This window comes from Paractinoplanes polyasparticus (assembly GCF_019710575.1).
Lineage (GTDB): Bacteria > Actinomycetota > Actinomycetes > Mycobacteriales > Micromonosporaceae > Actinoplanes > Actinoplanes polyasparticus.
In genome coordinates this window covers 1-113,984 of sequence record NZ_JAHWFK010000059.1, presented here as the reverse complement: position 1 = coordinate 113,984, position 113,984 = coordinate 1, and the positions used below count along the sequence as shown (strand labels likewise).

General features: G+C 70.1%; 100 protein-coding genes and 2 pseudogenes. 48 read left to right on the top strand and 54 right to left on the bottom strand.

Features of this window, described 5'->3' with window-relative positions:
- Positions 1-276 precede the first annotated feature (276 nt).
- A complete protein-coding gene (locus KXC43_RS44200; RefSeq protein ID WP_221382269.1) occupies positions 277-858 on the top strand; it encodes a TIGR03086 family metal-binding protein in 582 nt (193 codons plus the stop codon).
- 85 nt (positions 859-943) lie between these two features.
- On the opposite strand, the gene KXC43_RS44195 is transcribed toward KXC43_RS44200, so the two are convergent.
- From KXC43_RS44195 to KXC43_RS44185, 3 genes are all read right to left on the bottom strand, one after another.
- A complete protein-coding gene (locus KXC43_RS44195) occupies positions 944-1,306 on the bottom strand; it encodes a hypothetical protein (protein WP_221382268.1) in 363 nt (120 codons plus the stop codon).
- A gap of 170 nt (positions 1,307-1,476) precedes the next feature.
- The gene (locus tag KXC43_RS44190; RefSeq protein ID WP_221382267.1) at positions 1,477-2,607 is read right to left on the bottom strand and encodes an epoxide hydrolase family protein; all 1,131 of its coding nucleotides are present in this window, start codon (positions 2,605-2,607) and stop codon (positions 1,477-1,479) included.
- Complete coding sequence (locus tag KXC43_RS44185; protein WP_498370583.1) at positions 2,600-3,640, bottom strand: ankyrin repeat domain-containing protein; 1,041 nt, start codon at positions 3,638-3,640, stop codon at positions 2,600-2,602. Before KXC43_RS44185 ends, KXC43_RS44190 begins: the two co-directional genes overlap by 8 nt.
- Before the next feature lie 228 nt (positions 3,641-3,868).
- Between KXC43_RS44185 and KXC43_RS44180 the strand changes: the two genes are divergently transcribed.
- On the top strand, positions 3,869-4,795 hold the full coding sequence (locus KXC43_RS44180; RefSeq protein ID WP_221382265.1) for a zinc-binding dehydrogenase: 927 nt from the start codon (positions 3,869-3,871) through the stop codon (positions 4,793-4,795).
- A 209-nt stretch (positions 4,796-5,004) separates the two neighbouring features.
- Here KXC43_RS44180 and KXC43_RS44175 read toward each other — a convergent pair whose 3' ends face one another.
- From KXC43_RS44175 to KXC43_RS44165, 3 genes are all read right to left on the bottom strand, one after another.
- Positions 5,005-6,219: a hypothetical protein gene (locus tag KXC43_RS44175; RefSeq protein ID WP_221382264.1), complete on the bottom strand. Its 1,215-nt coding sequence runs from the start codon at positions 6,217-6,219 to the stop codon at positions 5,005-5,007.
- A 78-nt stretch (positions 6,220-6,297) separates the two neighbouring features.
- Complete coding sequence (locus KXC43_RS44170) at positions 6,298-7,542, bottom strand: epoxide hydrolase family protein (RefSeq protein ID WP_221382263.1); 1,245 nt, start codon at positions 7,540-7,542, stop codon at positions 6,298-6,300.
- 278 nt (positions 7,543-7,820) lie between these two features.
- Positions 7,821-8,825, bottom strand: coding sequence for a magnesium and cobalt transport protein CorA (locus KXC43_RS44165; RefSeq protein WP_221382262.1), 1,005 nt, complete (start codon positions 8,823-8,825; stop codon positions 7,821-7,823).
- A gap of 67 nt (positions 8,826-8,892) precedes the next feature.
- Between KXC43_RS44165 and KXC43_RS44160 the strand changes: the two genes are divergently transcribed.
- Together KXC43_RS44160 and KXC43_RS44155 are read left to right on the top strand one after the other, a co-directional pair.
- Positions 8,893-9,225 carry a nuclear transport factor 2 family protein gene (locus tag KXC43_RS44160; protein ID WP_221382261.1) on the top strand — a complete coding sequence of 111 codons (333 nt, stop codon included), beginning with the start codon at positions 8,893-8,895 and terminating at the stop codon, positions 9,223-9,225.
- A 29-nt stretch (positions 9,226-9,254) separates the two neighbouring features.
- Positions 9,255-9,893 carry an HD domain-containing protein gene (locus KXC43_RS44155; RefSeq protein ID WP_221382260.1) on the top strand — a complete coding sequence of 213 codons (639 nt, stop codon included), beginning with the start codon at positions 9,255-9,257 and terminating at the stop codon, positions 9,891-9,893.
- A gap of 25 nt (positions 9,894-9,918) precedes the next feature.
- On the opposite strand, the gene KXC43_RS44150 is transcribed toward KXC43_RS44155, so the two are convergent.
- The gene (locus KXC43_RS44150) at positions 9,919-11,265 is read right to left on the bottom strand and encodes an NYN domain-containing protein (RefSeq protein ID WP_221382259.1); all 1,347 of its coding nucleotides are present in this window, start codon (positions 11,263-11,265) and stop codon (positions 9,919-9,921) included.
- Between the two features lie 237 nt (positions 11,266-11,502).
- Between KXC43_RS44150 and KXC43_RS44145 the strand changes: the two genes are divergently transcribed.
- The 3 genes from KXC43_RS44145 to KXC43_RS44135 are packed head-to-tail and all read left to right on the top strand — an operon-like array spanning position 11,503 to position 12,720.
- Positions 11,503-11,814, top strand: a complete 312-nt coding sequence (locus KXC43_RS44145; RefSeq protein WP_221382258.1) for a MoaF-related domain-containing protein — start codon at positions 11,503-11,505, stop codon at positions 11,812-11,814.
- 2 nt (positions 11,815-11,816) lie between these two features.
- Positions 11,817-12,209: a nuclear transport factor 2 family protein gene (locus tag KXC43_RS44140; RefSeq protein ID WP_221382257.1), complete on the top strand. Its 393-nt coding sequence runs from the start codon at positions 11,817-11,819 to the stop codon at positions 12,207-12,209.
- 37 nt (positions 12,210-12,246) lie between these two features.
- Complete coding sequence (locus tag KXC43_RS44135) at positions 12,247-12,720, top strand: MarR family winged helix-turn-helix transcriptional regulator (RefSeq protein ID WP_221382256.1); 474 nt, start codon at positions 12,247-12,249, stop codon at positions 12,718-12,720.
- A 106-nt stretch (positions 12,721-12,826) separates the two neighbouring features.
- Here KXC43_RS44135 and KXC43_RS44130 read toward each other — a convergent pair whose 3' ends face one another.
- The 5 genes from KXC43_RS44130 to KXC43_RS44110 are packed head-to-tail and all read right to left on the bottom strand — an operon-like array spanning position 12,827 to position 16,698.
- The gene (locus tag KXC43_RS44130; protein WP_221382255.1) at positions 12,827-13,735 is read right to left on the bottom strand and encodes an ATP-binding cassette domain-containing protein; all 909 of its coding nucleotides are present in this window, start codon (positions 13,733-13,735) and stop codon (positions 12,827-12,829) included.
- Positions 13,736-13,767: 32 nt separating this feature from the next.
- Positions 13,768-14,583, bottom strand: a complete 816-nt coding sequence (locus KXC43_RS44125; RefSeq protein ID WP_221382254.1) for an ABC transporter permease — start codon at positions 14,581-14,583, stop codon at positions 13,768-13,770.
- Complete coding sequence (locus tag KXC43_RS44120) at positions 14,580-15,275, bottom strand: hypothetical protein (RefSeq protein WP_221382253.1); 696 nt, start codon at positions 15,273-15,275, stop codon at positions 14,580-14,582. Before KXC43_RS44120 ends, KXC43_RS44125 begins: the two co-directional genes overlap by 4 nt.
- Entirely contained in the window at positions 15,272-16,150 is an 879-nt protein-coding gene (locus KXC43_RS44115) for a zf-HC2 domain-containing protein (protein WP_221382252.1), read from the bottom strand. The genes KXC43_RS44120 and KXC43_RS44115 overlap by 4 nt, the downstream gene beginning before the upstream one ends.
- Positions 16,147-16,698 carry an RNA polymerase sigma factor gene (locus KXC43_RS44110; protein ID WP_221382251.1) on the bottom strand — a complete coding sequence of 184 codons (552 nt, stop codon included), beginning with the start codon at positions 16,696-16,698 and terminating at the stop codon, positions 16,147-16,149. The genes KXC43_RS44115 and KXC43_RS44110 overlap by 4 nt, the downstream gene beginning before the upstream one ends.
- 208 nt (positions 16,699-16,906) lie before the next feature.
- Here KXC43_RS44110 and KXC43_RS44105 point away from each other — a divergent pair, with 208 nt between their 5' ends.
- The 3 genes from KXC43_RS44105 (at position 16,907) to KXC43_RS53025 (ending at position 19,987) form a co-directional block, all read left to right on the top strand.
- Positions 16,907-17,419 carry a SigE family RNA polymerase sigma factor gene (locus KXC43_RS44105; RefSeq protein ID WP_221382250.1) on the top strand — a complete coding sequence of 171 codons (513 nt, stop codon included), beginning with the start codon at positions 16,907-16,909 and terminating at the stop codon, positions 17,417-17,419.
- Between the two features lies 1 nt (position 17,420).
- Complete coding sequence (locus tag KXC43_RS44100; RefSeq protein ID WP_221382249.1) at positions 17,421-18,404, top strand: hypothetical protein; 984 nt, start codon at positions 17,421-17,423, stop codon at positions 18,402-18,404.
- Between the two features lie 104 nt (positions 18,405-18,508).
- Positions 18,509-19,987, top strand: a complete 1,479-nt coding sequence (locus KXC43_RS53025) for a GGDEF domain-containing protein (RefSeq protein WP_221382248.1) — start codon at positions 18,509-18,511, stop codon at positions 19,985-19,987.
- Between the two features lie 20 nt (positions 19,988-20,007).
- Here KXC43_RS53025 and KXC43_RS44090 read toward each other — a convergent pair whose 3' ends face one another.
- A complete protein-coding gene (locus KXC43_RS44090) occupies positions 20,008-21,249 on the bottom strand; it encodes a PP2C family protein-serine/threonine phosphatase (RefSeq protein ID WP_221382247.1) in 1,242 nt (413 codons plus the stop codon).
- 233 nt (positions 21,250-21,482) lie between these two features.
- Here KXC43_RS44090 and KXC43_RS44085 point away from each other — a divergent pair, with 233 nt between their 5' ends.
- On the top strand, positions 21,483-25,166 hold the full coding sequence (locus tag KXC43_RS44085; RefSeq protein ID WP_308129530.1) for a SpoIIE family protein phosphatase: 3,684 nt from the start codon (positions 21,483-21,485) through the stop codon (positions 25,164-25,166).
- A 154-nt stretch (positions 25,167-25,320) separates the two neighbouring features.
- Positions 25,321-27,303, top strand: a complete 1,983-nt coding sequence (locus KXC43_RS44080) for a sensor histidine kinase (RefSeq protein WP_221382246.1) — start codon at positions 25,321-25,323, stop codon at positions 27,301-27,303.
- Positions 27,304-27,575: 272 nt separating this feature from the next.
- Here KXC43_RS44080 and KXC43_RS44075 read toward each other — a convergent pair whose 3' ends face one another.
- Complete coding sequence (locus KXC43_RS44075; protein WP_221382245.1) at positions 27,576-28,481, bottom strand: LysR family transcriptional regulator; 906 nt, start codon at positions 28,479-28,481, stop codon at positions 27,576-27,578.
- A gap of 108 nt (positions 28,482-28,589) precedes the next feature.
- On the opposite strand from KXC43_RS44075, the gene KXC43_RS44070 reads away from it, so the two are divergent.
- Positions 28,590-29,522 (top strand): NAD-dependent epimerase/dehydratase family protein, encoded by a 933-nt coding sequence (locus tag KXC43_RS44070; protein WP_221382244.1) that lies wholly within the window; start codon positions 28,590-28,592, stop codon positions 29,520-29,522.
- A gap of 51 nt (positions 29,523-29,573) precedes the next feature.
- Here the strand turns inward: KXC43_RS44070 and KXC43_RS44065 are convergent, their stop codons facing one another.
- From KXC43_RS44065 to KXC43_RS44055, 3 genes are all read right to left on the bottom strand, one after another.
- Positions 29,574-30,227: a hypothetical protein gene (locus tag KXC43_RS44065; protein WP_221382243.1), complete on the bottom strand. Its 654-nt coding sequence runs from the start codon at positions 30,225-30,227 to the stop codon at positions 29,574-29,576.
- Between the two features lie 174 nt (positions 30,228-30,401).
- A complete protein-coding gene (locus KXC43_RS44060; RefSeq protein ID WP_221382242.1) occupies positions 30,402-31,397 on the bottom strand; it encodes a hypothetical protein in 996 nt (331 codons plus the stop codon).
- The gene (locus tag KXC43_RS44055) at positions 31,394-31,933 is read right to left on the bottom strand and encodes a SigE family RNA polymerase sigma factor (protein WP_221382241.1); all 540 of its coding nucleotides are present in this window, start codon (positions 31,931-31,933) and stop codon (positions 31,394-31,396) included. Before KXC43_RS44055 ends, KXC43_RS44060 begins: the two co-directional genes overlap by 4 nt.
- A 268-nt stretch (positions 31,934-32,201) precedes the next feature.
- On the opposite strand from KXC43_RS44055, the gene KXC43_RS44050 reads away from it, so the two are divergent.
- Both KXC43_RS44050 and KXC43_RS44045 read left to right on the top strand, forming a co-directional pair.
- Positions 32,202-32,738, top strand: a complete 537-nt coding sequence (locus tag KXC43_RS44050; RefSeq protein ID WP_221382240.1) for a hypothetical protein — start codon at positions 32,202-32,204, stop codon at positions 32,736-32,738.
- 71 nt (positions 32,739-32,809) lie between these two features.
- Positions 32,810-32,983 (top strand): hypothetical protein, encoded by a 174-nt coding sequence (locus KXC43_RS44045; RefSeq protein ID WP_221382239.1) that lies wholly within the window; start codon positions 32,810-32,812, stop codon positions 32,981-32,983.
- A gap of 88 nt (positions 32,984-33,071) precedes the next feature.
- On the opposite strand, the gene KXC43_RS44040 is transcribed toward KXC43_RS44045, so the two are convergent.
- Positions 33,072-35,258 carry an esterase-like activity of phytase family protein gene (locus tag KXC43_RS44040; RefSeq protein WP_308129529.1) on the bottom strand — a complete coding sequence of 729 codons (2,187 nt, stop codon included), beginning with the start codon at positions 35,256-35,258 and terminating at the stop codon, positions 33,072-33,074.
- On the opposite strand from KXC43_RS44040, the gene KXC43_RS44035 reads away from it, so the two are divergent.
- The 7 genes from KXC43_RS44035 to KXC43_RS44005 all read left to right on the top strand — a co-directional run bounded on the left by KXC43_RS44035 (position 35,259) and on the right by KXC43_RS44005 (position 40,785).
- Positions 35,259-35,534 (top strand): hypothetical protein, encoded by a 276-nt coding sequence (locus tag KXC43_RS44035; protein ID WP_221382277.1) that lies wholly within the window; start codon positions 35,259-35,261, stop codon positions 35,532-35,534.
- 52 nt (positions 35,535-35,586) lie between these two features.
- Complete coding sequence (locus KXC43_RS44030; RefSeq protein ID WP_221382237.1) at positions 35,587-36,993, top strand: ABC transporter substrate-binding protein; 1,407 nt, start codon at positions 35,587-35,589, stop codon at positions 36,991-36,993.
- Positions 36,993-37,991: a carbohydrate ABC transporter permease gene (locus KXC43_RS44025; protein WP_221382236.1), complete on the top strand. Its 999-nt coding sequence runs from the start codon at positions 36,993-36,995 to the stop codon at positions 37,989-37,991. Before KXC43_RS44030 ends, KXC43_RS44025 begins: the two co-directional genes overlap by 1 nt.
- A complete protein-coding gene (locus KXC43_RS44020) occupies positions 37,991-38,857 on the top strand; it encodes a carbohydrate ABC transporter permease (protein WP_221382235.1) in 867 nt (288 codons plus the stop codon). The genes KXC43_RS44025 and KXC43_RS44020 overlap by 1 nt, the downstream gene beginning before the upstream one ends.
- A 96-nt stretch (positions 38,858-38,953) precedes the next feature.
- Positions 38,954-39,277: a hypothetical protein gene (locus tag KXC43_RS44015; RefSeq protein ID WP_221382234.1), complete on the top strand. Its 324-nt coding sequence runs from the start codon at positions 38,954-38,956 to the stop codon at positions 39,275-39,277.
- 663 nt (positions 39,278-39,940) lie between these two features.
- A complete protein-coding gene (locus KXC43_RS44010; RefSeq protein ID WP_221382233.1) occupies positions 39,941-40,417 on the top strand; it encodes a DUF7144 family membrane protein in 477 nt (158 codons plus the stop codon).
- Positions 40,418-40,554: 137 nt separating this feature from the next.
- The gene (locus tag KXC43_RS44005; protein ID WP_221382232.1) at positions 40,555-40,785 is read left to right on the top strand and encodes a DUF8691 family protein; all 231 of its coding nucleotides are present in this window, start codon (positions 40,555-40,557) and stop codon (positions 40,783-40,785) included.
- Between the two features lie 102 nt (positions 40,786-40,887).
- Here the strand turns inward: KXC43_RS44005 and KXC43_RS44000 are convergent, their stop codons facing one another.
- Positions 40,888-42,162, bottom strand: a complete 1,275-nt coding sequence (locus KXC43_RS44000; RefSeq protein ID WP_221382231.1) for a cation:proton antiporter — start codon at positions 42,160-42,162, stop codon at positions 40,888-40,890.
- 148 nt (positions 42,163-42,310) lie between these two features.
- On the opposite strand from KXC43_RS44000, the gene KXC43_RS43995 reads away from it, so the two are divergent.
- The 3 genes from KXC43_RS43995 to ppk2 all read left to right on the top strand — a co-directional run bounded on the left by KXC43_RS43995 (position 42,311) and on the right by ppk2 (position 44,806).
- A complete protein-coding gene (locus KXC43_RS43995; protein WP_221382230.1) occupies positions 42,311-43,285 on the top strand; it encodes a YhjD/YihY/BrkB family envelope integrity protein in 975 nt (324 codons plus the stop codon).
- Complete coding sequence (locus KXC43_RS43990) at positions 43,282-43,890, top strand: HdeD family acid-resistance protein (RefSeq protein WP_221382229.1); 609 nt, start codon at positions 43,282-43,284, stop codon at positions 43,888-43,890. The genes KXC43_RS43995 and KXC43_RS43990 overlap by 4 nt, the downstream gene beginning before the upstream one ends.
- A gap of 148 nt (positions 43,891-44,038) precedes the next feature.
- Positions 44,039-44,806 carry a polyphosphate kinase 2 gene (gene ppk2, locus KXC43_RS43985; RefSeq protein ID WP_255645853.1) on the top strand — a complete coding sequence of 256 codons (768 nt, stop codon included), beginning with the start codon at positions 44,039-44,041 and terminating at the stop codon, positions 44,804-44,806.
- A 54-nt stretch (positions 44,807-44,860) separates the two neighbouring features.
- On the opposite strand, the gene KXC43_RS43980 is transcribed toward ppk2, so the two are convergent.
- Positions 44,861-47,512 (bottom strand): helix-turn-helix transcriptional regulator, encoded by a 2,652-nt coding sequence (locus KXC43_RS43980; protein ID WP_308129528.1) that lies wholly within the window; start codon positions 47,510-47,512, stop codon positions 44,861-44,863.
- A 337-nt stretch (positions 47,513-47,849) separates the two neighbouring features.
- Between KXC43_RS43980 and KXC43_RS43975 the strand changes: the two genes are divergently transcribed.
- Positions 47,850-48,242, top strand: coding sequence for a DUF6325 family protein (locus tag KXC43_RS43975; RefSeq protein ID WP_221382227.1), 393 nt, complete (start codon positions 47,850-47,852; stop codon positions 48,240-48,242).
- Positions 48,243-48,263: 21 nt separating this feature from the next.
- Positions 48,264-48,473: a hypothetical protein gene (locus tag KXC43_RS43970; protein ID WP_221382226.1), complete on the top strand. Its 210-nt coding sequence runs from the start codon at positions 48,264-48,266 to the stop codon at positions 48,471-48,473.
- Between the two features lie 121 nt (positions 48,474-48,594).
- On the opposite strand, the gene KXC43_RS43965 is transcribed toward KXC43_RS43970, so the two are convergent.
- Positions 48,595-49,185 carry a cation transporting ATPase C-terminal domain-containing protein gene (locus KXC43_RS43965; protein ID WP_221382225.1) on the bottom strand — a complete coding sequence of 197 codons (591 nt, stop codon included), beginning with the start codon at positions 49,183-49,185 and terminating at the stop codon, positions 48,595-48,597.
- Between the two features lie 432 nt (positions 49,186-49,617).
- On the opposite strand from KXC43_RS43965, the gene KXC43_RS43960 reads away from it, so the two are divergent.
- The 6 genes from KXC43_RS43960 (at position 49,618) to KXC43_RS43935 (ending at position 54,931) form a co-directional block, all read left to right on the top strand.
- On the top strand, positions 49,618-50,967 hold the full coding sequence (locus KXC43_RS43960) for an ATP-binding protein (protein ID WP_221382224.1): 1,350 nt from the start codon (positions 49,618-49,620) through the stop codon (positions 50,965-50,967).
- 34 nt (positions 50,968-51,001) lie between these two features.
- Positions 51,002-51,436, top strand: a complete 435-nt coding sequence (locus KXC43_RS43955) for a roadblock/LC7 domain-containing protein (protein ID WP_221382223.1) — start codon at positions 51,002-51,004, stop codon at positions 51,434-51,436.
- Complete coding sequence (locus KXC43_RS43950) at positions 51,433-51,807, top strand: DUF742 domain-containing protein (protein ID WP_221382222.1); 375 nt, start codon at positions 51,433-51,435, stop codon at positions 51,805-51,807. The genes KXC43_RS43955 and KXC43_RS43950 overlap by 4 nt, the downstream gene beginning before the upstream one ends.
- Positions 51,785-52,360, top strand: coding sequence for a GTP-binding protein (locus KXC43_RS43945; protein WP_221382221.1), 576 nt, complete (start codon positions 51,785-51,787; stop codon positions 52,358-52,360). Before KXC43_RS43950 ends, KXC43_RS43945 begins: the two co-directional genes overlap by 23 nt.
- Complete coding sequence (locus tag KXC43_RS43940) at positions 52,357-52,923, top strand: GAF domain-containing protein (protein ID WP_255645852.1); 567 nt, start codon at positions 52,357-52,359, stop codon at positions 52,921-52,923. The genes KXC43_RS43945 and KXC43_RS43940 overlap by 4 nt, the downstream gene beginning before the upstream one ends.
- Before the next feature lie 418 nt (positions 52,924-53,341).
- Complete coding sequence (locus KXC43_RS43935) at positions 53,342-54,931, top strand: acyl-CoA dehydrogenase family protein (RefSeq protein ID WP_308129527.1); 1,590 nt, start codon at positions 53,342-53,344, stop codon at positions 54,929-54,931.
- A 67-nt stretch (positions 54,932-54,998) separates the two neighbouring features.
- Here KXC43_RS43935 and KXC43_RS43930 read toward each other — a convergent pair whose 3' ends face one another.
- From KXC43_RS43930 to KXC43_RS43915, 5 genes and pseudogenes are all read right to left on the bottom strand, one after another.
- Positions 54,999-55,391 carry an ester cyclase gene (locus KXC43_RS43930; RefSeq protein WP_221382220.1) on the bottom strand — a complete coding sequence of 131 codons (393 nt, stop codon included), beginning with the start codon at positions 55,389-55,391 and terminating at the stop codon, positions 54,999-55,001.
- Positions 55,392-55,473: 82 nt separating this feature from the next.
- Entirely contained in the window at positions 55,474-56,181 is a 708-nt protein-coding gene (locus KXC43_RS51955) for a Crp/Fnr family transcriptional regulator (RefSeq protein ID WP_308129531.1), read from the bottom strand.
- Positions 56,182-56,340: 159 nt separating this feature from the next.
- Positions 56,341-57,294: pseudogene (locus tag KXC43_RS51950) on the bottom strand (toll/interleukin-1 receptor domain-containing protein); the annotation flags it as partial.
- Positions 57,291-57,926, bottom strand: a complete 636-nt coding sequence (locus tag KXC43_RS43920; protein WP_221382218.1) for a toll/interleukin-1 receptor domain-containing protein — start codon at positions 57,924-57,926, stop codon at positions 57,291-57,293. The gene KXC43_RS43920 and the pseudogene KXC43_RS51950, both read right to left, overlap by 4 nt.
- 53 nt (positions 57,927-57,979) lie before the next feature.
- Entirely contained in the window at positions 57,980-58,477 is a 498-nt protein-coding gene (locus tag KXC43_RS43915) for a nitroreductase family deazaflavin-dependent oxidoreductase (protein ID WP_255645851.1), read from the bottom strand.
- A 91-nt stretch (positions 58,478-58,568) separates the two neighbouring features.
- On the opposite strand from KXC43_RS43915, the gene KXC43_RS43910 reads away from it, so the two are divergent.
- Positions 58,569-63,353: a PDDEXK-like endonuclease domain-containing protein gene (locus KXC43_RS43910; protein WP_308129526.1), complete on the top strand. Its 4,785-nt coding sequence runs from the start codon at positions 58,569-58,571 to the stop codon at positions 63,351-63,353.
- On the opposite strand, the gene KXC43_RS43905 is transcribed toward KXC43_RS43910, so the two are convergent.
- On the bottom strand, positions 63,319-65,181 hold the full coding sequence (locus KXC43_RS43905) for a nucleoside-diphosphate sugar epimerase/dehydratase (RefSeq protein WP_221382217.1): 1,863 nt from the start codon (positions 65,179-65,181) through the stop codon (positions 63,319-63,321). The two genes, KXC43_RS43910 and KXC43_RS43905, sit on opposite strands and share 35 nt — an antisense overlap.
- 161 nt (positions 65,182-65,342) lie before the next feature.
- Between KXC43_RS43905 and KXC43_RS43900 the strand changes: the two genes are divergently transcribed.
- Genes KXC43_RS43900 through KXC43_RS53020 form a run of 3 tightly spaced genes read left to right on the top strand, consistent with a single transcriptional unit; the run spans position 65,343 to position 69,275 of the window.
- Positions 65,343-66,791: a tyrosine-protein kinase domain-containing protein gene (locus tag KXC43_RS43900; RefSeq protein ID WP_221382216.1), complete on the top strand. Its 1,449-nt coding sequence runs from the start codon at positions 65,343-65,345 to the stop codon at positions 66,789-66,791.
- Positions 66,792-66,807: 16 nt separating this feature from the next.
- Positions 66,808-68,094 carry a lipopolysaccharide biosynthesis protein gene (locus tag KXC43_RS43895; protein WP_221382215.1) on the top strand — a complete coding sequence of 429 codons (1,287 nt, stop codon included), beginning with the start codon at positions 66,808-66,810 and terminating at the stop codon, positions 68,092-68,094.
- Entirely contained in the window at positions 68,091-69,275 is a 1,185-nt protein-coding gene (locus KXC43_RS53020; RefSeq protein ID WP_221382214.1) for an O-antigen ligase family protein, read from the top strand. The genes KXC43_RS43895 and KXC43_RS53020 overlap by 4 nt, the downstream gene beginning before the upstream one ends.
- Positions 69,276-69,293: 18 nt before the next feature.
- Here KXC43_RS53020 and KXC43_RS43885 read toward each other — a convergent pair whose 3' ends face one another.
- Genes KXC43_RS43885 through KXC43_RS43865 form a run of 5 tightly spaced genes read right to left on the bottom strand, consistent with a single transcriptional unit; the run spans position 69,294 to position 74,106 of the window.
- Positions 69,294-70,484 carry a glycosyltransferase family 4 protein gene (locus KXC43_RS43885; RefSeq protein WP_255645850.1) on the bottom strand — a complete coding sequence of 397 codons (1,191 nt, stop codon included), beginning with the start codon at positions 70,482-70,484 and terminating at the stop codon, positions 69,294-69,296.
- A gap of 50 nt (positions 70,485-70,534) precedes the next feature.
- Positions 70,535-71,566 (bottom strand): GNAT family N-acetyltransferase, encoded by a 1,032-nt coding sequence (locus KXC43_RS43880; protein ID WP_221382212.1) that lies wholly within the window; start codon positions 71,564-71,566, stop codon positions 70,535-70,537.
- A gap of 22 nt (positions 71,567-71,588) precedes the next feature.
- Positions 71,589-72,320 carry a GNAT family N-acetyltransferase gene (locus KXC43_RS43875; protein WP_221382211.1) on the bottom strand — a complete coding sequence of 244 codons (732 nt, stop codon included), beginning with the start codon at positions 72,318-72,320 and terminating at the stop codon, positions 71,589-71,591.
- Between the two features lie 5 nt (positions 72,321-72,325).
- Positions 72,326-72,970: a sugar transferase gene (locus tag KXC43_RS43870; protein ID WP_308129525.1), complete on the bottom strand. Its 645-nt coding sequence runs from the start codon at positions 72,968-72,970 to the stop codon at positions 72,326-72,328.
- Positions 72,967-74,106: a DegT/DnrJ/EryC1/StrS family aminotransferase gene (locus tag KXC43_RS43865; protein ID WP_221382210.1), complete on the bottom strand. Its 1,140-nt coding sequence runs from the start codon at positions 74,104-74,106 to the stop codon at positions 72,967-72,969. Before KXC43_RS43865 ends, KXC43_RS43870 begins: the two co-directional genes overlap by 4 nt.
- A 225-nt stretch (positions 74,107-74,331) precedes the next feature.
- Here KXC43_RS43865 and KXC43_RS43860 point away from each other — a divergent pair, with 225 nt between their 5' ends.
- Positions 74,332-74,688 carry a hypothetical protein gene (locus KXC43_RS43860; RefSeq protein WP_221382209.1) on the top strand — a complete coding sequence of 119 codons (357 nt, stop codon included), beginning with the start codon at positions 74,332-74,334 and terminating at the stop codon, positions 74,686-74,688.
- A gap of 111 nt (positions 74,689-74,799) precedes the next feature.
- On the opposite strand, the gene secD is transcribed toward KXC43_RS43860, so the two are convergent.
- Complete coding sequence (secD, locus tag KXC43_RS43855; RefSeq protein WP_221382208.1) at positions 74,800-77,034, bottom strand: protein translocase subunit SecD; 2,235 nt, start codon at positions 77,032-77,034, stop codon at positions 74,800-74,802.
- Positions 77,035-77,095: 61 nt separating this feature from the next.
- Positions 77,096-77,497 carry a hypothetical protein gene (locus KXC43_RS43850; RefSeq protein ID WP_221382207.1) on the bottom strand — a complete coding sequence of 134 codons (402 nt, stop codon included), beginning with the start codon at positions 77,495-77,497 and terminating at the stop codon, positions 77,096-77,098.
- Between the two features lie 141 nt (positions 77,498-77,638).
- Between KXC43_RS43850 and KXC43_RS43845 the strand changes: the two genes are divergently transcribed.
- Together KXC43_RS43845 and KXC43_RS43840 are read left to right on the top strand one after the other, a co-directional pair.
- Positions 77,639-78,865 carry a PQQ-dependent sugar dehydrogenase gene (locus tag KXC43_RS43845; RefSeq protein ID WP_221382206.1) on the top strand — a complete coding sequence of 409 codons (1,227 nt, stop codon included), beginning with the start codon at positions 77,639-77,641 and terminating at the stop codon, positions 78,863-78,865.
- Positions 78,866-79,093: 228 nt separating this feature from the next.
- Positions 79,094-80,863 carry an ABC transporter ATP-binding protein gene (locus KXC43_RS43840; protein WP_221382205.1) on the top strand — a complete coding sequence of 590 codons (1,770 nt, stop codon included), beginning with the start codon at positions 79,094-79,096 and terminating at the stop codon, positions 80,861-80,863.
- 49 nt (positions 80,864-80,912) lie between these two features.
- On the opposite strand, the gene KXC43_RS43835 is transcribed toward KXC43_RS43840, so the two are convergent.
- From KXC43_RS43835 to KXC43_RS43825, 3 genes are read right to left on the bottom strand one after another with little or no spacing between them, the layout of a single operon-like run.
- A complete protein-coding gene (locus KXC43_RS43835; RefSeq protein ID WP_221382204.1) occupies positions 80,913-81,635 on the bottom strand; it encodes a hypothetical protein in 723 nt (240 codons plus the stop codon).
- 11 nt (positions 81,636-81,646) lie between these two features.
- The gene (locus tag KXC43_RS43830) at positions 81,647-81,868 is read right to left on the bottom strand and encodes an MbtH family protein (RefSeq protein ID WP_221382203.1); all 222 of its coding nucleotides are present in this window, start codon (positions 81,866-81,868) and stop codon (positions 81,647-81,649) included.
- Positions 81,865-87,792, bottom strand: coding sequence for a non-ribosomal peptide synthetase (locus KXC43_RS43825; protein WP_221382202.1), 5,928 nt, complete (start codon positions 87,790-87,792; stop codon positions 81,865-81,867). The genes KXC43_RS43830 and KXC43_RS43825 overlap by 4 nt, the downstream gene beginning before the upstream one ends.
- A 15-nt stretch (positions 87,793-87,807) precedes the next feature.
- On the opposite strand from KXC43_RS43825, the gene KXC43_RS43820 reads away from it, so the two are divergent.
- The 3 genes from KXC43_RS43820 to KXC43_RS43810 all read left to right on the top strand — a co-directional run bounded on the left by KXC43_RS43820 (position 87,808) and on the right by KXC43_RS43810 (position 91,758).
- Positions 87,808-88,212, top strand: coding sequence for a hypothetical protein (locus KXC43_RS43820; protein ID WP_221382201.1), 405 nt, complete (start codon positions 87,808-87,810; stop codon positions 88,210-88,212).
- Between the two features lie 159 nt (positions 88,213-88,371).
- Positions 88,372-88,851 (top strand): sigma-70 family RNA polymerase sigma factor, encoded by a 480-nt coding sequence (locus KXC43_RS43815; RefSeq protein ID WP_221382200.1) that lies wholly within the window; start codon positions 88,372-88,374, stop codon positions 88,849-88,851.
- A gap of 132 nt (positions 88,852-88,983) precedes the next feature.
- Positions 88,984-91,758 carry an AfsR/SARP family transcriptional regulator gene (locus KXC43_RS43810; protein WP_221382199.1) on the top strand — a complete coding sequence of 925 codons (2,775 nt, stop codon included), beginning with the start codon at positions 88,984-88,986 and terminating at the stop codon, positions 91,756-91,758.
- Positions 91,759-91,767: 9 nt separating this feature from the next.
- On the opposite strand, the gene KXC43_RS43805 is transcribed toward KXC43_RS43810, so the two are convergent.
- Together KXC43_RS43805 and KXC43_RS43800 are read right to left on the bottom strand one after the other, a co-directional pair.
- Positions 91,768-94,533 (bottom strand): helix-turn-helix transcriptional regulator, encoded by a 2,766-nt coding sequence (locus KXC43_RS43805; RefSeq protein WP_221382198.1) that lies wholly within the window; start codon positions 94,531-94,533, stop codon positions 91,768-91,770.
- A 260-nt stretch (positions 94,534-94,793) separates the two neighbouring features.
- A complete protein-coding gene (locus KXC43_RS43800; RefSeq protein WP_221382197.1) occupies positions 94,794-95,252 on the bottom strand; it encodes a cupin domain-containing protein in 459 nt (152 codons plus the stop codon).
- Between the two features lie 140 nt (positions 95,253-95,392).
- Here KXC43_RS43800 and KXC43_RS43795 point away from each other — a divergent pair, with 140 nt between their 5' ends.
- Complete coding sequence (locus tag KXC43_RS43795; RefSeq protein ID WP_221382196.1) at positions 95,393-96,169, top strand: GNAT family N-acetyltransferase; 777 nt, start codon at positions 95,393-95,395, stop codon at positions 96,167-96,169.
- 270 nt (positions 96,170-96,439) lie between these two features.
- Here KXC43_RS43795 and KXC43_RS43790 read toward each other — a convergent pair whose 3' ends face one another.
- The 4 genes from KXC43_RS43790 to KXC43_RS43775 form a co-directional block, all read right to left on the bottom strand.
- Positions 96,440-96,934, bottom strand: coding sequence for a nuclear transport factor 2 family protein (locus tag KXC43_RS43790; protein ID WP_221382195.1), 495 nt, complete (start codon positions 96,932-96,934; stop codon positions 96,440-96,442).
- 4 nt (positions 96,935-96,938) lie between these two features.
- A complete protein-coding gene (locus tag KXC43_RS43785; protein ID WP_221382194.1) occupies positions 96,939-97,511 on the bottom strand; it encodes an NAD(P)/FAD-dependent oxidoreductase in 573 nt (190 codons plus the stop codon).
- A gap of 90 nt (positions 97,512-97,601) precedes the next feature.
- Complete coding sequence (locus tag KXC43_RS43780; protein ID WP_221382193.1) at positions 97,602-99,404, bottom strand: AfsR/SARP family transcriptional regulator; 1,803 nt, start codon at positions 99,402-99,404, stop codon at positions 97,602-97,604.
- Between the two features lie 104 nt (positions 99,405-99,508).
- Positions 99,509-100,906: an FAD-binding oxidoreductase gene (locus KXC43_RS43775; RefSeq protein ID WP_221382192.1), complete on the bottom strand. Its 1,398-nt coding sequence runs from the start codon at positions 100,904-100,906 to the stop codon at positions 99,509-99,511.
- Between the two features lie 206 nt (positions 100,907-101,112).
- On the opposite strand from KXC43_RS43775, the gene KXC43_RS43770 reads away from it, so the two are divergent.
- From KXC43_RS43770 to KXC43_RS43760, 3 genes are all read left to right on the top strand, one after another.
- Positions 101,113-101,367 (top strand): alpha/beta fold hydrolase, encoded by a 255-nt coding sequence (locus tag KXC43_RS43770; protein WP_221382191.1) that lies wholly within the window; start codon positions 101,113-101,115, stop codon positions 101,365-101,367.
- Positions 101,368-101,540: 173 nt separating this feature from the next.
- On the top strand, positions 101,541-101,957 hold the full coding sequence (locus KXC43_RS43765) for an MBL fold metallo-hydrolase (protein WP_221382190.1): 417 nt from the start codon (positions 101,541-101,543) through the stop codon (positions 101,955-101,957).
- A 224-nt stretch (positions 101,958-102,181) separates the two neighbouring features.
- Entirely contained in the window at positions 102,182-103,462 is a 1,281-nt protein-coding gene (locus tag KXC43_RS43760) for an FAD-dependent monooxygenase (RefSeq protein ID WP_221382189.1), read from the top strand.
- Here KXC43_RS43760 and KXC43_RS43755 read toward each other — a convergent pair.
- The 3 genes from KXC43_RS43755 to KXC43_RS43745 form a co-directional block, all read right to left on the bottom strand.
- The gene (locus KXC43_RS43755) at positions 103,452-104,075 is read right to left on the bottom strand and encodes a helix-turn-helix domain-containing protein (protein ID WP_221382188.1); all 624 of its coding nucleotides are present in this window, start codon (positions 104,073-104,075) and stop codon (positions 103,452-103,454) included. The two genes, KXC43_RS43760 and KXC43_RS43755, sit on opposite strands and share 11 nt — an antisense overlap.
- A 3-nt stretch (positions 104,076-104,078) precedes the next feature.
- Positions 104,079-104,711, bottom strand: coding sequence for a DUF4232 domain-containing protein (locus KXC43_RS43750; RefSeq protein ID WP_221382187.1), 633 nt, complete (start codon positions 104,709-104,711; stop codon positions 104,079-104,081).
- Positions 104,712-104,882: 171 nt separating this feature from the next.
- Positions 104,883-105,473 carry an NAD(P)/FAD-dependent oxidoreductase gene (locus KXC43_RS43745; protein ID WP_221382186.1) on the bottom strand — a complete coding sequence of 197 codons (591 nt, stop codon included), beginning with the start codon at positions 105,471-105,473 and terminating at the stop codon, positions 104,883-104,885.
- A gap of 69 nt (positions 105,474-105,542) precedes the next feature.
- Here KXC43_RS43745 and KXC43_RS43740 point away from each other — a divergent pair, with 69 nt between their 5' ends.
- Positions 105,543-105,986: a MarR family winged helix-turn-helix transcriptional regulator gene (locus tag KXC43_RS43740; RefSeq protein ID WP_308129524.1), complete on the top strand. Its 444-nt coding sequence runs from the start codon at positions 105,543-105,545 to the stop codon at positions 105,984-105,986.
- On the opposite strand, the gene KXC43_RS51940 is transcribed toward KXC43_RS43740, so the two are convergent.
- From KXC43_RS51940 to KXC43_RS43705, 8 genes and pseudogenes are all read right to left on the bottom strand, one after another.
- Complete coding sequence (locus KXC43_RS51940; RefSeq protein WP_255645847.1) at positions 105,983-106,102, bottom strand: SDR family oxidoreductase; 120 nt, start codon at positions 106,100-106,102, stop codon at positions 105,983-105,985. The two genes, KXC43_RS43740 and KXC43_RS51940, sit on opposite strands and share 4 nt — an antisense overlap.
- Before the next feature lie 122 nt (positions 106,103-106,224).
- Positions 106,225-106,722 (bottom strand): annotated as a pseudogene (locus tag KXC43_RS43735) (SDR family NAD(P)-dependent oxidoreductase); the annotation flags it as partial.
- A 251-nt stretch (positions 106,723-106,973) separates the two neighbouring features.
- Positions 106,974-107,852, bottom strand: coding sequence for an ABC transporter substrate-binding protein (locus KXC43_RS43730; RefSeq protein ID WP_221382184.1), 879 nt, complete (start codon positions 107,850-107,852; stop codon positions 106,974-106,976).
- Entirely contained in the window at positions 107,849-109,750 is a 1,902-nt protein-coding gene (locus KXC43_RS43725; protein WP_255645846.1) for a putative bifunctional diguanylate cyclase/phosphodiesterase, read from the bottom strand. The genes KXC43_RS43730 and KXC43_RS43725 overlap by 4 nt, the downstream gene beginning before the upstream one ends.
- A 118-nt stretch (positions 109,751-109,868) precedes the next feature.
- Entirely contained in the window at positions 109,869-110,699 is an 831-nt protein-coding gene (locus KXC43_RS43720) for an aldo/keto reductase (protein ID WP_221382182.1), read from the bottom strand.
- Between the two features lie 127 nt (positions 110,700-110,826).
- Positions 110,827-111,840, bottom strand: coding sequence for an RNA polymerase sigma factor (locus tag KXC43_RS43715; protein ID WP_221382181.1), 1,014 nt, complete (start codon positions 111,838-111,840; stop codon positions 110,827-110,829).
- 27 nt (positions 111,841-111,867) lie between these two features.
- Positions 111,868-113,433 carry a non-reducing end alpha-L-arabinofuranosidase family hydrolase gene (locus tag KXC43_RS43710; RefSeq protein WP_221382180.1) on the bottom strand — a complete coding sequence of 522 codons (1,566 nt, stop codon included), beginning with the start codon at positions 113,431-113,433 and terminating at the stop codon, positions 111,868-111,870.
- Positions 113,409-113,984, bottom strand: a 576-nt coding sequence (locus tag KXC43_RS43705) for an RICIN domain-containing protein (protein WP_255645845.1), incomplete at its 5' end; no start/stop codon positions are given. The genes KXC43_RS43705 and KXC43_RS43710, both read right to left, overlap by 25 nt.

The following is a 113,984-nucleotide window of genomic DNA, read 5'->3' as shown; positions in this document are numbered from 1 at the left end:
ACGTATCCAACGCGAGCTCGGCTACCTCAGCCCGGACGAATACGAGATCGCCTGGCACGCCCAGAGCGAGCCAGATAGCCTCACCCCTGCCCCGACCGGCGGCAGGTAACCACCGCTCCATCAAAGCGGGGGCAACTCACGGCGAGCATCCGGCCCGCTGGCACCCGCACCCGCCGGTACGCAGAGAGGGGCTTGACTGTGTTCCGACAACACACTGTTGGATGTCCGTCGGCCTTCCGCCGGCCCTTCAACAGTTTCGCGATTGGGCGACTCCTGATGATCCTGAACGTCCTTGACGACCTCGCGCGGGTGGCCGACGCCACCACCCCCGACCAGTACGAGCTCCCCACCCCCTCGGCGGGGCTCGACGTGCTGGCCTTGCGGCGGCACCTCACCGGCGGACTGATCTATTTCGAGGACGCCTTCCGCAACCCCGGCGCCGAGAACAACGGAGCCGACCCGCACGCCTATTCGGGGCCCGACGACCTCGACGCCGTCCTCGCGCGGCTCTCCGCCACCCTGCGGATCGCCCTGGACTCCGGAGTCGAGACGACGGTCGTGAACGTGCCCCACCTGGGCGGTTCCTTTCCCGGCAGCATCGTCATCAACATGCTTCTGATCGAAGTGATGACCCACGGGTGGGAGCTGGCCCGCGCTGTCGGCCGTCCCTGGCAGCCGGACGAAGCGACCGCCGCCCAGGCACTCGCCTTCTACCAGGCGACCATCAAGCCGGAGTGGCGCGGTCCGGGCATGGCGTTCGGCCACGAGGTCCCGATCGCGGACGACGCACCCACGATCGACCGCGTCATCGCCTTCTCGGGCCGGGATCCGGGGTGGACGCCTACCCAGAAGGCATGACCGGCGACCGACGCAGCACCACCTTGACCCTTCCGCTGCCGCCTCCACTTGTCGTCGGGACGGCAGCAAGTGTCCGTGCGCGATTTCAGGAAATCTTCGAACCCGACCGGCAGCCGGGCAGCGGCGGACGGCGGGCGACCCGCAGCGCCTCGATGTACTTGGGGATCTCCTCGTTCGCCCGCTCCAGCAGGCCGGGCGCGATCTGGTCCGCGAAGACGGCGTCGACGATGTCGCGCGAGGCGTCGTCGGGCGGCTCGACAACCCGCCCGGCCGGACCCGCCTGACGTTGCCGGAGGATCGTCAGCCTGGTCCGTACGGACGAGTGAGTGCGCTCCAGCCCGGCGATCAGCTCGTCGGCCCGTCCCGCGTCCAGCACCAGACGCCCCTCGGCGGCGAGGGTGATGAACAGCGAACCCGCGAAGGGAGTCGAGAGGGATTCGCCTTCCATCCGTTGAGTCCACCAGTCAGGTGGATTCCGACAGATATTCCCCGCACCGGAGTGCCCCGCTGTCCGCGATCTTTGCCCGGCACGGCACATCTGTCGTGCCGGCACGGGACACCACCGTCCCGCGCGCGGGTCCCCTTCGGGGACGAGCTGCCAGTACTTCCGTCGGCCCGTCAGCGCAGGTGGCGGAACGTCAGGCGGATCTCTTCGGCGAGCAGCTCCGGCTGTTCCCACGCGGCGAAGTGCCCGCCTCGGGCCAGTTCGTTGTAGTGCACCAGCCTGGGGTATTTCGCCTCCGCCCAGCGCCGGCTGCCGAGATAGATGTCGCGGGGGAAGATGCTGACACCGACCGGTACGTCGACTCTCGGATCCCGATAGCTGCGGAAGCTCTCCCAATAGATGCGCGCGGACGAGGCGGCGCTTCCGGTCAGCCAGTACAGCGTGATGTTGTCCAGCATCTCGTCGCGGCTCAACAGGGTTTCCGGGTCGCCACCGTGGTCGGTCCACTGCTGGTATTTTTCGTAGATCCACGCCGCCTGCCCCACCGGTGAGTCGGTGAGCGCGTACCCGATGGTCTGTGGGCTCTGCATCTGCTCGTGCTTGTAACCCGACTCGTTGTTCTCGAAGTCACGCTGACGTTGCAGCGCACGCTGCTCCTGCAGGTTCGTGGCTTCCTCGGTGCCGTACGTGGGGAACATGTTGGAGTGGATTGCCCGGACCGCGGGCTCACCGATGCCGCCCAGCGCAGTGGCGACGGCATGCCCCCAATCGCCGCCCTGCGCGACGAAGCGGTCGTAACCCAGCCGTCGCATCAGCTCGACCCAGGCCCGCGCGATCCGTTCGGGCCCCCAACCGGTCTCCGCCGGCTTGCCGGACAGCCCGAAGCCGGGCAGCGAGGGCAGGACGACGTGGAAGGCGTCCTCGGCGGCGCCACCGTGTGCTCGCGGATCGGCCAGCAGGGGCGCCACCTTCAGGAACTCGATGACCGATCCGGGCCAGCCGTGAGTCATCACGAGCGGGGTGGCGTCCGGTTCGGGCGAGCGCAGGTGCAGGAAGTGGATGTCGAGGCCGTCGATGTGGGTGGTCGACGGGTCCAGCGCGTTCAGCCGCGCCTCGCACAGCCGCCAGTCGTAGGAATCGCGCCAGTAGTCGCACAGCGCCCGCAACTTCCGCGACGGTACGCCCTGACTCCAGTCCTGCACCGGCTCGAGTTCAGGCCAGCGCGTACGCCCGAGCCGCTCGCGCAGATCGTCGAGCGCGGCCTCGGAGACAGCGAAGGGCCGTGGCCGGACCACGTTACTCATGAGGGAAATCCGTTCCGGAGTCGTGTCGTTCCGCGTCGGCGAGGAACGCGGCAATGTCGTCGTAGCTGTAGCGAAGCGCCAGTTGCCGGGGTGTGTGACCGGTGTGCGACCGCAGATCCAGCCGTGCGCCGGCGTCGACCAGGACACGAGCCGCTTCCCCGTGCCCGTGCCAGACCGCATCGTGCAGGGCTGTGAAGCCGTTGTAAGCGCCCTGCGCGTCGAGGTCGAGCGCCGGCGCACCGGTCCCACCGGATGCCGTCAGCACCCGCAGGACTTCGGCATGCCCGGCGAATGCGGCTTCGTGGCCCGGCGTTGCTCCCATCAATCCGTTGAGCTGTCGCGGGTCCGCACCCGCGCCGCGCAGCACGCGGACGATTTCGGTACGGCCGTCGCGAGCAGCCAATCCGAGCGCGGTGTAGTCGTCGTCGTGCCCGCCCACCGCCGGCGTTCGCTCGTCGAGCAGCGCCCCCGCGGCGATGAGCCGTTCCACCTCGGCAAGGTCGCCGGCCTTGACCGCCGCCGGCAGCGGCAGCGCACGGAGCCGGCCCGCGTCCGCAACGTCTCTGGCTCGGAGAAGGCCGGCGATGCTGTGTGCCCCGTCCTGAAGTGCCAGGTCGAGTGCCGTCTCCTGCCAGTGGTTCCGGATCGTCGTCCGAGCGCCGCGCGCCAGCAGCAGTTCGACCGCAGCCTCATGCTTGTGCTGGACCGCGTCCATCAAGGGCGTGTGCCCGAGCCGGGGCGACTGCTGATCGACGAAGGCGCCGTGGTCGAGCAGCAGACCGATGACGCCGGCATCCCCGGACTGCGCCGCCTTGTGCAAGGCGGTGGCGCCCATGTGCGGCTCGACCGTGAAAACGTCGGCTCCAGCCGCCAGCAACAGGGCGACCGGTCTCAGCCGACCGAGGCCCGACGCAATCATCAGAGGCGTACGACCGTCGCGGTCCCGATGATCGGGGCTGGCCCCCGCCGAGAGCAGTTCGCTCATCGCCACCGAGTCGCCGGACCGGATCGCGGCTTGCAGGGTCACGTCCATCCCCTTCCTGTACGCGTGTCCGCAGTTTCGGCCTTCAGCGATCTCTTCCCAGGCGACACCCTGTTCCAGGCACATGGTCAAGCACCGGACGCGGCGGGATTCGCCGACTGCGGACAGCCCTGACCAAGTTGACCCTGTTGCAGCAACACGGTGTGACATGAGTTGACACCGATTCAGCAGGGCCGCCCCGCCGCTGCTGAATCACCGACGCCGAGCTCGGAGGACCTGATGCGTGCCTTGATCGTCGACCATGCGCAGCCGTCGGGGCTCAGGCTGGGGACCGCGGCGCAACCCGCGCCCCGCCCGGACGAGGTGCTGGTCAAGGTTGCGGCGTTCGCGCTGAACGCCGGCGACCTGGCCACGGCCCGCGGGCTGAAGGACGGCAGCGTCGCCGGTTGGGAGGCCGCCGGTCATGTCGTCGAGGAGGCGAGTGACGGCTCCGGGCCCGCCGTCGGCACTGCGGTCACCACCTTCGGACACGGCGGAGGATGGGCGGAATACCGCACCGTCAACACCGCCATGCTGGGCGCTGCGCCCAAGGACGCCGACCTGGGCGCCATCAGCACAGTTCCCGTCTCAGCCAACAGCGCGCTCCGCGCCCTTCGCCGCAGCGGTCCGGCCCTGGGCCGGCGCATCATGATCACCGGCGCCACCGGTGGCGTCGGCCGATACGCGATCCAGCTCGCGCACCTGGCCGGCGCCCGGCCGATCGCCGTGACCCGCTCCCCGGAACGATTCGGCGCGGAGCTGCGCGATCTAGGGGCCCAGGTCGTCGTCGCCGACCCGGCCGACTACCAGGACACCGTCCACACCGTCATCGACACCGTCGGTGGCCCTCTCCTCGTCCGCGCCTTCGACCGGTTGAACACGTGCGGCGTCCTGATCGCCCTGGGCCACCTGGCCACCGAGGAGGAGAGCTTTCCGCCCGGCGCGCTCATGGCCACCCCCGACCGCAACAACCGGGCCGTCGTCAGCTTCCACCAGTTCGACGGCACTGCCCTGCCACCCGACTTCACCTGGCTCAGCGAGCAACTGGCCGGCGGCGTGCTCCAGCCCTCCATCGCCTGGCGCAAGTCGTGGCAACACGTGGAAGAAGCCATCACCGCTCTGCGCGACGGCACCCTGCACGGCAAGGCCGTCGCCGAACTCGACTGAAACCCCCTGGGTGTCCGCCGCTGCGCCACGGCGGCTCAGCGGCCGCACCTGAACTTGCAGCGTCGCCTGCACCTAGCGGTTGAGCGCCATGAGGTTGATCACCGGGTTAACCCGGTGATCACTCCGCGCTCCCGCAAGGCTCGCACCGCTGAGCCCGTTCGGCCGAGGCGACCTGCCGAACTAGCCGGAGCCCCGCTGTCCGAGATCGGCTACTCGAGCCGGCTCGTCAGCGCCTCGGCGAGCCGGTTGAGCACCGCTGACCGGTGCCGCTCCGGCTCGGCGTCGTCCCCCGGTCGTTCGCCCGCCGGCGCCGCCTGAGCCGCTCTCTGGCGCAGCCTGCGGATGAGCCATTGCGGCCGGTCGCTCCCCGGAGGCAGGGCACGCGCCAGCAGATCCACCACCGCCACGTCTTGATTGCTCATGGCTGCCGCCACCGCCGACGCGTCGACCGACGCGCCGCGGCGGAGCAGCTCCTCGGCCAACCCGAGGTCGACGGCATGCGCCCCGACCCGCAAGGTGTTGCCGACGGGCACCTGCCGCTCCAGCAGCCACGCCGCCACGGTGAATCCCCGCCTGCCCAGAGCGATGTCGATCGGTGTCAGACCGCCGCGAACGGACTCCGCCGGATCGCATCCGTGGGCCACAAGCTCCTGCACCAGGGCGAGGTCGTCGCCGGCGGCAGCCCGCTCCAAGGCGAGGCGTCGCAGCCGGCGCTGCCCGGCGATGGTGCCGGCCCGCAACGCACCCCGCCAATCGAGCACCGCCTCTCGCACGAGCCTGCGGAGCTTGTCCGCGGCCGTCCGCGCCCGCGGGTCACTGATCCGGCTCAGCCCCTCGACTGCCTCGCGCAGTTCCGTACCGGCCTTGTCGGTCTCCCACGGGTCATCTTCCAGGACCAGCTGGGCGAACAGCGCGTACAGGTCGGCGGCGATCGGCGCGGCCCGGTCGCCCTCGCTCAGTTCCCACCCGGTCGGCAGCCCCTGCTGCCAGCACGCCACCAATCCGTAGCCGGGCCCGTCAGCGGTGCCCACGTAGACGCGGTCAAGATACTCGAAGCCGCCGATCGGAAGATGGGACAGCCGAGCACCGTCGATCAGCTCACGCTCGTGCTCGATCCAGCCCCACAGGTCCTGGTAGCCATCGCTGTCAGGGTGGAACAACTCTCGCAACGACACCGCGACCTCGTTGCCGCCGATGCCAGCCCGCAAGTCGTAGTGGAGACTGCCCCCGAAGGACGTACGCCACAGGTCGATCAGCGGCGGGGGCAGCGGTCCGGCGCAGTGTTCGGCAACCGCAGCCAGAACCGCGTCGGTGACGGGCGGTTGCGCGTCCAGGATGAGCCGGCCCGCGAAGACCGCCACACCTGCCTCAGCGGCGGCCCGCCTCTCATCGCCGGACAGCGTCCGGGCTGGATCATCAGTCACCCGCGCATCGTAGGGGACCCAGTTACGGGAACCGGACGCTTATCCGGCTTGTTCAGGTGCCTGGCCGTCCGTCATCGGTCAATGGGACGACACGTCAATACCGGACGGCTCACGCAGTGGCCGGAACGCGGCCCGGAGTTCCTCGGCCAGCAGCTGTGGCTGCTCCCACGCGGCGAAGTGGCCACCCTTGGCGACGCGGTTGTAGTGGAGGAGGTTCGGATAGGCGCGCTCGGTCCAGCTGCGCGGCGCCTCGTACTGCTCACCGGGGAAAACGGTCACGGCGACCGGGATGGTGACGCCCTTGGCGTTGAAGAAACCGCCCCGGTACTCCCAGTAGAGCCGGGACGCGGAAACCCCGGTGTTCGTCAGCCAGTAGAGGGTGATGTTGTCGAGAATCTCGTCGCGCGTCAGTTCACCGTCGGCGCTGGTGGCGCGGTTCAGGGCGGCGACGACCGCGGCTGCGGGCTGGTCGTCGGCGTCGTTGTGGTCGAGAAGCCACGCGGCCAGGCCGACCGGTGAGTCCGCGATTCCGTACAACGTCTGCGGACGAGCAGCCATGTAACGCGCATATTCGACCTGCCCGAACGTCCGGATGAGCTGATCGTAAGCGCGACGTTCGTCCGCGGTGAGATCGGGTGGCGGCGTTTGACCGGCCTGGGCCGCGTCGTTGACGTCGGCCGGAACGACGGCCGGCATGTTCGTGTGGATGGCGAGCAGTCCCTTCGGCGCCTGCAAGCCCATCTGATCGACGACGAACGCACCCCAGTCGCCGCCCTGGGCGACGTAGCGGTTGTAGCCCAGCCGGCTCATCAGCTCGGCCCAAGCGCTCGCCATCCGCTCCGGGCCCCAGCCCGTGGCAGTCGGCTTGCCGGAGAATCCGTATCCCGGCATCGACGGAACCACCACGTGGAACGCGTCGGCGGCGTCCCCACCGTAGGCAGTCGGATCGGTCAGCCGGTCGATGAGCTTCAATTGTTCGACGATCGAGCCCGGCCAGCCGTGGTTGACCAGGAGCGGCAGTGCGCCCTCATGACTCGACCGCGCATGGATGAAGTGGATGTCCAGGCCGTCGATCTCGGTGAGGAATTGCGGTAAGGCGTTCAAGGCCGCCTCACATCGGCGCCAGTCGTACTCGTCGGCCCAGTAGCGCGCCAGTTCCCGCATCAAAGCGAGCGGCACGCCTTGCGAGTGATCTGTGACCGTTTCCCTCTCGGGCCACTGGGTGCTCTTGACCCGTCGGCGAAGATCGGCCAGCTTGGAATCGGGAACCTCGACGGTGAAGGGCCGGAGAAGGGTCTTGGTGCCGCTGTCGACGGATGTCATGACTTCCTCTCTGCGTAGCGAAGGCGTCTTCGCCCCAGGCTCACGTGACCCGCGCGGGTTCGCACCCGGGCAAATCCCTGGTGTGAATGCCGGGTTTCAACGGAAGCAAGAAAGGACTGCGACCACCAGATCGGAAATGTCCCCAGATAACTGTGATCCACTACTGCTCGAGGAGACACCTGATGAGACCTGTGCCGCCGAGGCCCGCCCGCGGCGCCGAAAGCCTCGGTGTGCGACCGCGTCTCGTCAGGACGGCTCTGGGCACGCCGGTCTCGGCCTCAGATCCAGTTCTGCTTTCTGAACACGACGTACAGGCAGATCCCGACCAGCGCCATCAGAGCGAGGGCGAACGGATAACCCAGTTCCCACGTCAGTTCCGGCATGGTACGGAAGTTCATGCCGTAGATCGTGCCGATGAAAGTCGGAGCGAACAGGATGGCCGCCCACGCAGAGATCTTCTTCACGACCTCGTTCTGATCGTTCGACATCTCGGTAAGAGCGTTGGACATCTCGGCCAGACTTTTCGTCTCCAGCGTGAGATTGACACTGAGGATGTTCTGCAGGAGCTGCCGGAAAGCGTCCGCCTGTTCGACCAGGTGGGAAGACTGGTCTTGCACGTCCCTCAGATATTGCCGTTCGTCCTCATCGAACCAGGACTCGTCGATCAGGCGGGCGATCATCAGTGGCAGCGGTTTGGTCGCGCGGTGGAATGCGATCACGGCCCGGGAGAGCCGGTACACCCGCCGGGGCGCACCGGCGCTGCCGTTGAAGACCTCGTCCTCGATCTCGTCGATGTCGGCCTCCACCCCGGCGACGACCGGCGCGTAGTCGTCCATGACCTGATCCAGGACGGCGCGCAGGACCGCCACTGGCCCACGCCGCAACCTTTCCGGCCTGGATTCGAGGGCCTGGCGCACCGCAGCCATGTCGGGCGTCACGCCGTGGCGGACGGTCACGACGAAGCCGGAGCTCATGAACACGTGCACCTCGCCGAACTCCACCGTTTCGGACTCGTCGACGTAGTGGGCCGTGCGCAGGACGCAGAACAGGGTGGTGCCATAACGTTCCAGCCGGGGCCGCTGGTGCAATTGAAGAGTGTGCTCCACCGCGGCCCGGTACAGGCCGAACTGGTCGGCCACGGTGGCGAACTCCTGCTCGGTCGGCCGGTCGAGCGCGACCCAGGCCCAAGCGGCGCCGGTCTCGCGTGCTTCACCCAGGCCCGCCGGCCCGAGTTCCTCGGCCGTACGCAGCCCGTTCCGGTAGATCGCACGATCGACAATCATCGGGAAGCACCGTGACTCTTCGGGCACCGGGGAGTCGCAAGTCGTACCGCCGATGAGGAGGCAGGCAATGACAGGCGCATATCCCGAGATCCTCAGCCGTTATTTCAGTTCGGTCGAACGATGCGACCTCGACGACCTGGCCACGTGCTTCGGCGACGACGCAACCCTCACCGACGACGGCCGAACGTACCACGGCCGCGAACAGATCGTCGCCTGGCGGCGAAAGGCGGGGAAGGCGTACGAGTTCATCGTCGAGGTTCTCGATTGGCAGCAGGCCGAGGACGGCTCGTATGTCGTGGCCACCAACGTCGCCAGCACGGTGTCGGGCGAACCCGTCGGCCTCATGTTCCGCTTCACTGTGCGGGACCAGCTCATCAGCAGTCTGCAGATCGCGCCTTGACGCACCGGCCGGGGACAAGGAGTGAGGATATGACTGACGACGGTGGTACGGCGGCGAGCGGCGAACCGCGGTGGCTGACCGCTATGACCGCGGTTGTCGACGCGGGTACGCCGGCGCTGGCGCTGGTCCGCGGGGCTTGCGCGCCGGCCGTGGTCAACCACAGCATCCGGGTGCTGCGTTATGCGACCGTCCTGCGTGATGCCGAGGGGATCGACGTCGATGACGCGCCGCTGCTGCACAGCTGTCTCATGCACGACCTCGGCGCGTCCGGGCTGGTCCGGGGCTGGGAGCGCTTCGAGGTGCAGGGCGCCGATCTGGCCGTGGAGTTGCTCACCCGCCACGGCTGGGCGCCGGAAGCCTGCGCGCCGATCTGGGCAGCCATCGCCCTGCACACCACACCACACATCGCGGAGCGGATCAGCCCGCTGGCCCGCCTGGTGCGGCTGGGCGTGCTGACCGACTTCGGTGCTCCGCTGGTCGAGCCGCAGTTGCGGAGTTCCACCGAAGCGGCGCTGCCGAGGGCCGACATCGAACGTGTGCTCAGCGGTGTGGTCGTCCAGCAGGCCCTGCGCGACGAACGGCGTGCTCCCGCGGCGACCTGGCCGGCGGCGTTGCTGGCCGCACACCGCGCCGATCCCGATGCGGACGCGCGTCTGGCCGCGTTCTGACCGGTTCCCGGCAGTTTCGGCCGGCCTATGTCATCGAACTACCGAGGGTTGTGCTGTCTGCGCTCGGCCAGTCCTCACGTTCGACGTCCAGCCACCCTCGGATGGTTGTCTTCTCGTCGTCGGAGAGAACGAACTCGGCCTCGGCCCGGCTGATGACGTTGTCGATGAATGCCTCGCCGATCTCGATTGCGGTCGGCGCCGGCTTGCGATGCAGCGGAGCGCCGCCGTACGAACAGCCGCGAACGACGAAGGCAACAGCGCTCCGACTGACCCCGAAGCCTTGCTCGCGCAGCTGGTCGCGGGCCCAACTGGTGCAGTGCGTCAGGTTGAAGGCGTGAGTGTGAGCGTAGTCGGACAGCACCCGATAGACGGCCGGCCACGATGGTTGCGGCAATGTCGGCAGGTTGAGCTGGTCGGTGACCCGCTCGACGGCGGGGGGAAGCCCCGTACGCCGAGGCATGCCTCCCTCCGACTCCGGCTGCGAATGCCGGTCGGCGTCCCACAGCAAGTGCTGCGAGATGTTCAGGTTCGCCAGGTGCAGGCTCGCCACCGCGCGTGCGAAGCTGCCGAAGCCGAACCAGTTGCTTTCGCTCACCACTGAGCCGAGCTGGGCCCGTATCCGATGAGCCAGCGAGGCCATGTTGACCGGTTCTGCTGCCTGTTGATACTCGTCCGTAACCATCGATTGGAAGGCCTCGTAGGCCGCGCTACGACGGGAATCAGCATCCTGCCGAGCGTCCAGATCACGGTCGAGCGCGACACCGAAGTCTCCTTCGAGCTCGGCGGCGCTCACGTCATCGGGCTCATCGTCGATATCGACAGACTCACCCTGGACCAGCGCGAGCACGCGCTGGCTGTCCAGAACCTGATCGGCGATCGTGGTGAACGCCTCGGCGGCGTCGGCCGGTGAAACGATCATCGTCCGGCGGTCGGACCGTCGTAGTCGTTGCAGGAGTGGCGTCATGTCGGAGTCGCCGGAAGCGATCACGAATTCGTCATAACGGGTATCGGCGGACAGCGCGTCGACGGCGTCGACGACGATCCGAATGTCAGCGGCGTTCTTGGTTCCGCTGTAGCGAGGGCAGTCGATCACCTCGAAGCCGGCGCGGACGAACCCCGGCCGAAACTTGGAGAAGTACAGACGCGTCTGGTCGCTGGCCGGATCGGTGTGGGCGACGGAACCGGCCGGGTTGAGGTAGCACCTCAGGACGAGCCAGCGGCGCGGCGCTTCGGGCGAAAATGTCGCTGCCAGGCGGTCCAGCCAAATCTTGGGCTGGTTCGCGAACTGGATCGCCACATCAGGATCGATCTTGTAGAGGCCGCTGAACACGTTGTCGAAGTCGAGATACAACGCGGCCCGGACATGTTCCATGAAGGCACGCTACCGGCTCGTCGGCCGCGCCGTGGTGGACCGGAGACGCCACGGGCGTCGTCGAGCATGCGAGCCCACCAAACCGACATCCCGCAGCAAGGCGCCTTCAGCGGCAACGTTCGGCGAGAGACCACCGCGTGCGATGTGATTCGCATCCCCCTCTGCGCCGGAAGAGTTCCGCTGAGTTGAGAGTTCAACTCAGCAACGAGGTTGTGATCGACGAATGAAGGGCACGTCATGACCAGACAGCTAACGGGCCGCAGCTACCGCTTCCACCTCGGTGATTTGAAGGTGCGGTTCACCTTCGACTCGCCGACCCAGGGCAGTTTCGTCGTCATACAGGGCGCGGGGCTCGCCCCCGACGGTCACGCCGAGACGGTGGCTCTGGACCTACGGGAGATCCGTGCGGGCGTCTTCCTCAACTCCTGGACCGAGGCGAGCGGGGCCACCGTCACGCACGTCGAGGACTTCGAGAACGGAACCGTCTATTCCAACGTGACCGTCGACGGCAAGCTCTACAACCTTGTCGGAACCATTGAGGAGGCATGACCATGACCCGCGATTCAGCACAGGACGACCAGGCCGGACGCAACACCGAGATTGTGCTCACCGCGATGCGGGAGTTGTTCGCGGAAAAGGACCTGACCGCGATCGACCGGTACTGGGCCGAGCCGTACGTCCAGCACAGCCCGCAGATGCCCAACGGCCTCGACACCCTGCGCAACGTCGTCCCGACGCTGGAGGGCTTCTCCTGGGAGCCGCAGCGCGTCGCCGCGCAGGGCGACCTGGTCTTCACCCACAGCATCGTGCACGGCTGGGCCCCGGGCCCGGTGGCCATCGTCGACATCTTCCGACTGGAGAACGGACGCATCGTCGAGCACTGGGACGTGGTCCAGGACATCGTCGCCGCCGAGACGTCCGCCAACGGCAACGCGATGGTGTAACGCCGACCGATCGACATGCGCGAGCACGGACGCGAGGATGACCATCGTGACCATGCGACGTGATGACAACGCGCGGCGTGCCGCCGTGTGGGAAGACCTCGTGTTGGCGGCCCACCTCCTCGAGGCCGCGCTGGAACGGCAATCCCAGCGCGACGGTGCCATCTCGCACAGTCACTTCAAGTTACTGATCCTCCTCAGCGGCGCGGACAACCACACGCTGGGCCTGAAAGCGCTCGCCGACACCCTGCGCTTCTCCCCCAGCCGCGTCAGCCACACCATCGCGGTGCTGGAACGCCAAGGTCTGGTCACCCGCGACCGTGCACCGGCGGGACGACGCGCCTACGAGGCCACCCTGACGCCTCAGGGCCGGTTGCTCGTGGCGCGCGTCCTCCGGGCGCAGCGCAAAGAGATACGCGACGTCCTCTTCGACAACCTGGCAGAGTCCGAAACTGCCGCCCTCGGCACCATCAGCGCGAATCTCATCGCCGTGCTCGACCGGCTACACGTCTAGTCACATGTCGTCGGGCAGGTGCAGCCGCTGCACCTGCCCGACCGGCGCTGTGACAGCGACCTGGTTCGCCCGGTTGCGTCTCCCGATGCCAACCGGGCAACCGTGGTCACGGCCGGCGTCCTGGCGGCGCCGCCGGATGCCGCGAAGCGTTACCGCGACCGGCTGCCACCGCGAGGTAGCCGTCCTCCAGGCCTGGTTCCAGCAGACGCGCCCCGGGCCTCGGAGCGGACGGCGCCACGATCCGATAGCGCATGCCGTCGTCGTGCGGCAGGGCGGACACAACGGTCCCCTCGGTCGGGGCCGGCCCGTCCGTGACCACCGACCAGACCTGCCCCTCGGCGCGGCGGGTCAGCTCCTCCACCGTGCCACGGAAGATGAGCCGGCCCTTGGCGAGCACCGCCACTTCCTGGCACGTCTGCCCGATGTCATCGACGATGTGTGTGCTCAGCAGGACCGTGCGCCGGCCGGCGAACTGGGACAGCAGCGTGCGGAAACGAATCCGCTCCTCCGGGTCGAGGCCCGCGGTCGGCTCGTCCACGATCAGCAGCTGCGGGTCGGCGAGCAGGGCCTGGGCGATGCCGACCCGCTGCCGCATGCCGCCGGAGAAGCCGCGCAGCCGCCGGTCCGCGTGTTCGGTCAGCGCCACCACCTCCAGCAGCTCGCCGACCCGCCGGCGCCGGACAGTCCGATCGTCCATGCCTTTGAGCAGCGCCACGTAGTCGAGGAACTGCCGCGCGGTCAGGTCGGGGTAGACGCCGAGGTCCTGCGGCAGGTAGCCGAGGTCACGCTGCACGGCGGTCCGCCCCGCGCCGGTGCCGAGGTCGTGCTCGCCCACAGTGACCCGGCCGGACGTAGGACGCACGATGCCGGCCAGGATGCGCATCAGCGTTGTCTTGCCGGCGCCGTTCGCGCCGAGCAGGCCGAACATCCCGGTGGGCACGGCCAGATCGAGGTCGTCGATGGCGGCCACCCCACCGCGGTACGTCTTCGTCAGGCCGGAGATCTCGATTCGCATGGAGTTCCTTCTCGTTGTCGGACGCGGGCTCGTTATCGGATGCGGCGCGTGCGCAGGGCGTGGCCGCCCGCGAGCACGGCGGCGGCGATGATCAACAGCAGGACGATGGACAGCCAGGCCAGCGCCGGCGTCGGGTCGGGCCGCAGGGCGTTGAGCGTCGCACCGGGTATCGGGCCGGCCCAGGTGTCCTGGCCGTCGATGCCGTGGAAGTCGAAGAACGCGGCGAGCGGATAACCGCCCAACGGGTGGACCAGGGTTCGCGCGAGCGTCGGCATCATGTCGGGCGAGACCACGTTGCCCCACAACCAGTAGCCGACGAACAGGACTCGGAACAGCGGCGCCGGCATGACCAGCGGCGCCGCCAGCGCGAAGGCGGCCACGAACAGCAGCCCGGGGATGAACAGGGCCCCGAAGGCGGCCAGCGCCCAGCCCAGCGCCCGGGGCTCTCCGGTGTCCACTGCGTACGCTGCAGCGAAGCCGAAGTACGCCACCGAAACCGGGATGGCCGTCGCGGCGGCGACGCCCACGTACTTGCCGAGCAGGCGCGCCCTCGGCGAGGCGGGCGTCGCGTCGAGGATCGACGCCACCCGCAGCCGGTCGTCGCGGATGAGCCGGTCGGCGAGCAGGCAGCCGAACCCGATCGAGAGCAGCGCGTTGAGCTGGACCGCCAGCCCGACCACAGCGGTCCGCGGATCGACCGGCCGTTCGGCCGGATCGAACAGGTCCCGCAGCAGGCTGCCTCCGATCAGCACGAACAGCACCAGGGTCAGCGCCGGCACGATCCACACCGTCCGCTTGCGGACCTGCATCCGGAACTCGTACCGGAGGCTGGCAACAAAGGCGGTCATTCGTCCTCCTCGCCGATGAGGCGTTCCGAGCGGCCCAGCAGGACCAGGGCGACCACGATGAGCGCGGCGCCCGCGCCGAGCAACGTCAGGCGGTTCGCGGTCCAGTCGCCGGGCGTCGTGCCCCGGGTCGTCGCGAACAGATAGAGCAGCCGGCCCGGCCGGTTTGCCTGCGCCGAACCGGCGAAGAACTGCTGGATCGCCCACACCGAGGTGACCAGCGCGCCGGCCGCTCCGGGGCTGCGGAAGACGGCACCCGCGGCGAAGGCCAGGCTGCTCAGCCCCACCGTGGGCGCCAGCCACGTGAGCTGGCCGGCGAACGCGCCGTGATTCTCCGGCCAGCGGGCCCACCAGCCGGTCGCGATCAGCACGACTGCCGCCGGCACGGCGACCGCCGCGGTCCAGCCGAGCGTCACGATCATCCGGCGCAGCAGCGTGACGCGGTAGGGCGTCGGCGAGGCAAGCTGGAGCTCGCGGGCCGGATCCCGGCCGACGAGGGAGGAACAGGCGACCGCGGCAGCGAGCGGTATCGCCATCTCCAGGGCGCCGAGCAGGATGCGGGCGGTGGTCAGGTCGGTCGGTTGCGGATTCGCGAGCGCGGCCGTGATGCCGAGGGCGAGGGCGAGGGGCGGGCCGAGAAAGGCCGCCCAGCCTGCCCGGCGCATCTCGTACCGCCAGAGGGTCAGTGGTCTCACATCGGATGGGTAGCGCGTCCGCCGCCGTGAGGTTCACCGCGGGCGGACATCGTCACCGCGACGATCGCGAGGGCGATGCTGGCCACGAGCACCGGCGCGCTCGTCGACCAGACCTCCATGACGTACCGGGCCGGCCAGTCGTCGGGGAGCAGCACGCCGCCCGCCAGCACCCGCACCGCCCACAACCCGATGGCCGTGCCCAGCGCCGCGTCCGGCCCGAGGAAGACGGCGATCATCAGGCTGACCGAGGACAGCAACGCCATCGGCCCGAGCCACGCGCCGACGAGCTCGTTCAGGCCGTCCGCGCCCGCCGCGCCGGTGGCGGTCAGCACCGCCGAGGCGCCCAGGGCGAGCACCAGGTCGTAGCCGAACACCAGGGCGATGCGGATGAGCAGCAGCAGCCGGCCGGAGGTGGGTGTGGCGGCGAGCAGCTCGGCGGCCGGGTCGCGGCGGGAACGATAGGTGCCCGCGACCCCCGCGGCGGCGACGATCGGCGCGATCAGGGAGAGCATCAGGTCCGCGCCGGCCGTGGTCCGCAGCAGCACGAGTCCCGCGCCGAGGGCCATCACCAGCGCCGAGGCGATCGGTGCGGCCGGTCGTATCAGGCGCGCCTCGGCAGCGACCAGCGCGACGAGGTGCCGCACCGGCCGCGGGGACCGGCGGACGGTGGGCTCGATGGCGCTGCGGCTCAGCACCGCCCGGACCAGCGACGCCGGGTCCGGCGGCGTCGCGACCGGCGCGGCGGCCACCGCGACGGCCTGCCAGGAGGCGAGGTCGGCGCGGCAGCGCGGGCAGTCCGCGAGATGCGCGCGGACCCGGTCGCGGTCTGGTCCGGAGAGCGAGCCGGCGGCGTACGCGGGCAACAGGTCCTTCATTCGGGCACCTCCTGAGCGGTGAGCGCCGCGGCGACGGCGGCCCGAGCGTGATACAGCCGGCTCTTGACCGTGCCGACCGGGATCGCGAGCACCTCGGCGACGTCCGCGAGCGGCAGGCCGGCCACGAACACCAGCGCGATCACGTCCCGGTGATGCACGGGGAGCAGGTTGATGGCGGCGGCCACCGGGGTTCCTCCGGCCGCCGCGATCGCGAGGTCCTCCGGGCCGGCGCCCTGATCGGGCCGGTCGGGCAGGTCGGCGTCGAGGGGCTCGGGCGCGAACCGGCCGCGTAGCCGGTTGTGCGCCTGGCGGCGGGCGACGCCGAACAGCCACGTCGTCACCTTCGCGCGCCCCTCGAAGGCGCCGGCCGACCGCCAGACCGCGAGCATCGTGTCCTGCAGGATCTCCTCGGCGGTCATCCGGTCGCCGGCCAGCCGGTGCAGATAGCCGAAGAGCGCGCCGGAGTACCGCTCGTAGAGCCGGGACAGCGCGGCGGCGTCACCGGCCGCGATCGATCGCAGCAACGCGTCGTCACTGCTCGGACCCATCCGCTCACCCCCTCCTCCAGGTGGGTAGCAGCCGCCGGGGCGGAAGGTTCAGACGGGTCCGCAAAGATTCCGCGGCGCGGTTCCTCTCGCGTCGTGCGGTCGGTAGCCGAAGTGACGGGCGTGACGAGTTCTCGTTGACCGAAAAAGTTTTGTGGTCGCTGACAACGTCTTCCTCGGCAGGAGGGTCTTACCGGGTGTGACAACCGTTATGAGCCACCGAGCGTCCGGGACGCACGGCGTGGAGCAGGAGTTCCGCGTCTTCGTCCAGGGCATCGCCGATTCGCTGCACCGCACCGCTTATCTGCTGTGCGGTGACTGGTATCTGGCTGACGACCTTGTCCAGGAGACCTTGGCCAAGGCCTACAGCAATTGGCGCAAGGTCCAGCGGGCCGACAGCCCGTCCGCTTACGTCCGCCGCATCCTGATCAACGAGTCGCGGCGCGGCTGGCGCCGGAACCGGAAGCACACCGTGGAGTCCGGCACGCGAGTGCCGGATCCGGCGGTCGCCGACATGGCCGACAGCGTGGTGAACCGGGCCGAGCTGCTGCACGCGTTGCAGGCGCTCCCGGCGCGGCAACGAGCCACCGTCGTCCTGCGCTTCCTCGAGGGCCTGAGCGAACGGGAGACCGCCGCGATCCTCGGGTGCAGCGAGGGCACCGTCAAGAGCCAGACGAGCCGCGCGTTGATCAAGCTGAAGACCGTCCTGAAGGAAGAGTACTGATATGTCTCACGACACCGAGGATCGCCTCACCGCTGCGCTGCAGGGCTTCCGCGCCGACCCGTCGTACTCGCCGGAGATCGACGAGATCCTGGCCCGCGGCAAGAAGATGAGCCGCCGCCGGATCGCCTGGCGCGCCACGGCCGGCGGCACCTTCGCCGCTGCCGCGGTCACGGCGGTGGCTCTCGCCGCCGGTGGCGCCGGCGTCCCGGCCCGGTCGCCGGCGCCCAACCTCGCCGCTCCGGGCTCGTCCGCGGCCGCCGAGCAGCCTCCGGTCGTACGCCTGGTCGGCCACCTCACCACCCTCAAGCAGACCGAGGGCGACGCCACGCTGATCTCGCGCAGCCAGGCGTACACCGACGGCAAGAAGATCGACGTCTGGGACCTGCACGCCGACAACGGCGACTACTTCTTCGCCAAGACCCGTGCCGGACTGCCGGCCCGGGTCGAGAAGGGCCGCTCGCAGATGGACAAGGCGGACGAAGCCGGCCGCAAGCGGGCAGTCGCCGCGGCCAAGCTGGCGGCCAAGGGTGACCTGAACGAGGCCCGCAAGCGGATGGCGCGTGCCTTCTACACCGGCGAGAACCCCGTGCCGATCGAGGCTCCGGGCGCCGTCAAGCCCCTCTCGGAGGGGGCCAAGATCAAGGCGAAGGCCACGGGCACCAAGGCGGTGGCGGGCAACTACACCGACAACTGGGTGTGGAACACCTCGATCGATGCGCTGCGCGACGGCGCCGGCGATCCCGCGGTCCGCGCCGGCGTGCTGCGACTGCTCGACCAGATGCCGGAGATCGCGATCGAGGAGGGCTCCCTCGACGGCCGGAAGGTCCTCACCCTGACTGCCGGCGCCCCGGCCGTCGACAGCCCGGAGAGCGTGGTCGTCGACGCCGAGAGCGGCATGCCCGTCAAGTACACCAACACCTTCGTCACCGTCACCTACACGGTGACCCGGGTGACGCTCGCGGACGTCGCCGCCGGCAAGTTCTGATCACCGTCAGATCAAAGGCCGTATCCGGGAGAGCACCCCGGGTGCGGCCTTGCCGGGTTTGCAGTGATTCTCAGTTTCTTTTTCGGGGAACCGATGTCTTTGTCGTGGCGACTTCCGGGGCCCGTACGTTGTGGATCGGCTACTGCGGGGTCGGTGTCGTTCTGACGGCTGTTCGTACCATCGCGCCCGAGGGGTCGCCCGCTGCGACGTTTGCTACTTTCTGCTACCCACTGATGACGGTGGCCGCGATCGTCCTCGGAGTCCGGTTGAACCGCCCGGCACGCAAACTGCCGTGGGTGCTGCTGCTGATCATGACCGTCTGTGGCGGAGCGGGCAATGTCGTCATGTCGGTCTACCTGTTCCAGGGCAGGGTGCCGTTCCCGTCGCCGGCGGACATCCTCTGGCTGGCCTGCTATCCGATGCTGCTGGCCGGACTGATGCTGCTGGTCGACGGAATGTCCTGGCGCCGCGACCGGGCGGGCATCCTGGACACGCTGATGCTCACCGGCGGACTCGGACTCGGAATGTGGCTGGTCTTCCTGCACGACCTGATCGAGCCGGCCATGCCGCTGGAGGCCCGGCTCGTCACCGTGGCCTATCCCCTGGCCGATCTGTTGCTGCTCGCCGGAGTCATCCGGATGTTCACCTCGTCGGCGCGGCGCGGCCCGGCCTTCTGGCAGCTCGTCGCCTCCCTGGGCATTCAGGGTCTGGCCCATGTCGGGTGGGTCTGGCAGTCGTCCCAAGGGACCAACCACAACGAGCTGGCGCCCGCCTTCGTGCTGAGCGCGCTCCTGCTCGGCGGCGCCGCGCTGCATCCGTCGATGGCGAAGGTCGGCGGTGAAGGCGCCCAGCCTTCCGCCGGCGTTTCGCCGCGGCGGGTGCTGCTGATCAGCTCGGCCTGTCTACTCAGCCCGGCACTGCTGATCGTCGACGGGATCAGCGCCGATGGCCCCGTCGAATGGCTGGCCGCGTCGCTCTGCTCCATCCTGGTGTTTCTGCTGCTCATCGTCCGCGTGCTCGGCCTGATCGGCATCGTGCAGGAACAAGCCGACAAACTCGAGTCGATCGCGTACCTGGACGGGCTGACCGGCATCCCCAACCGCCGCGCCTGGGACGCCGAACTCGAACGCCGGCTCGCCGTCGCGCACCGTTCCGGGGGCACGCTGGTGGTCGGCCTGATGGACCTCGACCACTTCAAGCGATACAACGACCTGCTCGGCCATCAGGCCGGCGACGAACTGCTGCGGGCCGCGAGCTCCGCCTGGCACCATCAGCTGAGAGCCGGCGACCTCATCGCTCGCTACGGCGGCGAGGAGTTCGGCCTCATCCTGCACTGCCGCCTGAAAGACGCGATGATCGTCATGGACCGGCTGCAAGAGGCGACACCGCACAGTCAGACGTTCTCCGCAGGGCTCGCCCAGTGGGCGGGCGGAGAGTCGGCCGAACAACTGACCGCCCGCGCGGACGAGGCGCTCTACGCGGCCAAGCGGGACGGACGCGATCGCTTCTCCGTCTGCGGCCACCCCGCACACACCGACCTGCACACCGACTTCGTGAACGACCGGAGCGCCCTTCCTCGCTGATGCGACCTTTCGGAGCGTCGTCAGGGCTCGAGCAGGTGAGCGGCGGGCGGTGTGATCAGCTCGAGGTCCGAGTGCGGCGGGGCCGGGCTGCGCCAGTCGGCGAGCAGGATGGTGGCGTCGTCCTGCAGCCGGTCGTCCTGATAGCGCAGGATCGCGTGGACCAGCCGCCGGGCGGATTCCGGGGCCGGCAGCTGGTCGGCGGCGGCTTTGAGGGCGAAGTCGATGAGCCGGTCGGTGCCGAACTGCTCGCCCTGCGCCGAGCGGGCCTCGATGATGCCGTCGGTGTAGAGCAGGAGCCGGTCCCCCGGCTCGAGGGCCTCTTCCACCACGACCGGTGGCCGCTTGTCACCGAGGGTTACCGGCAGGGCGGTAGGGGTGGGCAGCACCTTGGCCACCCGTCCTTGACGGATGACCATCCCGCTGGGGTGACCCGCGGAGATGACCCGCAGGACCCCGGTCTGCTGGTCGATCTCGGCCAGCACCGCCGTGATCAGGCCGTACCGGTCGTGGGTGCGGACCGCCGAGTCGATGTAGTGGTAGGTGTCGATGAGACCCATCCGGGCGCGGCGGGCGTTGCGGTAGGACGCCAGCGCCAGTGAGGCCAGCATGACCGCACGCATCCCGCCCGCCGAGCCGTGCCCGGCGGCGTCGAACAACGCGAGGTGGGCGGTTTCGCCGTTGACGGCGTAGTCGAAGGCGTCGCCGCCCACGTCGTAGCAGGGCTCCAGGATGCCGCTGATCATCAGGTGGCCGGTGGAGAACGACAACGGCGGCAGCTGCGCCCGCAGCATCTCGGCCGCCAACCGCATGGGTTCGAGGCGGCGCACCTGCTCGATGGTGTCGCTGTAGAGGTTGCGGGTGACCAGCAGCTCAGCCAGCAGCGACGCCACCGAGACACATTCGTCGACAGCCTCGTCCTGCAGCGAAGCCGGCGCGACGACCTCGAGCACGCCCATCCGTTCGCTGCCGTTGACCATCGGCAACCACAGCCGCTCGCCCTGGCTGTCGCCCTGAGTCGCGAAGGGGGTCACCAGGGCGTAGGCGCGACCGCCGAGAGTGCCGTCGACGGCGATCGGGTCGCGGTGTGGCGCCGACCCCCCGAGCAGCGGCAGCAGCTCGCGCTGCTGATGGTCGACCACGTACATGATCATGGCCTCGGCGCCGATCACGTCCGCAGCGCGCATAGCCATCTCCGGGAGGTCCTCCGGCCGGGCATGATGGGACTGACGCAGCAGTTGCCGCAACGCTTGCAGAGTGTTCACCCAGTTACCTTTCAGATCGCCCGGTCAAGAGTGCCCTGTGGGCGCTCGCGCGCAAGGTCACCGGCGCAAAATCACGCTGCTGGCCCGGGTCCCGCATGCTTCGGCGGAGTGTCGCCGCGTCCGCACGATCCTCCTGGGCCCTGTGAAGACGCTCGCGCCGCCCACGGCAATACGAGCAGGCCGGATGCCGACCGGCAGGAATGACCACGGCATGCCGTGGGTAGCGTGGCCTCGTGACAGACGACCTTTTCGCCGACGGTGGGGCAGCGGGACGGTTGATGGGCGGGCTCGACTGGTCCGCAACCGACGTCGGCCCGGTGGAGAACTGGTCGCAGAGCCTGCGGGCGGTAGTTCGAACTGTGCTGTCCTCCCGCTACCCGATGTTGCTGTTGTGGGGGCCGAACTACACCCAGCTCTACAACGACGCCTACTCCGCGTTGATCGGCGACCGGCACCCGGACGCGCTCGGTGGTGACGTCCGGGTCACCCTCGCCGAGGGCTGGGACGTGCTGGAGCCATTGATCGTCGAGGCCAGGACGACCGGCGTTGCCAGCTGGGTGCCGGCGCTGCAGCTGGCGCTGAACCGATCCGGTTACCGCGAGGAGGCCTACTTCAGCGTCTCGCACGCGCCGGCCCGCGACGACGACGGCACCACCAAGGGCATTCTCACCGTGTGCAGCGAGGTCACCGAGCAAGTGGTCGGTGAGCGACGGCTCCGCCTGCTGCGTGAGCTCACAGTGCCGGCCGGCGGGCGTGCGGCTGACGTCGACCAGGTCTGTGCCCAGCTCTCCGCGGTGATCGGCGAGCATCGTACAGACGTGCCGTTCGCGGCGATCTACCTGCGCGACGGCGTGTTCCTGCGGCGCGCCGCAGCCGTCGGGGTCGACGGCGTCGACGCGGTGCTGCCGCCGCTGGTGCACCCGTCCGACGACGGCTGGCGCCTGCACGCCGCCGCGGGCGGAGCCCTGGACATCGAGGACGTCGAGGACCGGCTCACCGTGACCGGCGGCGCCTGGGATGACCCCGTGCGCATTGCGGTCGCCCTCCCGCTCCCGTCCGCGGAGCGGTTCCAGCCGCTCGGTGTGCTGCTGGTCGGGGTCAGTCCCAGCCGCGGCCTGGACGAGACGTACCGCTCCTTCTTCCAGCTGCTCGCCCAGCAGGTCGCGGTCGCCGTGCGCAACGCACAGGCCTACCAGGAGGAACGCGACCGGGCGGCGGCGCTGGCCGAGCTGGACCGGGTCAAGACCGACTTCTTCACCAATGTCAGCCACGAGTTCCGTACGCCGCTGACTCTGATGATGGGCCCGCTGGCCGACGCCCTCGCCGACACCGGCGAACCGCTCGGGCCGGCCCAGCGGGACCGGGTCGAGCTTGCCCAGCGCAGCGCCGACCGGCTGCACTCGCTGGTCAACAATCTGCTGACCTTCTCGAGCCTGGAGTCCGGGCGGTCCGGCCACCGGCCGCGACCGGTCGACCTGGCCCGCTACACCACCGAGCTGGCCGGTGTCTTCCGCGCGGCGATCGAGCGCGCGGGCCTCCGCCTGGTGGTGGACTGCCCGCCGCTGCCGGTGACCGCGGCTGTGGACCCGCTGAACTGGGAGAAGATCGTCAGCAACCTGCTGTCGAACGCGCTCAAGTTCACCTTCGTCGGCGAAATTCAGGTGCGGCTGGACGCCGACGCCGGGACGGTGCGGCTGCGGGTCTCGGACACCGGGATCGGCATCGCCGCGGAGGACCTGCCCCAGTTGTTCGACCGTTTTCACCGCGTACGCGGTGTGCGGTCCCGCAGTCACGAAGGCAGCGGGATCGGGCTGGCCCTGGTCCGCGAGCTGGTCCGAGTGCAGGGCGGAGACGTGACGGTGGACAGCGCCCCCGGCGCCGGCACCACGTTCACGGTCACCGTGCCGCTGATCGAGGCCGCTGCGGCCGAACCGCTGCCGGACATGTTCACCGCGCAGACGGCCGCCCGCGAGGCGGTCGGCTGGCTCGACGATGCCGTCGACCCGGCCGAGCCGGCCCCGGCGCCGGCGGCGGACGGCGCCCGGATCCTCGTCGCGGACGACAACAGCGACATGCGCGCATATCTGATGCGGCTGCTGACCCGTGAGGGCTGGCACGTCGAGCCGGCGCCGGACGGGCAGGCGGCGCTGGAGGCGATCCACCGAAACCCGCCCGACCTGCTGCTGACCGACGTGATGATGCCCCGCCTGAACGGATTCGCCCTGGTCCGAGCGTTGCGCGGCGACGAGGCGACCCGGGCGCTGCCAGTGATCATGTTGTCCGCCCGGGCCGGCGACGGGTCCGGCGTGGAAGGCATGGAGGCCGGAGCCGACGACTACGTGGTCAAGCCCTTCACCGCGGCGGAGCTGATCGCACGGGTCCGCAACACGCTGCGGCTGGCCCGGGTCCGCGCCATGCACACCCGGCAGCTGTCCGCGTTGGCCGACACGGCCGCGGTGATCACCTCCGGCCGCGCCCTGGAGGAGGCCTTCCAGACCGTCACCGAACAGGCCCGGGCCCTGCTCGACGGCATCGCGGCCGAGGTCGTGGTCGCCGACAGCGACAGCCGGCCCGAGCTGCGGTTCACCTCGGGCCTCGACGGCACGTCGGCCGACACCGCCGGGAGCGTACGGGCGGCGATCCTCGGCCGCGGCGGCGAGCCGATCGGCACCCTCACCGTCCTGGTCGACGCGACGCGCCGGCTCAGCGACCAGGAACGGGGCCTGCTCGGTCCGATGACGAACATGCTCGCCTCGCTGGCGCAGGCCGGGTGGCAACTGGACCAGGACAGGCAGTTGGTGCTGACCCTGCAGCAGAGCACCCTGCCGGACAACCTGCCCACGCTGGACGGCTGGGAGCTGCAGGCCGTCCACCGGCCGGCCGCCGGGCGGGTCGGCGGCGACTGGTACGACGTCGTGGTGCTGCCCGACGGCGACGCCGTGATCAGCATCGGTGACGTGGCCGGGCACGGGCTGGGCGCGGCGGTGATGACCGGCCAGGTGCGCAACGCGGTCCGCGCGTACGCGGTCGAGGACTCATCCCCCGCAGCGATCATCACCCGGGTGGCCGCGCTGCTCAACCGCCTCGGCACGCCGCTGCTGGCAACACTGTTCGTTCTGCGGGTGCACCCCGGCACGGGCGACTTCGCGTGGTGCAGCGCCGGCCATCCCACCCCGGTGTTCTCCGCCCCGTCGTCCGACACCGACCTGCTGCGCGGAACCGTCGGGCCGCCGCTTGGCCTGCGAAGGGCGTCGTACCGGCAGAACGAGGGTTTTCTGCCTCCCGGCAGCCAACTGCTGCTGTACACCGACGGCCTGGTCGAGAACGCGCCGAGCTCGATCGACATCGGACTCGACCGGTTGCAGCGGATCAGTCACGAGGCTTACGCGGCCGACGCGTCCACCACCGCGGTCCTCGACTCAGTGCTGGCCGGCGTCCCGCAGCCACAGCACGACGACATCGCGGCGGTCGTGCTACGCCGGACCCGGGAGCCCGAGCCCGGGGTGGAGAACGACGTGCCGGACCTGGATGTCACGTGGGTCTACCCGCTGGAGCCGTCGGCGGCGGGCGCGATGCGCCGCGACCTGCGCACCACGCTCGGCGACTTCGACATCGACACAGATCTGCTGTACGACCTGCAGACGGCAGCGAGCGAGGCGGTCAACAACGCGGTCGAGCACGCCCAGCGGCCGACCCGGCCCGAGGTGGAGGTCCAGATGCGGATCCTCGATGGCGCCGTACGGATCGTGGTCCGCGACTTCGGCGGGTGGCGGGCCCGGCCGGCGGCCCGCGACCGCGGACGCGGCGCCACGCTGATGAGCGCGTACGGCGACGTCCGCGTAGTCCCGACGTCCACGGGCACGACCGTCACCATCGAACGCCAGTGGCGGCCCCTTGGTCTCCACGTCCCCCGCTGAACAGCGAACACGAACGCATCTCGGTTCTCGGAAAGTGGGAAGAGGCGGCTGAAGCGAACCGGACAGGACGGAACGCCGTACTCCACTTCGGATCTCGGCTGGCCCCCCGTCCGGCCCTGAGGACCCGCCACGCCATCTGCCCGATTGAGGTCGCATGCGAAGAACACCGAGATCCATTCGCACGAAGATCGTCTTCGCTCTGCTGCTGCCGGTGGTCGCGCTGACCGGTCTCTGGGTGGTCGACGTGAAGGCTTCGTTCGCCGACGCGACCGCGTTGCGCGACACGTACAACACGCGGGACAACGTGAGCCTGCCGTGCGACCGGATGGTGGCCGCCCTGCAGCGTGAGCGCACCCAGTCGGTGGAGTTCCTGGCCACGTCCGGCGGCGACGCCGACGCTCTGCGTACCCGAAGAGTGACGACCGATGCGGCAATAGCGCAATTCCAGGAGCTTTCCCGTCGTTACGGCGGGAGCGGATTCTCCGGCGAGATCACCCGGGCGCGGTTCGCGGACATGGCCACCAGCCTCAAATCCTTGACCCTGATGCGGGCCCGGGTCGACGCCCGGGATGCCACCCCGATCTCGGTCCTCAGCGGCTACACCAGCATCATCGGCTACGCGTTCAGTGTTTCCAACGCGGCCGCGGCCTCGAGCGACCCGCTGGTGGAACGGGTCATGCGCACCATGGTCGCCATGCGCCGGGCCGGGGAGCTGCTCTATCAGGAGGACGCGCTGCTGAGCGGCGCCACCGCGGCGGGTCGCTTCGGCAGCGGGGAATATCTGCAGTTCCTCCAGATCGTCGGTGCGTTGCGTTTCCAGATCCCTACCGCCGGTTCGACCCTGCCGGCGCCGGATCAGGCGCGGTTCAAAAGCATATTGAGCGGCCCGGCCTTCGCGGCGCTGCGAACGACCGAGGACCAGATCATCGGGACGGGACGTTCCGGCGGACCGGTGGCGATCACCAGGGAGGTCTGGAAGGCGACTTCGACCCCGGCCACAGACCAGCTGTTCACCTTCATGGCGGACGGCTACGACCACGCCGTCGAGTTCGCCAGGGACGCCCGTGATCGGATCCTGATTCGTTTCGGCGTCTCCGGCCTGCTCGGCCTGATCGCCATCGTGGTGTCGCTGGTGATCGCCGCGCGCATCAGCGGCTCGGTCGTACGGCGGCTGTTCCTGCTCCGGACGGCGGCCACCGAGCTCGCCCGCCGGCGGCTGCCGGAGCTGGTCCGCCGGTTGCGGGCCGGCGAGCGCATCGACGTCGACAGTGAAGCCCTACGCCTGCGCCTGGGTGACGACGAGATAGCGGAGGTCGGCGCGGCATTGACCGACGTGCACCTCAGCGCGGTCGAGTCGGCGGCCGGGGAAGCGGCCGTGCGGTACGACATGAACAAGGTTCTGGTCAACGTCGCCCGGCGCAATCAGGCGCTGCTGGATCGGCAGATCGAGGCCCTCGGCCCGGTGAATCAGGGCGACGCCCGCGCGTACCAGTTGGCCATCCGGATGCGCCGTCACGCCGAGCATCTGGTGATCCTGTCCGGCTCCGCGCGGAGCCGGCGCGGGCTCGGCGCCGAGTCGCTCGCCGGACTCGTCGCTCGGGTGGCCGGCGAGATGGAGCACTCCGAGCGGATCGCGACCGGCCCGATCGTGGACGCCGAAGTACCCGGGCACGCTGTCAACGACCTCGGCCATCTGATCGGTGAGCTGCTGGAGAACGCGACCGCCTTCTCCGCACCGGATACGTCGGTGAGCTTGTCGGCTCGGCGGGGCCCGGACGGGACAGTGATAGAGATCGAGGACCACGGGATCGGGATGTCGCCCGCCGCGATCGAGGAGACGAACCGGAGACTGGCGCAGCCGCGGGAGTTCGACCCCGCCGACAGCGCCCGGCTCGGCCTGTTCGTGGTGGCGACCCTGGCCGCCCAGCAGGGGATCCGGGTGACCCTCGCTCCCACCGTCGATGGCGGCATCCGCGCGATGATGACCCTTCCCGCGGCGCTGGCCGTCCCGGCCGACGAGACGGCGCCCGAGGTCGCCTCGGTGAGACGGTCGGACGCCTCCCGGCTCGTCGGGATGGCAGTACGGAACGGCCGCCGGCCACAGCACGCCGCCGCACAGACCGACACGGCGCCATGATCGAGTCACCCCGAACAGCCAGTCCTCTCGGGAGTGCTCCGGGATGCTCAGCGGTAGCCGGCCGCGGTGATGTTGGCGCCTGTAGGGCGTTCTCGGTGGCGTCCGACGGGTAGCTGACCTCGTCGATCACGGCTTGGATCCGCTGTTTGGTCTCCGTGCTCACCGACCGGCGTCCGCTCGACGCGTGTCCTCCGGTCCGCGAACCGACTGTCGAACCGGTTCGCGGCGCGGCCACGCTTCTCGTGGTCCACCCGCAGGCCGCGCCGCAACAACTACTCCACGAGCTGGTTCTTCACATCCCGGGGCACCCGCACACCGCGGGTACGCAGATCGGCGATGAAGCGGGCAGCGAGCGGATCGGGCTCCCCCGGCGTCACCGCGACCAACTGGCGGGTCCACCGGGGCGAGAAGGAGCGGACCACACCCGGGAAGCCCGCGCTGACAGCACTGACCGGACTGATCGCGATGCCGAGGCCGGCCGCCGCGAGCTGCGGCGCCGCGGAGGTGACCGACGTTCTCAGCACCGGCTTGAGGCGAAGACCGGCGACGCTGAGCGACCGGTCGAGCCACCTGCTCAAGCCGTTCTCCGGCGCGAAGTGCACCAGATCCTCACCGTCGAGCCCGGGCAGTTCCACCGAGCTCCGCCCGGCCAGCCGATGATCCTTCGAGGCCGTCAGCACGATCTCCTCCTCAGCGATGACCGTGGCGGTGAAACGGCCGTCGGCCGGACCGGGCAGCACCCATACGTCGACATCCTCGCCATCGACGGAGTCGAACAGGCCGTCCGGCGTGACCGCCTCTCGAATGCCGATCGCCACCTGCGGATGGTGCCGATGCCAGGCGCGGATCACCGGGGCGAGCAACGGCACGGTCAGGCTCTGGGCGCAGACCAGGCGCAGCGATCCCCCCTTTGCCTCGCCCGCGGCCCGGGCCGAGCGCACCGCGGACGCTGCCGCGTCGATCGCACGCCGAGCGTCCGCGACGGCGGAGCGCCCGGCCGGGGTGAGCGAGACGCCTCGGGATTCCCGGCGCAGCAAGGGTGTACGGGTCTCGCGCTCCAGGGCGGCGATCTGCTGGGACACCGCGGGCTGCGAAGAGTGCAGCAGCCGCGCCGCCTCGGTGATCGATCCGGTGTCCGCGACCGCGACCAGACACTCCAGCGCACGCAACGAAGCCATTCAGAAATCTTATCGGAACCCTCCAGAACATAAAGGTTGCTGAGGGAAGCATTGCCGGTCACTCGTTGCTGGAACCAGGCAGAGATCATCACGACCGAGGAGAGCGACATGGCACAGACGTTCATCACCGGCGGTTCCGGCTTCATCGGCCGGAGCCTGATCCGACGCCTGGTGGCCGACGGGCACGCGGTCAAGGTTCTGGTCCGCAGCGAGGCGTCCGCCGGCGTCGTGGCCGCGCTGGGCGCCCAGCCGGTGCGCGGCGAGCTGACCGACCCCGATACCTGGCGCGCCGGCGTCGAGGGCAGCGAGGTGCTGTTCCACCTGGCCGCGGAGACCGACATCACGGCTGAGCGGGAGCGGCAGCAACTGGTCACGGTGGGCGGCACCCGGGCCGCCCTGCAAGCGGCCCGGCAGGCCGGCGTAGCTCGTTTCGTGCACTGCGGCAGCGAATCCGCGCTCCTGGCCGGTGAGCCGCTCATCGACGTCGACGAGAGCGCGCCACTGCGGCCGGACTCAGAAGCCGCGTACTGCGCGACGAAGGCCGAGGCCGAGGCCTTGGTGCTGGCCGCGGACGCGCCGGGATTCGCCACCGTGTCGATCCGGCCGCGGTTCGTGTGGGGACCCGAGAGCTCGCTGGTCGAGGGCCTCGTGCAGGCGGCCCGCAACGGCGAGTTCGCCTGGATCGAGGGCGGCCGGCACACCACCGACGTCACCTTCGTCGACAACGCGGTCGAGGGTCTCGTCCGGGGATGGCTGCGGGGCCGGCCGGGTCAGGCGTATTTCATCACCGACCAGCACCGCGTGGTCCTCCGCGAGTTCCTCGAGGCGAACTTCGCGATTTACGGCGTCGACGCCGAGATTCCCGACCTCGACGCCGGCACCGCGGCCCGCGTGATTCCTGTTCCCGCGCGCTGGTTCCTGGAGCAGACCTGCACGCTGCGCACCGGCAAGGCCGTCGCCGAACTCGGATATCGGGCGATCGTCGCGCAGGTCGACGGCCTGGACGCCGTACGGAATGCGGTCACCCGCAACGCCGCCTGAGTTCCCCACCGGCCCACCGGGCGATGCGGGCGGTAGACGCCCGCCGCCTGGTCAGTTTCCCTCGGGTGCGCCGTCGCCGACGCTCGCACCGCCTTCGGATGAGTCCGTGAGGTAGACGTGCTGGTGCCCGTGTCCGGCGTCGATGTTGATCTGGTCGAGCTGCGTGGCCGCCACCGACCAGTCGTTGACCGCGAGCAACCGCTGCCGCGACGCCACCACCAGCAGCGGCGCCTGATGGGCGGCCGGCAGCGCACGGGCCGCGACGAAGGTATCGAGTGCGAGCGACAGCTGACTGACCGCGTTGCGCAGCCCATTGCGTGCGACGTTGGTGGCGGTGCTGCCCGACGGCGTGTCCTTGTGCCGCTCCACCTGCTGCACCATGATCTGCTTCCACTGCGACAGTTGCTGGTCGGTGACCGACTGGGTGTCCACAGCACCGGCATCCGCGGCCGGCAGCGCGGACCGCAGACCGGCCACCACCGGCTTGACCTGCTCCGCGGTGCTGCGAGCCAACGCGGTCAGCTCGACGATCTGGGCAGCGTCCCGCTTGGCCTCTTCTTTCTGCAGCGTGGCGATGGCCGCGTCGGTGTCGGTGTCGGTGTCGGTGTCGGTGTCGGTCGGGCTGGCCACCAGCACACCGATGAACAAACCCACCGCCGCGGCTACCAGCAGTGCGATCCCGGCACGCAGCATCCCACCCGGCATTGACCCCGCCTTGGAGGCCATGGGCATCGGCTTGCTCGACCCCGGCCTGCCGGTCCTGCGCGACATCGCCCACCCCTGGTCACCGACTACAACGGAAGCATCACGTTACGTGCCCAATTCGATCAAGGTCAATGTCCCATCGGTACGGGCAACCCCTCAGCCACACGCCGGTGCTCAGTCGTTGTCCCGGGCGAGCAGCTCGTAAGTCAATTCGGTGATGCTCTCGGCACCCGGCGGGGCCTGCGGCGCCTCGACGTCGCCGTACCGGGTGACGGTGATGGCAAGTGGCGGCTCCGGCTGACTGTCCGCGGCCTGCGACGCGAGCGTGGCCGGGAGATGGAGCGTGAAGCTGGTCAGCCGGCCTTGCCCGTCAAGCGTGGCCTGGTACCTCATCGATGTGGCCGGTGGGCCGTAGTAGCTGGCCGGGTCGTCGATGACCAGGCGCAGCTCACTGTTGACCTTGGTGGCGTCCAGGGTGCCGGTGATGGTGTCACCGCTTCGTTCTGCGGTCATCACCGCGCTGACCAGCGCGCCGGCACCGGTGATATCCGGCTTGTCCGCGGTGGGGGTGGGCGCGGTGTAGTCCAGGGAGCTCTGTTCGTCGACCTCGGCTGCCTGGGCGAGGCGCTGCTGGTCGACGCGTAGCCAGCGCGTGCCGTCCAGTTGGGCGATGCTGGCCGCGTACCGATCGACCTCAGCCTGAGGGAGCCCGGCGTTCTTGATCTGGTCCAGGGCACGAGGACCCGCGTATGTGCCCTCGCCGGGCGGCTTCAGGTACGTCGTGTCCCCGACCTGCAGAAGGGACATCTTGTTCCCGTACTCGACCGCGTAGCCGTCGGCTACGTCGACCTGAGCACGGACGATGTCGGTGATCAGGTACGCCCCGGTACGGCTGAAGGCGTAGTTCCCCGAATTCAGACCGTGCAGCGAGTCGTCGAGGTCTTGGATCGCCCTGCTGTCACCGGCGACGATCGGGCCGTTACCACTGGGCCGCAGCGCGGTGATGCCACCGGCCACCGCGACCAGAGCGGCTGCGGCGGCCGTGACGGCGAGACGCCGTCGGGCGCGGCGGCGTTTGGCGGACCGCAGGACGAGACCCGGCTCGAGCGGGTCGGTGCTGCGGGCCAGGTCATTCATGGCGTTGCGCAGGTCATCCGGGGCGAAGGTCACGACTGCTCCTTGGTGCCGTGGAAGGACTGAGGACGGGGAACCTCGTCGTCGAGTGCGATCCGCATCTTGCGCAGAGCCGTGTGGCAGGTCGACTTGACCGTTCCGACACTGATGCCGAGGATCGCGGCAACGTCCCGCTCGGCCTGGTCGTCGAAGTAGCGCAGCACGACGATGGCGCGTTCGCGGTTGGTGAGAAGGTCAAGCGCGGCCAGCAGCGCTCCGCGATCTTCGAGCGCGGTGTCCTGGCTTCCGGGCACATCGGGAACGACATCGACCGGTCGTTCGTGGCGCTGGTGCGCAGTACGCCACCAGTCGGTGACCGCGTTCGTGACGGAACGCTGCACGTACCCGTACGGATCGTCGTGCTCGATGCGCGACCACCGCTGATACGCCCGGACGAGAACGGATTGCACGATGTCCCGAGCCTGCTCGCGGTGCCCGCAGAGCAATTCGGCATGCGCGATCAGCCGATGGGAGCGAGCCGCCACAAACGCGGTGAAGGACTCGTCGGTATCCCGGCCTCGTCTGAACTTCATGATCTCCCAGACGTAACGAGCATCAGAAAGGTTGGGGCCTCAGCCCAGAACATTTCCTCAGTCCGCAGCTCTCGGCCCGCTGCGCTTGTCTCCGATGTGATTGCTCCAGCGGGCTGCAGGCAACCCCGACGGCTCTGCCGAACTCCATAGTACGGTTGACGTTATATAACGTCACCCTTACTTTGGTGGCATACAGGAGCCAACATTTCTTCTCGCGGCGTTCCCCGCCCGGCTTCGGCGGCGGCACGGGTCCGAGTTGATCGCAACGATGGCTGACGCCGCCGGACCGGGCGGTCCGACCAGAGCCGATCGCTGGCAGTTGGTGTTCGACGGGCTGCGCGAGCGCTTCCGGCTGCCGCCTGGGCGGCCGCTGGCGGTGGTCACTGCCGTGCTGGCCCTGCTGATCGGTGGCGCCATCGGGGCAGCCGCCGGGTCCTGGGCCGGGATGTGGGCTTTTCCGAAGATGCCGGCCGTGGGCCCGGTCGCCGGCCAAGCGGTCGGCTCCGACGCCACCCTGGAGCCGCACCCGATTCAGAGGCGATTGCGGATGGACGGCGCGGCTCAGCTCAGACCCGGCGTGGACGCCACTGAGGCAGTCGGCCGCGCCCGCGATCGGATGGCCGCCGCCGGGTGGGAGCCCACTCCGGTCGTGGTCTCGGGCGGCAACGACGGCATCCACTACCGGCGGGCGGCCTTCACCGCCGACAAATCCGGCATCCGGCTGGAGGTGACCGCCTACTACAGCGAAACCCGCCTGGTCGAGATTCACGGCCGGTCCCCGCCGTCTCGATCTACCTGTATCTGATCCGCTATCTCCCGAACCACGAGAGCCAGGGCTGGAACGAGTTCGTGCACCGCGCACTGGCATCCAGCCCGATGGAAGCGTTCGCGGACAGCCTGAACCCCGGCCTGGGTTGGACGGACTCCCCCGCGCTGAACAAGAATCTGGTGATCGCGGGCCTCCTCGCGCTGGCGTCCGCCGCGCTGATCGCCCGCCCATCCCGAGCCGACCAGGAGCCGGGCTTGCCAACCGACCCGCAGATCGCCTGAGCCCGCCGGCCCACGGCCACGCTCTCATTCGGTTGTTGCGGTGCGAGGAACGGGCCGCTGTGAGTGCGGCCCGTTCCCCGCCGATGTCCTAACGCAGTCCGGGCACGTCGACGACGATCAGCTCGGTGTCGTCGGCACGGCCCGGGATGCGGCCGTCGTTGCCCGGGAAATTGTTGTCGTTGGCGACCAGCACCTTGTTGCCGGACAGCGGCAGGACCGATTCGACCGACTGCAACGGGAACGAGAACAGCGGACCGACGCCGTACTCGCCCGGGCGGGCCGGGGTGGACACGCCGGACGGGTCGGCGACGCGCATCAGGTCGACCGCGGTGCGCCGGGGAAGGACACCGGAGGCATCAGCGGCGTCGAGGTCCGTGACGACCAGACGCTTGACCACCGACTGCGGGCCCATCGCGTTGTCCCGCTCGATCAGCAGCAGCCGCCGGCCGTCCAGCACCGCGGCATCCCCCACCACCAAGGACGGGTCGTCGACGCGGAACGTCCAGGTGCGGCTCGTGTAACGGTTGGCTCGCACATCGAACTCGTACACGATCCGGCGGCGCTGGTCGGCGTCGTCGGTGCGGGCGCCCTCGAGGATCGGGTAGAGCGTCTTGCCGTCCCGGCTGACCGCGAGCGCCTCGAAGCCGCGGCTGGCCGGCACGGTCGCGGTCTCCCCCGGCGCCAGGTCCGGCGACTGCGGCGACTTGCCGCCGTCCGGCAGCGGGATGGGCGCCTGCAGCACCCTTCCGGTGCGGTCGGTGCGGAGCAGGTACGGCCCGAACTCCTCACCCAGCCACAGGTCACCGCGGTAGTCGCGGGCCAGCGACTCGATGTCGAAGTCGGCGCCGGTCAGCAGCCGATCCCCGGTGTCCGCGTTGACGATCGGGAACGGCACCTTGCGGTCCGGGTCGCGGAAGCTGATGAAGCCGCGGACGTTCACCTCGTGCGTGCGGTAGTCCGGGTCGATGCGATATGCACGAAGCAGGAAGTCGGCGGAGTTGTTCTTCGCGCCGAACCCGTTGTCCGGCATGGCGAGCAGGTGGCGGCCGGACCGGTCACCGGCGCCGGCCGGGATCACAGCGGAGAAACCGGGGATCGGCTGGCCCGGAAACGGCGGGGTGATCCCGTTGACCGGGGTGGGCGCCAGCTCAGTGCCGGAGACCGGACCCGGCTGGTAGGCCGTCGCGGACAGGATCGCGCGGCCCCGCAGCGTCGCCTCCGGGCGGATCGTGACGGCCAGCGTGTACAGCCGGGTGACCTGGGTGCCGCTGCCGTTGTCGTCGGAGATCAGGTGCAGGACGCGACGACCACCGGGCAGCCGCTCGCCGAGCGCCGCACCCTCGATGTTGTCGAGCAGCGGGTTGGGCTGCGGCTGCTTCGCGGTCGCGCCGGACGGCGGGCAGTTCACGAGGTCGACCAGCAGCTGTTTGCCGAGCCAGGCGCGTGGATCGGTCAGCGTGGTCAGCGACTCGACGGCGGTCACGTCGGGCGCTCCGGTCGCCGAGACCCGATAGATCCGTACGGTGTTGCCGACACCAGCAGTGAAGCCGCGCTCCACGGCGAGCAGCTGGTCGTCGCCGAGCGCCACCAGCTCGACCAGGCCCAGGGCCGGATCGGTGCGGTAGGCGTACTGGGCGATCGGCCTGTCCTTCTCGTACCGGATGATCCGGTGCCCGTCACCGTCGCCGGCCAGCGGACCTTCCATGCCGGCATAGAGCACCCGGTGATCCGGGGTGGCGGCCAGCGCCTCGAAGGTCTGGTTGACCGCCGCCTGACCGCCCGGCGTCACCTGGAACCGCACCGGCACCGGCAGCGAGGCGATCTCCCGGCCATCGGCGAGCCGGAACCGCCGGATCGACGGCTCCCGCTCGGAGCTGGCCAGCACGGTCCGCCCGAACCGCTCGACCACCAGCCCTTCACCGTCAAAATCAGTTCCCGTGTACGCCGTACCGTCCGGCCGGGTCAGGAAGGTGACACCGCGGACGGCCTTCCTCGCCAGGTCCACGTCGTAGATCCGGGCCGGAGTGGCACCGATGTTGTCGACCAGCGCGAGCGCCCGCGAGCCCCGGGTCAGCGCCAGCGCCGACAGCCCGGCGACCTGGGTGCCCTGGAACGTCGTCTTGTCGAGCGCGTCGGAGAAGCCGAGCAGCGACGCGTCCGGCCCGCAGGACTTCTGGGCGCCCGCCGCGGCGGGCGAGGCCGGCGCCACCACCAGCGCTGAGATCACGACGGTCGCTGCAGCGACCGCCCATATCTGTCGTGCGATTGTCGTCACGTGGATACCGTGCAACAACGGCGGGAACGCAGCGTGCCATCGTTCCCGCTCGATGGTCACCACGCGGTGAACAACTGGCCGTCTGTTTCCGGACATCCTCTGGATGGCGTTTGCATGTTGGCCGGCCTCAATGTGGAATCGCGGCCGACCGGGGCGGAGATCGTGCGGCCGGCCGGCTACGCCACCGCCGCCGGCATCATGGTCGCCCGGACTGACATCAGCCCGAAAGCATCAGAGGGCAGCCGCGAGGTTCTTGTCAGCTGGTCGTTTCCTTGATGTGATGCAAACGACCGTTAAGTTGATCGATGTCTCGGCGAGAGGACATCTCATGAGAGCCGACATCCGCACGCCCCGGAAAGGGGTCGCGCTCGCCGGCCTGCTGACGTTGGCGGCGACAGCGGCACTGGCCGGTTGCGGCGGCGACGACGGGGGCACGGCCGATGCCACCCTCACCGTGTGGAGCCTGGAGAACCAGACCGACCGGGTGGCCGCCACACAGGCGATCGCGGACAGGTTCACCACGGCGACCGGGATCAAGGTCAAGATCGTGGCGACCGACGAGAACCAGTTCAGCAGCCTGATCACCTCCGCCGCCGCGGGCGGCACCCTGCCCGATGTGGTGGGTGCGCTGCCGCTGGCCGCGGTCGCGCAGATGTCCACCAACGGCTTGCTGGACACCGAAGCCGCCAAGACGATCGTCGATCAGCTCGGCACCGCCACTTTCTCACCGCGAGCGCTGGAACTGACCAGGCAGGACGGCACCCAGCTCGCGGTGCCCTCCGACGGCTGGGCGCAGCTGCTGTTCTATCGCAAGGACCTGTTCGACGCGGCGGGCCTGCCCGCGCCGGACACCCACGACAAGATCCGCCAGGCGGCGCAGAAACTCAACAGCAAGGCCATCGCCGGCATCACCACGGCCACCGTGCCGAACGACGCGTTCACCGCGCAGAGCTTCGAGAACTTCGCGCTCGGCGCCAACTGTCAGCTCGTCGACGAGGCCAAGAACATCACCCTCGACTCGCCGCAGTGCGTGCAGACCTTCCAGTTGTACGACGACCTGGTGAAGAACTACTCGGTGCCGGGGGCTCAGGACGTCGACACCACCCGGGCCACGTACTTCTCCGGCAAGGCCGCCATGGTGGTCTGGTCGTCGTTCCTGCTGGACGAGATGGCCGGGCTGCGCAACGACGCGGTGCCGACCTGCCCGCAGTGCAAGACCGACAAGGCGTTCCTGGCCAAGAACAGCGGCATCGTCACGGCCATCGCGGGCCCGGGCGGCCGGCCCTCGCAGTTCGGCGAGATCACCAGCTGGGCGGTCACCAACGGCGGCGAACAGACCGACGCCGCCAAACGTTTCGTGGCGTACATGATGAACGAGGGCTACACCGACTGGCTGGGCATCGCCCCCGAGGGCAAGTTCCCGGTCCGCAAGGGCACTGAGCAGGAGGCCACCAAGTTCACCACCGCGTGGAACGACCTGCCGGCCGGCGTGGACACCAAGAAGCCGCTGGGCGAGATCTACCCGCCCGAGGTGATCGACGCCCTCGCTCAGAGCCCCGACACCTTCCAGCGCTGGGGCTTCCCGCAGAAGCAGGGCGCGCTGGTCGGCGCCACGCTCGGCGAACTGCCGGTGCCCAAGGCGATCAACGCCATGACCGGCGGTGAGCTCGACCCGGCCGGCGCGGCGAAACGGGCCGCCGAGGACGTCGAGACGATCCAGAAGTCACTCGAGTAATGGCCGTCGTCCACGAGCCGGCCACCGAGCCGACCGCGGGTCCGTCGTCCGGCCGTAAACCGCTGACCCGGCGCCAGTTGGAGAACCGGGCCGGGCTGGCGTACCTGTCACCCACGCTGGTCGTGGTGCTGGTGGTCGTCGTCCTGCCGATCATCTGGACGGTCGTGCTCGCCTTCCAGCGGATCCGCCTGGTCAACCTGCGCCGCGCCGGGCTGTTCGACAATTTCACCCTGGCCAACCTGGAACTGGTGCTCACCTCGCCGGGCTTCTGGTCATCGCTGTGGACCACCCTGATCTACACCGTCGGCGCCACGTTCCTCTCGATCTTCTTCGGGCTCATCGCCGCGCTGGCGCTGCGCGGCCGGTTCCGCGGGCGCACCCTGGTCCGCGCGTCGGTGTTGCTGCCCTACGTGGCGCCCGTGGTCGCCATGACATTCGTGTGGAACATCCTGCTCAGCCCCCAGTTCGGCCTCGTCAACGACTGGGGCGCCCGATTCTTCGGATGGGACCGGCCGCTGGCCTTCCTGAGCCAGCGCGAGTACACGATGTCGCTGTTCGGCTGGCAGGTCGACGTCCCCCTGGCGTTGCTCACCGTCATCGCCTTCGAGGGGTGGCGCTATTTTCCGTTCGCGTTCCTGTTCCTGCTGGCCCGGCTGCAGGCTGTGCCCGCCGACCTCGAGGAAGCCGCCCGGGTCGACGGGGCCGCGCCCACCCAGATCTTCCGGCACATCCTGCTGCCGCAGCTCGGCGCGGTCATCGCGCTGCTCACCGTGCTGCGCTTCATCATGACGTTCAACAAGTTCGACGATGTCTACCTGCTCACCGGGGGCGGTGCCGGCACCGAGGTGGTAAGCGTGCGGGTGTACGAGTTCCTCACCGCCCGCTTCGACATCGGCGCCGCCTCCGCCCAGGCCCTGGTTCTCGCGGCCGGCCTGGTCGTACTGCTGATCATCTACCTGCGATTCATGGCCCCCCGGGTCGAGGGGAACGAGGACTGATGGACCGCGCCGCCGTCGAGACCCGGGTGCTCCGGGTCCTGCGCTGGATCGTCATCGCCGGACTCGTCGTGGTGACCCTGTTCCCGTTCTATTACATGCTGCTGCTGTCGGTGCGGCCCATCGACGAGGTGCTGCAGAACCCCGGCCGCATCTGGGTCGGCATCAGCGAGTGGACCATCGACACCTACCGCGAGGTGCTCACCCCCAGCGGTAGCGGCGGGCAGGGTTTCCTCAAGTTCCTGTCCAACTCCGCGCTGGTGTCGGTCGCCGCCACGGTCATGACCCTGCTGGTGTCCATCCCCGGGGCGTACGCGGTCAGCCGGCTGCGGTTCACCGGCCGCCGTCAGGTGCACTTCCTGTTCCTGTCGGTCTACCTGTTCCCGTCGATCCTGCTCGCCATCCCGCTGTTCGTGCTGTTCACCCGGCTCGGACTGCGCGGCTCGCTGATCGGTCTGACCATCGTCTACATCGCGCAGACCCTCCCGGTGTCGATCTACATGCTGCGCAACTACCTGACGACGATCCCGGTCAGCCTGGAGGAGGCGGCCGCCGTCGACGGTTACAGCCGCCTGCAGACCATCCGCAAGGTGATTCTCCCGCTGGCGGCGCCCGCCGTCATGGCGAACGCTCTCTACGTGTTCATGATCGCGTGGAACGAATTCCTGTTCGCCCTGCTGTTTCTCGTCGAGGAACGGGCGGACTGGACGGTGTCGCTCGGGCTGGCGCAACTCTCCGGCGGCATCGAGGTGAGCAAGACAGTGCTGATGGCGGGCTCGGTGGTGCTCACCCTGCCGATCGTCATCATCTTCTTCGCAGCCGAGCGTTTGCTGACGGAGGGTCTGACCGCGGGCGCGGACAAGGGTTGAGCGTCGCCGGCGAGCCGGTCCTGCCCTGGCGTTGCGCTGCTGTGTCTTCGAGATCGCCGGGTCGCGAGCAGCCGGTACTCCCAGTATGGTCAGTTCGTGGTCTCGCTCGGCGACAACTGTCCTGCACGGATCGAACTAAGCGACTCTCAGATCCACTGGCTCAGGCGACGGCCGTACGCCATGCGTCAGGTCCGGCGGATCTACGAGTGTCAGATCGAATTCGGCCATGACGGCGCGCACGGCGACCTGGGCCAGCAGAGCGACATGATCGAGTGGTGGATTCGCTGGACACTGAGCGCCTCGGAGATCGAGCAGGTCGTTGCGTGTTCCACCGCGCCCGGCGAAAGTGAGCAGGATGTCGTCTGCCTGCTCTTCGAGGGCCATCTCGGCCGGCACTCGTTCCAGCTCATGCAGCGATAGCAGTCCAGTGACCGGGCGCCGTCCCTCGCGCCCAGTCCCTGTCCGGCTCAGAGCCCGGCTTTCTCCGTTCTGGACCGTACGCCGTCGGAGATCAACGGCCCGCCCCGCCAGGCCTCCATGCCGGCGGACGTCGCGGCCCGGGCCCTGTTCCACCGTTGCCGTGCCAGCTCGCTCGGGGGAGTTTCCATTCTGGCTACGCGTTGCCGGGTCAACGCGGTGACCGCGACCGTGCACAGCACAAGTCCGGCGCATGCCAGCACCCCCGCCGTCGCCTCGAGCACCGCGGCCGCGACAAGCAACCGGCGAACTGGTTTCCGACTCTCCACTGCTTGCGTGTTATTCATCGTCGTGCCTCCGATCCGGACCGGTACGGTCCCGCTCCGCCTACCGTGGCAGCTACGGCACCGCGGCGAGTCACCCCGCCGGAACGATTTCCGACCGGTCCCGACTGGTTCGCAGAGGATCGCCCCTGCGGGATGTGCGCACGTCATCTCTGCGGGATGAGCCCGACGCGATGACGGGCATTCGCCTCGTCACGGGCCACCGCACGGCGCACCGCCCGGGTCGGACCTCATCCATGACAGGTGAGGCATGGCGTCCCGTCGACCGATGAGACTCGCCGGGACAACGAGGGCCGTGCGAAGCGCTCCTAGGAGAAAGCAAATGACTGACATGCAACGATCCCGTCCGGCGGCGCACCGGGTAGACACACATCCGGCCCGCTCGAGCTTGTCGAAGGAGATCGTCTGGCTCAGCTGGGTCCTGTTTGTCGGCATCCTTCTTTCCTTCTCCGGGTTCCTCACTGTGATGCAAGGTGTCGTTGCCCTGGTGAACGACGACTTCTACGCGACCACCGCGAGCGGTCCGGCGATCGATGTGAACTACACGATCTGGGGCTGGGCGCTTCTGATCGTCGGAGTGGCGCTGCTGGCGTCGGGTCTCGGCGTCGTCGTCGGCTACCCGTGGGCCCGTGTCGTGGCCGTCGTCGTGGCCGCGACCAATGCCCTGGTGAACCTCGGGTTCGCCGCCGCGTACCCGTTCTGGACACTGATCGTCGTCGGGTTGGACGTCCTGGCCATCTACGCGCTGGTGGTCCATGGCGGCGCGGCCAAGGCGCTTCGCACCGGACCGCGATCGTGACCCACCGACCGAGGGACGCCGGTGGCGGCGCCGCTACCGCATGACCACCCGCAGTGGATGAACTCGAAACGTCCGGAGCAGGCGAGAGTGGTGGGGACATCATCGCCACGCTTACAGCTCCGGGAGGTCCGGTCACCATGGGCGTCACGTTCGAGATCCGCGTACGGGGCTATCTCGGGCCCTTACTGCGCACCGTCTTAGCCGACCTTCACTGCGAGTCCGTGGCGCGGCAGTCGACCATCAGTGGGCGCCTGTCCACCGGAGAGCTGCGTGCCCTGCTGACACGGCTCGACGGCTACGGCGTCGAGATGGTGCGGGTGCGGTGTTCGAGCGACGAGGTGACCCGGCAGCCGGTGGGCCGCAGTTGAGTCCCGCCCTACCGTGGGTCAGCCGCGCCGGCGCCGGACCTGGGGTCGCGGTCGGTACCGGCCGGTGATGAGCTCGAGATCTGACGCGCGCCACCTTGTGGGTCAGGATGACTTCCTGTCGGCCGGCGGTCTCGCCGAATCCTGTACCCGCCACGACAGACGTGCGGTGTGTGCCGGCTCGCGCAGAGGCGGCCGGTCAGGTGGTGTGCCGGCGCCGTAGCGCGCGGCGAGCGGGCCGGCGGTCACCCCGTGGGCCAGAACGCTCATCAGGATGGTGCTGACGATGACCACCACCACGGGAGTGGCCGCGGCGCCGAGTTCCTCGACGGCGAGCAGGGAGAAGACCACCGATGCCAGCCCACGCGGCCCGAACCAGGCGACGAACAGCACGGTGCGCCGGCCCAGACCGGCGCCGGCGAGGCTCAGCGCCACGGGAATGATCCGGACGACCGTCAGGCTCAGGACCACGTAGCCGGCAACGGGCCAGTCCAACCGGCCGTACAACAGCGGCACTGCGACCGCCCCCACCAGCGTCCACACCAGCAGTGAGGCCAGTCCCGCAGTCTGCTCCACGTAGAAGGCTCCGCGGGGACCACGGTCTCCGGCCATGTGACCGAACGCGATCCCACCAGCGAAAGCGGCCACGAAACCGTTGCCGTGGCAGGCCACGGCCGCCGCGTAGGTCGACAGGGCCAGGGCCAGCACAGCCGGACCGGCGAAGCTTTCCTGGACCCAGCCCCGAGCACCGGCAGTGCGCATGAGCCGGCCGCCGGCTGTGCCCACCGCGACTCCCACGGCCAGCTGGACAACCGCGTCGAGCACGCTCGAGCCACCGTGCCCGCCGGCGGTGGCGACACCGGCCAGCGCGACCAGCACGATCGGCGTCACGATGCCGTCATTGAGCCCGCTTTCCACGTTGAGCAACCGGCGAATCCGCGCCGGCACGGCCGGGTGGGTGATGACGATCGCACCGAGCGCCGCGTCGGTCGGCGCCAGCGCCGCGCCGATCAGCAGCGCCGGCCACACCGGGACGTCCAGCAACCACCACGCGCAGACAGCCCCCGCGGCGACCGTGAGCGGCAGTCCCACCCCGAGGAGCCGCCCGTACAGTCCGGCATCGGTCCGCAGCTCGCGGAGACCGACCCGGGAGGCGTCGGAGAACAGCACCCATACCAGCGTCGCCTCGGTGAGCACCATGACCGCCTCGGTCCTGGTGTGGGCGCCGAGTGGCGGCGTGGCGGCGATCAGCATCCCGACACCGACGAACACGATGGGGCCGGTGACGTCGGAGCGCGTCAACCGCGCCGAGAACGTCCCCCAGACGAACACGACGGCCGTCATGACGGCGAGCGCGCCAGCGGCCATACCTGATGTCATCGTGCCGCTCCGTCGAGCGGCTCATCCGGCGTGGATGACAGCGTCGCCCCCGCCCGTCGACTGCCCTCTCATTCCTGGCGGATGGCGTGCGCCGGCCCCGTGGCGGAGAACATACGACCACACTCGCGCGAAGGGAGCTCTCAGCGTCGTGCGACCTGTTCCGGATGATCGCGACTCCGGCCCCGGGCCCGCCGCGGTCGAGGCCACGCCGGACGAGTGGGCGGAACGCGTGACGCGCGTCCTGGCCCTCGTGCCCTCACGGCTGCAACCACCACTGACGTGGCTGACCCGGCGGGGGCCCGTCCGTCTGGTCGCCCGGGCCACATCCGGCGTGATACGGGTGCAGCTCTTCGACCGGGCCATGACGCTCGCCGCGCAAGCGTTCACGTCCATTTTTCCGGTTCTGATCCTGCTGGGCTCGGTGCTGGGTACCGGACCGGGCCACGAGCTGGCCGAGGCGGCCGGACTGCCCGAGACCTCACGCCGGGTGCTGAACGACGCATTCGGTCATGGCGGCTTCAGCGCCTTCGGTGTTCTGGGCGGTCTGATCGTGCTGGTGTCCTCGACCGGACTGGCACGGGCACTGGCTCGGGCCTACGCCGCTGTCTGGGACCTGGGTAGGGCCCCGTCCGGTCCCAGGGCGTCGTGGCGGTGGCTGGTCACCGTGCTGGCTCTGGCCGCGTTCATGGTGGGATCACGCCTGCTGGGCGGGGTGACCGGCAAGCTGCCGATGCCGCACCTGAGCGGGGCTGCCCTGTTGCTCCTGGCCGATATCGGCGTCGTCGTGCTCATCCCCCGCCTACTGCTGAGCAACGCCGTTGCGGTCCGCCTGCTCATGGCCGGCGGGTTCATCTTCGGCCTGGTGATGCTGGTGGTCCGGCCGGTCGGGTCGGTCTACCTGCCCCGCGCCCTGGCGACCAGCGCGGACCGCTACGGCACCATCGGGGCGGCCTTCACCTACATCGGCTGGCTCTACATCGTGGCGTTCTGCGTGCTGCTCAGCGCCATCCTCGGCCAGGTGCTCACGGTGGACGAGGGTCCGGCCGGCCGGTTGCTGCGCGGGCGCAATCATGCCTCCGGGATGAGTCCGCCGGAGGGCCGCGGACGCAGCATGGCGCCATGACTGCGACACCCGCACAAGGGCCCCGACCCGCCACCGCCGACGACGAACCGCGGGCGGCGCCGGGGGAATCGGCCGTCACCGCGAATCGGTACTGGCTGCGGCTGCTCGGTGGCATCGTCGCGATCCTGCTCGGCGGCGCGGCGTTCGCGTGGCCCGAAGCGACCGTCCAGGTGATCGCGGTCCTGTTCGGGCTCAACCTCATCGTGAGCGGCTTCGTCCGGGCCGCCTTCTCGCTTTTTCAGTCCACATATCCGGTCATGCACCGTGTGCTGGGCGTCGTCTTCGGTGTGCTGACCGGCCTGCTCGGCATCCTCTGCCTCCGGAATCTCACCGGATCGCTGGTCGTGCTGACCATCGTCGTGGCTGTCGGCTGGCTGCTGGACGGCCTGGCGCAGATCATGCTCGTCATCGGCGGCCCGGCCGAGGAGCGAGGCGGAGCGCGGTTCGCCATCGGACTGGTCGCGGTGATCGGCGCTGTCACCATCCTGGCGTGGCCGAAGATCGGCTTCGGTGTGTTCGTCTTCATCGGCGCCACTGTCCTGGTCTTCGTCGGCATCGGCGCGGTGATCATCGCGATCGCCGGCATGCGAGCGCACCGAACGTAGTCGGCTGCGAGTTCACGCGACTGGTAGGCGGCTGTCGCGGAACACCGGCGTCTCCGCCACCGTCACGACCCGAGAACTGAGGAACCGAGACATGACCAAGAAGAACGTGCGCCCTGCCGAAGCCGGCGGATCGTCCGAGCCATCGCGGATGAGAGCCAAGGTGTATCTGCGCGAGCTGCGCCGCCTGCACGGTGAGCTGGTGGCCATGCAGGAGTGGGTGAAGAGCTCCGGCGCGAAGATCTGCGTCGTCTTCGAGGGACGCGACACGGCCGGCAAGGGCGGCATGATCAAGGCCATCACCGAACGAGTGAGTCCACGTGTGTTTCGCGTGGTGGCGCTGCCCGCCCCGACCGAGCGCGAACGATCGCAGATGTACATCCAGCGCTACATCCCCCACCTGCCGGGCGCGGGCGACGTGGTGATCTTCGACCGTAGCTGGTACAACCGCGCAGGCGTGGAACGCGTCATGGGCTTCTGCACCGAGGAACAGACCCGCCAGTTCCTCCGGGCCGCCCCGGACGTCGAGCGGGCCATCGTGGACTCCGGCGTGATTCTGCTCAAGTACTGGTTGGAGGTCAGCCCGGAGGAACAGACCCGCCGACTGCGAAACAGGATCAACGATCCGCGCAAGGTCTGGAAGTTGTCCGATCTCGACCTGCGGTCCTACACCCATTGGTACGACTACTCCCGCGCGCGCGATGAGATGTTCCGGACCACCGACACGTCGTGGGCGCCGTGGCACGTCGCACAGACCAACGACAAGAAGCGCGGGCGGCTCAACGTCATCACACATCTGCTCGACAGTGTCCCGTACAAGCCCCTGCCGTCGCGGGACACCAAGCTCCCGAAGCGGCAACAGGCCGACGGCTATCGCGAACCCGCTCTGACGGTCGACCAGATACCCACGCCGTTCTGACGGTCGCCGCGGCGTCGAGACGCCGGAACAGCGGCGAACCCCTTCCGGAAACTGTCACAGGAGACCCAGCTGCCGAGCGACCACTACCGCCTCACGGCGGCGTCCGGCACCGAACTTGCGATAGATCGACCGCATGTGAGCCTTCACCGTGTTGACCGAGATGGTCAGGTTGTCGGCGATCTCACCCGCGGTGAGCATTGTCGGCAGGTACTGGAGCACTTCCATCTCCCGTTCGCTCAACGGCAGGGCCGCCGGCACGACCGTCGGCAACTCGCCGGTGATCTCGGCCAGCGCGTCGTCACCCGCCGCGTCCCGCAGCTCGGCCAGCCATTGCTGCGTCTCGGCCAGGGCGAATACTCGCTGTGAGTCGAGATGCTGGAACGGCCGGCGGATTCGTTCCGGCTCAGCGAGGGCCAGTGCTCGCTGCAGCGCCACGCCGGCCTGGCCGACGCGACCGTGCGCGTCCGCCATCAGCGCGATGAATACCCAGGCCGCCACGGCCGAGACCCGGTCCGCACTCGCCCGGATCACCGCCAGCAGGGCCTCGCCCTCGGACTCGCGCGCGCCGGCGAGGTACGCGCGAGCCAGGCACAGCTGTTCCGAGGGCGACAGCCGACGACCGCCGCCGTACCGGGCCACGACCGCCGCCGCCCCGCCGAACGCGAGGTCGATCTCGGACTCGGTCACTTCGCTCAGCCGGACCAGCAACGGCGACCTCAACGGTCGCGCGTGCGTCCAGACGTCGCGCAGCGCTGCGCGGGCGCCGCTCTCGTCACCGCTGTCGGTCAGTATTCGGGCCCGTACGAGCGCGGCGACCACGGTCAACGCGAACTCGCGGATCTCACCGCCGGCCTGCCGGGAACGGCGCAGCTCCTCGGCCGCTTGGACGTCGCGTCCGCGTTCCAACTCGATCAGGGCCCGGGCCAGGCGCGCCGCCGCGACCACGGGATGCGACGGGGCGTCGGCGCGGTCCGCCATCGTCATGGCAGCCGTCGCGTGCTCCTCCGCTTCGCCTACCGAGCCGCGGAAGAAGGCCAGCAGTGCCAGATGACCGAGGGAATTCGCCCCCACCAGGGGCAGGCCGGCAGCGCGGGCGTTGGAGGCGGCCGCCCACAGATAGCGGTCGGCGTGGTCGAAATGACCCAGCCACATCATGGCCACCGCCTTGTTGGACAACGCCAGCGTGCGGTATTGCGCGAGGGCCGGTCCCTGATCCGTGTACAAAGTGGCGGCGTCGGCAATCAGATCGGTGGATATTGCCAGGAGGCGGGACAGGTCGCCCTGCCATCGCACCAGCGTCGCGGACTCGATCAGGCCGAGCGCAACGTCGATCGGTTCGGGACGGTGGGGGCGGGCCGCCGCTCGCAGGGCTCGCGCCACGCCGAGTGGCTGGGACATGCCCGGCAGGTCGCCGTGCTGGTAGGCGACAAGGGCGCCGCAGAGCGCAAGCTCGGCGGAGTCCGAGAGGCGCTCCGGCGGGATCCGGTCGAGCACCTCCACAAAATCGGCGCGGTCGGGCGAGGCGAACATCGGCAGGCCTCGCCCGACGACCAGTTCGGCGACCAGCTGCCAGTTCGTGGCGACCGCGGCATGGGTCAGGGCAGGCAGGATGTCCCCCGAAACCGCGTGCCACCGTGCCGATCGCAGGTGCAACTGCGGCACGATCGCGGGCTCGGTCGATTGCAGGCGGCGCCGCAGGGCGGCGCGGAAGCTGGGGTGATAACGGAACCATCGGCCACTGCCGACCGACTCGATGAACGAGTTCTCCGACGCCAGCTGTTCCAGCGTCCGCTGCCCGTCCTGGTTTCCGGTCAGGGCATCGGCCAGCGGGCCACAGATCCGGTCCGGCACACTGGTGCGCAGCAGGAACCGCCGGCGGACCTCGAGCTGACCGGCCAGGACCTCATCGAACAGGTAGGTGTCGGCCGCTCGCTCGGGCCGCGGACTTCCGTCGGCCAGGAGGGCGAGCCGAAGACCGACCGGCCATCCCTCGACATGGCGGACCGTCGCTGCCAGCTGCGCGGCGGTCATCCGACCGCCCAGCAGGGTGAGCAGGGCGGTCGCCTCGTCGACCCGGAAGGCGAGGTCGGCGGCGCCGATTTCGGTGAGTTCGCCGGAAACCCGTAGCTGGTGCAACGAGATACCGGTCGCGTGCCGGCCGGACAGCACGAAGCGCACCTGCGCGGGCGCGCGGCGCACAAAGCTGCCGAGCCCTCCGAGCACCCGTCGGTCCACCAGCTTGTGCACGTCGTCCAGTACCACCACGACGGGCGTGCGAAGGCGCGCCGCGGCAACACCGATCCGTCGCTGACAATCCCGTTCGTCGACAGCCGGCGGGTTGCCGGGCAGCACCACGCCGACCGACGCCATAGCCCGGAGGAGGTCCGACCAGAACACGTCCGGGTCGTTGTGCTCGTCGTGCACCGTCAGCCAGGCGATCGGGCCGGGCACCGCGCGGGCCGAGCTCCAGGAGGCGGCCAACGTGGACTTGCCCCAGCCGGCGCCGGCGGAGATCACCGTCGCGGTGCCTCGCGTACCCACGTCGATCGCTTCGATGAGGCGGGCCCGCGGGATGATGTTGGTCGGTAGCCGGGGCCCGGCCGTACGGGCGCCCGATCCGCGGAGTGAGATGTCATGATCGGCCAATTCCCGCATCCGTTCCTCCAGCCCCCGTGCGGTCCTGCGGGCCGCTGTCGAAACGGACACGCCGATTCACTCGTCGGTCTTGGTCCGGCCGTGTGCCACAGGCCCGATCAACACTGTTGCGGGACGCCCAACCATCGGGATGATCGCTGTCCGGTTGGCAACCGTAGCAGAAAGTAATGTGCGTCCCATGGCGCACAGTGTTCGGCGTCGCCCCAGTTTCGATGTACGCCCCGGGCTTCCACGTCCCCCGTGCAGGATGATTCGGCAGCTGGCCGCGGAGACTCGCCGAGGTCGATGCGCCCGGCTCGGCCGGGCAGAGCAGCAGCCATGTGGTGCCGGTCGGTTTCATCCCGCACGGATGAGGAACACGCCGACGCAACGGCGCAGGCTCAGGACCATGGCGCTGGGCCCGATGGAAATGGTCGTGTTGTCCTTCCCCGTCGAACGATTCCGCGATGGGGCCTGGGCCGCGCTCCGTCGACTCCCCACCGAAGGCATCATGCGCGTGGTCGATGTCGTGGTGGTCCGTATCGATGCGACCGGTCAAGCGCTGGCAGTCGAGCTGGACGACGTGCCGGGCCTCAGCGATCTGGCCTGGTTGACCAGCGGTCTCATCACCGCGGTCGATGTCGCCGAGATCGCGGAACTCGTCGCCTACGGCACCGAGGCGCTGGCGGTGCTTCTGGAGCACCGCTGGGTCCTGGATCTCCACTCTCCCGTGGCGACCTCCGACGGCAGCATCGTCGCCCTCACCCACATCTCGGGCGCACCGGCCGCAGTCGGGCGCTGATCGACCAACCGGAGGAGAGCAATGAGCAGGAAACGGAGCACTGCTTGGCGGCGGGCCACCGCCGCCTACGACGTCCTGCGAGGTCGTCCGCCGAAGCCGGACTACAGTCTCCTGATCGTGCTGCCGATGGCCGCCTCGGCCGGCGGCGCCCTGATCGGCCTGGGTGTGGATATGGCCATGACCCGCCGCGCCGCGCGGCAACCTCCGAATCCGGTCGACCACCGAACCTGAGCCTCGTATCCTCGGCGCTCGAAGAGCCGGCCCCGGTCACCACGGCGCACTCTCACCGCCGCGGTGACCGGGGCCCTTCAACGCCGGGGCACAGCACTCCTGCGCAGCACGGCCGGGGCGGTCACGATGCTCTTCCCTCGCTCGGCGCACGTTCCGCCCGGTTGCGCAGCACGATCTTGCGGAGTTCGGTGGGAATCACGACGACCAGGCCGGCCAGCAGACACACCGCCCACTGTCCGAGGCTGAGGGTGGTGGTGTTCAGGATGCGCTGGAACAGCCCGAGCTCAGTCGCCAGGACGATGGCGACGACGGACATGCCGGTGGTCACCACGAACCGCCGGTCGCCGAAGGTCTCCAGGCTGAACACGGAGCGCAGGTCGCTGCGGACCGTCAGGGAGAACGCCAGGTTGGCGATGGAGAAAGCGGTCAGACCCATGGTCCGGGCCACGTCCACGCCGTACTGCCGGTCGGCCCACCAGATGACCACCAGGGTGACAAGACCCATGATCAGGCCGACGAGGCTGAGCCAGCCCAGCGCCCGGCCACTCAGCAACGGCTCGTCGGAGCGGCGGGGCCGGCGTTTCATGATGTCGGGGTCGGCCTTGCCGTAACCGAGGCCGACGGACTGGAAGACCTGGGTGGTGAAGTTGAGCCACAGGGTCTGCAGCGCGCCCGGCGTGTGCGGGCCCGGCGTGTGCGGGCCCGGCGACACCCAGCTTCACGGCTCGTCGTGCGGGCCGGAGCCAATACACGAATTGACGAGCTCGGCGTCTGCCATCGGCACCCGGCCGACAACGAACGAGCCGTCAATCCGTTACGGCCGTGTCATCGGAATGGTCAAGAAACAGACGCCGTCGCGAATCTCGGCCCGGACGATGTCACCGCGAGAACGCTCTGTGCAGACCCAATTCGCCGACCGAGGCGGCCCGAGGCAGATGACTGCCGCCGAGACCTTAGCCTGCTCCAGGTCTCATGTCACGGTCGATTCACCCATTCAGTTGATAAGGACCCACATCGAGGCCAGCCGATTCACCTCATCGATGCCGTACGCAATTCCGGCCTTGGTCGTGCCTGCGCCGCGATTTACAGTGAATGCCTTCTCCACCGACCGGACACTGCCGCATCGTCGAACACAAGGATGCTCATGGTCGCCCTCCCTTATCTGATCGCCGCGGTCGCCGTGCTCGGCGCGGCCCTTTCCGTCGTCTGGGCGGTCCGGTACTCCGGTTCCCGGGCCGGCGAGTTGCAGGCCTCGGCCGCCGAGTCCCGGGCCGCGCTGATGGCGGCCCGCGCCGAGGTCGACCAGCTCACCGAGCGGCTCCGGCAGGCACAGGCGCAGACGGCGGGCACAGCCCAGGGTCCGGCGGCACACGCCGGGGGCCGGCACGTCGAGGTCTTCGTCAACCTGTCCCGGCGGCTGCAGTCGCTGGTGCATCGGGAGATCAAGCTCCTCGACGGGCTGGAGAACGAAGTCGAGGACCCCGACCTGCTCAAGGGCCTCTTCCAGGTCGACCATCTGGCCACCCGGATCAGGCGGCACGCGGAAAACCTGGCGGTGCTCGGCGGGTCGGTGTCGCGCCGGCAGTGGAGCCGGCCGGTCGCGCTGACCGAGGTGCTGCGCTCGGCGATCGCCGAGGTCGAGCACTACTCGCGGGTCAAGCTGGTGCCGCCCATCGACGGCACGCTGCCCGGGCACGCCGTTGCCAGCGTCATCCACCTGATCGCCGAACTGATCGAGAACGCGACGATGTTCGCGCCGCCGCACACCCAGGTGCTGCTCCGTGCGCAGCAGGTCGCCTCCGGGATGGCGATCGAGGTCGAGGACCGCGGGCTCGGCATGCAGCGCGCCGATCTCGACCGGGTCAACCAGCTGCTGGTCAACCCCGACGACACCAACCTCGACGACCTGCTGCGGGACGGGCGGATCGGGCTCTACGTGGTCTCGATGATCGCCCGGCAGCACGGGATCGTCGTGCAGCTGCAGAGCAACATCTACGGCGGCATCCAAGCCGTGATCATTCTGCCGCCCGTGCTGATGGCTTCGGCGATCGAATCCGCGCCGCCGGCACCACAGCTGCAGGAACCGGCGGAGCGGCCCCCACTCGAGCGACGGGTTCCGCTCCAGCAGCGGATCCCGGTGCGGGAACCGCTTCCTGTTCAGCCCCGGCCGCTCGGTCAGTCCGACCGTCCGACCGTCACGACGGCTCAGGTCCCTCCGGACGCCGTGTCGCTGCCGCACACGGGCCGCAGCCACGTCGAGGCCCGGCCGACCGCCGTCGCGACCGTTGCGCAGCAGCCGGCGCCGGCCACACCGTCGCGGCCCCCGCTGCCGCGCCGCCGCCGGCAGACCCACATGGCCCCGCAACTGCAGCTCGGCCCGTCCCACGCGACGGCGGAACCGGCCGGTGAACACCAACCGGGCCTGATGGCGTCGTTCATGAGCGGCGTCTCGCAGGGCGAGGCGGATCCACCCCGCCCCGACAGTCATGGCTGACCAGTGGCTCCGATCCCAGAAAGGCCCGGCTCTCATGTCGCGCACCGATTCCGCACGTACGTCTCAGGACCTGGTCTGGTTGTTGTCGGGCCTGATCGACCGCGTTCCGGATACCAGGAGCGCGTTGCTTCTGTCGTCCGACGGGCTGCGCAAGGCCGCCCACGGGCTCGACGACGACGGTGCCGACCACTTGGCCGCGGTCGCCTCGGGGCTGTTCTCGCTGGCCCGTAGCGCCGGTACCCGGTTCGGGGGCAGCGACCGCGTCCGGCAGGTGGTGGCTGAGCTGGAGGACTCGCTGCTGTTCGTCTCGGCGGCCGGCTCCGGGGCGGTGCTCGCGGTGGTGGCGGGGAAGGCGGCCGACCCGGGCGTGCTGGGCTACGAGATGGCGCAAATGGTCAAGAGCGTGCGGCCGTACCTGTCCACACCGGCCCGGCATGAACCCGAGTTCCTGGACGTGCGCGGACGGTGAGCGTGCTGGACACCGATGAGCACTGGTTCGACGACGCCGCGGGACGCCTCATCCGGCCGTACACAGTGAGCAACGGCAGGACCGAACCGACCACCCGGATGGAACTGCTGTCGATGGTGATCGCCACCGGCCGCCGCCCCCAGGGTCAGCTCGGACCGGAGCACGCCCAGGCACTCGGGCTCTGCGACAGCTTCACCACGGTCGCCGAGGTCGCAGCGCGGCTGAGGCTGCCCGCCGTCGTCACCAAGATCCTGCTTTCCGACCTGGTGGATTGGGGAGTGGTGGACACCCGCGCCCCCGACCCGATGGCTGATTCCACCAACTTGACGGTATTGGAGGCCATCCTCGATGCCCTTGAACGACGGATCTGACGGGTTCCCGTCCGCGCTCAAGCTGCTGATCGCGGGCGGCTTCGGCGTGGGCAAGACGACGTTCGTCGGCGCGGTCAGCGAGATCGAGCCGCTGCACACCGAGGAACTGCTCACCACCGCGAGCGTGGGCACGGACCGGCTCACCGGTGTCGAGGGCAAGTCAACGACCACGGTCGCGATGGATTTCGGCCGCATCACGATCAGCCAGCAACACGTGCTCTACCTGTTCGGCACGCCCGGGCAGGAACGCTTCTGGTTCATGTGGGACGAGTTGTCCAGCGGCGCGATGGGCGCGGTCGTGCTGGCCGACACCCGCCGGTTGGAGGACTGCTTCCCGGCGGTCGATTTCTTCGAGTCGCGGGGCATCGGCTTTCTGGTCGCGGTCAACGAGTTCGACACGACGTGCCGGTACGAGCCGGACGACGTACGCAGTGCTCTCGACCTGAAACCGGACACGCCCATCGTGCTCTGCGACGCGCGCGATCAACGGTCCGCCACCGGCGTGCTCATCGGCTTGATGCAGCACCTCCTCGCCCAGCAAGCCTGTCGATGACCGAACGGAGCCCCGGCATGATCTACGACCCGTCCGGACGCCATCTGCTCACCCCGGCCGATCCGGAGGTGCCGGCCCGCCTGCGCCGGCTGCGGAAGCTCGGGCTCGGGGACGACGCGGATCCGCAACTCGACGAATTCGCGCGCCGCGTCGGTGACATCACCAGCGCGCCGCTCGCGATGGTGAATTTCATCCAGGAGGACCGCCAGTACCTGGGCGGTCTGTACACCGGCGCATCGGTGCCGGCCGCTCTCCGCGCCGGCTTGGCCGGTCGCACCTTCTCGCGCGAGCACGGATACTGCCCGCACGTCGTGGTCCGGCGTAAGGCACTGGTGCTCGACGACGTCTGCGACTATCCGCGGTTCGCCGGGAACCCGGTGGTGGACGAGATCGGCATCCGGTCCTACCTGGGCGCTCCCCTGATCGATCGCACCGGTGTCGCCCTGGGCACGGTCTGCGTGGTGGACGTCGAACCGCGACCCTGGGGACGGCCGGGGCTCGAGACGATCAAGGCGCTCGCCGCGGAGCTGGTCGCCCAGATCCACACCCGCGAGGGCAATTAGCCCCCGTTTCTCCCAGCTCCCTCCCGCGAGGCAGTTCTCTTCAGCCGCCCGCCGGTCAGCATGCATCGTGCAAAGGGGCGAATCCGCCCTATCCGGCTGGCCGCCCTGGAGGAGCGGCATGCGTCCAGGCTCGGCCACGGCGTTTCGCTCCCGCCGTGGACATCAACTGGCGACCATCACTGCGCGTGACGACGCGACCCCGTTGAGGAACCAGAAGGCCCGCTGTAGAGTTCGGTCGGGACAGGGACAAACGTAAACCCCCAGGACCCTGGACAGGTCTTCTGCCAGCACCGGATTACTGCGCGCCGCCACCATTCTCGGCGAACCCTCATTCCCGAGTCAGCGCCGGCGCCTGCACACGATATCCAGCCGAGCGTCGAACTCCGACGGGCGAATATCGAAATCCCCGGAGGAGCGAATGACGGACGCCAAGGCCATGAATCAGGATGCCGCCCTCAGCGCGGCGACGGAGGACCGGCCGAAATCATCATCGACAGCGGATATGCTGCGGTTCCTGCGCACGTACGCTCAGAATTTCCTGAACTCCCGGCTGATGGACGAGCGCCGCTCATTGCCACCCGCAATGATATCGGAATTCGCCGAAGCGGGCCTGCTCGGCCTGCAGGTCCCCCGCGAACTCGGCGGACAGGATCTGTCCCACTCCGACATGAACCAATTGTTCACTCAATTGGGAGCCATCGATGCCAATCTCGCCGTTTTCTGCGCGGTGCACAACACGCTCGGAATAGCGCCGATCCTGTTGTCCGCGACCGACGAGGTCAAGGGCCGCGTGTTGCCCCGCCTGGCCGCGGGACAAGCCCTGACCACCAGCGCGATCAGCGAACCGGGCATCGGCTCCCACGTCCGGGGCATGACCACCAGTGCGACCAGGCATCCGGACGGCTCGTACACGATCAAGGGCGCCAAGAAGTGGATCTCGCTGGGCGGCGACGCCCGGTACGTCAACATCTTCGCCGGGCTTCGCGACGAGCGCGGCCGCCCCCTGGGCATCACCGGCTTCCTGGTGGACAGCCGTACACCGGGTTTTGCCATCGGTCCGGAGATGCTCACCCTGGGCCTGCGGGCAGTGCCCCAGTACGATCTCACCTTCAACAACCTCAGAGTGCCCCCGTCCGCGCTGCTGGGGGCCGAGGGAAACGGCCTCGCCACCGCCAAAGCGGCATTCATGGGCGGTCGTGCGGTGCTGGCCGCGATGGCGATGGGGGCGGCCATGCGCTCTCTCGAGCTGGCTCAGAGATTCACGCAAGGCCGCGAGGTCGCCACCGGCTCCCTGGCCGAGAACGGCCGCATACGCGAGGTGCTGGCCGAGACCGCGGCCGCGATTCAAGCGGTGGAGACATTGATCTCCCGCATGGCGACGTGGCGGGACGCGGGGCAGGACGTGCCCGACGCGTGGTATTTCTGCGCGAAGATCCTGGGGTGTGAGCTCGGCTGGAAGGCCATCGACACGTCCCTGCAGGTGCTGGGCGCCCGGGGCTTCCTCGACACCAACACCGTCGGCCAGCACTTTCGCGACTACCGGTTGTTCCGCATCTTCGAGGGCTCCACCGAGGCGATCACGGTGTACCTGGGCGCCACGCTGGTCAGACATCCCGACCAGTTCACGAAACTCGTGCACCGGACCCGTCCGGCCGCGCCCGTGCTCAAGCTGATCGACCAGGTGGCGGAGATCGGCGCCGACCGTCCCGACGATGCCGCCGCCCAGCACATCCACGCGGCTGTCGTCGGCGAGCTGGTGTGCTGGACCCTGCTGACAATGGTGACGAGCGAAGCCGCCGCCCGCTCCGCGATGGACGGTTACACCGCCTCGTGGACCGAGCACCAGCTACGGCGGCGGCTTCGCAGCGCACAGGCCGGTTCCCGTGGAAGCCTGCCCACCAAGGCGGAGTTCGACCAGCACGTCGCCGGCTACGCCCAGGTCATCGGTGACGTGGACCAACGGCGCTGGCCCGCCGAGGAGTGGCGATCCGACCCGCTGCTCAGATGACACGGCCGGTGCTGCCACCGGGCACAGCCTGACGAGCATCGGCTACTCCCCACCGCTGGGGTTGTTGTCAGGCTGCCAGTTGTTTCTCGATGGCCCGGGCGTCGAGGAGGTACCACATGCGCTCGAAGCGGCCGTCGCGGAAGTGGTAGAACGCGAACTCGGTGAAGGTGACGTCGCGGCCGGTGGGCTGCAGGCCGAGCCACTCCGTCACCGGCGTGCCGGTGACAGTCAGCCGGGCCGCCACCCGGTCATCCTCGACGAGCAGGTCGTCGAGGTGCCAGACATAGTCCCGCACCGAGCCGACGGCCTCCCGCATCGCGGCGACGTAGTCATCACGGGACACGGCCTCGCCGTTGAAGACGACGATGTCGTGAGCGAACTCGGCCATACGATCGAACTCGCGGGCGTTGGCCGCCTCAAGGTAGGCGAGGTAGACCTTGCGCAGATCGGTGCCACTCATCGGCATTCCTTCCGGGTACGCGGGCCGGCGATGCAACGGACGTGAACGTCGGCGCCGATTGCGATGCCCGGCCTGAAGTGGTTCATGCCGGCCAATGAGCCTCCGGCGAGCGACGACCCTCGTTCGGCTCCCTCATTCCTGCTCGCCGCCGCAGCGCCGGCAAATCGCTGACGACGATCCGGCGGCCCTCGGCACGCAGCCAGCCGCGGGTGGCGAATGAACCGATGGCCTGGTTGACACTCTGCCGCGAGCCCTCAGCCATCTCGGCGAGCTGACTCTGGCTGAGCTCGATCGTGATCAATGGCGCCTGCGAGTCGCCGGCCAGCCGGACCAGAGTCTTGGCCACCCGGCCCGGCAGGTCGAGAAAGACGTGGTCGGTGTTCTGCTCGGTGAGCCGGCGGATCAGCCCGCCGACCGAGCGCATCACCGCGTCGAGGATGCGCGGATGGGCGCGAATGAGGTCGAAGAACGCCGACCGCGACAGGCTCAGCGTCTGCGAGTCCTCAATGGCTTCGGCCGACGCGCTGCGGGCGGAGGAATCCAGGAGTGACACCTCACCGATCACGTCGGGCGGACGAACCACGGTGAGGACTCGGCGCTCGCCGGTAGGCGCAGTGCGGAAGATGGCGACTGCGCCTCGGCGCAAGATGATCAGGGACTCGCCGGGGTCATGTTCGAAGAAAAGAGTCTCGCCCTTGCGGTAGGAACGTGGAGTCGCGACGGCGATGATCTGCTGGTGGGCGGCCGGTTCCAAGCCGGAGAAGATCTCAACCCCCGCAAGCCGATCAATCTCGTCCCCGGGAGGTTCAGCTGAGTGATCAACTCCGGCCGGCCCGGCGGTCGCCCCTTCTTCAATCCGCCGGTCGGTAAGATCGATGACGGCTTCGTCCACTTCATCGGCAGGGTCGTTCGGCCTCAAGGCGGCCTCGTTGGTGTGCAGCGCTCGTTGATACTCCTCGGCCGCCGCAGCCAGCCGGCCCACGCTCTCCAGCAGGTCACCGAGGTCGACGTGCCGACTGGCGGCCGCCGGGTGGTCAGGGCCGAGAACGGCTTCGGTGATCCGTAGGGCCTCGCGGCACTCGTCAAGCGCTCGGTCATTGTCGCCGAGGTCGTGAAGGACCACTGCCAGGTTGCCGTGCAGCTTGCCGAGATCCAAACCGTCCGGCTCGAGCACCCGGCCCGCCACAGCAATCGTATCCTCGAGCAGTTGTCGAGCCCGTTCGTAGCTGCCGAGCGACCACAGGGAGGCGGCGAGATTGGCGCCGGCGGTAACAGTGAACGGATTCTCGTCGCCGAACACCCGCCGACTGCGCTCAACGACATCCTCGAACACTCGCCGGGCGGCCCCGTAGTCACCGCGCAGGTGCAAAGTAGTGGCAAGGTTCGCCGCCACGATGAGTGTCTCGACGTGGTCCTCACCAAGAATCCGGCGCGCGGAGCCGAGGGCCCGCTGCAAGTCATCGGGCGCAGCAGTCTGCGGCGGCCCGACAGGGTCAGCCGTACCCATTACGGCGCGGACAAGCGCGGTAACAGCCTCTATCGAATCCAACCTCAGGCCACGCAGATCCACAGGCTCACGATCGGCGAGACCAACGGGAACTTCAATCGCTTGCGGCAGCAGCACCGGCACGAATCGGGGCACACCTTCGGTCGACGCCAACTGCTCGACTTCACGCCAATGCTCGTCCGACCGCGCCCCGATCAACTCCAGCACTGTTTTCGCTGCGGCCATCGCCCTGCTCACGGACGCGAGCCGGTCGCTGCCTGGCACCAGGTCCCACCGATCGAACCATGGCCTCAAGCCGACGCCGGTGAGCATCCGTGCGATGGACTCGGCCTCGCCCACATCGCCGGACGCGTAGCTGATGAGGACTCGACTCGCGCTGTCACGTTCTGTGCTCACGTGAACCTCCGCGACAGGATGCGGCGCTGCATCTCAATGATGACCGTCTCGTGCAGCAGGTCCTTCAGTTGGTCGAGGTCCCGCAACTCCCGTTTGATCGAGTCGAGCACGACGTCGCCGTCTACCGCCAAGGGCGGCATCTCCAGCGGAGGCCATGGACCCGGTGCGATTCCTGCGATACCACTACGCAGTAGGTGAAGCGCATAGGAATCACTGAGGCCGGCACGGAAGTCGACCCAAGTCCGCAGCTCGAGGAACCCTGGCAGCACGGCACTCGGGTGACCCGGCGGGGCATCCGGCAGCAGAACCGGAATGACGCGATAGTCGGGATGCGCGGCCTGGTTGTTCAGCGCGCGTTCGATCTCTTGTCTGAACCACCCCTGCGCGGTCTGCTTGCCGATGAACACCGCACATGTGGCGGCCTCGCCGAGCCCTTTCGTCATCTCCTGCTGCCAATTGCCGCCGGGCACCAGAACCCAGCGGTCGAGCCACACCCGATACCCGTAGTTCTGCCGGACCAGCCGCCCGATCTCCTCGACCATTTCGGCGTCCGCATGGTCGTGGCTGAGGAAGACGTCGAACGCCGGCACGGACGTCGACGCGCTACCCGCCGTCTTCTCCGTGTACGCCAAGCGCTCCGCCCTGGTCCGTCGCCGGCCTCCCGAGACCGACGATATAGCCGAAACTACCCGGCCTTGCCGCCCATGTCAGCATTGTCTCGCCGGACCGGATCGAGCCGGAAGATCCGCAGGGTACGGTCGGCGCGTGCGTCGTAGTCCCGGTAGGCCGGCCACACCCGCAGCAGTAGCGGCCACACCCTGTCCCGCTCCGGGCCCTCCAGCAGCGTGGCCCGCACGGTGGTGGTCTCGCCGTCGATCGTCATCGTGGCGGCCGGGTCGGCCAGCAGGTTGCCCGACCAGGCCGGGTGCCGGGCCTGACCCCAGTTCGAGCCCAACACCACGTACGCGTCACCGTCCCGCGCGTACAGCAGCGGCCGCTCGCGGAGCAGGCCGCTGGTCCGCCCGCGCGTCGTCAGCAGCAGCGTCGGCGGCGCCGTGCGCCACCCGATCACCGAGAGGCGCCCCCTCGTGAGCCGGATCAACCGCCGGTCGAGCGGCATCAGGAACCGCCCGGCGGCGGCGAACCATCGTCGATGACCCAGCCGGACAACAACCTCGCTCAACCGCACGGCACATCCAAACACATCCGGGGCGGCTCGGGCAGCTTCGGTGAAACGGCAGCACGCCGCGGAGCCACTTGCTGCAATCAGGGGTGTGGGTGACGACGAGCAGGTACGCGCGGCACTGCGGGTGTGGCGCGACTCGCTCGTGGACCTCGGAGCGACCAACCGGCTGGTCGACCTCCGGGCCGCCAAGGGTTCCCTCGTCGAGCTCACCGATCCGGCGCCCGCGGCACTCGTACGGACATTGCACGCGACCGGGGAATGCGCGTTCCGTGGTTCGATACCCGGCCAGTCCGGCCCGGGCGCCGACCGGCTGACCGCCGCTGTGCTGCGGCGCCTGCAGCGGACCGCGGACCGGGAGTATCTCGACCGCGGAATGTCGGTGCTGTACGTCGCCGCCGGCGAGCTGCGCTGGCGGGACGAGGAGGACGTCGAGTGCGCCAGCCCGGCCCTGCTGGTCCCCGTGACGCTGGCCCCTCGACGCGCGGGAGAGCTGGGCCGCCTCCGCTGGCGTGACGACGACCCGGTGGTGAATCCGGCGCTCGCCATCCGGTTGCGGGAGCTCGGCGTGCACCTGCCCATGGAGGACCCGCTCGCGGAGGGCGACCTGGCCGCGTTCTGGTCCCGGCTGGAGACGGCGATCGCGGGCCGCGACGGATGGCGCCTGGAACCGATCGCCCTGCTGTCCTGCTTCACCTTTCAGAAGGAGGCGCTGTACCGGGATCTGCTCGACAACGAGGCTCGCGTGGTGGCCCACCCGGTGGTGCGGGCGCTGGCCACCACCGGGAAGCCCGGCGGCGCCTTCGACTTCGTCCCCCTCAACCCGGCGACCGTCGACGAGCAGGCACCCCCCGAGGACGTGCCGCTCGTGCTGGACGCGGACGGGTCCCAGCGCGCTTGCGTGGCGGCCGCGGTGGCGGGTCACAGCTTCGTGATGGACGGCCCGCCCGGCACCGGCAAGTCGCAGACCATCGCCAACATGATTGCCTGCCTGCTGGCGGCGGGGAAGCGGATCCTGTTCGTCTCCACCAAGGCGGCCGCGTTGGACGTGGTCCGCCGCCGGCTGGCCGAGGCCGGACTCGAGCCGTACCTGCTGGACCTGCACAGTAGGCAGGCCGGCCGGAAGGAGGTCGCGGCAGCCCTCGCGGCCGCCGTGGACCGGGCTCCCGCTCCGCCGGCGGGAGCGCACGATCGCCTGCGGCCGGTGCGGGAGCGGCTCACCGCTTACGCCGCGGCCGTCAACGAGGTACGTGAGCCGCTCGGCGCGACGCTGCACGACGCCCTCGGGATCTGCGCCCAGTTCACCGGGCTCCCCGACGCCCCGGTGCCGGACCTGGCACGGGCCACGCTCACCGCCGAGGCGATGCGCCGGATCGAGGACGCGGCCGAACGGTTGGCACACACCTGGCGGGCCGCCGGCGAGAGCCGCTTCCCGTGGCGCCACGTCGTCGAACGCGGGCCGCTCGACGACGTGCTCGCCCGGGCCGGACTCGCCCTCGGCCGGCTCGCCGCCGCCACCCGCCGCAACGCCGAGGTGGCCGCCGCGTTCGACGTGGACCGGCCGAGCCGAGCCGGTCTGCTGGCGGACCTGCTCGCGCACGCTGCTCACCGGCCGCCGGACGCTCGCGACGCATGGCTCACCGCACCGAGCCTGGCGCCGGCCGAGGCGGCTCTGGCCGATCTGGAGCTGCGGCTCGCCGCAGTGCGGCGGGCCCGGGAGGCTGTGCGGACCCGCGCCGGTGTGCCCTGGTCGGCGCTGCCCACCGACACGGAGCTGCCCGACGTCGCGGTGGATCCGGCCGCGTTGACCGCCGACGCGGCCGACGACCTCGCGCGGCGGTACGCCGACGAGGGCGGCCGGTGGGAGAAGCACCGGGTGAACCTCGACCTGGCGACCGCCCGGCTCGGGCTGCCGCGTGTGGTGGTCTTCGCCGACGTGCGCAGGCTGGCTGCGCTCGCGGAGCTGAGTGGCCGGCCGTACCGGCCCGAGCCGTTCTGGTTCGGTCCCGGCGTCCTCGCCACCGTCTCGACCGGCGCGGTGACGTTGCGACAGTGCCTGGACACGCTGACCGCGGCCGAGGCACGGGCCCGGCCGATGTTCACCGAGGCCATCCTGGGCCAGCCGCTCGACCGGATCATCCCCAGCGTCGCCGACCACGCCCGTGGTCTTCGCCGGCTGGGGCCGGCGTACCGCCGGGACAGGCGGATGGTGGCCGCGTTCGTCCGCCCCGGGGCCGACGTGCGGGAGGCCATGTCGCGCCTCGACACCGCGCTGGCGTGGCAGCGCGCCCGGTGGGGACTGGCCGCGGCGGAGCAGTCGTACGCGATGGTGCTGGGCGGCTACTGGCGCGGTCCCGCGACCGACTTCCCGGCGCTCGACGCGGCCGTCCAGGTGGCTGCGGAGGCGGTCCGCTGGGCTCCGCCGGAGGCGCTGCCGGCGGTCGTCCGCCACGTCTGCGCGGCCGAGACCGACCTCGAGTCGATCGGCCTGGCCACCGCGGCCCGGGCCGACCTCGACCGCTGGCAGCCCGCCCATCCGCGGCTCGCTGACGGCACCGTCGAGGACGCAGTCGCCTGGCTGAGGGCCCAGGTCGCGCCGCTGCGGGCGGCCGCCCGCGCGATGCGTGCGTTCGGTGCCGCGACCGGACGCGACCTGGACTACGCGGAGGTCCGGCGGCTGGCCGAGCTGCGCCGGACGGCCGTCGAGGCGCAGGACGAGCTGAATGTCGACGCGCGCCGGTACGAGAGCCTGTTCGGCGCCGATCAGGTGCCCCCGGACGCCGACCATCGGGTGCTGGAGGCCGCCCTCGGGTGGGCCGCCGCTGCCCGCCGGCTCGTCACCGGCGCGGACCGGCCGCTCACCGAGGAACAGGTACGGGCCTTGGCCGCGGCCCGCCCCGACGACGCCCTCCCGGACCTGGTCGCGGGCTGGGAGCGGGACCGCCGCGCCCTCCTCGCGGCGTTCGGCCCGGCTCGGCACGACGAGCTGACCGTGGACCTGGACGACTACCAGCGCGCCCGGCGGCTGCTCGACGACCTTCGCGACGATGCCACCGGCCCCGAGGAGTGGTTCGACCATCTCGCCGCCCGTGACGAGCTCGCGGAGCTCGGCCTCGGTACCGCCGTGGAGTTCTGTGCGGAGCGCGACGTCGAGGCCCGCGACGTGGTTCCGGTGCTTCGCCGGGCTGTGTATCGGGCGTGGGCCGAGCGCATCCTGCTGACCGACGGCCGGCTCCGGCCGCAGCGCGGCGAGGACCGCGATCATCTGGTCGCCGGCTTTCGGCACGGCGACCGCCGCCTGGTCGCGGCGGCGCCCGCCGAGGTCCTCGCCCGGCTTTCCGCGCGGCCCCCGGCCGACGCGGAGCAGATCCGGGTGATCTTCCGGGAGGCGCTGAAGGCGAGCGGGCACCTGCCGGTCCGCGAGCTGATCGCCCGGGCCGGTGAGGCGGTCCACACACTCAAGCCGTGCCTGATGATGTCGCCGCTGTCGGTGAGCCAGTACCTGCCGCCGGACATCCGCTTCGACGTCGTCATCTTCGACGAGGCGTCCCAGGTGACGCCGGCCGACGCGATGCCGGCCATCTACCGTGCCGGGGCGCTGGTCGTGGCCGGCGACGAACGGCAGCTTCCGCCGCCCTGCTTCTTCGCGGCCGCGCCGGATCCTTCGGCGGGCGTGGACGGTGCGGCGACGGACGTCGACGACTTCGCTTCGATCCTGGAGCTGGCCAAGGGGTGCGGCGCCTTCCGGCAGCTCGGTCTCGCCTGGCACTACCGCAGCCGGCACGAGGCGCTGATCGCCTTCGCCAACCACCGGTTCTATCAAGGGCGCATGATTACCTTCCCGAGCGCGAACGCCGAGGGACCGGACACCGGTGTCGAGCTCTTCGGAGTTCCGGGGGTCTATCGGCGCGGCACCGGCCGGCACAACCCGATCGAGGCGCAGCGGGTCGCCGAGCGCGTGGTGCACCACTTCGCCACCCGGCCGGGCCAGAGCCTCGGCGTCGTGACCTTCTCGGTGGCCCAGGCCGACGAGATCCAGCGAGCCGTGGAGCGGGCGATGGGTGACGAACTGGTCCTCGACCCGGGAGCCCACGACGCTCGGCTGTCCGGGTTCTTCGTCAAGAGCCTCGAGTCGGTGCAGGGCGACGAACGGGACGTCATGATCTTTTCGATCGGTTACGGACACGACGAGGACGGCCGGATCAGCGCGAACTTCGGGTCGCTGAACCGCCCGTACGGGTGGCGCCGGCTCAACGTGGCGATCACCCGGGCCCGCCACCGGATCGAGATAGTCAGCTCGGTCCGGGCGCGGGACATCCCCGAGTCGGACAGCGAGGGTGTGCAGGCGCTCGTCGCGTATCTCGCCTACGCCGAGCGCGGTGTCCCCGTGCCGGCCCCGCACGACGATCGCGCCCCGCAGCCGGGACCCTTCGAGGAGTCCGTGTTCGCCACCATCACCTCCTGGGGCTACACCGTGCGCCGCAATGTGGGCGCGTCGCGCTGGCGGGTGGACCTAGCCGTGCGGCATCCGGCGTACCCGGGTGAGGTCTACGCGATCGCCGTCCAGTGCGACGGACCCGGCTATCCCGCCGCGGTAGCCGCACGGGATCGCGACCGGCTGCGCGGCGAACTGCTCGGCGACCTCGGCTGGCGGCTGCACCAGGTCTGGTCGACCGCCTGGCACCGGGACCGCGCGGCCGAGGAACGGCGGCTGCGGGCGGCGATCGAGGAAGCGATCGCGTCGCCGGCCGGCGGCCGCCCACCGCCGGCGCCGGCGGAGCGGGCGCTCGCGGTGCTCACCGCCGCTCCGCCCGAGGTGCCCGAGGTGCCCCAGGAGCCGGCTATGCCCCGCGCGGAAGCCCCTCCGGTGGCCTGAGTGCGCCCGGACGCGCCGTGGCCTCGAGGTGCCGGGGCAGGCCCGATACGCCGTGGCAGAGTGCGCCGAGCTGCGCGATCAGCACCTCGGGGTCCTCGTCCGCGTGCAGCTGCGCCACCTGGGCGGGTTCCAGTGGGGGCACCTCGACGTGCGCGATCAGCGGATGGATCGGGCGGCGGTCCACCTCACCCGCGCCGAACAACTCCTCGTGCCGCTTCTCACCGGGCCGCAGCCCGATGTAGCGGATCTCGACCGGTTCCGGCGCGAGCGCGGCCATCTGGCGCGCCACTTCGGCGATGGGCACCGGCTTGCCCATCTCCAGCACCAGCGCTTCGCCGTCGCGCCCGACGGCCGCGGCCTGGATGACGAGGTGGACGGCCTCCTGGACCGTCATGAAGTAACGCGTCACCTCGGGGTCGGTGACGGTGATCGGCCCGCCGTTGGCGATCTGTGCGCTGAATGTGGTGAACACCGATCCGCGGCTGCCCAGCACGTTGCCGAACCGGACGCTCAGGAAGGTGCCGGCGCGCCGCTGGGCGGTGTCCGCGGTGAGCCGCTCGGTGATCCGCTTGGTGAGGCCCAGCACGCTGATCGGGTCGGCGGCCTTGTCGGTGGAGATGTTCACGAAGCGTTCCACGGTCTCGGCCGCCTCCAGCACCGCCAAGGTGCCGAAGATGTTGGTTTTCACCGCCTCGCCGGGATAGCGCTGCAGGAGCGTGAGGTGCTTGAGCGCGGCAGCGTGGAAGACCACCTCGGGCCGGCGCCGGCGGAACACCTCCCGGATCCGGGCCTGATCCCGCAGATCGGCGAGAATCACGGACGGATCGTCGAGCGAGGCTTCCGGGTCGATGGAGAGCTGGACCCCCTGCAGCGCCGTCTCGTCCTTGTCGAGCATCAGCAGCTCGCTCGGCCCGAACCGGTGGATCTGCCGGCACAGCTCGGATCCGATCGAACCCCCGGCGCCGGTCACCAGCACCCGCTTGCCGGTCAGGTAGTGCCCGATGGAGTCCAGGTCGGTGTCGATCTGGTGCCGGCCGAGCAGGTCGGTCACCTCGACGTCGCGGATGTCGCGGACCCCGACCGGATGGTCCACCAACTCGGTGACCGACGGCACCACCTTGAACTGCGCCCCCGCCGCCAACACCCGTTCGCGGATGTCGCACACCAGTTCCCGGTCGGCGTTGGCCACCGCGAAGACCACCATGCCGGCGCCCGTCCGGTCCAGAGCCGAGGCGATGTCCGCGCGCCGGCCGACGACGGGGACACCGAGGATGTGCAGGTTGCGCTTGCGATGGTCGTCGTCGATGAGGCCGACCGGCAGATAGCGGCCGGCCGGGTCGTGCAGCATCGACCGCACCAGGAGCGACCCGGCGCGACCGGCCCCGAACAGCAGCACCGGAGCGGCCGCCCCGAGGTTCGGGCGGTCCCGGCGGACCAGCTGCAGCCGGCGCAGATACCGCACGCCCAGGATCAGGACCAGTGCCACCGCGCCACCGAGCGGAGGGGCGCTGACCGGCACCGGGCGAAACCACAGCACGAAGTCGAGAACCAGCAACAGTACGGCGGTGGCGGCCACCGTGCCGGCGACCGCACGGACCTCCTCGAAGCTGCCGATGGCATACCGGCCCCGGTACAGGTGCCGGGCGTGGCCGATTCCGCTCTGCAGCACGACCGCCAGCGTCACGGCGACGCCGAGTCCGCCGAGTCGCCTCCCGTCCATCGCGAATTCGTACCGGGTGAGCACGGCGGCGCTCAGGCCGGCCGCCCACGCGGCGCCGTCCACGGCCAAGGGAAGAAGGCGCCGGCGCCACCACGCATGCGCATCCATCGGGAACATTTTCAACTGCAGCCCCACTAATTGTTTCGGCAGCCCAGTGAATATGGGTTCAGGCTAACAGTTCGTGCCGTACAGCTCGGATTGCTCAAATATGGCATCACGATTCCGGAGGCGGCATATGGTGATACGACCGCGCTGTACCGGGAGGCTCCGTGGGGCTACGCGACTATCTCAGTATCGCCCGGCGGCACTGGTGGATTTTCTTGGTTTCGCTCGGGTTCGCGCTGGCCGTCGCGGTCGTCATCAATGTCCGTACCCCACCGGTCTATGCGTCGGCCGTCACGTTCTTCTTCACCAATCCGAGCACCCTGTCGGCGGACCTGTATCCGGCCAGCATGTTCTCCCAGGGCCGGCTCAACTCGTACGCGGCCGTGCTGACCAGCGACCGGATCACCGTGCCACTCGCCGGCACACCCGGCCTGAGGTTGACCGCCCAGGAGATCGCCGAGCGGATCACGGTGGAGACGGTGCCCAACACGGTGATGCTGCGGGTCGCCGTCGAGGACCGGTCGCCGGCTCGCGCACAGTTGCTGGCCACTGCCCTGGTACCCCGGTTCCAGGCAGTGATTTCCGCGCTGGAGAGCACCAACGAGAAGGGCCAGCCGGTGGTCCGCGTCGAGGTTGTCGCCGGTCCACGCCTGGAGGACGACCCGGTGGCCCCACGCCCGCTCAACAATCTGGCCATGGCGGCGATGGTCGGGCTGGTCGTGGGCGCCGCGCTGGTGGTCGCGCGCGAGGTCACCGACTCCGCCGTACGGACCGTCGACACGCTCCAGACCCTGGTCTCGGCCCCGGTGCTGGCCCGGGTGCCGGTCGACGCCCGGGCACCGACCGGAACCGGCCCGTTCATCTCGGACAACGACTCGCCCCGGGCGGAGGCGCTGCGTCAGCTGCGCGCGAACCTCCAGTACGCGGACGGCGACCGGCCCGTGCAGGTGATCGCGGTGACCAGCGCCGTCGAGAAGGAGGGTCGTTCGGCCACCGCGTGCAGTCTGGGACTGCTGTTCGCCGAGGCCGGGCGGCGGGTGCTCGTGGTCGACGCGGAACTGCGCCGGCCCCGGCTCGCGGCGTTCCTGGGGCGCGAGAACGCCGCGGGACTCAGCACCATCCTGTCCGGCGGAGCCTCGGTCGACCAGGCGCTGCAGCCGTGGGGAGCCGGCCTGTGGCTCCTCTCCGCCGGGCACAGCCCGCCGAACCCCAGCGAGTTGCTCAGTTCGCCACGAATGGCCGAAGTAATCGAGGAATTGCGCGGACGATTCGATATCATCATCGTTGACTGCCCGCCGCTGCTGGCCGTGACCGACGGCGCGATCATCGCCGCGCGGTCCGACGGCGCGCTTCTCGTGGTCCGTTCGCGTAAGACCAAAAATGCACAGGTGACGACGGCCGCCCGCGCTCTGCGCGCAGTTGACGCGCGCGTTCTCGGGTGTGTGCTCAATATGGTTCCGGCGAAGAGCGGCGATGTGTTCCCGCAGTTCGAACGGTACGCCGGCGGCAGTGCCGCGGTGAGCGGTGAGGCGCCCGGGAACGCGCCCGCCGCCACCCGGCGCGCCCGTTTCTGGCACCGGTCCTGGGCACCGTGTCCGCGGGCTGTGGGGTGATGTGACGTGCCGGTCGATGCCCATGCGTGAGTCCGGTGACCGCCTGAGGTCTTTGCTTCTCACGGTGCCGGCGGCGGTCCGGCGCGACTACGCCGCGACGGTGGCGGTGCACTGGTGCACGCTCGGGACCGGCCTGCTCCTCTTCCACCTGGTCGCCCGGCGCGACGGCGTGGGTGGCTTCGCCTTCTACCAGATCGCGCGCGGCTGGGTGGCCGCCGTGCAACCGCTGATCCTGGTCGGGCTCGGCACCGGGTTGCCTCGCTATCTTCCCCGCGCCGGCGCGGCGGCGCCGGGGCTGGTCCGGGGGGCGCTGGGGGTGCAGGTGATGATCCTGGCGGCGGTCGCGGCGGCGGTGCTCACGCCGTCCGAGGCGGTGGCCGTCCGGCTCGGCCTCGGCGGGGGCACAGCAGCGATTGCGGCGATCACTGTCCTGCTGGCCGGAAACTGCTTGTGCAACACCGTGGTCGCCGGGTTACGGGGCACGGGCCAGGTCACGTACGCGAACGTCGCCTCCCTGATCGGCTTCGCCGTTCTGCCGGTTGTCGCCTTCGCCGTCACGCACCGGATCGAGGCCTTCCTGGTCCTGTACGGGGCGGGAATGGCGATGGTGGCGGCGGCCGCCGCGGTGGTGACAAGGCCGCCGGCCACCGCGGCCGCCGATCCGCCCGCCCTGTCCGCCGTCCTGCGGTACGGGCTACGCCGCGTGCTCGGCGATCTGGCGCTGCCGGCGCTGTTCGCTTTTCCCGCACTGGCGGTGGCAGTGGCCCGCCCCGGCGCGCCCGAGGTCGGTTACGTCGGCTTCGTGACCTCGGCGATCACTCTGGCGTGCGCGTTCGTCGGCATGCTGACGCCGGTGCTGCTCCCCCGGCTCAGCGCGCACTTCCACCACGGCACCGGCGGACCGTCATTGGACCGCGCGCTCGTGCTCATGCCGCTCGCCGCGGCCGGCCTGGTCGCGGTGCCCGTGCTGATCATCGCGCTGCCGGCGCCCGTGCTGATCCGGCATTTCCTCGGCGCCGAGTTCTCCGCCACGGTGCCGCTCCTGCGCGTCGGCATGCTGGCCGCGGTACCGCTGGCCGTGTTCTATGCGGTGCGACCCACGCTCGATGCGCTGCACGAGTGGCCCGTGGCCGCCAATCCGGTCGTCGGCTGCCTCGCCCTGCAGATCCTTTCGACGTACACCCTCTCGCGTTTCCTCGACCTGCCGCTCGCGACGGTCATCGCCCTTGCGCTGGCCGCCGCCGCGCTCGGGCTCACCTGCTGGCTGAAGCTGCGTCGCGAGATGGCGAAGCGGGCGCTGTGACCGGCGAGATCCGTCGCCGTCCCGGGCTCGTCGTGATCATCGCTTTCGTCGTGACGCTGGCCGGCCACTTCACGCTCGCCCGCGTCGGGTTCACCGTGCCGGTGTTCAACGACGTCCGGATCCCGTTGTTCGCCGCGCTGCTGGCGAGCTTCGCGCTGGAAATCCGCTGGGCGCCCCCCGGCCGGCAGAGCGCGGCCCCGATCCTGCTGGCGATCTACGCGTTCCTCGGCTACCAGGCCGTCTCCTCGGCGTGGACGCCGCCGGGGGCGTTGGTCCCGGCCGCGCTGACCGACCTCGTCGCGATCGCTCTGCTCGTTTTCGTCTACGCCCAGCTCGCGGAGTGGGACCGGGATCGGGTCGTGGCTCTCACCATGGGCTGCTTCCAGGTGGCGGCCTGGGTCTACTTTCTGGCGGCGGCAGCGGGCCTGGGACGTGGTCCGGCCGGCCGGTGGGCCGCGCTGGGCGGCGGTCCCAACGTCTTCGTCCGGCTGATGGTGCTCGGCATCTTCAGCTCGATCTACCTGTACGCGACCCGCCGGCGTCTCGCCTGGCTCGTCGGTGTCCCGGCGTTCCTCTTCGGCGCGGTCGCGTCCGGGTCACGCGGTGGCCTGGCCGCTCTGGTGCTCACGCTGGTGCTTGCCGCCCCGGCGGTGCTCCCGGGCCTGCGACGCGGCGGCGCCAAACCCTTGTTGCTGGTCATAGCGCTGCTCGTGGGCGGCGTGGCGATCGCCCGCGATTCGATCCTCACGTTCGTCCAGGAACGCTTCATCAGCACGACGTTCGAGCAGGGCTACGCGTCCGGCCGGGATGTCATCTTCCAGATGGCGCTGAACCTCTGGCTGCAACACCCGCTGCTGGGAACGGGCATCGGCAGTTTCCCCGTGATCGCCGATCTCGGGTTCGGCGTGGCCTACATCCACAACCTCGTCCTGGCCGTGGCCGCCGAGGGCGGGGTCGTCGGCATCGTCCTGCTGCTCAACTCCTTCTACCGATTCGGGCGGGAGTTCGCCAAGGTCCCGCGGGCCGAGCGGTCCGTGGAGAGCCGGACGGCGGCCTACTCGGGCATATTCGTTGCCGCCGCGTGCATGTTCTCCGGCGACTACTACGACGCCCGTCTGATGTGGATCCTGCTGATCCTGGCGGTGGTCCGGCCCGCGGCGCCGGCCGCACCGCGTCCCTAGGTTCTGTTTCGTGCGTGCCTACGCCGAGGCTTCGAGCCGCCGGGCCGGCCCTTCGGGCGCGACCGCCTGTGTCAGGACCCGCTCGAAATCCTGGAACAGCAGATCGCGGTCGAAGCGATCGCGGGCGAGTGTGCCCGCCGCCGCCCCCGCCGCCCGCCGCGCCTCGGGGTCGCGCAGGAAGGCAGCCACCGCAGCGGCCGCGCCCGCCGGGTCGTCCGCGGGCAGAACCAGTCCGGCGCCGGTCGCGGCGATCAGGTCGCCGAGCCACCCGCCGTTGTTCACGGCCACCGGCCGCCCCGCCGCGAAGGCGTCGAAGGCCTTGTTCGGCGAGTTGTTACCCAGTTCCGGAAGGTTGACGAACACGGAGACCGCCAGGTCGCAGGCGCCGAAGAAGGCCACCACCTCGGCCTTGGCGACCGGTCCGAGCAGGAAGAGGTTCCGGTTCAGCACGCCCAGGCGGGCGGCCAGATCATGGATCTCGTCGCGCTTGGCGCCGTCGCCGAGAATGCCGATCCGCACGTCGGGGTCGGTATCGGCCAGGCGAGCGGCCATCCGTACGAGATAGTCCACGCCGTTGGCCAAGCCGAGAGCCCCGGCGTACAGGACGAGCGGCCGGTCCTGCAACCATGGCGTGGCCTCGCGTAACGCGGCTCCGGCACGGTCGGCGTCGGCGAACACCGCCCGGTCGGAACAGTTGGGCACGACGGTGACCCCGACCTCGGGGAACCGGCGCCGGATGCTGTCGGCCATGCCGGGAGAAAGCGCGATGACGTGGGCCGCCCGGCGATAGGCCCAGGCCTCGAGTCGCCCCGCGGCCCAGCGGGTAGCCGGCGAGCGGAGCGCGCCCACGGCGATCGGCACCTCCGGCCACACGTCGCGCACCTCCAGCACCATCGGCACGCCCCGGCGCCGCGCCGCATATGCGCCGGGGATCGCCACGGTCAGCGGCGTGCTCGTCGCGAAGACGAGATCATGCCGCAGCCGTCCGGCCACCGCCGCCGCTCGGCCGACGAAGCGGGCGAACGCCCAGAGCCGGCGACGATAGCTCATGGCGCTGTCGTAGGGCACCGGGAGCCAATGCACCACGATGCCGGACTCCGTGCTGATCCGGGTTCGGTCACCACCGGGGTCGCCGGTGATCATGTGCACCTCGTGGCCCCGCTCGACCAGGCGTCGCGCGAACTCGTACGAACGCGTTCCACCGGTCATCCCGGGGGTTTTGAAGTATTGGTGAATGTACGTGATTCTCATTGTTTCTCTCAGGGAGTGCGGTAGGCGGGGAAGAACGGCGGCCCCTGCTGGTCCGAAAGCGGTACCCGGCCGTGCGCGGCCACCAGGTCCGCATAACGCCGGCGATCGCCGATGATCTTGGCGACGTGAAAGGGCTGGACGCCACCCGGGTCGAAGGACCGCTTGTATCGGAAGATGCCGTCGCCGCTGCGGTATCCCCCGCCGAGCACGAAACCGCTGCGCCCCGAATCCTGACCGTACCGGACGATCTCATGCTTGAGCAGATCGTTCGGCGACATCGGAAAGGCCTCGGCCAGCGTGCCGCCGAGGTACGAATACAGGAACCGGTCACTCTCCAGGACGATCTCCGCGCTGAGTGTCCGGCCCCGGGAATCGAGCGTGACGAAGGTGGAGTGGGAGCCGGCCAGCTCATCGGCCAGCCGCATGATGAAGTCCCGGTCGAAGTGGTACCGGGCCGGAGCGTCCCGCCGGCGCATGGTGGCCGCGTAAACCTCGAGAAAGCGGTCGGCATCCGTACGGAGGTCATGTCGCTCGACGCGGCACCCGGCTCGCAGCGCCTTCTTGACGTTCTTGCGGACCTTGTGTTCGTAGTTTCGCCATACCTCGTCCGGCGGCCGTCGCAGGTCCACCACGACATTCGACGAAGCCTGCTCGACCTCCGGCCTCGCCGCCACATCCAGACCCAGGGACAGCCGCAGGAAGACCGAGCACAGATGCTCACGACGTGCCCATTGAGAGACGGCGTCCAGGACGACGCCCGCATCCATGCCGGCCGAAAGGAAGGGACCGCCGTAGCCGTACGGCGAGATGGCGTCATGAACACCGTCCTGCACGGTGCGAAGAATCAACGGGAGAAGGGCGGATCCGTCCGGGCCGTCCATCACCAGGGCGACGGTCCGGTCGTCCGGCTGCGCGAACAGCCGCCCGTAGCCGGGATGGGCGAAGGGCTCCCGTCCGCACTCCTCCCACAGTTCCAGCCAACGCTTCTCGTCCGTCCCGGCGTCCAGGACCTCCACGGTCAACATCGGGAGTTCGGCCATCGGGTCCCTCGCTTCGACATGCTCAGACCGTGGCGGTCATCCGGACGAAACTGATGAACGGCGACGCGGAGGCGCCGCCGACGACGTACGCCCGCCGACAGCCGGTCAGCTCGCAGAGACCGGCCACCGAGACAGTGGACTTCTGAAGCTCAGGATCGAGCCGGAGCGCGTCCCCCACCGCCCGGACGACCCGCACCGCGCCGTGCCGGTCACGCAGCGAGAGATCGGCGAACCCGTAGGCGGATCGCAGAGCGCAGAACACCGGCCAGTCGAGGAGCCGGCCGACGGCGTCCGCGGTCCCCGCTTCCCGGGCGGGAACGTGACACCACGAGGATTCAGTCGTCACGGTGAAGCCGCTGCGGAGGTAGAGGGCGACGGCAGCCACGTTGGCCGCCGCCACATCCAACGCCAGGCGAGGTAGTCCCAGGCTCCGGGCGAGCGCTGTTCCGTCCTCGAGCAGCCGGCTCCCCCACCCACGGCCACGCCATCGGTGGGCGACCGAGATGCCGTTGAGGAACAGGGTGTCCGCCAGGACACGCCAGTCCGCCACCGCGACCGGCATTCCGTCCCTGATCAGCGCACGAACCAGAACGGAGCGCATCGCGGGCGGCTGACCCAGCAGCACGGCCAGATAGCGGTGATAGCCGGCCAGGGTGTACGGCACCAACCCGGCGGCCTCATCCGGCACGCTGGCGGCGAGCAACTGCGCGGCGCGAGTCGTCGCACGTGGATCCGCGCCGTCGAGGTCGCACACGGGCATCATCCGCGCCCGGACCGTTCCTGGTCGAGGTCTGCCATCAACCGGGCGGGATCGGGCACGGCGCCACCGCCGGAGACCAGTCTGCCCACCGTGCGCGCCACGATGCGCAGATCCAGCCCGTACGTCCAGGCGTCCACGTAGCGAGCGTCGAGTTCCAGCCGATCGTCCCAGGACAGCATGTTGCGCCCGCTGACCTGGGCCAGCCCGGTGATACCCGGACGGACCGTGAAGCGCAGCCGTTCCCGCTCCGTGTACCACGGGTCGTAGCGGGGCAGCAGAGGACGCGGACCGACCAGGCTCAGGTCGCCCCGGATCACGTTGATCAAGCTGGGCAGCTCGTCCAGGCTCGACCGTCGCAGGAACCGCCCCACCCCGGTCAGCCGCTCGGAGTCCGGCAGCAACCTCCCGTGGGCGTCACGCCCGTCCGACATGGTACGAAGCTTGTACACGCGGAACGGCCGCATCCCGCGGCCCGTACGGACCTGGCTGTACCAGACCGGCCGGCCCATCGACACGGCGACCGCCGCGGCCGCCGCGAGCAGCACCGGCGCGGCCACCACCAGCGCCACCGACGCCACGCCGAGGTCGGTGAGCCGCTTGGCCACGGAACCGCCCGCACCGGAGGTCGTGCGGTCGACGCTCACCGGCGACCGTCCAGGAACTCCGTGATGTCGTGCAGGACGGTCCGGATCTCGTTCTCTTCGAGGGCAGAACCGCTGGGCAGGGTGAGGCCGTTGTGGAAGAGGCGCTCCGCCGCGCCGTTCAGGGCGGCACGGGCGCCCGCGAACACCGGTTGCAGATGCATGGGCTTGAAGACAGGCCGCGTCTCCACGCCTCGCACCGCCAGGTGCACGGCCAGGTCACGAGCCCGCCAGCCGCTGCGTTCCGGGTCCACGACGATGGTGGTGAGCCAGCAGTTCGCCGCCGGGTCCTCGCCCAGCAGGCGCACGCCGTCGACGCCGGCGAACGCTTTGGCGTACCTCTCGCGTACGGCCCGGCGGCGTTCGATCATCCCGTCCAGCCGGCACAGCTGGGCCCGCCCGAGCGCGGCCAGCACGTTGCTCAACCGGTAGTTGTAGCCGACGTCGGCGTGTTCGTAGTGCTCCACCGGCAGGCGGGCCTGGCTGGCCAGAGGCCGCGCCCGGTGCACCAGGTCGTCATCGGCGGTCAGCAGCATGCCACCACCCGACGTCGTCATGATCTTATTGCCGTTGAAGGACAACGCGGCTGCCTTACCGAAGGAACCGGCCGCCCGGCCGTGGTGCCTGGCGCCGAGCGCCTCCGCGGCGTCCTCGACGACCGGAACGCCCCACCGGTCGCAGCACGGGAGGATGCGGTCGTAATCGGCGCAGCTCCCGTAGACGTCGACGGCCATCACCGCCCGTACGGAAGCGCCCTCGCCGTCCAGTTCGGCGAGCAGGCCGGAGAGCAGGTCGACGTCGAGGTTGCCGGTGGCCGCGTCGCAGTCGACGAAGACCGGCGTCGCGCCGGTGTAGACCACCGCGTTCGCCGAGGCCACGAACGTCAGGGTCGGCACGACGACGACATCGCCGGGGCCGGCGCCGATGCCGAGCAGGGCAAGGTGCAACGCGGCCGTGCCCGAATTGACGGCGACCGCGTGCGGCACCCCCACCCGGTCGGCGACCTCCCGCTCGAACAGGTCGAGGTCAGGACCGGTCGGGGCGACCCAACCCGAGCGTAGGGCCGCCAGGACGTACTCCTGCTCCAGGCGTCCGACGTCCGGCGCGGACAGCGGAATCGTGCGACTTCTCGTGATCATTCCCCACCACCCATCGCGGGCAATACCACACCGTGACCGGACCAGCGGGGGGATGTTCGAGCTAACGAGGCACAGCCGAGCCCTTCATCTGCGATGCTAGCCCCGCCCGGGCTGACGCAAGCGCTGTACCAGGGAAATGCAATGACGACGAGGCGCGCCGGATTCGGTCGTCGACTCGGGCCATTAACCGGTTAAGAACGTGTCGGAGCGGGCACACTTGCATCCATGTCGATCGATAGCGAGGACCTGAGGAACTGCCCGGCCCGGATCACGCTCGACGCCGCCCAGTTGGCGTTCTTCGACGGGTTGCCGGCGGACGCACCGAGCGTGCAGACCGAGCTGGGATGCGAGCTCGAACTCGGCCACGAGGGCTCGCACGCCGCTCTGGGTCAGCAAGTGGAGGCCACCATGTGGTGGATCCAGTGGACCCTGAGCGCTTCCGAGATCAACCCCTACACGTGGTGCCCGACCAAGAGCGTGCCCCACGTCGAAGATCGCAACGACCGCGACTGCACGTTGTTCGACGGGCATCCGGGGCGGCATGTCGAGGGCGACCTCGCGCGTCGCAGCAGGGCCGCCTGAAGCGGTTAACCATCGTCCGGGAGCGATCGCGACTTTCGCTGTCGGCGCGCTGACGCACGACCCGGCCGCCACCCGGACCCCACGAAGCCGGGGTGGCAGCCGGGCTCACGATCAGCGGGACCGGGCGGCTCCCGGCTTGAAGGCGATGGCGAGTGGCGTCGCCAGGAACACCGACGAGTACGTGCCCACCAGGATCCCGATCAGCAGGGCGATCGCGAAGTCCACCAGTGACGGCCCGCCCAGCACGGCCAGGGCGGCCAGGATGAAAACCGCCCCGAGCCCGGTGTTGACCGTCCGCGGGATGGTCTGGAGGCACGCCGCGTTCGCCAGCCCGGGGAACGGTGTGCGCAGCCGGGGACTCGTGCTGCCCTGGCCGCGGACCAGTTCCCGGATCCGGTCGAAGACCACCACGGAGTCGTTGACCGAGTACCCGACGACGGTCAGCAGCGCCGCCAGGAACACCCCGTCGACGGGCTTGCCGAGCCAGGCGAACACCCCGACGAGAATGACCACGTCGTGGACCATCGCGAGCACGGCCGCGGCGCCCCAGCGCCACGGGAACCGCAGCGACAGGTACGCCAGCTGCGCCGTCAGCGCGATACCCAGCGCCAGCAGCGCCTTGTTGCGCAACTCAGCGCCGAGGCTGGGCCCGACCTTGTCGTCGCGGAGCCGTTGCACATCGCCGGCCCCGCGAGCGGTCAGGGCGTCGCGTACCCGTTGTTCCGTGGCGTCGTCGAACGAGCCGGCGCGTACCGAGAGGTTGCCCGCACCGGCCTCGCTGACGATCCCCCGGTCCAGGCCCGCAGCCGCCACTGCCTCCCGGGCCGCCTCGGTCGACAGGGGCCGGCTGGTCGTGTATTCGACCAGCCGGCCACCGACGAACTCCACCCCGAGGTCCACGCCGCGGGTGGCGACACCGGCGAAGGCGAGCAGCACCGCCGCCGCCGAGACGACCAGCCACCATCGGCGGCGGCCCATCAGGTCCGGGTCACGGGCGATGATGGTCCGCCGCACCCAGCCCTGGTGGGCAAGGCCGCTCCAGCGAGGCCTGACGGCCAGCCACCGTCGCCGCAGCAGCGCCTCGGCCGGGAGCCGGGTGAGGACCAGCGCGGTGAACATGGAGACCAGCACGCCGATGCCGAGGGTGATGCCGAAGCCGCGTACCGGACCGGACGCCAGCAGGAACAGCAGCGCCGCGGCCACCAGGGTGGTGACGTTGGAGTCCGCGATCGCCGACCAGGCCCGGCTGAAGCCGTCCCGGATGGCGGTACGCAGGGACGGCTTAGCCGTGTACTCCTCCCGGGCCCGCTCGAACACCAGGACGTTCGCATCGACCGCCATCCCGATCGCCAGCACGAACCCGGCCAGCCCGGGCAGCGTCAGGGTGGCGCCGATCGCCAGCAGGACCGCGTAGGAGACCAGCCCGTAGGCCACCAGCGCGACCGCCGCCAGCGCACCGACCAGGCGGTACACCGCGACGATGAACAGGATCATGGCGAACGCGCCGAGCAGCGCCGCCCGGGCCGAGTCGTCGATCGCCTGCTTCCCGAGGCTGGGACCGACCACCTGCTGCTGGATGACGTCGACCGGAACGGGCAGCGCCCCGGCCCGGATCAGCAGGGCCAGGTCGCGGGCGTCGTCCGCGGTGAAGGAGCCGGTGATCCGCATGGCCGGGCCGGCGAATCCGATCTCGCACGTCGCCTCCGGACTGACCTGCGGGGACGAGACCACCTCGCCGTCGAGCAGGATCGCCACCCGGCGTCCCGGGTCACCCGGTGGCGAGCAGGCGGCCCGGGCGGTCAGCCGTTGCCAGTCCCGGGCGCCGTCGCCGGTGAAGTCGACCGCGACCTGCCAGCCGGCCGGCGGCTCGATGGTGGCTTGAGCGCCGTCGATCTGCCGGCCGGACAGTGCGGCCGGTCCCAGCAGCACGGGACTGCCCGTCTCGTCGGGCACCGCGAGCCCGCCGGCCGGCGGCTTCGCGGACCCGGAGCCGGCCGCTGTGAGCACCGGCCGGAAAGACAGCTGAGCGGTGCGGCCGATGACCTCGGCGGCCTCCCGGGGGTCGGTGACACCAGGCAGTTCCACGATGATCCGACGCTCGCCGGAACGGACGAGCGTCGGCTCGCTGACGCCGAGCTGGTCGACCCGCCGGCGCAGCACCTCCATGGCCTGGTCGGTGGTGACGGCGTCGGCCCGGCTCTGGTCGCCGTCCCGGGTCTGCAACACGATTTGGGTTCCACCACGCAGATCGAGCCCGAGCCGCGCCGGCCGGGTGGCGACGAGCCACCCGGACACGACGAGCACGACAAGGGCAAGAAATGCGCGCACGGCAGTAGCGCGCGACACGATGAGTTCTCCTAGGGCAGGGTGGCGCGCGGCACGGCGGGGGCCGGCGGCGGCGCCGGGGTCAGGACAGGGCGTCTGCTGCACGCCGTCCTGGCGGTCCCCTGACCTGATGGGCCTCCCGGCCCGCCTGCGCGAGGCGCCCGTCGCCGTCGTGTCGCAGGTGCCACCACGTGGGGGCCCTGGCGCCGGTCTGCTCCGACAGCCAAGCGAGCGCGGTCAGATCCGGGGCGACACGATCCTGTCCACCGTGGTCGACGGCCCGGAGATCCGGCCGTTGCCCCATGGCGTGCGGGGCCGACGCGATGACGACCTGAAGCACCGACGGCGCCCGGACCGGACCGGATGCCTGCGCCGTCTGCGGGGTCGCGGCGACCACCGAGGTGGCGAAGAGCAGCGCGACGACGGCCGGCAGGCCCGCCCACCGACGCCACCATGCCGTGCGCGACGCGCGCTCCCCGGACATGAGGTGCACGCTACGGGGGCGGCGCCAGCGCTGCCAGCCGGCCGGAAAAGTGGACGACCCTTCTTTCATTGCCAGTCATCGATGTAATGTGGGAGCGCTCCCGGATCATCCCCGTCCGCCACTCTGCTCGAGGAGCCGAACATGTCGCAAGGGCGTAGTCGTACGGTCGCCGTGCTGGCCGGCCTGCTCGCATCGGTCCTGTCCGCGCCGCTGTCGCACCCGGTGTCGGCGGCCGGCGCGTCCCCCACCCGTGCGGCGCCACTGGCCGAACTCACCGTCGTGTCCGAACAGGTGGCTTCCGGTCTGCGGCGTCCGATCGCCATCACCGGACTGCCGGACGGCCGGATGCTGATCGCGGAGAAGGACGGAACCGTCCGCGCCTACCATCCCGACACCGGCTTGGCGGCCGACCCGGTGCTCGATCTGACCGCCCGGATCGACACGTCCGACAACGAGCGCGGCCTGCTCGGGATCACGCCGGCGCCGAACTTCGCGCGAACCGGCATGCTGTACGTGTCGTACACGAGCCTGCCGGCCGGCGCGCTGACCGTGGCCCGGCTGCCCATCAACGCCCCGGAACGGCTACAGGTGCTGCTCACCCAGGAACACGCCGAATACGGCAACCACAACGGCGGGCAGGTGGCGTTCGGCCGGGACGGCTACCTCTACTGGTCCACCGGCGACGGCGGCCACGCGAACGACCCGTTCAAGGCCGGCCAGGACCTCGGCACCCTGCTCGGCAAGATCGTGCGGATCGACGTCAACCGCGCCTGCGGGGCGAAGCCCTACTGCTCGCCCGCCGGCAACCCGTTCGTACGCACGCCGGGCGCCCGGCCGGAAATCTGGCTCTACGGACTGCGCAACCCGTGGAAGTTCTCCATCGACATCGACAACTCGCTGTGGATCGGCGACGTCGGCCAGGGCCTGGTCGAGGAGGTCAACCACATCCGTCCCTGGCAGGGCGGGTCGAATCTCGGCTGGTCGTGCCGAGAGGGCACCCCGGTGTTCGACCCGGCGCAGTGCCGGCCCGGCGTGCGGTACGTCGATCCGGTCTTCGAGTACGAGCACTACATGACCGAAGGCTGCTCGGTGACCGGCGGCGTGGTGTACCGGGGATCCCGGACCCCTGAGGCACGAGGCACGTACGTCGCGAGCGACTACTGCTCGACCCAGGCGTTCGCCGTGCGCCCCAAGCCCGGGGGCGGCTACGAGTCCGCCACGATCGGCACCTTCCCCACCCAGCCGACCGCGTTCGCCGCCGACGTGCACGGCGAGCTCTACGTGCTCAGCGACTACCCGGGATGGCTGAACCGGGTGCGGTTCGAACGGGTCACGCCGACCTCAGCCGACGCCACGGCGAGGCGCTGAACGCCTCGAACAGCGCTGAACCACTTGCCGCGTCCCCACCCCGCTCGGCGGTCCGCATGACGCCGGGGGGGTGGGCCGGTAGTGCTCGATCGCCCACGCGACCTGCGCATACCCGCCGGCCCGAATTGTGCACTCGACCGAACAATTTCACAATCATTGATGGATTCCCGGTTCCGCCCGAGCTGCCCCGTAGCCTCTACGCAGCCGGTCAGGAGGGGGTTCGCAGTGATGGAGGGTGCCACCGCCGTCGGCGAGGCGGAGGAGGCGAAAACAACGCCCGAGGTGTCCCTGCGCCGCGTCGGCGGTCTCCTCAAACCGCACTGGCCGCGGCTGGCCGTGGTCATCGGGATCATCGTCGCCTCGTCGCTGGTCGGCATGGCCACGCCTTTCCTGCTGCGCGCGATCATCGACCAGGCGTTGCCCGCGCAGAATGTGCGGCTCCTGAGCTGGCTGGTGGCCGGGCTGATCGTCGTGGCCGTTCTCACGGCAGTCTTCGGTATCACGCAGACGTGGATCGCCACCGCGGTCGGCCAACGGGTCATGCATCAGCTGCGGGTGGACGTCTTCACCCATCTGCACCGGCAGTCGGTGTCGTTCTTCACCCGCACCCGGGCCGGCGAGATCCAGTCGCGTATCACCAACGACATCGGCGGCATGCAGGCGGTCGTCACCTCGACCGCGACGTCGATCGCCTCGAACCTGACGACGGCCATCGCCACGGCCGTCGCGATGCTCGCGCTGTCGTGGCAGCTCTTCCTGGTCTCGACCCTCGTTCTGCCGCCGGCGCTGCTGCTGGCCCGCCGTGTCGCGAAGGTGCGTAAGGAGATCACCGGCAAGCGCCAGCGTGAGCTGGCCGATCTCAACGTCATCATCGAGGAGAGCCTGTCGATCAGCGGGGTGCAGCTGAGCAAGACCATGGGGACCGGCCCGGCGCTGATCGAACGCTTCGCCGGGTCGTCGTCCCGCCTCGTGGACCTGCAGCTGCGCTCGCAGTTGGCCGGCCGCTGGCGGGGCGCCACCATGAACATCATCTTCGCCGCGATCCCGGCGGTCATCTATCTCAGCGCGGGCCTTCCGCCGGCGGCCGGCCAGCTGACCATCGGCACCGTCGTGGCCTTCACCAGCCTGCAGTCCCGGCTGTTCCAGCCGATGATGGGCCTGCTCGATGTCGGCGTCTCGCTGAGCAGCTCGACGGCGCTGTTCGCGCGCATCTTCGAGTACCTCGACCTGACGGCCGAGGTCGATGACCCGGCCCTGCCGGTCCGGCTGCCCCAGCCCGTACGCGGTCACCTGCGCTTCGAGAACGTGAGCTTCACCTATCCCGGCAACGACGAGCCCGCGATCGACCGCGTCAGCCTGGACGTGCCGCCCGGTTCCTCGCTCGCTCTGGTCGGCGAGACCGGCTCGGGCAAGAGCACGGTCGCCGCGCTGATCGTGCGGCTCTACGACCCGTCCGAGGGCCGGATCACCGTCGACGGCTTCGACCTGCGCGCGCTGCGGCTCAACGAGCTGGTCGGCGCGATCGGCGTGGTGGGCCAGGAGACGTACCTGCTGCACGCCTCGGTCCGGGAGAACCTGCGCTACGCCCGGCCGGACGCCACCGACGAGCAGCTGGAGTGGGCCGCTCGGGCCGCACAGGTCCACGACGTGATCGTCGCGCTGCCCGACGGCTACGACACCCTCGTAGGCGCGCGCGGGCACCGGTTCTCGGGCGGGGAGAAGCAGCGGATCGCCATCGCGCGCACACTGCTGCGCGATCCACCGATCCTGGTGCTGGACGAGGCGACCAGCGCGCTGGACAACTCGACCGAGCGCGCGGTGCAACGCGCTCTCGAGAAGCTCGCCCAGGGCCGCACGACGGTGACCATCGCCCACCGGCTGTCCACTGTGCGCAACGCTGATCAGATCGTCGTCATGCGCGCCGGCCGCATCCTCGAGTCGGGCACCCACGACAGCCTGGTCTCGAGCGGTGGCTTCTACGCCGCCCTCACCGCGTAGAAGCCACCGGGCGAGCTGAGGCTCACCGCGCAGCAGCCACCGGGCGAGCTCAGACGGGAACGAGCGCCCGGGCCCACTTGCGCAGAACGTGGTAATGCGGCCGGTGGTGCCAGTAGCAGTCGTACAGGAAGCGGTTGTTGTCCACCGTGTACTCGTACGTGCGCTCGGAGTGGGTGAAGCGGGAGCTACGGGCCGCATCGCGGTGCCACTTCTCGGTCCGGCTCCATACCGGCTGATTCCCGGGATGCCAGGACAACGACGACTCCAGGAACGGTATGCGGGCGTGCCGGCAGTAGCGCTCGACTGCGTCCCGCGCGTCGGTCAGCAGGTCCTCGGCCTCGACCACGTACGGGCGTACGCCGGTCACCTCGCGGACCCGCCGCGCGATCTCCAGCTGGTGGCCGTACCCGATCTCGTCACAGACCATCCCCGGGTTCATGGCGAAGTGCGACGGGATGACCAGGCGCGGGTCGCGGATGATGAAGGTGTGCCGCCCGACGTGCGGAATGCGGTCCCCGCCGGTCGTCAGATAGTCGTACTCGGTGGTCTCCTTCACGAAGACCGGGCGGTCGGCGGCGCGCTCCTCGAGCAGCTCGATCAGCTGGTCGTGGTTGGTCGCGGTGTGTTCACCGACGACCGTGCGGCCCTGCACGACGATGCTCGAGAACGGTTCGTGGTAGACCTCGTGGTCGCCGCGTTCCAGCATCATCCGCAGGAACGCCGTCGACATCGACCGCGGGGTGCCCCAGAGGAACAGGAGGTTGGAGTCCATGACGGTGGCGGTCAGTCGTTCCGCGCCGAGGCCATCCGGGCGACCAGGCTCGCCGGCCGGATGTCCCACCACGACTTCTCGACGTAGGCCAGGCAGGCGTCGCGGTCGTCCGGCCCCAGGACGATACGCCAGCCCGACGGCACGTCGATCACCTCCGGCCACAGCGAATGCTGTCCTTCGTCGTTGACCAGGACGTAGTGGCGAATGTCCTCGCGTTCGAACGGGTTGGTCATGCCGTCGGCCCTTCCGTGGGAGTGGTGATGTGCTCGGCGACCCGCGCACCGATCATCTGGAGGACCTCGGCCCGGGCGAGTTGCCGGTGCTTGTAATCGAGGGCCATGACGTCGACGGCGCCGGTGACGTACGGGTGCCACATCGGTGCGAAGTAGTGCTCGGGCGGCCGGGCCGCGGTCGCCTCGACGAACAGCACATCGCCGTCGAAGACGGAGAACTGATGGCTGTCGGTCAGTTCGATCATGTTCTCGTAGAAGTCGACCGTGGCCCGGCCCTTCTGCCGCATCAGGAACGAGTAGGGCCCCTGACGATGCCGGAGCTGCTCGTACAGCACGTCCCCGGTGAGGTGGGGACGCTCCTCGGCGGGAATGTTCAGGTCGAAGTGGCGGGCGACCGCGTTCAGCCGCTCCACCTGGGTCGCCGGGCGTTGCGGCGTCGGACGGGCGTCGAGCATGGCGATCAGGGCGACCCGCTGGCCGGCGCGCTGGAGTTGCACGCCCATCTCGTGCGCGATCTCCCCGCCGGTGCTCAGGCCCAGCAGGTGATACGGCCCCTCCGGCTGGACGAGGCGGATCTGCCGGACGTAGTCCGCGGCCATCGCGGTCATGGTCGTCGGCAACATCTCTGCCGGTTGCAGGCCACGGGCCTGAACGCCGTACACCCCGACGGCCGGGGGAATCGCGTTGACCAGCGGGTAGTAGAGCCAGCTCAAGCCGCCCAGGGGGTGGATGCAGAACAGCGACACCGGGCCGGTGCCCGGCCGCAACGGCACCACGACGTCGAGGGTCGTCTCCTCCGACGATGCGGAGAGCCAGCCCGCGAGGTCCCTTGCGGTCGGCACGGCGGAGACCACGAGCGGGTTGACGGTCACCCCGAACTCGGCCTCGATGGCCCGCGCGACCGCCTCGACGGTCTCGCGGCCGCCGCCGAGGTCGAAGAGGTTGTCCTCGGCGGCCACGTCGTCGACGCCGAGCGCCCGGGCGATCAGGATGCGCATCCGGTCCTCGGCCGAGTCCCGCGGCCGCTCGTCCGGCAGCCGGGGCAGCTCGCCGATCCGGGCGGCCAGGTCGGCCATGGTCAGGGTCTCGAAGACGGTCCGGAACGGCAGTTCCACCCGAAGCAGCGTCCGCAGCTCGTTGACCATCTGCATGGCCAGCAACGAGTGGCCGCCGAGCGCGAAGAAGTTGTCGTCACGGCCCACGCGTGCCACGCCGAGCAGAGCCTGCCACAGCTGGGCCAGCGACTGCTCGATCGGGCCGGCGGGCGGCTCGTACGACCGTTCGACGTCGGCCACACCCGGATCGGGCAGCGCCCGGCGGTCGACCTTGCCGTTGACGGTGACCGGGAAGGCGTCCATCGCCACGAACGCCGACGGCACCAGGTGCGCCGGCACGACCGCCGGCATCTGCCGGCGCAGCCGGACCGGGTCGGGATCGAAACCGACGACGTACGCCACCAGGCGCTTGTCCATGCCGTCGCCGTACACCACCGCCACGGCCTGCTCCACACCGTGCATGCCGAGCAGAGCCGCCTCGACCTCGCCCAGTTCCACCCGCACTCCGCGGATCTTCACCTGCTCGTCGTCGCGGCCGAGGAACTCGATCGCCCCGTCCGCGCGCCGCCGGGCGCGGTCGCCGGTCCGGTACATCCGGCCACCCGGCACGAACGGATCGGCGACGAACCGCTGCGCGGTCAGTGCGGGCCGGTTGAGGTAGCCGCGGGCGAGCGGGCGCCCCGCGATGTAGATCTCGCCGGGGACGCCGGGCGGCACGTGCTCGAGGCCGGGATCGAGGACGTAGACGCGGGCGTTCGTGATGGGGACGCCGATCGGCATGCTGCGACCCTCGTCGTCGGCGCGGCACAGCCAGCTGGTCACGCCGATCGCGGCCTCGGTCGGTCCGTACAGGTTGTGGACGTCGGCGCCGGGCAGCGTCTGCGCGAAGCGCCGCAACAGGTTGGGGGTCAGCGTTTCTCCGCCGGCGATGACGTGGCGCAGGCTGGTGCACCTTCCGGCGTCCGGCTCGCGCAGGAACATCTCGAGCATCGACGGGACAAAATCGACGAGCGTGACCCGCTCCCGGCGGATGAGCTCGACCAGGTAGCGGCTGTCACGGTGCCCGCCGGGCCGGGCCATGATCAGGGTCGCGCCGTTGGTCAGCGCCCAGAACAGCTCCCACACCGAGGTGTCGAAGGTGAACGGCGACTTCTGCAGCACCCGGCCGTCGGGGCCGAGGCCGAACCGCTCGTTCATCCAGGCCAGCCGGTTGCCGATGGCGGCGCGGACGTTCACCACCCCCTTCGGTGTGCCGGTCGACCCGGAGGTGTGAATCGCGTAGACGGCGTCCTCCCCGTCGACCGGCACGCCGGGATCGTGGTCCGGGCCGCTGTGCGTTGTGTCGATGTCGAGCAGCAGGCTGTCGTGGCCGGCCAGCCGCTGCCGGGTGGCCTGGTGCGTGACGATGACGGGAACACCGGTGTCGGCGATCATCGACGTCAGGCGGGCGGGCGGCAACTCCGGGTCGAGCGGGACGAACGCGCCTCCGGTCTTCCACACCGCCAGGACGGCCACGACCAGGTCGAAGCCGCGTTCCAGGCTGACGCCCATCAGCACGTCGCGGCCCGCGCCCAGGCCGATGAGGCGGTGCGCCAACTGGTTCGCGCGGCGGTTGAGTTCTGCGTACGACAGGCTCTGCCCTTCGAACCGTACGGCGGTCGCGGCCGGAGTTCGGCGGGCGTGCTCCTCGATGAGCTGGTGCGGCCAGGTTCGCGCCGGACCGTCGCGTACGTCTCCCACGCTCGCGGCCTCGGCTGCGCGCTGCTGCGCGGGGCTGGTCATCGGCAGCCGGCTGATCGCCCGGCTGGGCTGCGCTACCGCCTCGGACAACAGCCGGCCGAAGATGGCGACCATCCGCTCGGCGGTGTCGTGATCGAAGAGATCGCACGCGTACATCACCTCGCCCCCGATGCCGGACGGGTGGCCGGACTCGTCGAGCAGCTCCACGAACTGGAAGCTGAGGTCGAACTTCGCCGAGCCGGATCCCACGCCCATCCGCTGCGAGCGCACACCGGTCAGCCCCAACCGCGCCGACCGGCCGACCTGTGAGGCCACCATGACCTGGAACAGCGGGTGCCGGCCCGGAACGCGGGGCGGATTCAGCTGCTCGACCACGCTTTCGAAAGGCACGTCCTGGTTGCCGAAGGCCGCCAGGTCCTGCTCGCGGACGCGGCTCAGCAACTGCTCGAAGGACGGGTCACCGGTGAGGCCGGCCCGCAGCACCAGGGTGTTGACGAAGAAGCCGACCAGATTCTCGAGCGCCTCGTCGACCCGGCCGGAGACCGGCCACCCGAGCGGGATGTCGGTCCCGGCGCCGAGCCGGAAGAGCAGCGCGGCCACGGCCGACTGCAGCACCATGAAGACGGTGGCGCCGTGCCGTCGCGCTGTCGCCGTCACCTGCTCGTGCACCTCGAGCGGAATGGTCACCGGCACCGACCGGCCGCGGTAAGTCGGCTCGGCCGGCCGGTTGCGGTCGGCCGGCAGGGCGAGCTCGTCCGGAACACCGTCGAGCAGGTCACGCCAGTAGTCCAGCCGGGGACGGGCGAGCCGCACCAGTTCCCGCTGCCACAGGGCGAAATCGGCGTACTGCACCGGCAGTTCGGTCCATCGTGGAGGGTGGCCCGACCGTCGCTGCTCGTACGCCTCGCCGAGGTCGCGCAGGAGCGCCTCCATGGACGCGCCGTCGGCCGTGATGTGGTGCAGCACCAGCACCAGGGCGAAATCGTCCGGGCCGAGCTCCAGCAGGTGGGCGCGCAGCGGAATCTGAGTCGTCAGGTCGAATCCGTCGCGGACGACGCGCTTGACCGTGTCCGGCAGCTCGTCCGGGGCGATGTGCTGGTGAACTAGCAACTCGCCGATCTCCCCCATCGGCACGACCTGCTGCCGCGGCTGCCCGTCGAGCAACGGGAAGCGTGTGCGCAGCGGCTCGTGCCGGCGGACGACATCGGTGACCGCCGCGCTCAGGGCCTCGGCGTCGAGGCCGTCGGACAGGCGGAGAACCACCGGGATGTGGTACGCCCCGTCGCCGCCGCGCAGCTGGGCGGTCAGCCACATCCGCTGCTGCGGGTACGAGAGAGGCACCACCGCCGGGCGCACCTGACGGCGCAGCACCGGCCGGGCGCCGGTCTTCAGCACCGACACCCGCTTGGCCAGCTCGGCCAGGGTCGAGGTCTCGAAGAGGTCGCGGACCGGTAGTTCGACGTTCATCGCCGTCCGGACGCGGTTGACGAGCTGGGTCGCCAGCAGCGAGTGCCCACCGAGGTGGTAGAACTCGTCGTCGCGGCCCACCCGGGCAACGCCGAGAACCTCCTCCCACAGGCCCGCGAGCCCCTGCTCCACCGCACCGGCCGGAGGCACGTACCGGCCGCGGCCGGAATCGGCGCCGGTATCCGGTAGCGCGCTGCGGTCGACCTTGCCGTTGATCGTCAGCGGCAGCGAGTCGAGCATCATGAACACCGGCGGCACGAGGTGATCGGGCACCACCCCGGCCAGGCTCCGGCGCAGGCTCGCCGCGTCCGGACCGTCCGCGTCGGCCACGACGTAGGCGATCAGCCGGCGATCAGCGCCGTCGCCGTGAGCCACGACCGCGGCCTGCTCCACACCGGCCAGGCCCATGAGCGCCGACTCGACCTCGCCCGGCTCCACCCGTACACCCCGGATCTTGACCTGGTCGTCGGCCCGGCCCCGGTACTCGAGCTGGCCGTCGGGCCGCCGCACCACCAGGTCACCCGTCCGGTACATCCGCTCACCGGGCGCGCCGAACGGGTCCGCCACGAAACGCTGCGCGGTCAGCGCGGTGCGTCCGGCGTATCCTCGGGCCAGCCCGGCGCCGGCCAGATACAGCTCACCGGCCGGTCGCTCCCGCAACATCTCATCCAGGACGTACGCCCGTACGCCGGACAGGGGCCACCCGATGGGCGGTGTGCCGTCGCCCGTCAGCGGGTCACTCACGGTCGCTGCGACGGTGGCCTCGGTCGGCCCGTACGCGTTGAGCATGCGCCGGCCGCGACTCCAGCGCGCCGCCACGGCCGGCGGACACGCCTCCCCGGCCACGACGAGCGTCACCGACTCCGGCAGTCCTCCGGCGTCCTCCACGGCCGGCAGCAGCGACGGGGGCAGCGTCACGTGCGTGACGCCGTGGCTACGGACCAGGTCGACGAGCGCAAGGCCGGGAACCAGCCGGGAGGCGTCCGCCACGACCAGGGCCGCACCGGAGAGCAGCGTCGTCCACACCTCGGACACCGACGCGTCGAAGCTGACCGACGCGAACTGCAACCGGCGCCGGCCCGGCCCCAGACCGAGCGCCCCGGCCTGCGCCCGCACGAGGTTCAGCACGTTGCGGTGGGTCACCACGACGCCCTTCGGCACTCCCGTCGAGCCCGAGGTGTAGATGACGTACGCGGCGTGGTCAGGCGCCAGCGTCTCGTGGCGATCGGCGTCCCGCACGGGCCCCGCGTCGAGCCCGGCCACCTCCTGCGCGATCTTCGGATCGTCGAGCACCACCTCGGCCCCGGCCGGCGCCGGCATCCGGGTGGCCGCCGTGGTCACCACGCATCGCGCTCGCGCGTCGGTCATCATGAACTCGGCCCGCGAAGCCGGATAGGCCACGTCGACGGGCACGTAAGCGCCGCCTGCCTTCGCCACCGCGAGCACCGCCACCACGAACTCGACCGACCGGCTCAGCCGCAGCGCCACCACGACCTCGGGGCCCACCCCCTGGTCGATCAGCAGCCGGGCCAGCCGGTTGGAACGCGCGTCCAGGTCGGCGAAGGACACCGGGCCGTCGTCCCCGACCACGGCCGTCGTCTGCGCGCCACGCTCCACCCGCGTGGCGAACACCTCCGGCAGGGTCTCTCCGACGCCTTGCACATCTGCCTCCTCGAAGTGACGCCCGACGGCCGGCCGCCGCTCGCACGGCGACGGTCATCAATGGCGCAACGTCAGGCCACTGTGGTGGCACGAGACAAAAACCGCAAGATGGAGAAAATCACCGCGAATGTGGTGCACAAGAAGGGCGACAGCTGCGTCGTACTCATCTGCAGAGCATTCAAAACCCTCAATGACCAGGCACGACATCAGTCCGACATGGAACCACAGGAACGCAAGCCCGGCGGCGGCCGAGCAAGGCCGGCGACGGCCCAGGGTTGGGCCAGGACCGCGGTCAACGCCACAGTCCGGCTCCCGCGACCTGATCGGGTCTCACGAACGAGCCATCGACGCGGTGAACCTGTGGCGTTCGTCATCGTCATCATGATCGAGGCCGGCACTTCGCCATCCGCCGGGAATTGATTCCACAAATATTGCACTTCAATTCCACATATCTGCAACACCGAAATTCATAACCTTTCTCCAGCTCCTGCGAGAAGGGTCTTGATATTCATGACGATAGCGATGGCGGCACCCCACGACGGGTCGACGGCCCGGCGCCGCCGCGACGCCGAATCGCTGATGGAATCGGTGCACGCGACCCATTGCCGGCCATTGCTGCGTTTCCTGCTCGGGTTGACGCGCAACGAACGCCCCGCGGCCGAGGACCTGCTGCAGGAAACGATGCTCCGGGTCTGGCGTCACCTCGATTCGCTGCCCGGCGAGGTGGAGAACGCTCGCAAATGGCTGTTCACCATCGCCCGGCACGTCGCCATCGACGCCGCTCGGTCTCGACGGGCCCGGCCGCCCGAGGTCAGCCTGGTGGAGGCCGACCGGATGAGCACGGTCGACAGCGTCTCCGGGGCACTGGCGTTGCACGACCTCACGGACGCGTTCCAGCGGTTGAGCAGCGAACACCGCGCTGTTCTCCAGGAACTCCATTTCCGCGGCGCTTCCATCGAGGAGGCCGCGCAACGGCTCGGCATTCCGGCCGGAACGGTCAAGTCGCGCGCGCATTACGCCATGCGATCCCTCCGGGCGGCGCTGAATCCCGTCGAATGAGGCCGGCCGGCCCGGGTTGCTTCGTAAGCTGAGCGACGGGCCACGACACGGCATCCCGGCGGTCCGGCGCGTACCGTTGCGCCGAGGATTTCGATCAGCCGTGACAGGCCGGAGCGCGGGACAATGCCAGACGTGCGATTCATCCTGCTCGGTCCCCTGCGGGCCTGGCGGGGCGACGTGGAGCTAGCCCTCGGCGCGAGGCAGCAGCGGCTCATCCTGACGCTCCTGCTCGCTCGCGCCGGTGAGCGGGTCAGCGTGTCGGACCTCGTCGAGCTGGTGTGGGGCGAACGGCCACCCAGCAGCGCCGTCAACGTGGTGCACCGCTACGTCGGATCACTGCGCCGGCTGCTGGAACCGGATCTGCCGCACCGGGCCGAGGGCCGCTGGCTGGCCGGCGGCGCGGGTAGCTACCAGATGCGGGTTGGCGCCGATTCCCTGGACCTGCTCGCCTTCCGTCAGGACGTGGAGAAGGCCCGGACAGCGCCGGCACCTGACCAGGCGCTGGCACTGTTGATCTCGGCGCTCGATCAGTGGCGGGACCGCTGCGCCGCCGGACTCGACATCGCGGTGGACAGCCATCCGACATTCGTCGCCCTCGAGAACGAGTGCACCTCCGTCGCGCGGGAGGCAGCACGGCTGGCGCTGAACCTGGGGCAGCCCTCGGCCGCCCTTCCGGCACTGCGCCGGTCCGCAGCGCGCAACCCCTTCGACGAGGCAGTCCAGGCCGACGTCATGCGTCTGCTGGCCGCGGACGGGAAGCAGGCCGAGGCCATCCTGCTCTACCAGCAGGTCAATCGGCAGCTGGACGACCAGTTGGGGCTGGTCGCCGGACCGGAGCTGCAAGCGGCGCTGCAGGCGGTTCTGCACGGTGCCGAAAGCTCCCCGGACGAGGAGCCCACGCCGAACCAGGGACATGCCGTTCGTCCGGCGCAACTTCCCTCCGACCATCCGTACTTCACCGGCCGCGACGAAGCCCTCGGCAAACTCCTGGGGTACACGCGCCGGCGTTCCGGATCGACGGTCGTGCTGGGAATCGACGGCATACCAGGGGTCGGCAAGACCACCCTGGGAATCCATCTGGCCCACCGGCTCGCCGCCGACTACCCCGACGGGCAGCTCTACGCCGACTTGCGAGGTTTCGACGGCCGTCGGCCACCGGTGGACCCGGGCGACGTCCTGCTCGCCTTCTTCTCGGCGCTGGGCGTCGTGGAACCGCCCGGCAAGGTCGGCGTCGAGTCCCGGGCGGCGCTCTACCGCAGTGCGCTCGCCGACCGTCGCATGCTTGTGATGCTGGACAACGCCTACGCCGCCGAGCAGGTCGAACCACTGCTTCCGGGCACGCCGGACTGCCTGGTGATCGTGACCAGCCGCACCCGGCTCGCTCCCCTGGCCGCCACGGTCGGCGCGGACCTGCTGACGCTGGACACGCCCGGCGCCGCGGAGGCGCGGGCGATCTTCGTCAACCGGATAGGACCCGACCGCGCCCGGACCGAGAAGGCGGCTCTCGACGAGATCATCGAGCGCTGCGGACGGCTCCCCCTGGCCATGGCGGTGGTCGCCGCCCGGGCCGCCGATCAGCCGTTGGGCGCCATCCTGTCGGAGCTGCGGGAAACCCGGCTGACTCTGGACGCCTTCGACGACGACAACCTGGACAACGACCTCCGCGCGGTCTTCTCCTGGTCCTACCGACGGCTCACGCCGGCCGCCGCCCGCCTGTTCCGGCTGCTGTCGCTTCATCCGGGGCCGGACATCACCGCGCCGTCGGCGTCCGCCCTGGCCGAGGTCGACGGTGGCGCGACCCGCGGACTGCTGGCCGAGTTGATGCGCACCCGGCTGGTCACGCAGCATCGGCCGCAGCGCTATCGCCTGCACATGCTGGTGCGCAAGTACGCGCTGGAGCTGGCCCTGGCGACGGATTCCCGGGACGCGCGGGAGGCCACCCTCCGCCGGCTTCACGACTTCTACCAGGACGGGGCCGACTCGGCCAACAGCCTCATCGAGGGCTCCGGTCAGCCGCCTCCGCTCATCCGTGACGACGCGGCGGGATCTGTCGACGGAACCCCGGCGATGGAATGGTTCCTCGCCGAGCACGACGTGCTCCGATCGATCATCGACGATGCCGCACACCGCGGGGACGCTTCCCGGGTGTGGCAGCTCGTGCTGTCGATGCAGCTCTTCTATCACCGCTACACCTGGTGGACCGAGTGGCGGGACGTCGCTCAGCTGGCGCTCGACGCGGCCGCCGCAGCCGGTGACGTGGAGGGCCGGGCACACATGGAGCGGTCGGTGGCCGGCGCCCTGTTCTTCCTGGGCCACTACGACGAGTCGCTGGGGCATCTCCGTGCGGCCCTGGAGCTCTTCGACCAGGCCGGGATGGACTCCGACCGGGCCCACGTGCTGATGAACCTCGCCCGCGTCCTGCTCGCCACCGGCGCCTACGCCGAGGCGATCCGCTCGCACCGCACGGCCATACTGCTGCTGCGAAAGCACGGTCTGCACGCTGCCGAGGCCAGCGCGCTCCAGGTCATGGCCAATTATCTCGTCACGGAGCGCCCGCAGGCGGCGGAGTCCCTCGCCCGTCGCGCCGCCGAGATCTGCACAGCTACCGGCGACGTCCAGGGGCTGGCGATCTGCGACGAGCTGCTGGCGCGGAGCGCCCTGACCCAGGGCCGGGTCGACGATGCGCTCAGCTTCTCGCAACGCGGAATCGAGCGTCTCGCCGGAACGCACTACCGCATCACCCAGGCCGAGGCGTTCACCACCAACGGCGACGTCCTGGCGGCGTCCGGCCGGTGGGACGCCGCCCGAGAGGCATGGGAGAAGGCGCTCGCCTACTTCGACGACACGCGCACCCGGTATGCGCTGGAGCTGATCGGCCGGCTGCGACGCGCCCGGGACCACGATTGACCGGTCACCTCACCGAGGCCCTCCGTGGGCGCGCACCAGTTGCATGCGTGAGGTGTAGCCGAGCTTGCGCAGGATCCGGGTGACGTGGGTCTGCACCGTCCGGGGCGACAGGAACAGCTCCTTGGCCACATCCGGGTTGGACCGGCCCTGGGCGACCAGCTCGGCCACCCGCCGCTCGGCCGCGGTCAGCGCCTCCCGGCCCTCGGCCGGCCGCTGGTCGAGCGTGCGGCTGCCCCGCCGGATGCCGTGGGGACGCAACCGGGAGTCGGCCCGGCGCAGATCTCCGGCGGCGCCGAGCGCGAAATATCCCCGTACGGCGTCGTTGAAGACCTCCCGCGCCTCGCCGCCGTCCCCGCCTGCGGCCAACCGGACCGCCAGCTCCTCGGCGGCGAACGCCGCCATGTACCGCCAGCCGTGGTGCTCGTAGACGGCGATCACCCGGCGCAGCCCGGCGGTGTCGTCCTCGAGTTGAGCGCGGGTCAGCTGTGCCGCCGCGCGTTGCATCGGAAGAGCGTCCGTCGCCGCGGCGTCCTCGGCCGCCGCGGCGACGGCCGTGGCCGCGAGTTGCCGGTCGCCGATGGCCGACGACACCCGGGTGAGGTCAGGCAGCCACATGTACCGCTCCCGTCCCTCGATGCCGATGGCCGGTTCCACCCACGTGGCGAGCAGCTCGGCGGCCTGCCGCAGGTCGCCGTCGGCCTCCGCGCGCATGGCCTTCGCCGCGACGAGATAGCCGGAATAGATGCGCGTGTCCGCGCCGGCGACCGTGATCGCCGACCCGGCCGCCAGGTCGCGCGCGGTCTCGCTCCACCGCTGCTGATGAGCCAGGATCAGCGCGGCCTGTCCGTGTCGTCCCATGCGCAGCGCGGCGGGCAGTTCGTCCGGCATCAGGCGCAGGTACGCCAGCGCGTCGTCCCAGTCCCCGAAGTCGTAGCTGCCCATGGCCACGCCGAGCACGAGCATCGCGGCACGGTTGCGGCCGATCCGCCGGATCAGCTCCGGCACGGTCCGGGCCGCCTCCCGGAACTCCGCCGGGCGCCCGAGGTTGTTCAATGCGGCCAGACGGTTGTTGAGCAACATGATGTGCAGTGCGGGCTGCTCGCCGGTCACTCCGGCCGCGTCGAGCGCGGCCAGCCCGGCATCCAGGTGGGCGAGAGCCGCACCCGGGTCGTGCCCGATGGTGGCCAGGGTCTGGCGGGCGTATCCGATGGCGACGGCGTCATCGGCGGCTTCCGCCTCGGCCAGAGCCCGGCGCCCTTCGGTCTCGCCTTCCGCGGCCGCACCGCTCTTGAGCAGGTACAGGGCACGGCGGGAGCGGATCCAGGCCCGGCTGCCGGTCGTCAGGAGCGGGTCGGCGAGGGCCTTCTCGCTCAGTGCGAGCGCCTCCGGGAAACGGCCGGTGCGGTTGGCCACGGCCAGCCGGGCCAGCCAGGCGTCGGCCCGGCGAACCGGATCGGCCGACACGCGCAGCAGGCCGGCGGCGACCTCCTCGCTCTGCGCGTCCCGGCCCAGGGCCTGCACGATCGGCATCAGCCGGGCCGCCAGCACCTCGCGCAGGGCGGTCGGCGTGGCCGCTGCGTCGAGGGCCGCGGACAGCAGCACGGCGGCGGGCTCGGGCGAGAAACGCAGGACCGCTTCGCGCAGCTCGGCCAGCCAGCCCGCCACCCAGGGCGCCGACTGACCGGGCACCGCGAGCAGATGCGCGGCGACCGCGGAGAAGAGCACGCCATGCCGAGCCAGGGCCTCGGCGAACTGCTGGTGCAGCGCCGTGCGGAGGGACGCCGACAGCTCGTCGGCCAGCGCCCGCTGGATCAGGCCGTGCCGGAACGCGAGCCGCCCGTCGCCGGTCTCGACGATCACGTCGCCGGCGTGTGCCTCCTGCAGGCTCTCGACCATGCCGGCAGCCGGGCGGCCGAGCACGATGGCGAGCTCCTGGACGTCGAACTCCCCGCCGAGCAGCGCGGCCATCCGTAGCAGGCTGTGTGTCTCGTCGCTGAGCAGCCGCAGACGCCGGTGCAACGCGGCCCCGAGCGAGGCGGGCGGATCGACCGCGCCCGTACGCAATTCGGCCTCGCCGCCCCCTCGGATGAGCAAGTCCTCGCGGACCAGGGACCGCGCGAGCTCGGACACATAGAAGGGATTGCCTCCCGCCTCGGCGAGCAACGAGCGCAGCCGCGGCCCCGGTCCGGCGCCCAACTCACGGGAGAAGAGGTCGAACGCCTCGCCCGGGACGAGGGGCGCGAGCTCCAGCACCGTCCCGCCCGCAGCGACGACGGCTGTCCGGGGACGCCACGTCCGACGGTCGATCTCCGGCGACGTGGCGGCCGTTCCGACCAGCAGGATGCGGTGATGCGACGCCTCGCGGATCAGCCGTAACCAGGCCGTCAGCGAATGGGGGTCGGCCCATTGCAGGTCTTCGAGGGCGATCAGGACCGGGCCGCGGGTGCTCCGGCGGAGCACGTCATCAACGATCTCCTCGATCGCCACCAGGATCGGATCGGGGCTGCCGGGCCCGCTCACCGCCGCCGACGCCTGATTGCCGAACAGGCCGCCGAACAGAAGGAGCGGAAAGGCCTGCAGCGCCTCCTCGGCCGTCGCCCGATAGATGTCCACGCCCTCGGTCCGGGCCACCTCTATCACCGTGTCGAGCAGAGCGGTCTTGCCGATGCCGGGCTCACCTTCCAGCCAGAACAGGCCACCACGGCCCCGGCGCAGATCGCGGATCGCCGAGGTCAGCGCGGCCAGTTCCGGCACACGCCCCAGCAATGGATCCATGCCGGCATTCTAGATTCGGCCGCCGAGGCACATCGCTCAGTGGCGGATCCCGGAGGTCTCACCAGGCCGGTGCGGCGATGGGTCGAACGGGTTTGTCGGGGTCGGTCCAGCTGACTGCGATATCCATGTAGCTACCGTCGCCGACCGGCTCGTACGCGGGCATCCGCCGACATGCGTACATCTCACCGAGCGACACGTGCGCACTTCATCACTCTCCGTGCTGGCAAGCGCTACGCCTCATGCGGTATCGGCCGGCCCGATCACCGGAGAAGGGACACGCTTGGGCCGAGCATCTCGATACCGTGCTGCGCGGCGACGGCCGCCAGCGTCGCGGCGTCCGTCGGCCCGTTCCCGGCTGAGGCGATGCTCAGATCGCGGACGAAGCGGTCGAAGCCGCCGGGCGTGTGCACGGTCAGATACCGAACCGACGGGCTGACCACGACGAAGCTGTGCGGGATGCCACGCGGCAGGATGGCGACGTGACCCGCCGCGGCCTCCCGGCGTTCGTCACCCACCTCGATGATCATCTCGCCCGAGAGCAGGATGAAGGTCTCGGTGGCGCGCAGGTGCCGGTGCCGGGGCGTCGAGTGCCCGCGGTTCCCCGTGCTTTCGACCACGGTGAGCTCGCCCTCGGTCTGCTGCTCGGTGGCCAGCATCCGGGCGTCCGAGTTGAGGAGCCGGTACACCGGCTGATCGTCCGGGGTGGTGAAGACTGACATGACGGTTCCTCCTGTCGTTCCTGGAAGAACGACGGTTCACCCGCCGGATTGTTCGAATCGCCGGCAACTCCGGTGCGACGCCTGCAGTGCGTAACGCCTCATCGGGCGAACTTCGACCGGTCCGGTGCGTCGTTCCGCTCATGAACTCACTGACATCCGTCGTCTCCTCCGTCCGAGACCTGGCCCCGCAGCTGGCCAACAACCGGGCCTACTGGCTCGGCTGGGGTAGCGCCGACGACACGGACGCCGACCTGCCGATCTACCGCAGCGGTCTCCGGCACGGGTTGCTCAATTGTGTGCTACGGGCCCGCGGCATCGACATCGACACCGCGGTGCGCCGGGCCCGCGAGGCGCTCGAGGGCACCAGCTGGCTGTGGTGGAACCATCCGGTCGACAGCGATCCCGACGTCGCGGATCTGCTCCTCGACCGGGGCGCTTCCCTCGCCGGCGTCGTCCCGGTGATGGCGGCGCGGCTGGACGGCGTGCCCGCCGTGCCGGCACCGGACGGCGTCCGCATCGAGCAGGCGCGCACCGAGGCCGAACTCGCGGCGTTCGCCGCGACCTATCCGGTGCCGAACGGCATGTCCGCGGCCGACGCGGACGCCACCACCGAGGTCGAGCTCGCCCGGGACGGCCGGCGCGAGGAACAGCTGCGCTACGTCGCGTGGTCCGGCGACCGGCCGGTCGCCTGCGGCGCACTGTCGATCAGCCATGGTGTGGCCGGCATCTACAACATGGCGACGATCGCCGAGTTCGAGGGCCGCGGCATCGCGACCGCACTGGCCGCGGAGCTGCTGCGCGAGGCGAGGGGCCGGGGACTGAAGGTGGCCGCCCTGACGGCCAGCCCGCGAGGGGCCATGGTCTATCGGCGGCTGGGCTTCGAGCAGGTCAGCGAATACCGGCTGTTCGGCTTCTGATCCGGCGCGGGACGAACGACCTCGTCGGCCCGCGGCTGGGACGTCGCTCCGGCCCGGGTTCCGGCACGGCCGGCGGATGCGTGCCCGGGGAGATGCTGTTGACCCGGATCCCGTCTCGGCCGAGCTCGGCCGGTCACCGGTGACGTTGGCCTCGCGCTTCCGTCGCCGGTGGCAGGGACATCGTCGTGACCGGAGCCGGACCGACCGGGTCCTTCCGCGATCTGGCTCCGGCCCGGCCCGGGACACGCAGCAACCGCGCTGCTGCGGGCGTTACTCGCCGAGCAGCATGAGCGCGTCGCCCTCGAACCAGGCGTTGGCGATGTCGAGGTGCCGGATGCGCCACTGCTCGCCGTCGCGGACCATGGTCGCGGTGTAACGGTTCATCATCAAGGCGTGGCGGGTCACCGCCGGGTCGGAACCGGAGCCCGGCTTGAAGTGCTGCGCCTGGGCGTAGGCGAGCACCGTGGCGCTGTCGCCGTCGATCGTGATGCGGACGTTGCTGATGGAGTGGCTGGAGTCCAGCGGCCCCACCGCACCGATCAGGCTCGTGACGACGGTCTCCCGCGGGGCGAGCGGAGGAAAGTCGTACCCGATGCGCCGCATGGCCGGGCCGAGATCGACGACGGCGTCCTCGGTGAGCGAGGAGGCGAGCAGGTCGGCGTCGTTGAGATCGAGGCCGGCGGCGTAGCGGTGGAGGGTGTCGGTGATGGCGGCCCGGTCGAGAAGGCCGGCGAGGGTCGCGTTGGTGTTGATCGTGTCGGTCATGAGTTCACTCCATCAAGCGGGCGCCGACGCAACGCCGACGAAACGTTGACGCCGGACGCTCGGGCTGGTGAGCCGGCAGAGTCGTGCATCCGGGCGGCGATCTCCGGGGCGGCCGGCGCGGAACCCGGGTCGACCAGGTGGAAGACCCCGATGAACGCCCGCGCGACACCGAGCTGAGGCCGAGCTCCACCGTCTCCCGCGGGACCTCGGGCAGGCCCAGATCGGCCAGCCACACCGGGCTGCGCGAACCCCGGCCGCCCGCGTCGACCACCAGGTCCGCGTCCACCGTCCGGTCCGGCCCGGCGAGTGATACGCCGATCACCCTGGACCCGTCCCCGGTGACACGCAGGCCGGTCACCTCGGTCGCATCGACGATCTTCACGTTGATCGTCGCGGCAACCCGCTGCCGCACCACGTGCTCGACCAGTGCGCGGCTGGCCATGACGGCCGGCAGGCCGGACACATGCGCCAGGATCGGCCGGCCGTCCAGATACCAGCGGATGTCGTTCGCGGCATCGCCGGTCGGCGCTCCGGCGCCGGATCGCGCCTCTCCGGGAGAGACGGTGGGACTTCTCATTCGTTCGAGCGGGGATGTCGTGATCGGCGTCTCACTCCTCACTCCGTGCGCGGCTCGGGCTGCAGCCACACGATGCCGGCCGTCAGGGCCTCAGGCCACCGCGACCAGCCTGCGGCTCAGGCCGGCCAGCGCCGCCCGGCAGCGGTCCGGGCCCTCGACCTGCTCGGCCCGGCGCCGAGCGAAGGCCTGGATCAATACCGCGTACCGGTAGGTGTCGGTGTCGAGCGCCTCCACCAGGTGGGCGTCCACGAGCTCCTCCAGGGCGGCACGCGCCTCGGCCCGGGACAGCCCGGTCATCGCGGTCACCTCGGCCACGGTGCGGATCGGTGAAGCAGCGAGGGCGGCGAGGCGGAAGACCTCGGCCGGCACCGCCCCGAGCCGCGCCTCCGCCCGCCGGATCGGCTCATCGACAATCTTGCAGTCGGCATGCATGACGACCGGCGCCTGCAGATCCTCCGCCAGCTGCGCCATGATCTGCCGCACCGTCCACATCGGCCGGTCGAGCAGCCGGGCGGCGGCCACCCGGACCGACAGGGCGTGCCCGGAGCAGGCGGCGATCAGCTCTCGAGCCGCGTCCGGTTCGGCGCTGATCCGCCGGTGCCCGGAGATCTGGCCGAGGAGGCGCAGCGATTCCTGGTCGCTGAGCGGGCCGAGCCGCTGCCATGCCACCGCCGACAGCTCCAGCAGGCGGCGACTCGCCGTCACCACCACCGCGCAGCCTGGCAACAGCGGTTCCACCTGCTCGCTGCTGTCCGCGTCATCGAGAACCACCAGCATCTTGTGCCCGGCGGTCATCGTGCGCCACAGCGCGGAGCGCTCGGCTGTCGTGCCGGGCAGCGAGATGCCCGGCCCGATCGAGCGGAGCAGCGATCCGAGGGCCTCGTGCGTACTCATGGCTCGGCCGGTGCGGGCTCGCAGATCGAGGAACAACCGCCCGTCCGGGAATCGATCGGCGAACAGATGGGCCACGTGCACGGCCAGGGTCGTCTTGCCCGACCCGCCGAGACCCGTGATGCCGGCGACCGGTATCCCGCCGTCCTCGGTGAGCACGCGGCACAGCCGGTCGACCTCGGTGCGGCGACCGGTGAAATCCCGTACGTCCGGGGGTATCTGAACGGGCCGGGTCGCCGGCGGCTCGGCCGTCACCGCCGGCCCGCCGACGGCCTCGTCGCCCTGGAGCAGACGCTGATGCAACCGCTGCAGCTCGGGACCGGGTTCGATGCCGAGCTGGTCACGCAGCCCGGCGCGCAGCCGGCGGAACGCCTCGAGCCCCTCCACCGTCCGCCCGGAGCGGTGCAGGGCAGTCATCCACAGCTCGGTCAGGCGCTCGTCCAACGGCCGATCGGCGACGGCCGCGCCGAGATCCGCACGGATGGCCTCGTGCCGGCCGAGCGCCAGTTCCGCGTCGAACAGCTGTTCACGAGCGGCACGCCGGGACTCCTCGAGCCGGGTGCGCTGGGCGGCTGCGAACTCCGCTCGGACGCCACCCAGCGCCGGACCGGACCAGACCTCGAGGGCGGCGCGCAGCGTGGCCGCCGCGCCGGCGATGTCCCCGGAGCGCCGTGCCTCGCGGGCGGCGCCGACGAGCCGGTCGAACTCGTCCGCGTCGACACCGGCCCCGTTTCGTGCGATGTGGTAGCCACTCGCCGACCGGCGCAGTTCGGCCTCACCGCCGGCCAGGACCTGCCGCAGCCGGGCGGCATACGTGCGAACGGTGCTGTGCGCCGACGCCGGTGGATTCTCGCCCCACAGCGCGTCCACCACGTCGTCGATCGGCACCGGCGTGTTCCGCAGGAGCAGCAGGGCCAGCAGCCCACGCTGCTGGGGCGGCCCCAGGGCCACGTCACCGGCATCCGTGATGACCCGCACCGGGCCCAGCAGAGTGAATCTCACCCGTTGAATCTTCACGGGGCAGCCAGGCTGGGCCAAGTCCGTCGCGCGTGACCTTTATGACCAGATACCCAGTGAACTCGGGTCCCGGAATTCCGTGCCGGTGGTCAGGCCGCCGGCTTGATGTTGTGGTTGAGGCGGAAGACGTTCGCCGGGTCGTACTTGGCTTTCGCCCGCGCCAACCGGTCGTAGGTGGCGGCTGGGTAGGCGGCGCGGACCGCTTCCTCGGCCAGATCTTCCCGACCGATGAAGTTGAGGTGCTTGCCCTCCAGCGCCCACGGCCGCAAACCGTCGAAGAGCTCGCCGGTCCATCGCAAAGCCGGTCCGGTCATGTCGGGGCCACCGACGGTGACGACCCACAGGACGAACTCCGACGTGCGCAGGCCGGCCGCACCGGCGCCGACCGGCGTCTCGCGCAGCGCACCGCCGAGGTGACGCAGTTCGATGATGTTGGCCGGCACGTCAGCCGCCGGCCCGATGCTCGCGATCAGCTGCGCCACGAGGTCGTCCGTCAGCGGTGGCAGGCTCAGCGTGCGCTCGGCGAACGGCGCCGGGCCCTCCGGGTCGGAGTAGATGGCGGCGAAGTCGGTGTAGGGCATGTCGCCGACGGTGTCGAGCACGATCGGCGCGGCCGCGCGGAGGGGCGCCAGCAGCGCGTCCGCCTCTGCGGCACCGCCGAGGAACGAGACCCGCACGTGCACCGTGAAGGTGCCCCGCAACGGCTCCGGGAACACCGGCACATCGGGCAGCCGCATGAACGCGATCGAGGTGGTCAGCTCGTCCGGCGCCTGGGCGGTCACGGTGGCGTACGCCCGCAGCACCGCTGCGGCCTGGTCGCCCGGGAAAATCAGCACCCCGCCGTACAACCGGGTGACCGGGAACACCTCGAACTCGAGGGCGGTGACGATGCCCAGGTTGCTCTTCGAGCCGCGGGTGGCCCAGAACAGCTCCGGTTCGGCGTCGGCATCGGCGTGCCGTACCTGCCCGTCCGCGGTGACGATGTCGAGCGCGGTGACGTGGTCGGACGCCCAGCCGTACTTGCGGCCCATCGTGGCGCTCAGCCCTCCGCCGAGGGTGTAACCCACCACGCCGACGAGCGGCGAGGAACCGTTGAGCGGCGCGAGCCCGTGCTGCGCCGCGGCGTCGGCGACCTGCTGCCAGCGCACGCCGGCGCCGACCCGGGCGCGGCGAGCGACCGGATCGATGGTGATCTCGTCCATTCGCCGGGTGGTGATCAGCAGCGCGCGGTCATCGGCGACGACGGTGGTGTGCCCGGTGTTCATCACCGCCACGACGAGGTCGTGGTCCTTCGCGAACGCCAGCGCGGCCTGCACGTCGGACGAGCCGGCGGCGCCCACCACCACAGCCGGGTTGTTGGGCACGGCCGGGTTGTACGTCGCGCATTCCTCGGCGTAGCCCTCGTCGCCCGGGAGCAGAACGGCGCCGGCGACGCGGCGGGCGAGCTCGGCGGCGGCGGTCCGGTAGTCGTTGATCGAATCAGCCATGGCCCCAGTCCACCAGCGCCGTGCCGACGGAACGCAGACGAAACGTTGACGGGCGGCCGGGCTTCGCCACGGACGAGGGACGACGCAGTTCAACCGCCGGCGTCTTCATCACATCCGCTCGGTACGCGCCGCGCGCCGACGTACGTTCGGTCGGGTGACTTCCGAACTGGCCCGCGCCGCTGCCGGGCCTGGAGGTCGACGACAACGTGCTCCGGTACAGCAAGGCGTCCGGCTTCCAGTCCGGGAACCTGCTGCCTGAGCCGGGCCGCATCATCGCGCCCACCCTCGTCGTCGTCGGCCACGACGACTTCACCTGCGACCGGGTGTCCCAGGCCGAGCGCATCCACGCGGCCCTGCCGTCCCCGGCGCTGGAACTCATCGCGAAGTGCGGCCACTTCCCGTGGATCGAGCAGCCCGCGGCATTCGACGCGGTCTGCGAGACATGGTTCGCCGGCCCGTGACGGATCAGCACTGAACGCCTCGCGCCGGGCGCCGTCGAACGAAGCATGACGAACTTGCCGAGCCAGTCTTCGGTCCGCTCGCTGACCCTGGGTGGAGTGCGATTCACGTACGTCGTCGACGGCGCCATGGCCTTTCCTCCGAGCGGTTTCTTCCCGTCCGTACCGCCCGGCGAATGGACGGGCGATCTGCTGGACGAGCGGGGCATGGTGCCGATGTCGGCCGGTGGTCTGCTGGTCGAGATCGGCGGGCGGCGGCTGCTGATCGACGCCGGGCCAGCCCGGGTCACACGTCCTACCTCGTCACGGCGGGCGCCGAGCGGCTGCTGTGCTTCGGCGACGCCTTCCACCACCCGCTGCAGCTGAACCACATCGAGTGGGGCTCGGTCCCGGACCGGCACGGCGACAGCGTCCCGGCCGCCCGGCGGCGCCTGATCGACGAGATGCTGGTGCCGGGCACGGTCGCGTTCGCCTTCCACTTCGGAGACCAGCCCTTCGGCCGCGTCGCCCGCGCGACGGACGGGACGGTCACCTGGAATCCGGTGCCCAGCACCGTGATCACCGGCCCGCCGCGCCTGCTGAGCCGGCTGTGACGTCCGCGCGGCGACGGGTAGCGGGACGCACCGCTGGGACAAGAAGTCCGGACGGAACCCGTGGGGTTCCGTCCGGACCGGCGACCGGCGCGATGAAGCGGGAGCCCGGCGGGCTTCGTCCGAGCGGTGGTGACGTCTTCGGAGCTGCGGGCCGATCGGCGTGAGCAATTAGTCGTCGCCCTGGATCAATGCCCATGCACGCGTTCGTTTCTAGCGTTGGCACCATGAACGAAGAGACTGAGGTAATCATCGTGGGGGGCGGCCCGGTCGGGTTGATGCTGGCCGCCGAACTCCGGCTGGGCGGGGTGTCCACGGTCGTGCTGGAACGGGCGGACGCCCCGGCCGGACATCCCCGCGCGCTCGGCCTGCACGCCCGGACGCTGGAGCAGCTGGCCCTGCGCGGCCTGCAGGAACCGTTCCTGGCCACCGGAGTTCGCGTGCCGTCCTGGCATTTCGGCTTCCTGCGCGAGCGGCTCGACCTGACCCGCCTGGACAGCCCGTACCCGTTCATGCTGGCCTTCCCGCAGGACCGCACGGAGGCGATCCTCGAGCAGCGTGCCCTCGAGCTGGGCGCCCGGGTGCTGCGTGGCGTGGCGGTCACCGGCCTGACCCAGGACGCGGACGGCGTGCGGGTCAGCGTCGACGGCGGCCCCGACCGGCGCGCGGCCTGGGTGGTCGGGGCCGACGGCGCAGGCAGCACCGTACGGCGCAGCGCCGGCATCGGCTTCCCGGGCACCGACGCCGACACCTACGCGTACCTGGGTGATGTCCGGGCCGACGCGCCGCCCGTACCCGGGTACGGCGTGCAGAATGAGAAGGGCGCGCTGATTGTGGCGCCGGTGCCGGGCGGACTGTTGCGATTCACCGGTTACGACCCCGAGCATCAGGACGCCGGGCGGCGGGAGCTGACCCTGGACGAGCTGCGGGAGATCACCACACGCATCGGCGGCGCCGACTTCGGCCTGCGCGACCCGGCGTGGCTGAGCCGCTTCGGCAACGCCACCCGCGTCGCCGCGCGGTACCGCGAGGGACGCGTGCTGCTGGCCGGGGACGCCGCCCACATGCACTTCCCGGCGGGCGGGGTCGGCCTCAACCTCGGCCTGCAGGACGCGATGAACCTGGGCTGGAAGCTGGCCGACGTCGTCAGCGGCTGGGCTGGTGACGACCTGCTGGACACCTACCACGACGAGCGACACCCGTGGGCCGAGGACGTCGCCGAGCACACCCTTGCCCAAACCGCGTTGATCACCGCAACCAGCCCGACCGGCCAGGCCCTGCGACGCCTGCTCGGCAGGCTGATCGACCGGCTGCCCGATCTCTCCCTCGTCCTGGCCCGGCGCCTGGCCGGGCTCGACGTGCACTACGGCAAGGAGGGGGAGCTGGCCGGATCCCGGGTGGCCGAGGCCGGCGACGCGCTGCTCGACGGCCGGCCCGCGGAACTGGTCGTCGAGGGTCGCCCGGTCATGGTACGTCCCGACGGGTACGTCGGAAGCCTTATCGGCTGATGGCAATCTGCCGGTGCGTCGCGGCGGTGTGCCCCCACCAGCGTCGCGCGCATCGGCTCAACACGCCCGCCTCGGCGAGACCGAGGCGGGCGGCGATCTGTGCCAGCGGCTGGTCGGTGCCGGTCACCAGGGCGTCGGCCCGCTCCCGCCGTACACAATCGAGGATCTCGGCGAACGTCAGACCCTCGTCGAGGAGGCTGCGCTGGATCGTGCGCGGGTGTGCCGCGATCGCCCGCGCCACGTCGTCCAGCGCGGTCGGCCGCACACCGAGCCGATCACCCAGCGCCTGCCGTACCCGCCAGGCGAGGCCGGAGCGCTCGACCTGACCGGAGAGCACTCCGGCCGGCACCCGCAGCACGGCGGACGGGCGCCCGAAGCGCACCTTGGCCCCGAACGCCTCGCTGTAGCCGTGCGTCCCACCGGCCGGGGTGCCCGGCAGGTCGACCGACCGTGGGCCGTAGTCGCCCCGCAGCCGGCGCAGGTCGTGGTGCAGGGCGAGCAGCGCGGGCACGGGCCGGCCAGCATCCTCGAGCAGGCGCAGGCCGACGACGTGCCGTGCGCCGCAGGGATCGGGCACCACGGAGAACGCGGGGGCCGGACCGTGTGCCGGCATCCGCTACGCGCCGGGGGTGATCGGCTCGACGTGGCCGTCCGACTGCCCGGTGTCGCGGCACGCGTCCTGCGGTTGTCTCACAAAGGCGGACGTGGACTGGTCCGGCGGGATGACCCGGAAGCCGCGAACCTGGACCGGGCGGCAGGCGTTGGGCGCGTCGGTGACGACGATCGTCGCGTGGGCCTGTCCGCCCGCCTTCAGGGTGACCCGCGGGGTGGTTGCACTGTCGCGGATGAAGCCGCGGCCGACCTGTGTCCCGTTGTCACCAGCCACGAAGGAGACGCCGGGGTAGCCCTGCTCGAAACAGGAACGCCCGGAGACATTGGTGAAGATCAGCCGTTCGGCGTGCCGGAGCGCCGAGCCCCCGTAAATACCGGGGACGGCCGCGAGGGACACTTCCAGGTCGTTCGTGCGGCATTCGGCCACGGTAGTCGTCGTGGTGCTGTGGCCGCCGCCCCCCGTCTTCGTCCCGGCCCCGGCCCCCGTCCCGCCGCCGGGCGGTGCCGTCGAGGGAGCCGGAGCCGGCGCCGAGGGGCCACCCGCGGCCGTCGGGCCCGGACCTGCACAGGCCGCCGCCGACATCATCAGGCCGGCCAGTCCGGTCAGCACCACCATCGTTCGTTTGACGTTCCGCATGTCGCATCTCCTCGGGGTGACGTCCTCACTGCTGTCGACGGGAGCCCTCACCGTCAGTTCACCTACCGGTCCGCCTCGCGGCGAGGCGTACGTCACGAGGCGAACTCGCGGGCCATCGGGGCGGTCGGACGCTCGTACGGCGCTCCGACTATGTCCGCGTGGCGCGCACACTCAGCCCTCGAGGAGCCGGGCGACCACCAACGCCGCGTCGGCGGGCATACCCGACAGGAACGCGGAGGCGAACGTGCTCTGCAACGGCATGCCGACGAAACCCAGGCCGGGCGTAGAGGTGGACACGCCACGCCGGTGCACGGGCCACCCGTCCGGGCCGAGGGCGCCGGGAGCAAGCCAGTCGTAGCCCGGCCGGAACCCGGTGCACCAGACGACGTTGGCCACCGTCAGCACGCGGTCGTCGGCCAGCCGGGGCCCGCCGTCGCTCACACCGGCCACCCGCGGGACCCGCCGGATCCCCGCGGCGCGCAGGGAGGCGGGTGATTGCCACACCAGCGGCGCCGCGCGACGGCCTCGTTTCCGTACGAGCTCACCGAGCCGGCCCGCCGGAACCCGGCGACCGAACACCAGCCACCGGATGAACAGGCTGCGCGCCAGCGCGACCGGCACGGAGCCGGTGCCGCGGCCGGCCATCCACACCTGGCGGTCACCGGCGAGATCCATGGCGGTGCGCACCGGCAGCTCGAAGCGGGCCGCGTAGTCGGCGCCGCGAAGTTCGACGACGGTTCCGATCGTCACACCGTCCGGCACGGGTCCTCGTCGGTGGTCTTCCCAGCGGTGGCTTCTCACCCGGCCGAACCCGTGACATATCCTTCATCTGTGAGTGAGTGGCTGGACGCCGACCAGCAGCGGGCCTGGCTGGCCTTCATGCGTGTTCAGCACCGGATCAACTTCGAGGCGAACCGCCAGCTGCAGGCCGACAGCGGGCTGTCCCTCGCCGACTACGACGTCCTGAACGTGTTGGTCGCGGACCCTTTGTCGATCACGGACATGGCCCGGATCCTCGGCTGGGAGCGCAGTCGCGTCTCGCACCAAACCAAGCGGATGGCGACCCGCGGCCTGGTCCGCACCCGCCCGCACGGCGACGACCGCCGGATCACCGTGGTCGAGGCGACCGAGGCCGGGCGCCAGGCCAACCGGGACGCCGCGCCCGGTCATGTGGCTCTGGTGCGCCGGCTCTTCTTCGACGGCCTTTCACCGCAGGCGGTTCGCCAGTTGGCGGCGATCCTCGAGACGGTGCACGAGACCATCGGGCCGCCCTAGATCTGCTCGGCTCCGCCGTCCACGAAGACCTCGGCGCCGGTCATGAAGCTGGACTGCTCGGACACCAGGAAGAGCACCACGTTGGCGATCTCCTCGGGACGTCCGATGCGGCCCATCGGAACCGTCGTGGCGAGCTGCTGGAACAGCCCCTGCGGGTTGTCCGGCACGAGACCGCCAGGCCCGGCGTCTCGGTCGGGCCGGGAACGATCGTGTTGACCCGGACGCCGCGGCCGACCAGTTCGCCGGCCCAGGTGCGGCCCAGCGAGCGGATCGCGGCCTTGCTGGCGGCGTAGAGCCCGAACGCCGGCTGCCCGTTGCCCGCCGAGCTGGAGCCGGTCAGCACGATGGCCGCGCCCGGGTTGAGCAGCGGCAGCACCTTCTGCACGGTGAAGATCACGCCGCCCACGTTGGTGTTGAACGTCTGCTGGTAGTCCTGCCACCCGACCGAGTCGAGCGTCGCGAACTCACCGCCGCCCGCGTTGACGAAGACCGCGTCGAGTCCCTTCCCGTGGTCGCCGATCGCGGCGGCGAGCCGGTCGAGGTCCTCGAGGTTGCTGACGTCGCTCGTGATGCCCGTGGCGTTCCGCACCTCCTTGACCGCAGCGTCGAGGCGCCCCTGATCGCGCCCGGTGATGAAGACATGAGCGCCCTCGTCGGCGAACCGGTGGGCGGTGGCCAGCCCTATCCCGCTCGTGCCCCCGGTGACCAGCGCCGTCTTGCCGTCCAGCTGTCCCATGACGTTTCCCCTCTCGAATTTCAGTGACATGTCATGCATACCGCCTCACCGCATTAAATGACATGTCATGTACGTCACGGAACGGATTCTGAACTTCACGCACCGGCCAACGTGTCGCTCGCCGACGCGGCCCGGTCGTCAGCACGCCTCAGGCCGGAGCCTTCGTCGCCTGAGATCCCGCGCACCGACCGCGCTGCGGTCACGGTCGTTCGCGCGGAGACCGGGGATCGTGTGCTGGTGTTCTGCGGACTCTAATCCTGCGTAGCGCCGTTGATCGATACAGCCTTGACCGCGCCGCTGCTCAGATTCCAGCGCTGCAGCAGATCGGCGTAGGTGCCGGTGGCGACCACCTGGTCCAGCGCACCCTTCACCGCGTCACGGAGCTGACTGTTGTTCTTGGCGAACGGGATGCCGATCAGGCCCGGATCGTACTGGGCGGTCGACGCCAGCTCGTAGTAATCCTTGGTACGCGAGTCGGTGGCCAGGTGGGTTGCTGCCGGGAAGTCGTTGAGCACCGCGACCGCGCGGCCGGTCCGCAGCTGCAGCAGCGCGTCGGCATTCGTCTTGTATTCGTTGATCTTCATCGGCCGGCCGTCGCACTCGCTCTGGGTGCGGTGCAACAGATCGGCCTGGATGGTGCCCTTCTCGATGGCGACCACGTTGCCGCACAGGCCGGTCAGATCGGCGACGCGGTGCGGATTGCCGCGCTGCACGATGATCGACGACCCGGCGGAGAGGTAGTCGACGAAGTCGGCCTTCTTCTCGCGCTCGGCGGTGTCGGTCATAGCCGACAGCACACCCTCGTAGGTGCCGTCGGCCACCTTGTCCAGGGCGGTCTGGAAGGGACCGGTCACGATCTGGATTCTGATGCCCAGAACCTGACCGATGGCGTCGGCGAGATCCGGTTCGAACCCCACGATCGTACGGCCGTCCGCCGCGAACGACTCCATCGGCGCGTAACTGGCGTCGGTGACGAAGCGGATGTAGCCGCGGTCGCGCACCGCCTGCGGCAGTGAGTCGTGCAGCGCTTGGTCGAAGGGGACGGCGCTCTGCCCGGCCGGCTCGTCGGCCTTACCACCGCATCCCGTGAGGAGGCCGAGCGCGAGCATCGAGACCAACAGCTTCTTCATCGGATCGCTTCCTCCGGAATCGGTACGGAAATCTGCGCCCACGGCATCGGCCGCGAGTAGTGATAGCCCTGGGCCTCGTCGCAGCCGGCCGCAGCGAGCCAGTCGGCGATCTCGGCCGTCTCCACACCCTCGGCGGTGACGCGGCAGCCGAGCCCCCGGGACAGCGCGATGACCGCGTGGACGATCGCCTGGTTCTCCTTCTCCTCGAGCACCGTCGCCACGAAGGTCCGGTCGATCTTGAGTTCGACCAGTGGCACCCCGCGCAGCCGTTCCAGGCTGGTGTAGCCGGTGCCGAAGTCGTCCATCGAGAATCCGATCCCCCGGCCGGCGAGCCGATGGATCGCGGCCATCGAGGTCGCCCGGTCGTCGACCATCGCCGTCTCGGTGACCTCGAGGACCAGCCGGTCCGGCGCGGTGCCGAACTCGGCCAGCAACGCCTCCACCATCCCGGCGAAGTCGGCGGCCTCCAGGTTGCGGGCCGAGACGTTCACCGAGACCGTCCAGTCGCGGCCGGCTGCTGCCCAGGCCGCCTGATCGGTCAGCGCCCGACGCAGCACCCATGCGGTCAGCGGCTCGATCAGTCCGGACTGCTCGGCCGCCGGCAGGAACTCCGACGGCGGCAGCAGGCCGCGTTCCGGGTGCTGCCAGCGCACCAGCGCCTCCACCCCGCAGATCGTGCCGTCGCTCAGGCTCACCTTCGGCTGGTAGAACAGCACCAGCTCGTCCCGGTCCAGGGCGTGCCGCAGCTCCGCTTGCACCACCAGCCACTGGGTGGGATGGCGGGTTCGCTCGCCGGTCCAGACGACGATGTCAGCCGTCCCCCGCTTGCCCTGATACATGGCCGCGTCGGCGTGCCGGAGCAGCTCCTCGACCTCGGCGCCGTGCGCCGGGTAGAGCGCGATGCCGAAACTCGCCTCGATCGTGAGCGGCACGCCGTCCAGGACTACTTCGCTGGTGAGCACCGTCCGCAGCGACTCGAGCATCACCCGTACCTCGTCGGCGTCCGCCCCGGGCACGATGAGTGCGAACTCGTCGCCGCCGAGCCGGGCCACCGTGTCCTGCTGGCGCACGCCGCCCCGCAACCGCGCGGTGATCACCTTCAGCAGCTCGTCGCCGGCGTGGTGGCCGAGCGTGTCGTTGACCTCCTTGAAACGGTTGAGGTCCACGACGACCACCGCGCCGCCCTTGTCCTCGCGGAGAGCGGCTGTGGCCCGCTGCCGGAACGCCTCTCTGTTCGGCAGCCCGGTCAGCCCGTCGTGCAGCGCCTCGTGCTCCTGCCGGGCGGCGTAGCGCCGCAACGACCGGGTCGTCGACCACGAGATCAGGCCCAGCGCCAGGTAGAGCACGCCAAGACCACCGCCGAGCCGCCAGTAGGTGACGACCATCTGTTCGTGCAGCCGCTGGTCGATCTTGTCGTACGGGAGATAAAGCTCGAGTACCCCGATCGCCTCACCGGAAGCTCGCGCGAACACCGGTTGCAACACCCGGATGACCTTGCCACCGGCTTCGTTAGCGTCGGCGATCATGGTGGCCCCGGCCACCCCCACCGTCGCCGAGTGAAATGCCGGATCGGAGACCGGCACCCCGCCCGAGGTGGACCCGTCGTCGGAGTAGACGACCTGACCGGTGAAGGTGCGCAGCCGCATCCGCAGGACCGAACCGTGGAAGAGCGCCAGATCAGTCGCCTTGGCCAGCGAGTCGCGCTCGCTCTCGGTCAGTCCGCGGCTCAGATCCGCGGCGTCGAGCGCCGGCGCCACCGCCATCTCGGCGATGACGGCCGCCTGCGCGACCCCCTGATCCCGCCCCTGCTTGGCCGCGTCTTCCTGCACACCGTTGAGCAACACCGTGGCCAGCGCCCCGATCGGCAGCAGACTGGCCCCGAGGTACGTCGCGAACAACCGCGAACCGGATCGCGCCGCTCGTCGTCTTCCTCCGGGTAACCACACGGCCGCATCATCGGCTGAGTCGCCGTCCAGCTGAGGAAACTGCGGGAACAGCAGCGGCGTCAGATGGGGTTCACCACCACGGCCGCTCCAGGGCACGGTCGGTACCGCCGGTGCCGTCCAGGCCGTCCAGCGCGTCCATGTCGGCGGAGGTCAGCTCGAAGTCGAAGACTTGCGCGTTCTGCTCGATCCGCTCCCGGTGGGTGGACTTGGGCAGCACAATGAGACCGCGCTGCAGCGCCCAGCGGATCAACACCTGAGCCGGGGTACGGCCCAGCCGCTCGGCGATCTCGGCCACCTGCCGATCGCGCAGGTGCCGGCCTGTGCCCAACGGGCTGTAGGCCTCCAGGGCCAGGCCGCGCGCTTCGCAGGCCGCCAGCAGATCGCGGCGGAACTCGAACGGGCTGAACTGCACCTGGTTGACGACCGGGGCGACCTCGGCCACCTTGAGCAGGGCGTCAACCTCGGACGCGCTGAAGTTGGAGATGCCGATCGAGCGCGCGTAGCCCCGCTCGTGCGCGCCCTGCATACCCTCCCAGGCCCAGGTCGGCCCGCCCTGCGGCCAGTGCACGAGGTAAAGGTCGACCGACTCCACGCCGAGGCGCTCGAGGCTGCGCTGCGCCTCGACTTCCGGGTCACTCGAGCCCGGATAGAACTTAGTCGTGATGAACACGTCCTCCCGGGCGACGCCGCTGTCACGCAGCGCCCGCCCGACGCTGGCCTCGTTGCCGTACGCCTGCGCGGTGTCGATGTGGCGATAGCCGGCTTCCAGCGCCCAGCGCACCGCGTTCTCGCACTCGGGCCCGTCCGGCACCTGCCACACACCGAGCGCGAGCAGCGGAATCTCCCTGCCGTCGGCGAGCACACGCGCCCGTCCGTTCTCGGTCAGCTCTCCTGCGGCCATCGTTGTCTCTCCCGCTTCTGTGATGAGCACCGGCCGGCGCCCTCTCTGCACTGCCCCACCTGACGCTGAGAAAACTACTGATCGCCACGCCGGTTGCGGAGTGAATCCCTTGAACGGCGACTCGTCGTCAGAACCGGTAACCGTGGTCCCGGATCGGCGCCGCGAGCCTCTTGCCGAGTTCAGCCAGGGTTTCGGGGCAGTGGTAGTACCACCGCATCCTGCTCACCAGGCCGTCTGTCGTTTCGAGCCGCATGACCTCGACCAGCGCTTCGGGCAGCGAGCCGTCGACCGGCGCCTGCCACATCAGCATCAGCGGCTCACCGTCGAGTTCGCCGACTTCGGCCCGGTAACGCACGTCGGACTCGACGACGAACATGTGGTGCAGCGAGCCGTTACGCATCGCGTCGGCACCCTCTTCGTGGACGACCCCGATCAGCACCGATTCGGCGCCGTCGAGGAGCAGGGCGACGATGCGCTCCACGTCGTAGGCGCTGAAAGCTGCGGCGAGGGCCTCGAGGACCGCCCGGTCGGGCTGCGGGCGCGGCCGTCCAGGAATACGCCCGTCGAGCCGTTCCCGGCCGCGGTGCAGCGCAGCCTTCACTGCGCCAACGGTCGTACCGAGGGTTCTGGCGATGTCGGCGAGGGGGTAGTCGAAGACATCCTTGAGGACGATCGCAGCTCGCTCCTGGGGGGCGAGCCGGGTTGCCAGCTCGCTGAGGGCATCGCGCACCTCGAGCGGGTCCGCCGTTTCCGGCGCCGCCGGCTCCGGCATCTCCGCCGGAGTCGGCCGGGATCGCCGCCACGAGTCGATGTAGGCGTTGGTGGCGATCCGGACAAGCCATGGCAGTACCCTGTCGATCCGGTCGAAGCTGTCGGCCGCCCGGCTGAAGGCCCGGGTCAACGTCTCCTGGACCAGATCCTCGGCCTCCCAGATGTCACCGGTCAGCCGGCGGCAGTAGCGATGCAGTTCCGGCCGCACCGGGTCGACACGCTCGAAAAAGACGCTCCGAGCTGCGCGGACACCCTGCATCAGATCATCGTCAAGCACCGTCATACCGTATTCGACGGGCCAACCACCCTTGGAGATACGTGACTGCACGACGCGATTCCGTGAACGGGTGGAAGCGGGGATGGTGAGCACGCCCGGGCGGGCGTGCTCACCACACCGTCAGCGCTGCCGGGTCAGCAGGCCCGGGCGGTAGGGCCACTGACCGTAGTCGCCCTGGAAGTTGGGATTACGGCCCTGGTAGAGCAGTTGCAGGTTGCAGGGGTCGATGGTCATGGTCTGGTCGGCGCTGGTGCGCAGGAGTTCCCCGTGGCTGATGTCGTTGGTCCAGGTGGCGCCGCTGTTGGCCTTGCCGGCGAACGGGTTGCTCTGGGTGGCCGCGTTCGGAGTCCACGAGCCGTTGAGGCTGGTGGCGGTGAAGGAGCGGAAGAAGCGGCCGTTGGAGCCCTGGGCCTCGACGATCATCAGGTACTGGTTCTGGCCCTGGACCTTGTAGACCTGAGGCGCTTCGAACAGGTTCTCCTTGGTGTCGGTCATGATGGTCGTGTACGAGGAGCCGAAGTTGCCGGGGAAGTTCCCCATCGGCATGCTCGTCCGGTAGATCCGGCCGTTGTCACCGGCGAAGAACAGGTACATGTTCTGCCCGTCACCGATGACCGTCTGATCGATCGGTCCGGTGCCCGAGTCGGTGATCGACCCGGTGAACATGGGCTGCGCCGCCGACCAGCCGTTGGGGTTGGTCGGGTCGCTGGAGGTGCGGTAGAAGAACGCCGCCCCGGCGCCCCACTGGTAGGTGAGCACCCAGATGCTCTTCGGCGCGAAGTAGAACAACGACGGCGCGACGGTGCTCTGACTCATCGCGTTCTGCGACGCCGAAGCCATCTGCGACCAGTCCGTGAACAGCGAGAAGTTCATCGAGCCCCAGCCGCTGCCTGCGCCGACGCCGTGCGTGGTCGCGTACACCAGCTGCCTGCCGTTGTAGGGCGCGACAGTGAAGTCCTTGAGAGACGCCCAGCCCGCCTTCGGAGTGGCCAGCTGACCGGTCGAGGTCCAGCGGTAGGTCGACGGCAGGGTGCAGGATCCGCCCGGCGGCGGCGTCGTGGGGGTGGTGCCACCGACACGGACGAGCTGCCACTGCTGATTGGCGCCGTTCCAGTCGGCGTACTGCACGATGTTGCCGCCGTCGGCCGTGGAGGCGCCCTGCACCTCGATGGCCTTGCCGCTGTTGCGGTTGATCAGCTGGATGTAACCGTCGATGTCCTGGATGCTGAACTGCTGGTTGGCCGCGTTGTTGTCCGACCACTGCACGATCGCGCCACCGTCGGCGGTGGACCGGTTGGAGACGTCCAGCACCTTGCCCGACAACCGCGACTTGAGCCGGTAGAAGCCGCCGCCGGAGTCGACGAACTGCCACTGCTGCTGACTGCCGTCGTTGCGAGTCCATTGGGTGATCCGGGCGCCGTCGGTGGTGGCCAGGTTGTAGACGTCGATCGCCTTGCCGCTGTTGCGATTCACCAGCACGTACGACGCGCTGGTGTCGATGGTCGCGGCCGATGCGGCCGGAGCGTTCACGACCGTGAGCACTCCGGCGGCCAGCGTGGCCAGCGCCGCGGCTGTCGCCACCAGCCATCGGCGGCGCCGGTTGGGGGATGTCACAAGTGGCCTCCGGGGTTCGTGACTGGCAAGTTCGTGGTACGACGGCGCTATCCGACCTTGTTCAGCTGCCATTGCTGGTTGGCGCCGTTCCAGTCGGCGTACTGCACGACGTTGCCGCCGTCGGCGGTCGAGGCGCCCTGCACCTCGACGGCCTTGCCACTGTTGCGGTTGATCAACTGGATGTAACCGTCGATCGTCTGGATGCTGAACTGCTGGTTGGCCGCGTTGTTGTCCGACCACTGCACGATCGCGCCACCGTCCGCAGTGGACGCGCCCGAGACGTCCAGCACCTTGCCCGACAACCGCGACTTCAGCCGGTAGAAGCCACCACCGGAGTCGACGAACTGCCACTGCTGCTGGTTGCCGTTGTTGCGGCTCCACTGAGTGATCCGGGCGCCGTCGTTGGTGGCCAGGTTGTACACGTCGATGACCCGGCTGCTGTTGCGGTTGACCAGCACGTACCAGGCGCCGGGCTCCACCGTCGAGCCGCCGCCTCCCCCGTTGCCGGCGTTGAGGGCGTTGAGCACGGAGGTGTAGGCGGCTTTTTTGTTGCCGGAGCCGTCGAAGAGCAGGGGGTTGTCGTTGCGCCAGGAGTCGGTGTCGCGGATGCCCCAGACGGTGAT

Bases quoted from the DNA above. Each gene is read 5' to 3' on its own strand.
- KXC43_RS44200 (WP_221382269.1), top strand. From the start codon at position 277: ATGATCCTGAACGTCCTTGACGACCTCGCGCGGGTGGCCGACGCCACC.
- KXC43_RS44195 (WP_221382268.1), bottom strand. From the start codon at position 1,306: ATGGAAGGCGAATCCCTCTCGACTCCCTTCGCGGGTTCGCTGTTCATC.
- KXC43_RS44190 (WP_221382267.1), bottom strand. From the start codon at position 2,607: ATGAGTAACGTGGTCCGGCCACGGCCCTTCGCTGTCTCCGAGGCCGCG.
- KXC43_RS44185 (WP_498370583.1), bottom strand. From the start codon at position 3,640: ATGGACGTGACCCTGCAAGCCGCGATCCGGTCCGGCGACTCGGTGGCG.
- KXC43_RS44180 (WP_221382265.1), top strand. From the start codon at position 3,869: ATGCGTGCCTTGATCGTCGACCATGCGCAGCCGTCGGGGCTCAGGCTG.
- KXC43_RS44170 (WP_221382263.1), bottom strand. From the start codon at position 7,542: ATGACATCCGTCGACAGCGGCACCAAGACCCTTCTCCGGCCCTTCACC.
- KXC43_RS44165 (WP_221382262.1), bottom strand. From the start codon at position 8,825: ATGATTGTCGATCGTGCGATCTACCGGAACGGGCTGCGTACGGCCGAG.
- KXC43_RS44160 (WP_221382261.1), top strand. From the start codon at position 8,893: ATGACAGGCGCATATCCCGAGATCCTCAGCCGTTATTTCAGTTCGGTC.
- KXC43_RS44155 (WP_221382260.1), top strand. From the start codon at position 9,255: ATGACTGACGACGGTGGTACGGCGGCGAGCGGCGAACCGCGGTGGCTG.
- KXC43_RS44150 (WP_221382259.1), bottom strand. From the start codon at position 11,265: ATGGAACATGTCCGGGCCGCGTTGTATCTCGACTTCGACAACGTGTTC.
- KXC43_RS44145 (WP_221382258.1), top strand. From the start codon at position 11,503: ATGACCAGACAGCTAACGGGCCGCAGCTACCGCTTCCACCTCGGTGAT.
- KXC43_RS44140 (WP_221382257.1), top strand. From the start codon at position 11,817: ATGACCCGCGATTCAGCACAGGACGACCAGGCCGGACGCAACACCGAG.
- KXC43_RS44135 (WP_221382256.1), top strand. From the start codon at position 12,247: ATGACCATCGTGACCATGCGACGTGATGACAACGCGCGGCGTGCCGCC.
- KXC43_RS44130 (WP_221382255.1), bottom strand. From the start codon at position 13,735: ATGCGAATCGAGATCTCCGGCCTGACGAAGACGTACCGCGGTGGGGTG.
- KXC43_RS44125 (WP_221382254.1), bottom strand. From the start codon at position 14,583: ATGACCGCCTTTGTTGCCAGCCTCCGGTACGAGTTCCGGATGCAGGTC.
- KXC43_RS44115 (WP_221382252.1), bottom strand. From the start codon at position 16,150: ATGAAGGACCTGTTGCCCGCGTACGCCGCCGGCTCGCTCTCCGGACCA.
- KXC43_RS44110 (WP_221382251.1), bottom strand. From the start codon at position 16,698: ATGGGTCCGAGCAGTGACGACGCGTTGCTGCGATCGATCGCGGCCGGT.
- KXC43_RS44105 (WP_221382250.1), top strand. From the start codon at position 16,907: ATGAGCCACCGAGCGTCCGGGACGCACGGCGTGGAGCAGGAGTTCCGC.
- KXC43_RS44100 (WP_221382249.1), top strand. From the start codon at position 17,421: ATGTCTCACGACACCGAGGATCGCCTCACCGCTGCGCTGCAGGGCTTC.
- KXC43_RS44080 (WP_221382246.1), top strand. From the start codon at position 25,321: ATGCGAAGAACACCGAGATCCATTCGCACGAAGATCGTCTTCGCTCTG.
- KXC43_RS44075 (WP_221382245.1), bottom strand. From the start codon at position 28,481: ATGGCTTCGTTGCGTGCGCTGGAGTGTCTGGTCGCGGTCGCGGACACC.
- KXC43_RS44070 (WP_221382244.1), top strand. From the start codon at position 28,590: ATGGCACAGACGTTCATCACCGGCGGTTCCGGCTTCATCGGCCGGAGC.
- KXC43_RS44065 (WP_221382243.1), bottom strand. From the start codon at position 30,227: ATGCCGGGTGGGATGCTGCGTGCCGGGATCGCACTGCTGGTAGCCGCG.
- KXC43_RS44055 (WP_221382241.1), bottom strand. From the start codon at position 31,933: ATGAAGTTCAGACGAGGCCGGGATACCGACGAGTCCTTCACCGCGTTT.
- KXC43_RS44050 (WP_221382240.1), top strand. From the start codon at position 32,202: ATGGCTGACGCCGCCGGACCGGGCGGTCCGACCAGAGCCGATCGCTGG.
- KXC43_RS44045 (WP_221382239.1), top strand. From the start codon at position 32,810: ATGGAAGCGTTCGCGGACAGCCTGAACCCCGGCCTGGGTTGGACGGAC.
- KXC43_RS44030 (WP_221382237.1), top strand. From the start codon at position 35,587: ATGAGAGCCGACATCCGCACGCCCCGGAAAGGGGTCGCGCTCGCCGGC.
- KXC43_RS44025 (WP_221382236.1), top strand. From the start codon at position 36,993: ATGGCCGTCGTCCACGAGCCGGCCACCGAGCCGACCGCGGGTCCGTCG.
- KXC43_RS44020 (WP_221382235.1), top strand. From the start codon at position 37,991: ATGGACCGCGCCGCCGTCGAGACCCGGGTGCTCCGGGTCCTGCGCTGG.
- KXC43_RS44010 (WP_221382233.1), top strand. From the start codon at position 39,941: ATGACTGACATGCAACGATCCCGTCCGGCGGCGCACCGGGTAGACACA.
- KXC43_RS44005 (WP_221382232.1), top strand. From the start codon at position 40,555: ATGGGCGTCACGTTCGAGATCCGCGTACGGGGCTATCTCGGGCCCTTA.
- KXC43_RS44000 (WP_221382231.1), bottom strand. From the start codon at position 42,162: ATGACATCAGGTATGGCCGCTGGCGCGCTCGCCGTCATGACGGCCGTC.
- KXC43_RS43990 (WP_221382229.1), top strand. From the start codon at position 43,282: ATGACTGCGACACCCGCACAAGGGCCCCGACCCGCCACCGCCGACGAC.
- ppk2 (WP_255645853.1), top strand. From the start codon at position 44,039: ATGAGAGCCAAGGTGTATCTGCGCGAGCTGCGCCGCCTGCACGGTGAG.
- KXC43_RS43975 (WP_221382227.1), top strand. From the start codon at position 47,850: ATGGCGCTGGGCCCGATGGAAATGGTCGTGTTGTCCTTCCCCGTCGAA.
- KXC43_RS43970 (WP_221382226.1), top strand. From the start codon at position 48,264: ATGAGCAGGAAACGGAGCACTGCTTGGCGGCGGGCCACCGCCGCCTAC.
- KXC43_RS43960 (WP_221382224.1), top strand. From the start codon at position 49,618: ATGGTCGCCCTCCCTTATCTGATCGCCGCGGTCGCCGTGCTCGGCGCG.
- KXC43_RS43955 (WP_221382223.1), top strand. From the start codon at position 51,002: ATGTCGCGCACCGATTCCGCACGTACGTCTCAGGACCTGGTCTGGTTG.
- KXC43_RS43945 (WP_221382221.1), top strand. From the start codon at position 51,785: ATGCCCTTGAACGACGGATCTGACGGGTTCCCGTCCGCGCTCAAGCTG.
- KXC43_RS43940 (WP_255645852.1), top strand. From the start codon at position 52,357: ATGACCGAACGGAGCCCCGGCATGATCTACGACCCGTCCGGACGCCAT.
- KXC43_RS43935 (WP_308129527.1), top strand. From the start codon at position 53,342: ATGACGGACGCCAAGGCCATGAATCAGGATGCCGCCCTCAGCGCGGCG.
- KXC43_RS43930 (WP_221382220.1), bottom strand. From the start codon at position 55,391: ATGAGTGGCACCGATCTGCGCAAGGTCTACCTCGCCTACCTTGAGGCG.
- KXC43_RS43905 (WP_221382217.1), bottom strand. From the start codon at position 65,181: ATGGATGCGCATGCGTGGTGGCGCCGGCGCCTTCTTCCCTTGGCCGTG.
- KXC43_RS43895 (WP_221382215.1), top strand. From the start codon at position 66,808: ATGCCCATGCGTGAGTCCGGTGACCGCCTGAGGTCTTTGCTTCTCACG.
- KXC43_RS43885 (WP_255645850.1), bottom strand. From the start codon at position 70,484: ATGACCGGTGGAACGCGTTCGTACGAGTTCGCGCGACGCCTGGTCGAG.
- KXC43_RS43880 (WP_221382212.1), bottom strand. From the start codon at position 71,566: ATGGCCGAACTCCCGATGTTGACCGTGGAGGTCCTGGACGCCGGGACG.
- KXC43_RS43865 (WP_221382210.1), bottom strand. From the start codon at position 74,106: ATGATCACGAGAAGTCGCACGATTCCGCTGTCCGCGCCGGACGTCGGA.
- KXC43_RS43860 (WP_221382209.1), top strand. From the start codon at position 74,332: ATGTCGATCGATAGCGAGGACCTGAGGAACTGCCCGGCCCGGATCACG.
- KXC43_RS43850 (WP_221382207.1), bottom strand. From the start codon at position 77,497: ATGTCCGGGGAGCGCGCGTCGCGCACGGCATGGTGGCGTCGGTGGGCG.
- KXC43_RS43845 (WP_221382206.1), top strand. From the start codon at position 77,639: ATGTCGCAAGGGCGTAGTCGTACGGTCGCCGTGCTGGCCGGCCTGCTC.
- KXC43_RS43840 (WP_221382205.1), top strand. From the start codon at position 79,094: ATGGAGGGTGCCACCGCCGTCGGCGAGGCGGAGGAGGCGAAAACAACG.
- KXC43_RS43835 (WP_221382204.1), bottom strand. From the start codon at position 81,635: ATGGACTCCAACCTCCTGTTCCTCTGGGGCACCCCGCGGTCGATGTCG.
- KXC43_RS43830 (WP_221382203.1), bottom strand. From the start codon at position 81,868: ATGACCAACCCGTTCGAACGCGAGGACATTCGCCACTACGTCCTGGTC.
- KXC43_RS43815 (WP_221382200.1), top strand. From the start codon at position 88,372: ATGGAATCGGTGCACGCGACCCATTGCCGGCCATTGCTGCGTTTCCTG.
- KXC43_RS43805 (WP_221382198.1), bottom strand. From the start codon at position 94,533: ATGGATCCATTGCTGGGGCGTGTGCCGGAACTGGCCGCGCTGACCTCG.
- KXC43_RS43800 (WP_221382197.1), bottom strand. From the start codon at position 95,252: ATGTCAGTCTTCACCACCCCGGACGATCAGCCGGTGTACCGGCTCCTC.
- KXC43_RS43795 (WP_221382196.1), top strand. From the start codon at position 95,393: ATGAACTCACTGACATCCGTCGTCTCCTCCGTCCGAGACCTGGCCCCG.
- KXC43_RS43790 (WP_221382195.1), bottom strand. From the start codon at position 96,934: ATGACCGACACGATCAACACCAACGCGACCCTCGCCGGCCTTCTCGAC.
- KXC43_RS43785 (WP_221382194.1), bottom strand. From the start codon at position 97,511: ATGAGAAGTCCCACCGTCTCTCCCGGAGAGGCGCGATCCGGCGCCGGA.
- KXC43_RS43775 (WP_221382192.1), bottom strand. From the start codon at position 100,906: ATGGCTGATTCGATCAACGACTACCGGACCGCCGCCGCCGAGCTCGCC.
- KXC43_RS43765 (WP_221382190.1), top strand. From the start codon at position 101,541: ATGGACGGGCGATCTGCTGGACGAGCGGGGCATGGTGCCGATGTCGGC.
- KXC43_RS43760 (WP_221382189.1), top strand. From the start codon at position 102,182: ATGAACGAAGAGACTGAGGTAATCATCGTGGGGGGCGGCCCGGTCGGG.
- KXC43_RS43755 (WP_221382188.1), bottom strand. From the start codon at position 104,075: ATGCCGGCACACGGTCCGGCCCCCGCGTTCTCCGTGGTGCCCGATCCC.
- KXC43_RS43750 (WP_221382187.1), bottom strand. From the start codon at position 104,711: ATGCGGAACGTCAAACGAACGATGGTGGTGCTGACCGGACTGGCCGGC.
- KXC43_RS51940 (WP_255645847.1), bottom strand. From the start codon at position 106,102: ATGGGCCGCATCGGACGTCCCGAGGAGATCGCCAACGTGGTGCTCTTC.
- KXC43_RS43730 (WP_221382184.1), bottom strand. From the start codon at position 107,852: ATGAAGAAGCTGTTGGTCTCGATGCTCGCGCTCGGCCTCCTCACGGGA.
- KXC43_RS43720 (WP_221382182.1), bottom strand. From the start codon at position 110,699: ATGGCCGCAGGAGAGCTGACCGAGAACGGACGGGCGCGTGTGCTCGCC.
- KXC43_RS43710 (WP_221382180.1), bottom strand. From the start codon at position 113,433: ATGGCAGCTGAACAAGGTCGGATAGCGCCGTCGTACCACGAACTTGCC.